The organism is Rhizobium sp. CCGE531 (assembly GCF_003627795.1).
GTDB lineage: Bacteria > Pseudomonadota > Alphaproteobacteria > Rhizobiales > Rhizobiaceae > Rhizobium.
The window spans coordinates 1,454,551-1,569,893 of the sequence record NZ_CP032684.1; the positions used below are offsets into that span (position 1 = coordinate 1,454,551).

Genomic DNA, 115,343 nt, shown 5'->3' on the forward strand with positions numbered 1-115,343 from the left:
AGGGCAGGAGGCTCGGTCCTTGGTAGGCAGGTAGTCCTGATAGGCATAGTAGCCGTTATCGCAGGAGTCGGCGTTTGCGACATACCGATCATAAAGCGTCATGTTGGATGTTCTTCTGGCCGGATAGCGCATGATGACCGCGCGTTCGCGGTTGATGACGGCTCTCGCTTCGGCGCAGGTCATGGACATGGAATTATATCGCGAAATGGCGAGTGCCGGGGTGGCGGCAGAAGCGATTGCCAGGCCCAGCAGAACGATATTTTTCATCGGAGTAATCCTCCCTGAAGTTGATATAATACAGTATATACGTGGATACCGTCGCTGCGGTTTCCATATTTGCGAGAAAACGCAAGTGTGATCGAGGTGGGAGGCTTCGTGATGAACCACGACACTTATGACGATTCCTATATTGCCGATATCCTTCTATCCGTGAGGACCATTGCTCTTGTCGGCGCTTCGCCCAATCCTGCTCGCCCAAGTAATGGCGTGATGGCCTATCTTTTAAACAGAGGCTATCGCGTCATCCCCGTCAATCCCGGGCAGGCCGGCAAGGAAATCCTCGGGCAATGGGTCTACGCGCATCTGGCCGACATTCCCGAGCCTGTCGATATGGTCGATGTTTTCCGGGCGCCGGAATATCTCCGGTCAGTGGTCGAGGAAGCCATCATGATCGATCCCCGGCCTCCGGTTATCTGGGGGCAGCTCGGCGTGCGCGACGACGCGGCTGCGGCGAGAGCCGAGGCGGCGGGCCTCAGGGTCGTGATGGACCGTTGCCCGGCCATCGAATACCCACGTCTGGTCGCCTGATCGAGGGAAGCCCGGGTGCCGGCAACTCGGCCGATTATCGCGCGAACTCACTGAAATATGGCAAGTTTTTTCCGCGAGCCGAAAAGCACGGCAAAGTTCGCGGTTAACTTTCATATCCCGGCCGCTATGATCTTCCCACCACAATGGCTCTGGCGGGAGAAAAGATCATGCCGACGAACAATCCTGGTTTCGACACACTGGCAATCCATGCGGGAGCGCAGCCGGATCCAACGACCGGCGCCCGCGCGACGCCGATCTATCAGACGACATCCTTTGTCTTTCAGGATGCGGATCACGCCGCCGCGCTGTTCGGATTGCAGCAGTTCGGCAATATCTATACCCGCATCATGAACCCGACGCAGGCCGTGCTCGAAGAGCGGGTGGCGGCTCTCGAAGGCGGAACGGCAGCCCTTGCTGTTGCCTCGGGCCACGCAGCCCAATTGCTGGTCTTCCACGCCATCATGCAGCCGGGCGACAATTTCGTCGCCGCCAAGCGGCTTTACGGCGGTTCCGTCAATCAGTTCGGCCACTCCTTCAAGAACTTCGACTGGCGTGTTCGCTGGGCCGACCCTGCGGATCCTGCCACCTTCGAGGCGCAGATCGACGGGCGCACCCGCGCCGTCTTCATCGAAAGCCTTGCCAATCCCGGCGGCACCTTCGTCGACATTGCCGCGATTGCGGCCATTGCCCACAAGCACGGCCTGCCGCTTATCGTCGACAACACCATGGCGAGCCCCTATCTCATCCGGCCGCTGGAGCATGGCGCCGATATCGTCGTGCATTCGCTGACGAAATTCCTCGGCGGCCACGGCAATTCCATGGGCGGCATCATTGTCGATGGCGGCACGTTCGACTGGTCTGCCTCGGGCAATTATCCCATGCTCTCCACACCAAGGCCGGAATATAACGGCATCGTGCTGCATGCGACGTTCGGCAATTTTGCCTTCGCCATTGCCTGCCGCGTCCTAGGCCTGCGCGATCTGGGGCCGGCCATCTCACCGTTCAACGCCTTTCTAATCCTCACCGGAATTGAGACGCTGCCGCTGCGCATCCAGCGCCACTCCGACAATGCGCTTGCCGTCGCCCGCTGGCTGAAGGGGCAGGAGAAGGTGGCCTGGGTCAATTATGCCGGCCTGGAGGACGATCCGAACCATGCGCTGCAGCAGCGCTACTCTCAAAAGGGAGCTGGATCGGTCTTCACCTTCGGCCTGAAGGGTGGATACGAAGCGGGCAAGGGACTGGTGGAGGGGCTGGAGCTGTTCTCGCATCTCGCCAATATCGGCGACACGCGTTCGCTCGTCATCCATCCGGCCTCCACGACGCACAAACAGTTGACCGACGAGCAGAAGGTCGCGGCCGGCGCCGGCCCTGATGTCGTGCGCCTCTCCATCGGCATCGAGGACGTCAAGGACATCATCTCCGACCTGAAGCAGGCGCTTGCAAAAGTCTAAGGACTGAACCGGCAGGGGGCCGGAAAAGCTCTGCGGGCTCTTTGACCGCAGCGCATTTCATGCTTGTTTGGGTCCGCGATCGCCGAATGGTGGTCGCGGACTTTTTTGGTCTTGGCGGAGCCTGATCGACGGGAGACTTAAGTGGCAACCTATCTGCAACTGAATGCCGATGGCGTGGAGCCCGAGGCAGGAGCGCCCGCAGCGGATCGTCTCATTTGGGGAGCGCCGACCTTCAGAACGTGGAACCTGGATGAGGCCGATGGCGGCCTTTATGCCGGTGTCTGGGAAGCGACACCAGGCAAATGGAGGATCGTCTATGACGAATGGGAATACTTCCATATCCTCTCCGGATATTCGATTGTGACAGCCGACGACGGCGAGGCCTTTCATCTGCGTGCGGGCGACCGCCTCATCTTGAAGCCTGGCTTCAAGGGAACCTGGGAAGTCGTTGAAACGACTCGCAAGGATTATGTGATCCGTCTGTGACGACGTTGTTGAATCAAAACATGAAGTTCGCGTTCTTTCGCTGCGGGAAGCGGGGCTTTCCAAGCGGTTCCGCAATGGCCGCGATGATTGCCGCAGGTTGTGTCACTGCCGCTTCATTAAACTGTCATCAAACTGAAACAATGCGGCATTAGAGCCATCACTGTCGCCAGGAGATTGGGGTGGGGTTCTTAACCGATGGGATACTCCGTGCTCAGCTCCTGCTCGCCATCCTTTCATCACTCTGGGAAGTGAGTTCAATCATGTTGAATCAGAAATTTCGTTCGCTTTGCCTGACTGCAGGCTTCATCGCGGCTATGTCCGTTTCGGCCTCGGCTGCCGACATCACGGGCGCTGGCTCGAGCTTCATCGCTCCGGTTCTGTCCAAGTGGGCTGAAGGCTACAAGGCTGCGACGAACAATGTCGTCAATTACCAGTCGGTTGGTTCGGGCGCCGGCATCAAGCAGCTCCTCGACAAGACCATCGTATTCGGCGCTTCGGACAAGCCGATGAGCGACGCTGACCTCGAGAAGAATGGCATTGCCCAGTTCCCGATGATCTCCGGCGGCATCGTCGTTTCCTATAACGTTGAAGGCGTGAAGCCGGGCGAACTCGTTCTCGATGGCAAGACGCTGTCCGATATCTTCCTCGGCAAGATCACGAAGTGGGACGATGCTGCCATCAAGGCACTTAACGCCAACGTGAAGCTGCCTTCCACGCCGATCTCCGTCGTTTATCGCGCCGACAGCTCGGGCACGACCTTCAACTTCACCGATTACCTGGCGAAGGTTTCGCCGGAGTGGAAGGAAAAGGTTGGTTCGAACACGGCGGTTGAATGGCCGGTCGGCTTCGGCGCCAAGGGTTCCGAAGGTGTTTCCACCACCGTCAACCAGACGGCTGGTTCGATCTCCTACGTTGAATATTCCTACGTCGTCGCCAACCACATCGGTTTCGCGAAGATGAAGAACGCTGCCGGCAAGGTTATCGAGCCGAGCCTCGAGACGTTCAAGGCTGCTGCTTCCAACGCCGATTGGGCCCATGCCAAGAACTTCAACCTGATCATCACCAATCAGCCGGGCGAAAAGAGCTGGCCGATTGCAGCTTCGACCTGGGTTCTGCTCTACAAGAAGCCGGCCGATCCTGCTCAGAACGAAGCAGCGCTGAAGTTCTTCAAGTGGTCCTATGAAAAGGGTCAGAAGGACGCGACGGAGCTGTCCTACCTTCCGGTTCCGGAAACTGTTGCCAAGGTTGTCGAAGAGTCCTGGAAGAAGGACTTCGGCACGAAGTAAATTCGGCTGAAAAGTTGCGGCGGACAGGGTAAAACCCTGTCCGCCTTTCGTGACAGGACAAGGGGAAATCGATGGCTGACGCGACTCAGACGGCTGGCTTCCAGGCACTGGATACCAGCGCCAGCACCAGAAAATTCCGGATACAGGATCGGATTTTCTATTTTATGACGCTTGGCTCGGCTACTCTTGTCGTGCTTCTGCTGCTGGCAATCATTGTGGTTCTTGTCATCGATGCCTTGCCAACTTTCCAGGCCTTCGGGTTTTCGTTCCTCTGGGGCACGAAGTGGAGTGCTCCCGCCGATATCTACGGTGCCGTGCCTGCCGTGATCGGTACGCTGGTGAGTTCGCTCATCGCCATGCTGATTGCCGTTCCCCTGGGCATCGGCATCGCCATCTTCCTCACGGAACTTTGCCCCGGCAGCCTGCGACGTCCGATCAGTACGGCCATCGAGCTTCTGGCCGGTGTTCCCTCTATTATCTACGGCATCGTCGGTCTGTTCATTCTCGTGCCGCTGATGCAGACCTATATCCTGCCATTCCTTATGATGACGATCGGCCAGGTGCCGTTGATCGGCCTGCTGTTCCAGCCGCCGGCGCCGGGCGTCGGCCTGTTGACGGCAAGCCTTGTGCTCGCCGTCATGATCCTGCCGTTCATCACCGCGATCTCTCGCGACGTGTTCACCACCGTGCCGCCGATGTTGCGCGAATCCGCTTACGGCATGGGCATGACGACATGGGAAGTGGCCCGCCACATCCTGATCCCCTATACACGTCGCGGCCTCGTCGGCGGTATCATGCTCGGCCTCGGCCGCGCGCTTGGCGAAACCATGGCCGTCACCTTCGTTGTAGGTTCGGTGAGCCGTCTGCAATCGTCGATCATCTCGCCGTCAACCACCATTTCCGCCCAGATCGCGAACAACTTCGGCGATGCCGACGGTCTGCAATTGTCGAGCCTGATTGCGCTCGGCCTGCTCCTGTTCGTCCTTTCGTTCTGCGTGCTTGCGCTGGCGAGGTGGATGATCGGCCGCGGCGACTCGCTCTGAGGAAAAAACCATGGAAAATGCAATTCGTCAGAATCTCGTGTCGAGGCGCTATACGAAGAACCGGGTGATGATGGCCTTGTCCTTCCTCGCGGCCATCCTCGGCATATTCTTTCTCAGCGTGATCCTTGCGACCCTGGTTTATCGCGGTGTGTCGGCGCTCAGCCTCGACGTGTTCACCATGTCGATCCCGGCCCAGGGCTCGCGCGGTGGCCTGATCAACGCAATCTACGGCACCGTGCTGGTCACGGGCCTCGCCATTGTGATCGCCGCTCCGATCGGCATTCTCGCCGCGACCTATCTGGTGGAATATGCCAATGGCACCAAGCTTGCGGAGGCTGCCAAGTTCATCAACGACATCTTGCTGTCCGCACCCTCGATCATCGTCGGCGTGTTCGTCTACGGCGCCGTGGTCGTGCCCATGCATGGCAACTCCGCCATTGCCGGCATCCTCGCGCTGGCGCTGATCGCCCTTCCGGTCGTCAACCGTACGACGCAGGACATGCTGTTGCTGGTGCCGAACGCACTTCGTGAGGCGACGGCCGCGCTCGGCGCACCGCGTTGGAAGTCGATGATGATGGTGATCTACCGTTCCGCCTGGACGGGTATCCTCACCGGCATCCTGCTGGCCGTCGCCCGTATCAGCGGCGAAACCGCGCCGCTTCTCTTCACGGCCGGCTACAGCAAATTCATGAATGCGGGCCTGACCGGTCCGATCGCCACGCTGCCGGTTGCCATCAACACGCTCGCAGCGGATGCTGGCGAAGATCTTAAACAACTGGCCTGGGCCGGCGCGTTGATTATCACCGTTGCCATCCTCGCCCTCAACATCCTTGCCCGTGTCTTGAGTGGGCGCCGCCAATGACGCCGCCGAACGATAGGAATGAGACCATGAACATGAGCGACAACAATTTCCAGAGCGTCAACGCACAGTCGGGGAAGGATGCCGCTTCCCCGTCGGATCTCGGCGCGCTCGCGAAGCTCGAGGTGAAGAATCTCGATTTCACCTATCAGAACGGCCATCGCGTTCTGAAGGGTGTGAATATGAACATCCGCAAGAATGCGGTCACCGCCTTCATCGGCCCTTCGGGTTGCGGTAAGTCCACGCTGCTGCGCACCTTCAACCGGATGTATGATCTCTATCCGGGCCAGACGGTAGCGGGCGAGATTCTGCTGGACGGCCGCAATATTCTCACCAAGGACGTCGATCTGAACGATCTGCGCGCCAAGGTCGGCATGGTGTTCCAGAAGCCGACGCCGTTCCCGATGTCGATCTATGAAAACGTCGCTTTCGGCATCCGGCTCTATGAGAAGATTTCCAAGGCGGAAATGGACGTCCGCGTCGAAGCGGCGCTGACCGAAACAGCGCTGTGGAGCGAAGTGAAGGAAAAGCTGCACCAGAGCGGACTTGGCCTTTCCGGCGGCCAGCAGCAGCGTCTCTGCATCGCTCGCGCCATCGCCCTGCGTCCGGAAGTCCTGCTTCTCGACGAGCCAACCTCGGCGCTCGACCCGATCTCGACCGCCAAGGTCGAGGAGCTGGTGTCGCAGCTCAAGGGCGAGTTCACGATCGTCATCGTCACGCACAACATGCAGCAGGCAAGCCGCATCTCCGACAACACCGCCTTCATGTATCTGGGCGACCTGATCGAATACGGCCCGACGGAGCAGATCTTCCAGGCGCCGAAGGTCAAGCGCACCGAGGATTACATCACCGGACGTTACGGCTGATACGATCCCGGCATTGCTTCAAGCAGACGATTTTGCATGGCGCGCCCGCTCGGCGCGCCATTTTGCATTTTTGTCCTGACCGCCGATTTTCGATTGCGTCCGTCGCGCGAAGCACCCGTCTCGAAGGGCTCGAGTGAGCGTAACCTTTGGGTGGATCGAACCTGTCGAGGTCTCTTACCTCTGGTGACCATGACGAACGCTCGCGGGATCAAATCGGTCCCGAAAGCCGTGTCACATTCTCGCAAGCTTGCCCATGCGTCTCAGCGCGTGGATCTGATCCTCGAGGGTCGGCACCAGTTCGCCGTCATCGGCGCCTGGTGCTGCTTCCGCCTCCTTCGCGGTTTCCATTTCATCGAAGACGATGGTGCAGTTGCGGCCGGCGCGCTTGGCGGCATAAAGCGCGCGATCGGCGAACGAGACCAGGCGATCCCAGCTGACGGTCTCGCGCGGCATGATCGAAACGCCGATGCTGACGGTTGCCGGGACCAGCGTGCGGCCGGCAAGCAGCGGCACGCGGCAGAAATCGGCGCGGATGGTTTCCGCCAACGCTTCCGCCTGGGATTGATCATCTCTGGGAACGAAGGCGACGAATTCTTCTCCGCCCATTCGGCCGAACGCGCCGCTGCGTGGCACGAACTGACGGGCGATGCGGGCAAATTCGGCCAGAACGACATCGCCCGCCTGGTGGCCGTGGTGATCGTTGATCTTCTTGAAGTGGTCGAGGTCAAACAGCAGCGCGGCGAGTTTCTGCGGCTGCTGCTGTCCCCGTCCGGCAAGTATCTCATAGCTTTCCTGGAGCCCGCGCCGGTTCAGAACCCCCGTCAGCGTGTCGGTGATGGAAATCGCCCGCCAGCGACGCTCGGCGCGCTCCATCAACAGCTTGCCGTTCAGAACGATGGCGACGATGATGAGCAGCCCGTAGCCGAGTGCCATATAGCCGCGATAGATCATGGCCTTTTCCAGCGAGGGGGCCACAAGCACCATCCAGAGAGCAGAGCCGAAACAGAAACAGGCGATCACCACGAAGATGATGCCGAGCTGCCCGCGCGCCGGCTCACGACGGCCTTCGGCCGGATGGACGGCAAAGGCGAGCAAGGTCGCGCCGACGGCACCGGCAAGATCGTAGAGGATGACGCGATTGGCGAAATTGCCGGCGACCCATGGCAGGCTGACACCGATCAGCCAGATGGCGGGCGGCAGGAATGCGGACCATTCCAGCTTGCGCTTGTCCATCAACCGGAACCCGGCGATCCACGCGCTCTCGCCGAGCAGCGCCACGGCATTGCCGATCTGGATCGACCAGATGTCCGGAACGATGCCGCGAGCCGCCACCAAGGCAAATCCGATCGCGCTGACGGTAAATCCAATGGCCCAGGTCAGATAGGCGGGGGACTTGCGATCGTGCCTCCAGGCAAAAAGCAGCACGGTCGCCAGGGTGATGGCTTCCGAGCACCAGATGGTGAGGCCTGTGGTCATGTTCAGCACGATTGGTGTTTCTCCGCTGCCTTCGGACCGTCGGCGCCAGCAGCGCAACGATTCTCGCGATCGGCCCATCTTCGCCGAATAAGATGGTCAGTTCATTAAATGAGTTGGTAAATTTTGCTTGTGTCTCCGATCTCCGCCTGATCTCCATGGCTTTCATGCTTCCTTCACCTTGCGGGCGGGAAATGCAGTGGGTAGCGAATGGCGCGGCGCCATGGCGTCTTGGCATTCCAGGCGCGGTGTTTAGAAATGCTTTGTCAACGCCTCCTGGGGCATTACTGCTTTTTGACGATATGCTTTTGCGCGTCTTGAAGTGAAGGGCAGGGACACTCTATGTAGGAGTAAAGGATTTTTACTCCGATTCCCGGCGTTTCCGTCGCCGGGGCAAGTTTGATAAAGGACGCACATGAGAAATCCAGTCGATACAGCTATGGCTCTGGTGCCGATGGTTGTTGAGCAGACCAACCGAGGGGAACGGTCTTACGACATCTATTCCCGCCTGCTGAAGGAACGCATCATTTTCCTGACCGGGCCGGTTGAGGACCATATGGCGACGTTGGTGTGCGCCCAGCTTCTCTTCCTCGAGGCCGAAAACCCGAAGAAGGAAATCGCGCTTTACATCAATTCGCCGGGTGGTGTCGTGACCGCCGGCATGGCGATCTACGACACGATGCAATTCATCAAGCCGGCCGTTTCGACGCTCTGCATCGGCCAGGCCGCGTCCATGGGCTCGCTGCTGCTTGCTGCCGGCGACAAGGACATGCGCTTCGCTACGCCGAATTCCCGCATCATGGTTCACCAGCCCTCGGGCGGTTTCCAGGGTCAGGCTTCGGACATCGAGCGTCATGCGCGCGACATCATCAAGATGAAGCGTCGCCTGAACGAGGTTTATGTCAAGCATTGCGGTCGGACCTACGAGGAAGTCGAGCAGACGCTCGATCGTGACCATTTCATGTCCTCCGACGAGGCCAAGGAATGGGGTCTTATCGACAAGGTGCTGACGTCGCGTACCGAAATGGAAGGTGAAAGCGCCTCGTGATTTATCCACGAGGCGGTGACTTCCATGCCACAGTTCTATCCCATTTGTGATCGAATAGGGGTTTAATGTGGAACGGAACGCGGTAATAGTAGGCATGCATGCCATGTAGCGTTTTTGTGACATGGCATTCGGCATTCGAAGGGGGATCGTTGCCACGCAGTTCCGGTCGTTGACCGGTCTGCGTTCAGTACCCTGAAGGGCGCCGCGATCTGCAAAACGAGGGGCAGGTCCGGCGGGCGCATTGAGTGGACCGCGATTTCAATCTGGAAATTGGCGGCGTGCTGGAAGGAAAGTGATATGAGCAAAGTCAGCGGCAGCAACGGCGGCGACTCCAAGAACACGCTTTATTGTTCGTTCTGCGGTAAGAGCCAGCATGAAGTCCGGAAGCTGATTGCCGGACCGACCGTCTTCATCTGCGACGAGTGCGTTGAACTATGCATGGACATCATCCGCGAGGAAAACAAATCCTCGATGGTCAAGTCCCGTGACGGCGTTCCGACTCCGCAGGACATCATCAAGGTTCTCGACGAATACGTCATCGGCCAGCGGCAGGCGAAGAAGATCCTCTCCGTCGCCGTTCACAACCATTACAAGCGTCTCGCACACGCATCGAAGAATGGTGACGTCGAGCTGGCGAAGTCGAACATCATGCTCGTTGGCCCGACCGGCTGCGGCAAGACCTATCTGGCTCAGACGCTGGCGCGCATCATCGACGTGCCCTTCACCATGGCCGACGCGACGACGCTGACCGAAGCGGGCTACGTCGGCGAAGACGTCGAAAACATCATCCTCAAGCTGCTGCAGGCTGCCGACTACAACGTCGAACGCGCGCAACGCGGCATCGTCTACATCGACGAAGTCGACAAGATTTCCCGCAAGTCGGACAATCCGTCGATCACGCGCGACGTCTCGGGCGAGGGCGTGCAGCAGGCGCTTCTGAAGATCATGGAAGGCACCGTGGCTTCGGTTCCCCCGCAGGGCGGCCGCAAGCATCCGCAGCAGGAGTTCCTGCAGGTGGATACGACCAACATCCTCTTCATCTGCGGCGGCGCCTTTGCTGGCCTCGACAAGATCATCTCCGCCCGCGGCGAGAAGACCTCGATCGGCTTCGGCGCCACGGTCAAGGCGCCGGATGATCGCCGCGTCGGCGAAGTGCTGCGCGAGCTCGAGCCGGAAGATCTGGTGAAGTTCGGCCTGATCCCGGAATTCATCGGCCGTCTGCCTGTTCTGGCGACGCTCGAAGACCTGGACGCGGATGCACTGATCCAGATCCTGTCGGAGCCGAAGAACGCGCTGGTCAAGCAGTATCAGCGCCTGTTCGAGATGGAAGACGTCGAGCTGACCTTCCACGAGGATGCGCTGCGTGAAATCGCTCGTCGGGCGATCGTCCGCAAGACGGGTGCTCGCGGCCTGCGTTCGATCATGGAGAAGATCCTGCTCGATACCATGTTCGAGCTGCCGGCGCTGGAAGGCGTGCGCGAAGTGGTCATTTCCGAGGAAGTGGTTCGCGGCTCCGCCCGCCCGCTCTACATCTATGCCGACCGGCAGGAAGAAAAGGCCAACGCGACGGCCTGACGCCTGCATCGGCGATCACGAATCGGGGGCTCGTCATCGACGGGCCCCTTTCTGTTTGAAAAATCGTGCGGTTTGCTGATAAAGTCTTGGATAAGCTCATGGGAACGCGGTCGAAACCGGTTGTGAAGAGCCTCCGCTGCAGCCATCATGGAATGATTCTGGAGCATCTGGTAGGTTGGGCATGAGCCCGGTGTTTTTCTTCGGATTCCGCTTCGCCGGCGTTTGTTTGGGTGGCCGGGCTTCGGTGTTCGTTGTTGCGTTCCTCCTCGTGAATAAGCGGGGCTGCCGTCTGACGGCGGCGCGTCCCGTCTGACTTGAAATAGGTAGTGTGAAGCTCCACTTGTTTACCAAGTGAGAGAGCCGGCTAATACCTCCCAGCCGGCAGAGAGCCCGGGAACGGGACGACGGAAAGGAAATAAGATGAGTAAGAAAACGTCTGCGGCACACGAGAGCATTGCCTATCCGGTATTGCCGTTGCGCGACATCGTGGTTTTCCCCCACATGATCGTGCCTTTGTTCGTCGGACGGGAGAAATCCATTCGCGCGCTGGAAGAGGTCATGGGATCCGACAAGCAGATCATGCTGGTCACCCAGATCAACGCCAGCGATGATGATCCCGCCCCGGACGCCATCCACAGGGTCGGTACCGTTGCCAATGTTCTGCAGCTGCTGAAACTGCCCGACGGCACCGTGAAGGTGCTGGTCGAAGGCCGTGCGCGCGCGGAGATCGACGACTACACCGGCCGCGAGGATTTCTATGAAGCTCTCGGCCACGTTTTGAACGAGCCGGAAGAAGACCAGGTCGAGCTCGAAGCGCTGAGCCGCTCGGTCGTTTCGGAATTCGAGAGCTATGTGAAGCTCAACAAGAAGATCTCGCCGGAAGTGGTTGGCGCAGCCAGCCAGATCGACGACTATTCGAAGCTGGCCGACACTGTCGCCTCGCATCTGTCGATCAAGATCACCGAAAAGCAGGAAATGCTGGAAACCACCAGCGTCAAGGCTCGCCTTGAAAAGGCGCTCGGCTTCATGGAAGGCGAGATTTCGGTTCTGCAGGTCGAGAAGCGCATCCGCTCGCGCGTTAAGCGCCAGATGGAGAAGACGCAGCGCGAATACTACCTGAATGAGCAGATGAAGGCGATCCAGAAGGAGCTCGGCGACGGCGAGGAAGGCCGCGACGAGATGGCCGAACTGGAAGAGCGCATCTCCAAGACGAAGCTGTCCAAGGAAGCCAAGGAAAAGGCCGATGCGGAGCTGAAGAAGCTGCGTCAGATGAGCCCGATGTCGGCGGAAGCCACCGTCGTGCGCAACTATCTCGACTGGCTGCTGGGCATCCCCTGGCACAAGAAGTCGAAGATCAAGGCCGATCTGAACAATGCCGAGAAGATCCTCGAAGCGGATCATTTCGGTCTGGACAAGGTCAAGGAGCGCATCGTCGAATATCTGGCCGTCCAGGCGCGCGCGACTAAGATCAAGGGACCGATCCTGTGCCTCGTCGGCCCTCCGGGCGTCGGCAAGACCTCGCTTGCCCAGTCGATCGCCAAGGCGACCGGCCGTGAGTATGTCCGCATGGCGCTCGGCGGCGTTCGCGACGAAGCCGAAATCCGCGGTCATCGCCGCACCTATATCGGCTCGATGCCCGGCAAGGTCATCCAGTCGATGAAGAAGGCCAAGAAGTCCAACCCGCTCTTCCTGCTCGACGAGATCGATAAGCTCGGTCAGGATTATCGCGGCGATCCGTCTTCGGCCCTGCTGGAAGTGCTGGACCCGGCACAGAATTCGACCTTCATGGATCACTACCTGGAGGTCGAATATGACCTGTCGGACGTGATGTTCATCACGACGGCGAACACGCTGAATATCCCGGCGCCCCTGATGGACCGCATGGAGATCATCCGTATCGCCGGCTACACCGAAGACGAGAAGCGGGAAATCGCCAAGCGGCACCTGCTGCCGAAGGCCATCAAGGAACATGCGCTGCAGCCGAATGAATTTTCGGTCAGCGACGACGCCCTGATGGCGATCAGTCAGCAGTACACCCGAGAAGCCGGTGTGCGTAACTTCGAGCGCGAATTGATGAAGCTCGCCCGCAAGGCGGTCACCGAGATCATCAAGGGCAAGACCAAGTCCGTCGCGGTCACCGCTGCGAATATCGACGAATATCTCGGCGTTCCGCGCTTCCGCCATGGCGAAGCCGAGCGCGAGGATCAGGTCGGTGTCGTGACTGGTCTCGCCTGGACCGAGGTCGGCGGCGAGCTGCTGACGATCGAAGGCGTGATAATGCCGGGCAAGGGCCGCATGACGGTCACCGGCAACCTGAAGGAAGTCATGAAGGAATCGATTTCCGCGGCGGCGTCTTACGTTCGTTCGCGCGCCGTCGATTTCGGCATCGAGCCGCCGCGCTTCGACAAGAGCGACATCCACGTGCACCTGCCGGAAGGCGCGACGCCGAAGGACGGTCCGTCGGCCGGTGTCGCCATGGCAACCGCGATCGTCTCGATCATGACCGGCATCCCGGTTTCCAAGGATGTGGCCATGACGGGTGAAATCACGCTGCGCGGCCGCGTGCTGCCGATCGGCGGCCTGAAGGAAAAGCTGCTGGCGGCACTGCGCGGCGGCATCAAGAAGGTGCTGATCCCGGAAGAAAACGCCAAGGATCTGGCGGAGATTCCGGACAACGTGAAGAACAGCATGGAAATCATCCCCGTGTCCCGCATGGGCGAGGTGATCAAGCATGCGCTTGTTCGCCGGCCCGAGCCGATCGAGTGGGATGGCACCGTGGAAACGCCTGTAATTGCTACGGTTGAAGGCGTTGACGAAGTAGGTTCGAACATCGCTCATTGAGGCTCTTCGCCTCAATTCTGTCGAATTGATCCAAAAGACGAAAAGACCGGCAATTTTGCCGGTCTTTTTTTGTGAAAAGCGCATGGCGACGCTTGCTTTTCCTTGATTTGCAGGGCTTTTGGGGTTGCGGCGGGTAAGAGCATCCTATTTGCGCCCCGCTTACTGATAAGTCGTTTCATACCAAAGAAAGGGGTGGAAACATGAACAAGAATGAGCTCGTGTCCGCAGTGGCCGAGAAGGCCGGTATCACGAAGGCTGACGCTGCTTCCGCTGTTGACGCTGTTTTCGATACTGTCCAGGCTGAACTGAAGAAGGGTGGCGACATTCGCCTCGCTGGTTTCGGCAGCTTCACCGTTTCCCACCGTGCAGCCACGAAGGGCCGTAACCCGTCCACCGGCGCTGAGGTCGATATTCCTGCTCGTAACGTGCCGAAGTTCACGCCCGGCAAGGGCCTGAAGGACTCGGTCAACAGCTGATTCGTTTTCACCCGCCGCGAGGTGTTAGCCTTGCGGGTGGATAACATTGGGGCCCGCTTTTGCGGGCCCTTTTTTATGGTCTCATGCAGTAAATGCGTGCGGAAGGTTCAATCGTGGCCCTCTGGTCCACCCAACGGACACAAATGACGGCAAGGCCGGGCTTCATCGAGAGCCTGCATATAGCCGGGCCGGCGGACAGCCGAGCGTGGTAGGCAGGAACATTCGCGACCTTGTCAATTGGATGGGTCCAGTCTCATGGATGACAGAAGATGCAATGAACCTCATTTCCTCAAAACGATGTGAGTAGCCTTCTCCGTTGCTTCATGGGCGACGACCCGAAAGCCGAGCGAAGGCAGGTCGATGCCGGCAAACATTGCTTCGCCTCTCCCGAGCACAACTGGCGAAATGGCATATTGTATTTCGTCGACCAAGTTCGCCTGAAGATATTGGCGCACCGTGCTGACACCGCCGCCAATCTTGATATCCTTGCCTCCGGCGGCGGCTTTGGCCTGCATAAGCGCCTCCTCGATCCCGCCCGTGATAAAATAGAAGGTCGTACCGCCTTCCATGACGATTGGCGCGCGGGGATAATGCGTCAGGATGAATGTCGGAGCATGATAAGGGGGATTGTCGCCCCACCATCCTTTCCAGTTTTCATCGGGCCATTCGCCGCGAAAGGGGCCGAACATGTTGCGGCCGAGGATGAAGGCACCAAAATCGGTATTTGCAGACGCTGCATATTTCGCGTCGGCACCTTCCGTTTCGCCCTCTTTCCCGAACATCGCCTGGAATGTCCGAGTGGGGAAAAACCACTCAAACAATTCCGGGCCACGCTTGCCCAGGGGATCATTCAGGCTTTGCTCCAGTCCGGCTCCGAAGCCATCGATAGAGAGCGAGAATCCTGCAACGCGAACTTTCGACATTATTTCCTCCATCCAATTGCAATTTGCAACTGGTTGCGCAATAGCATGTCTGATCCTACATTGCAATTGGTTCATTGAAGGAAATGAATATGGATATCGAGCGGCGGTCGGGATGCCCGATCAATTTGACCATGGAGGTGCTGGGGGACCGGTGGAGCCTGGTCGTCATCCGGGACATCATGTTCGGCAATCGCCGGCATTTTCGCGAGTTGCTCAATCGGTCCGAGGAAGGGATTGCCTCCAACATACTCGCCGCGCGCCTAAAGCGTCTCGTCTCGCTCGGCTTGATCACCAGGCTGGACGATCCTACCCACAGCCAGAAAGCGATTTACAGTCTGACAGAACCGGCGATTCAGCTTGTGCCGATGATCGCCATGATCGGCGCCTGGGGCCGGCGGCATCTTCCTGTCAGCGAAGACCTGAGTATCCGCGCCGAACTTCTTGAGAATGGCGGCCCGACCCTTTGGGACGACTTCATGAACGATCTTAGAAACATTCACATTGTGGACCCGATCGGCGGAGCAAATGGTAGTGTCATATCGCCTGTCTTGATAAATCTTACCAACGCCTTTCTCGAGGTCCGCGCAAAAATGGAGCGCAAAGCGTGAGATTGTTTGCGTCGATAACAGCGGGAAAGCTTCGGTCGGTGACTTCGCGCGCTCAAGAAATTGCAATGTCTACCAATGGCGCAAAGTAGCTGCAGGCATCATCGCCTCGGTTGGAGTCGTCTGTTATCGAATCCGTTTTCGCTGTCTGGCGGCGTCAGAGCAGCGTCCGGCCGCCATTGACGGCAAGTTTCTGGCCGGTGATGAAGTCTGCCTTGCTCGAGGCGAGAAAGACGACCGCATTGGCGATATCTTCAGGCCTGCCGAAATGGGCCAGCGGCGTCTGTGCGAGATAGCCGTCCTTTGCTTCTTGCGAAGCGCCGGCATGCCGCTCGACCGGGATCCAGCCGGGCGCAACGAGATTGACCGTAATTCCTTCCGGCGCCAGCTCTCTCGCCCAGGAGCGCGTCATCGATAGCATGGCTCCTTTGGCGGAGGCATAGTTGCCGAAATTCGGATTGCCGAGCTCCGCGACCTCCGAGCCGATGTTGATGACGCGGCCCGATTTGCGCGCACGCCAATCGGGCAGCACCGCCTGAAGCAACTCCAGCGGCGCCTTGACGAAGAATTCGAGCTGATCGAGATAGGTTCGCCAGGATTGCTCCATGAGCGGCATTTCCGGCTGAGGGCCGGTCGCATTGTTGACGATCAGGTCGACGGGTCCGAAGGCAGCTCTGACCTTATCGAGGCCATCAGCGATCTGGCCATTGTCCGTCACGCTGAATTGAGCGGCATAAGCCTTTCCGCCGCACTGCTGGATGGTGTCGACGACCTTCTGGGCTCCTGGCGTGTCGCTCGCATAATTGACGGCGATGGCCCAGCCCGCGGCTGCAAGCTCCTGCGCAATCACGGCGCCGAGACCACGGGAGGCGCCCGTTACCAGAGCTACTTTCATTGCATCCTCCTCCAGGCCCGGTTCGAGCCTCTTTCCCTCACTGCTTTCCGTCAAAAACATCTTGGGATAGCCGGAAGCAGGTTCCGACTATCCATGTCAAAATGGCAGTTACCAGCGGTGGTGAACGTGCGGCGCGATCAGCCGCTCGTAGATCTCGCGCGTGGCCGTCATGACATCGGCCGAAAGCGGCGCAAGGTCGGCTGCGGCCGCGTTGGCCTTTGCCTGCTCGGCATTGCGGGCACCGGGGATGACGACGGTCACGGCTTCATTCATCAGGATCCAGCTGAGGGCGAAGGCCGCCATGCTGGCGCCGGCCGGAACCAGCTTGCGCACCTCTTCCACCGCCTGAAGGCCGATTTCGAAGGGAACGCCGGCAAAGGTTTCACCGACATCGAAGGCCTCGCCATGACGATTGAAGTTGCGGTGGTCGTCGCTGGCAAACCGCGTGTCGCGGGTAATCTTGCCGGAAAGCAGGCCGGAGGCGAGGGGCACGCGGGCGATGACTGCCACGTTCTTGCGCTTGGCTTCCTTGAAGAACAGATGGTCGGGACGCTGGCGGAAGATGTTGTAGATGATCTGGATGCTGACGACGCCCGGATATTCGATCGCCTTCAGCGCCTCCTCGACCAGTGCGACGCTGACGCCGTATCCCCTAATCTTGCCGGCCTTCTGCAGTTCGTCGAGACCGGCGAAAACTTCGGGCCGATAGAGAACTTCGGTCGGCGGGCAGTGAAGCTGCACCAGGTCAAGGCTCTCGACGCCGAGATTCTTCAGGCTGCGATCGATGAAGCTTTCGAGATTGGCCTTGGTGTAGCCGTCGGCCACATGTGGGTTCAGCCGGCGGCCGGCCTTGGTTGCCACCATCGGGCGCTCGCCGCCGCGCGCTTTCAGCACGTCGGCGATGATCTTTTCCGAGCGGCCATCGCCATAGACGTCGGCAGTGTCGATGAAGGTCATGCCGGCATCGAGAGCGGCGTTCAGGGCTGCGCGGCCATCGGCCTCGCTGACATCTCCCCATGCGCCGCCGATCTGCCAGGCGCCGAAGCCGACATCCGTAACGATAAAAGGCGTCCGTCCGAAAGCATGATGTCTCATGAGATGTCTCCTCTCTTTTGTTCGCAAGATGATAGGGCAGTAGCAGCCGTCCGACAGGGCCACAAGCGCGGATCGGCGATCGAGGATCGCAATCGCGTGACTGAGAAATATGGCAAGCTCGGCCTGGCTTGCGAAACCATTGGATGAAGCCGCCGGCGCGGTATTCACAGCGCCTCCGTTTCCTTACAAGGGAAAGACCGGACATCTGACGACACTATCGGAGCCCATGCCCTCTTTCAGCTTCATCCATGCCGCCGATCTGCACCTTGGCAGCCCCTTCCAGGGTCTGGCTCTGAAGGATGCCGCCGTCGCCGCGGTCTTCGTCGAAGCCAGCCGCAAGGCCTTCTCGACGTTGATAGGGCTGGCGATCGAAAGGCGTGTCGATTTCTTCGTGATCGCCGGCGATGTCTATGACGGCGATTGGAAGGACAACAAGATCGGCCTGTTCTTCAATCGCGAGATGGCGCGGCTGGAGCGGGCGGGAATTCCGGTCTACCTGCTGCGCGGCAATCACGATGCGGCAAGCGTCATCACCAAGACCATCACTCTGCCATCAAACGTCCATGAGTTCCCGACCGGCAAGCCGGGCAGCGTCAGGCTGGAGGCGCTGCAGGTGGCGTTGCATGGCCAGGGTTTTGCCGAACGTTCCGCCAACGACAATCTGGCGATTTCCTATCCGGCACCCGTCTCCGGTTGGTTCAACATCGGCATTCTCCACACCTCGCTCACCGGCCGCGAGCCGCATGCGCCCTATGCGCCGTGTTCCGTCGATGACCTGCGCTCGCGCGGCTATGACTATTGGGCGCTCGGCCATGTGCATGATTATGAAGTGGTAGCCCAGGACCCACTCGTCATCTTCCCTGGCAATCTGCAAGGCCGCAATATCCGCGAGCGCGGGGCCAAGGGCGCGGTGCTGGTAACCGTCGAAGACGGGCGGATCGAGCATGAGCGCATCATCGTTGACGAGGCACGTTTCGCGCAGGCCGATATCGTGGTCGGTCCGGAGGACGACCAGGCGGCGATCCTCCGTCATGTCGAGCAGGTGGTACAGCCCTTGGCTGATGGGATGGCCGGGCGCATGACCGCGCTGCGCGTCCGGCTTTCCGGTGTGACGCCCCTGCATGGTGCGATCGCCGCCAATCGCCAGCAATGGCGCGACGAGGTGGAAGCCGCCTGCCACCGCGTGCATGAGGATATCTGGCTCGAAAAGCTGGAACTGCGGCTGGATGCGCCGCCGGAGAGAACGGCGGATGCGGACGGCGCACTCGATCTGCGCCAGCTTCTCGCCGAACATGCCGGCGATGCAGATATAGGCGCGGAAGCCGGCCGGTTGATCGACGAGATCGCCGTGCGTCTGCCGGGCGGCCTTGGCGCGACGGAATTGCCGCTGGACGATAGCATGGAGGTCCTGGTCGAAGAGGCGCGGCAATTGCTGCTGGCGCGCGGGCAGGGGGCGGACTGATGCGCTTTACCCGGCTCGATATTCTCCGCTATGGCGCACTGACCGATCGCGCGCTCGATTTTCGTCCCGGTGCGCGGCTGCACGTGATCTATGGTCCGAACGAGGCAGGCAAATCCTCGGCTCTGAGCGCGATCTCCGATCTTCTTTTCGGCTTCCCGACGGCCGCCGAGCAGAGTTTTCTTCATGAGCCGGGGGCTTTGCGGATCGGAGCTGACATCAGCGCACGCGACGGCACGCGCTTAGGCTTCCGCCGCCGCCGTGGCCGCAAGGGAACGCTTCTCGCTCCTGATGACAAGGAGACGCCGCTCGCCGAGGATGCGCTTTCGCCCTTCCTTGGCAATTTGAGCCGAGATGTCTTCGAGCGCGCCTTCGGCCTCGACTCGCAACGGCTGCGGCAGGGCGCGACCGCGATGCTGCGCAGCGGCGGCGAGATCGGCAGCCTGCTGTTTTCGGCAGCTTCCGGCCTGACCGGCCTGTCGCGGCTGCGCCAGTCGCTGGAAGCTGAGGCCGACGGCATCTATGCGGCCAGACGCTCGAAGGATCGCGGTTTCTATCAGGCGCTCGACCGCTACGAAGATGCCCGCAGGGCGGAGCGGGACAATGAACTGAAATCCGGCGACTGGAAGAAGCTCCTTGCCGAAGCGGGCGAGCTGGAGACGGAACTGGAGCGCCTGCAGACGGAGCGTCACGGCACGCGGGAGGCGCTGGACCGGCTCAAGAGGCTGAAGACCCTGCAGCCCTTGCTATCAGAAATCGACGCGGAAAACCTGGCGCTCGACGGCATGGCCGATCTTGCCGCCATGCCGGACAGCTTTGCCAATACGCTTGAACAGAGATTGCGCGATAAGCAGGCGAGTGACGAGGAGCTGCGCCGGGCTAGGCAAGCCGTTGCGCGCGCCGAGGAAGACCTTTCGCGCATCCAGGTCGATGAAACGCTGCTGCAGATGTCGGGCGATATCACGCAGCTCTTTGCCGACACCGGCAACTACCGCGCCCAGCGTCATGACCTGCCGCGCGTCGATCAGGAGCTCGCCGGTTACGACACGACGCTTGCGCAGCTTGCCCGTCGTCTCGGTCTTGCCGAGGCAGAGCTGGAGCAGCAGCAGCCGAGCGACATCGATCGTGCGCGCCTTTCCGAGCTGGTGGATGAGGGCAGGCAGCTAGCGCGGCAGACGCAGTCTCTGTCAGAGCAAACCGAGAGCGAGCGCAGGCAGCTTGCGGGGCTTGAGAAGGATAGCCTTGCGGGCCGGCTCATCGATCCGCGGCCCTACATCGATCAGCTCGAGGCGCTGGGCAGCGATCTCTCCGCCTTGAGCCGTCTGGATGGACTGGAAACGCAGATACGCCGCATCGAATCCGATCTCAAGGAAGCAGCCGGACGGCTGCAGCCACCGGTCGGTGACATTGACGCGCTTTTCTCGGTGCCCCTTCCGGAAGCGATGGAGATTACCGGACATCGCGACGCGATCGACGCCGCGCGATCCAAGGCGCGCGAAGCCGCCGGCAAACTCCAGAACCATGACGAGCACTTGGCGGAGATAGAACGCACGCTTGCGGACGCCGAGCGCACCGGGCCGATCGTCACGCGCGAGCAGATCATCGCTGCGCGTGAGAACCGCGATGCGCAATGGACCTCTATCCAGAAACGGTGGGCGGATGGCGCAGTGCCAGAAGCCAAGGCGCTTGCGGCACTGACAGTGAGTGTCGTCGAGGCCGATCATCTGGCCGACGCCGCGTTGAGCGATGCGGATCGTGTCGCGCGCCACGCCGACTATCGCCTGCGTCAGGCACGCCTGCTTCAGGAACGGGAACAGGCCTCTGGCCGGCTCAAGAGTTGCGAAAAGGCTTTGAAGGATGCCGAGGCAACCTTCGCGGCCCTTTTCCAACCCTGCGGCATTGATGTACTCGATCCCACGACCATGCTGGAGTGGCGGCGCGGAGTGGAATTACTACGGCGCGAGCGCAAGGCATTGCGGGATATGCTCGACCAGCGGGACGAGAATGCGCTGGCGGAAGGTCGCGTCTTGCCTGCGCTGCAAGATATCGTCGAGGCGACCGGCTACAAGAGCGGCCGTCTCCCGCCTGCAGCGATTGCGGAAGGCTTGCGCAAGCATCTGCGACTTCTTTCGGAGCGTTGGAGCGAAAGTCGCACGCGGGAAGGGGAAATCGGTGCGGCGCGCGACCGGCTGGCGCGGTTCGAGGATCAGCAGCGGATGTCGGAACGGCAGCATGCCGACTGGCGCAGCGCGTTCGCCAAGGCCGTTGAACTCCTTGGCCTGCCGTCGGACACGACGTTGGAAATGGCGAATGCCGCCCTGAAGGCATGGCAGGAATTGCCCGATGTCCTGGCGGAGCGCGAAAACCGTCTGCGCCGCGTCAATGGCATGCGGCGCGACATGGCGGATTTCGAGCGGCAACTGGCGACGCTCAGCGCCAATAGCGGCTACGAATTGGACCATCTTCCGCCGGATGCCGCCGCTGAGGCATTGCACACTCGCGTCAACCTCATGCGCGGCGAACTGAAAAAGCGCGACGGCCTGGAAGAGGAACGGCGCCGTGGGGAGGAGCTCGTAGCACGCCAGGAGGCAGCACTTGCAGCCATTGCGGCTGACCTCGATTATTTGACTACCGATCTTGGCGGTGTGGAAGACCTGCCGGCTTTGCTTTCGCGGCTGCGGGAACGCCTGCGGCTGACTGCCAGGCTTGTCGAAAGCCGCGATCGTTTCCGCCAGCAGGCCGACGGCAAGGCCGAAGACGAGCTTCGTGCCGAGCTTGGCGGCTTCGAACGCGTCGCCGCCGATCTCGAAATCGAGCGGTTGACCGAGGAAGATCAGCGGCAGTTCGCCATGCATGGCGAGCTTTCGGCACGGCTGGCCGAGAACCGCCGCCAGCGGCAAGCCCTGGAAACCGGCGTCAGTGCCGAATATGCGGTTTTTGAGAAGCTTTCGGCCGAGCAGGAGGCAAAGGATCTCGCGCGGCAATGGGTCGTCCTGAAGATCGCCGCCCGCATGCTGGCCGGCTCGATGGAAGCCTATCGCGAAAAGCAGGCCGATCCCGTCATCAGGCGGGCTGGCGAGCTGTTCTCGCAACTGACCGGCGGCCGTTTTGCCCGTCTCGTCGAGGCCCATGATGAAAGCGATGCGCTGCAGTTGCTGGCGGAACGCGCCGCCGGCGAACGCGTGCCGCTCGATGGCCTGAGCGAAGGCACAGGCGACCAGCTCTATCTCGCCCTGCGGCTGGCATTCCTCGAAGATTATTCCGCCCGCAACGAACCGGCGCCACTGATCGTCGACGATATCTTCCAGACCTTCGACGACGAACGCGCCCGCGCCGGATTGCAGGTGCTCGCCGCAACGGCCGACCGTTTCCAGACGATCCTCTTCACCCATGAGATGAGCGTGGTCGACATCGCCAAAAGCGAGATCGGCCGAGATCTGGATCTCATTCAACTCTGACCGAGATAACCCGCAGATCCTGCTGCGACATCGACGGGATATGCAGCTGCGTCGGTATCGTGATCTTCGGGTCCGATTTGTCGCGGCCGTAGGCTGGATTGAGTGCGCGGTCGATGAAACCCTGCGTGGCATGCAACTGGCGCAGGCTCTGCTTTTCCTGCTCGAACCGCTTCTTTCTCTCGCCCGATTTGTCCGATCCGCGCGAAAGCGATTCATGGTGATAGAGGCAGGCAAACGGCGTCCAGACGATGCGATAACCGACCTTGTGCGCCCGCAAGCAGTAATCCACATCATTATAGGCGACCGCGAAATTCTCCTCGTCGAACAGGCCGATTGTCCGCAGGCAATCGCCCGAGATCAGCATCACGGCTCCGGTCACGCAGGTCATGCCATTGCGAACATGCAACCGGTTCATCGGCCCGCCGAACTCCTTCGGCTTGTTCATATACCAATGGCCGGCCAGCCCGCCGAAACCGACGACCACGCCGGCATGCTGCATCTTGTCGTTCGAGAAGAGCAGCTTGGCGCCGACGATGCCGGTTCTGTCATAGGCGAGGCAGGAGACCATCTCCTTCAACCAGCCCGGCTCGATGACCTCGACATCATTGTTGAGAATGAGGAAGTGCTCGCCGGTCGCCGCTTCCAAGCCGCGGTTGACCGACCGCGAGAAGTTGAAGGCCTCCGGCGCAATCATTGCCGAAAAATTTGGCTTCGTCCGGCGATACTGGTCGTAGAGATCGAGGACCTGCGGGTTCGTGGAGCCATTGTCGGTGACCAGAACTTCGAAATTCGGATAGTCGGTCTTCTCAAAGAGATCGTTGAGGATGCGCGAGATCAGGTCGAAATTATCTTTGCTCGGAATGACGATCGAAATTTTCGGCCATTCGCGAGGGGCTTCGAAGACGACCCGATGCAGGGTTTTGGTGAGAGCACCTTCGACCTCCACCGCTTGCCGCTGTCGCTCGAATCTCTCGGCCAGCGCCTTTCTGGCGTTGGTGGTGGCGGCATCCATGAATTTGCGCGAATAGGTCTTGCCGTTGCGGCGCCACCAATAAGCGGGATAGGGCAGGTGGAGAACGCTTTCCTCCGGAAGACGCTCCAGATAGCGCAGCAGCAGATCGTAATCTTGCGAGCCGTCATAGCCGGTGCGCAGATAGCCGATCTCGCGAAGCCTGCCATGCCGGTAGATGGAGAAATGGTTGATGTAGTTGACGCCCGTCAGCAGCACGGAATCATAGGCCGGCTTCAGCATGATGCCGGTCGGCTTCAACGTGTCGTCGACCACGAGTTCGTCGGTATAGAGGAAATTCGCATCGGGATTTTGCTCGAGCGTATGCCGTATGAGCTTGAAGGCATGCGGAGCGATCACATCGTCATGATCGAGAAAGGCGATCCATTGCCCTTGGGCATGGGACAAGCCGGCATTGGTGGCGGCGGCGATCCCGCCGTTGCGCGGATTCAACACGAAGCGAATGCCGTCTTTCGCTTGCCTTGTCTCAAACCATCGGCGCGTCTCGGGGGATGTCGAGCCGTCGTCGCTCAAGATAAGCTCGGTGCCTTGCTCGCCCTGCGCTTCGAAGGATTTGACGAGATCGTTCAGATAGCGGGGAGGCGCGTTGTAGACAGGCACGACCACGCTCAGCCAGGTTCCTGTGGTCGCCGAAACGGGCGACACAACGAAATCGGCGGCAAGCTGATAGATATTCTTGGCATATGGCGCCGTCAGATTAGCCGCCCGCTTTGCGAAGCCTAACCTCGGCAGCTTCTTCCAATGCTGCGGCAGCCTGCCGAGATCGATGCGTCTGGTTTTTTCGTCTGCTGCGAGAACCTCGGAAATGTATTTTTCAGCCGATTTCGTGGATGCAAATGCTATCGCATCGAATTGAAAGGTCGTCGGGAAACTTGCCGGATCGGCTCTGAGCGCGCAGATGGAGCCGACAGAACCGATATCCGCGGTGACAATGAAGCGCTCTCCCTCCGAAAGAGAAACGGCGTCCTTCTCGCGAAAGCCACGACCTCGATTGACATAGAATTTCGGATCGATCGGCTCGTCCGTCGCTGTCATATGAATGACGATCAATCTCTTCCGAACCGGTGAAAACCTGATCTCGAATGCGGGATCGTCCCCCAGGGATTTCCATCGGCTGGGAGGGGCGTCGGCGGATGTTTCTCGTTCAAGCTCGGTGTTCGGTATGATTTTGAGCGTCATTGAAATATTGCTTCGTCAGATGCTTTGAGAGCATTGTTTAAAAAACTTCGGCTTTAGGCCGTTTTGCTGAGCGGCTCGAAATTGATGCCTGGAAATGCCGGGCTGGCATGCTGCCGCATTCTGTCGATCGAATGTCTCGTGGCATCGCGAGCGGCGGCTCGTCGCTCGCGATCACCAATCAGTTGGTCTATGGCGGCCAGCCACTCTTCCGGCGTATTGCCGATATGTATCTCTCCGGCGATGGCGCACCGTTCGAAGGTCGGGCAGCGAGAAAATATGGCGGCAGCCCGCAGGCGACCAATGTCGATCCGCTTGGTGTCGGATCGGCTGGCATTGGTCTTTCCCGACAACAGGGGAGCCAGGGCGATGTCGGCATTGTGATGCATTGTTCGCGCCAGATAGGCCGGCCAGGATAATGGCGGAATGATCGCTATCCTCTTGGGATCGATCCCCTGGCGGCCCCAGCGACGAGCGAGCGCGTCGGCGGCAAAAACTTCGAAATGCAGATTGACATGCTTTTCCATCGCGGCCTTGACGATCGGCATGAGGAATTCATGCTCGCGGCGATGAATGCCGGTGGCATGATAAACCATCCTCAGCGGGGCAATGCTCTCATCCATCCCATGAATGCCGATGGCCGACAGATTCGTTGGAAAAGGTGGCAGGATATCGATCCGCTGGTTTGGCCTTGCAAGGGCGCTAGCCAGGGTTTCCGTCGAGGTCCAGACATGGGTCAGCAATCGATTGACCCTCGGCAGCGGGCGAACGGCCAATTTGATCAGCCTGAATTTATAAGGCCAACTTGCCTCGTTTCCGGTCAGGACGGCGGGAATATCGTCATCGACGAAATAGGCGACACCAGCGAGATCATGCCGTCTTTCTTCCAGCCAGCGCAATTGCGATTGCTTGATGTAGCGGCAGATGATGACGAAAAGTCCGTTGCTGTCGACAGCATCGAGCGGGTCGTCGAGGCCCTTGGTGATAACAGGAATTTTGCTGAGCGTCTTGGCGCGCTCATCAAGGTAGTAGCTGAAGCTCGGATTGGGATGGCGCGACAGGATGAGGAGCTGGCTCGCGACACGCTCACCGTCCTCAGTTCGCGCTCCGGCTGGCCGCGGTCTTGGAAGCAAGTGGTAGACGAAGTCGCGCAGGATTTGCATGGGGTGTCCGTACAAAGCTAAGCCAGACGGCTTCGGATATTCGCAAGAATGCCGAAAACGGCACCCCATGCCACGAGTGCGGCCGCTAGAATGCCGCCGATCCAGAGCGCCCGCTGCGGGTATTCCGCTTCGTCGGGCAGACTGGGCGCGAGGAACGTATCGAGGTATAGTAGCTGCTGCTTGCTGACGAACTTGACCTGCTCGAGCGTTTTCATGGCTGTCGCGAATTGCTGTTCCGCAAGGCTTTGTTCCAGCTCGCGTTGTGACATGTCCACCGAGATATCGGCCAGGTTCTGAGCGGATTTATTTTGTCCGGCGATCTGGCTGTTGAGCTGATCGATCTGTTTTTGCTTGCTGTCGATTTCGCGTTTGAGAACGCGCATCTGCGGCGCATCGGCTGAGACCGTTCCAAGCAGCGCATCGTATTTTTGCTGGAGATCTATCCTTTCCTTCTGCACGGACGATATCAGGTTCGTCAGAACAGTCGACGATCCCTCGACGCTGAGGACGCCGGTTTGATTGCGCGCCATCAAAAGCTGATCCCGCGCCTTCTGCAGCTGGTTCTTTGCATTGTCCAGGTTCGCCTGGGCCGTCGCGATGACGTCACGCCAGATGCGGGTATTGACATCGTTGACCACGACTTCCGAAGCGGCCACGACTTCACTCAAGACTTTCTGGGCATCGACAGCCGTGAATGCACGCGCCCTGACCGTCACGATGCCGCTGTTTGCGTCGATTTTCACTGAAACCATGTCTTCCCAGTAATCGAGCAGCTTCTCCGAACTCGCATCCCTCTTCAGGCGCGCAATTCGATCGATCGTGTCATTGCCGTAGATCTTTTGAAAGTCGACTTTTTCCTCGAGCGCGGCGACCATGTCCTTGCTCTTGATGAAATTGGTGACGATCAGGGTATTCTGGACGATCTGCGCAGGCGGCAGGCCGGTGACTTTGGTGATCTGGTTGCCTCCAAGTGCCGGCGTCGACGTGCGGACGGTAAAGCGCGTTTCCGATTGATACTGATCGGATGCGACGCAGGTAAAATAGTAAATCGAAGCGATGTTGGGAACGACAAGCAGTAGAAAGGTCGAGGCCAGGATGGCCTTGCCGATGATCTGCTGCATGGGGCGCGGCCGCAGGCCCACGGCCTTGAACAATTGGCTTCGCCTCGATGTCGAGAAGCGCAGCTTCCGTGCGGTTACGGACAGCTTCGTGGCCACGTTCCGGCTATGCTCCGTCGCGCTGAGCTGAAGCGTTTTGGGCGCGTTTTCGGTATCGTGAGCCATGTTGGGCCTTACTGTCGATCCCTGATATTCTAGCGATTCAATCTATAATAGGCTTCGATAGCCTGCTCTACCTTATCGAAGATGATAAGTCTGCCGTCTACAAGTACCATGCCCCTATCGCAATGCGTATTGATCATGCTCATGCTGTGCGAGACCATGATGATGTCGGAATTCTTGCGCCGGTTCTCGAACGCGATGCGGCAGCGTTCCTGAAACCTGGCATCGCCGACGGCAAGAACCTCGTCCACCAGATAGCATTCGAATTCGATTGCCATCGAGAGCCCGAATGCCAATCGTGCGCCCATGCCTGAAGAATAGGTACGCACGGGTGCATCGAGATAATCGCCCAGTTCGGCGAACTCTTCGACGAAGCGGGACACCCGCCTCACATCCTCGCCATAGGCGCGCGCAACGAAATGGACATTGGCTCGCCCTGTCATCAAGGGATTGAAGCCGTTGCTTAGACCCAATGGCCAGGACACCCGAACATTCTTGGTGATCCTGCCTGAATTTGGGAGCATCGTGCCGGCGATCATGCGGATCGTCGTCGATTTTCCGGCACCGTTCACACCGAGCAGGCCATAGGAATAGCCCGACTCGAATTCGCAATTCACACGATCGAGGATGATCTTCCTGCCGCTTTGCGTCTTGAAGAATTTCGAGACGTTCTTGAAGCTGATCATGAGGCTTTCCCACTCATATCCGGTGATCCTCCACGGATGCCCAGATGAGGGAAAGCGTCGCCCAAGTCACGACCAATGCAAGCAATATGATCAGCGGCGTGCTGACACGACGAGGGAAAATCGATTCCTCTGGCAGTGTCGGCTTTACGAAAACCGCTAGATAAAGGGTCTTGCGCAGAGCCTCGGCAAGCACCGCATCGTAATTTTTCTGCGAACTCTCGTAGAGCTTTTCCGCGATCATGCGATCGGTTTCAAGTCTTGAATATTCCAGCAAAGCCTTTGCAAGGCTCGCATTCTCAGGTCCCGTCAACTCCGCTTTCATCTTCTCGATCTGCGCCTCGAGACTTTCCTTGGCGAGATTGAGCTGCTGATAGGTCGGCGAATTCTGAGCGTTGGACTGCCGCATCACGAAGAGGCGCGTTTCGAATTCCATCTTCTGCGCCAATAGGCCAGTCAGGATCGTCCCGCTGTTCTTGGCTTGCGTCTGCGGGCTGAGGAGGCCGGATGCATTCTGAAACTGATTGAGGGCGATCAAGGTGCCGCCATAGGCCTTGCCGCTTTTCTCGACGTCGGCCTTCATGCTCTGCACGATGTCGTTGCGGGCTCGCGTGGAAAGCTCGTTGATGAGCTTTTCGCTTTCCTCGATGATGGCATCCGCGAGCTTGACGGAGTCATCGGCTGCGAAAGCTCTGACTTTCAATGTGATGATGCCGGAAGTCACGTCTATGTAGGCGCTGACATGATCGTTCCAATATTTCAGAAATTCCTCATCGGATCGGGAAGAGCGAAATCGTGACAGAAAATCCGCATCCTGCCGGGTAAACATCGACCGGTAATCGATTTTCCTGCCTATTCGATTGAGGATTTCCGTCGAGTGAATGAAACTGGTGACGACATAGGCATCCTGCGAAGCCGAGCGCATGTTGAGAGCGCCGGCGGCTCCCGCGGTATCGCCGCTCTCACCGTTGTCGCCCGATCCCGACACGGCTCTGACGGCAAAGCGCGCCTCGGCCACATATTGGTCCGAGGCAATGAAGGCATAATAGACCGAACTCGCCAGGAAGGGCAGGATGACGAGCAGGACAAAGCCGATAAGTTTCAGCGGCGGCTTGCCGCCGGATCGGGTTTCCGGGTCTTTCCCGTCATGCACCGGTATATATTCGATTTCCTCGATGTCGGTGCGCGCCCGTTGTGCCGGCATCCCGCGTCGAAACAAGGATGGCAGAATATGCCGGCTTGCCTTCACCCGCGGGGAATCCTGAACTATGGCGTCTTCGATGACTGGCTTCGGCATGTCAGCTTGCAATCGTTTCCCGCGGGTTCGGCGCGGTCGGTTTCATCGCCTCACGCACATAGTGGTCTAAAATCAAATCCTCTTCGAGCATGAGCTCGGCAATATGCAGGCAACGCAATCGCGTCGCAACGTCTTCAAGTGTGCTGTGTCTTGGTGGCAGGGGAAAATCGTCGATCGAAATCCCGAGGAGTTCGCCGACTGCCTGTTGGAAGTAAAGGCTGTCCGTGTCGAAGCCGACCACGGCAAAGCGTGACAGCAGGTCGATCGCCGTAGCGACGTCGCTGCGTGTGACGGTCTGCTCCGGTATGGTCGTGGCCAATTGGCGGGTGACGGGTGACACCAGGACGTTTCTGACATTTTGCGGCGCCTTCTTCAGGGCGGTTTTCAGCGATGTCTCGCTTTCGAGGTCTACTTCGGCAAAATGTTCCGCGGCGGGCGCCAGGATGATCCTGTCCCGGTCGCCGAAGAAGGAAATCTGGGTTTTCGCCATTCGTCTCAAAAGGAATATCCGCAGGGCAAGTTCATAATAGGGATCGGTAAGCAGAGCGATGGCTTTGAACCCCTTATCGAGGAATTCCTCATAATTGCGCATCAATAGCCGCCCGCTGATATAGATCGACTGAATGGCATTGAGATGAAAGGCTTGAAGCGTCGTTTCATGGCCGAAACGCTCGACGGATGAAAGCTCGTACTGAAAATGGCGGCCGCAGTGATGGTCGAACTTGACCATCGGCACCAGCTGCGTTTCGAGCCGCAAGATCTTCAAGGGAATGGTGCTCGACAGCTGTGGCCGGCGGTAGATCAATAGCCCGGACTTGGCATCGTGGATCGTCAGCGACGTGCGTCCCACGAGGTCCGGGATGATCGCCGTATCGAGTTTGAACCCGACAAGGCCGTCTTCGTGTCGTCCCGAATCGATGACTGCCTGTTTGATCTGATTGCATGGCAGGGTCATCAGATCGCCGCTGGCATCCGATATCCTGATCTGAGGCTTGTCGGAAAAGCCGTCGGGGATGAGATAGCCCTCAAGCACATTGCCGTGATCATACTCGAGGTTAAACAGCATGAAGGATCTCCGGCGCCGTCACCAAAGGGCGACGAGAACCAGACAGGCGATCGTCCTGCGTCGCGGTATACGCTTCGTGATACTCGCCGATGCTGTGGATATCGAGTCCCGACATGCGAACCCCGTCAGGTGTTGACAGGCACTTTTCGCGCCAACAGCGAAAAGCTTGGGCCGCCAGGATGACTGAGATCTTCATCCCTGATGGTGATTTCGTTGAATCCCACTTCGCGCAAGAGCATCAGTATATCGTCTCGATGCATCCAAAAATGCCTGTCCTTCATGCCGCCGCAGAAGGACGCGTTGGCATTGGCGTGGTGGTAGCTGCGCTCATAGTAGCGCACGGGAATGCCGTCTATCATTCTCGTTTCCACCTTGCCGGTGAAGGGCAGCCAGCGCACGTCACCCTCGGGCATCGCATCCTCCAGAACGAAGTGCGTCCAGATGAAAACCGCATTGGACCGCTTTGCGAGCAAGCGAAGAAACTCGCCGGGATCCGCCATATGATAGAGAACGCCGGAAGCCAGCGCAAAATCATAGGTTTCCTCACGCTCCTTCAGCCATGCTTGAATGTCGCCCAGCATAAAAGAGGCGGTGTCGATGTTCAAAATTTGTTTGGTGACCAGGCACCTTAGAAAACAGAGGCGATTTGCCTCGATTGCATCTATCCGCGCCGGCCGATGGCCATGCAGCATAAAGGTATGCATCCCCTCCAGCGGGCCGATTTCGAGAACGGTCCTGCCTTCTATCGAGCCGAAGGTCCGCAATGCCCAATCGATGCGGTCGTCGGCATAGAGGGGCAGCTTGCCGGCATTGAGATTGAGCTCTGATGGGAATGCACAATTCCACCCCTGAAGGGCATCGATTGCATTCTGATGGTCCGGTTTGCCCTGCTCGTATTGATCAAATACCTCCAGCGAAGCTTTCGCGGCCTTCTTTTGGGAGCGTTTTGAAAAACCAAGCATACTATAACCTTTGTTTCCATCGGCATTCTGCCGTTCTGGAGAAATTATCTGAGCGGTTTTAAAGCGACGGCCAACGGCTGCAACCGTTTGCCGCCCGCAAGCGCGGGAGCTGCGCCGTCAGGCGCCAAATACGTTTCGCTTCCTCTATAGCTTCCATGGAATATTTGTCTCGCGAAAAGCAGAGCTTCGACAAGTTCTGATTGTTGCGATCTGTCCTATTTGCAGAAATTTCGGGTTGGGATTCGGTTGTTTTATAGGCAATAGCGAATTCGTCCAAAGCAGGGTACAGCCGAATCGGCGAAACGTGATGCCGCTGTTGGTGCTGATTTCTACTGGTGTCGTTACTTAATGATTCCTTCTATTATTTAGAAAATTTTAATTTTAAATGTAAAAAGAATATTTCTGCAAGTTGCGTAGCGCGTAATGGCCGCCTATACCGGTTGTGGTCCGGTGTTCGCTGAATTCCGAGTGTGTTCAGATAAGCGCACCTGATATTTTTGATTGTATCCCCAGTGTATGGGCTTGTTGACGTCAGCTCGTTATGCTTTTCAAGACGCCTATAGATTTGATGCATTCCATGTCGATGTATGCCATCAGGTAATCACGGCAGTTAATGTGTTTGAGGTTTTTCAATTGATTCGTATTGGCGCCGTATTTTGTTGCGTGGCCTTGGCGGGCTGTAATTCAGTATCGAGCGAAGGTCCATTAGCGGGTGCGATCGTGAGTGACGCCGGTCAGTCCGGCGCCCAGCTCGGACGCCGGAATGCTGCGGTTTTCGATGTTGTGGATATTGACAGCCGCAGCGCGCGCCTTGTTTCCGATTATGTTTCCTCGACGCTCAATCGCCGTTTCGGCATGGGCGGCAGCATTGGGCCTGTCGTCATCGGCGTTGGCGATGCGCTGAAGATCACGATTTTCGAAGCCGGCGTCGACGGCCTTTTTTCGACGGCGCAATCGAAGCAAGTATCGCTGGATATCGTCGTTCAACCGGATGGCAAGGCGGCAATCCCCTATGCGGGCTCGGTGCCCTTTGCGGGCAAGACGCTCGAACAGGCCCGCAAGGCAATCCTGGCGGCTCTGGCGACCAAGGCGGTCGAGCCTGATGTCATCGTGACAAGCATGGGCACGCCATCGCGCACCGTCACGGTTTCGGGCGCTGTCGGTCGTCCCTCGATGGTTTCGTTGGACCTGACCAAGGAAAAGATCACGGAGGTCGTCGCCAAGGCCGGTGGACCCGCGACGCAGCCTTACGAGACCTACGTTACGCTGGTTCGCGGCAGCCGAACCGGAACGGTCCTATTGAAATCGATTATCGAGCATCCCTCGGAAGACATCTATGTCCAGCCGGGCGATCAGATTTTCCTCGTTCGCGATCCGAGAACCTTCACTTTGCTCGGTTCCGTTCGCGGAGACGGACGCATGGAGTTCGGGGCAAATGATCTCAATCTCCTCGAGGCCGTTGCCCTGGGTCATGGCGCGATCGACGATTCGAGCAATGCCAAGGGCTTCTTCCTGTTCCGATACGAAGAGCCTGAAATCGCCAGAAGCCTGCTTGGTCCGGTTCGGTTCCAGGAATTGCTGCGCAAGGGAATGGTGACGGATGCCAAGGGACGCTACCCGATCGTCTACCGCTTCGATATGTCCAATCCCGACAGCCTGATCGTTGGGCAGACTTTCCCGGTCAAGAGCCGCGACGTCATTTATGTCTCGCGTCATCCGTCGGTTGATATTCGAAAGTTCTTGAGCCTGATCGGCACGCCGTTGGGTATTGCCTCGCAGGGGGCGGCGACCGCGGCGAACCTGGGACAGTAGCCGAACGAATGGAGGCGTTGCAGCTCTGACGACATCTGCTTGTGCCTCTATTCATTGGCGCGTGCCGACATCTGTATGATCGTGACGGATCATGCGTTGTGAACGAGCGGAATTCGTCGCGAACTGAATTGCCGAAATAATTGCAGTGGACGCAAACAAGGGCTGCGATTTTCTACGTGGATTGAGGGGTCTGAAAGATCTCATGTTGCATCGGTTGTTGCACTGCCGCATATTGGTTGTACACGCGCATTTTTTATCAGTAGCAACCATAGATAATTGCCATGTGGGTAGTTGATATGAAATTGGCCAGCCCGGTGCGCTTCGTAGAATATTGTTGAGAGATCATGACGGTTGAAATTATCGGACGCGCAAGCGTTGCCCCTGGGGCGGGTTCGATCGAAGAACTGCAGCTTGTCCTCAAGGAAGGGCGTTGCACGATAAGCCGTATACCTGAAGAGCGTTGGGATCTTGCGCGCTTTTGGCATCCGGCTGTGGGCGTCCCTGGAAAGACCTACACATTTGCGGCCGGCGTTCTCGGGAATGTCTACGCGTTTGACCCCGCGGTTTTCGGCCTTTCCCAGCGCGAGGCGATGCAGATGGATCCGCAGCAGCGCATCCTTCTCAATGTCGTCTGGCGGGCCTTGGAAGATGCAAATCTGCCGATCGACGGTTTCGAGGGGCAGCGGGTCGGCGTCTACGTCGGCGCATCCTCCCTCGAGCATGGCAACCTGACGCTCGAAGATCCGGCGTCAGGCGGCCCGTATTTCATGACGGGCAACACGCTTTCCATCGTTTCCAATCGTATCTCGCACATATTCGGGCTACGTGGGCCGAGCATGACGATCGACACGGCCTGCTCGTCGTCGCTGGTTGCACTCGACCAGGCGGTAAGGGCGCTGGAAGGCGGCGAGATTGATACCGCGATCGTTGGCGGCATCAACGTCCTGCTCCATCCAATGTCCTTTGTGGGCTTCGCGCAGGCGCGCATGCTGTCGCCGGAGGGCCTTTGCCGCGCCTATGACGATGATGGACGCGGTTACGTTCGGGCGGAAGGCGGTGCGGCGATCGTGTTGCGCCGGACGGATGTCGCGCTGCGCGAGAAGGATCGCAGCTATGCCAGGATCCATGCAGTCGGTGTCAATTCTTCGGGGCGGACCAACGGCATCTCGATGCCGTCGCGAGAGGCGCAGGCAGCCTTGCTGCAGTCGATCTATGAAGGGCGCGGGATCGACGTCAATCGCATTGCCTTCATCGAGGGCCATGGAACGGGAACGAAGGTCGGCGACCCCGCCGAAATATGGGCGATCGGCGAGGTCATAGGACGCAACCGGCGGGCGCCGGTGCCGATCGGCTCGATCAAGACCAATATCGGCCATACCGAACCCGCGTCCGGCTTGTTTGGACTGCTGAAGGCGATCATCGCGCTGGAGAATAATTTCCTCCCGGCTTCGCTGCATTTCGACCACCCGAACGAGGCCATCGATTTCGAGGGCTTGAACGTCCGCGTCAATACGTCTGCGATCGAACTTCTCCCTGCAAAGCAACCGCGCTTCGCGGGCGTCAACTCCTTCGGCTTCGGCGGCACGAACGCGCACGTCATCATCAGCGATCCCGATCCTGTCGCGCCGCCCGAACCGCAAATCAGGGGCGAAGGATTGGTTTTCGCGGCGAGCGCTCATTCCGCGTCCGCTCTTTCGAAGTTGCTCGAGGGATACAAGACGAGCCTTGAAAGCGCCGAGCCCAGGGAAGCTCGGCAGATCGTTGCCTCCGCCGCCGCCAATCGCGAACCCATGCGCCATCGCTTTGCGGCCCGGGCCAAGGACAGCGCGGCGGTACTTGCCGCGATCGACGCGCATCTGTCCGGCAAAACGTCGGTCGGCGAGGCGGGCGAGGCACCGGCGCAGGCCGCCAAGATCGCCTTCGTCTTTTCCGGCAATGGCTCTCAATGGGCTGGTATGGGCGTTGGCGCCTACGAGGAAAACCGCCATTTCCGGCAGTGCTTCCAGTCCTTCAGCGCTCTATTCGAATATTATCTCGGCGAGAAGCTGACGGATGTTCTGGTCGCTGCGGATCTTTCCGCGCGGCTTGCCGATACCAAGATTGCGCAACCGTTGCTGTTTGCGCTCCAGGCGTCCCTCTCGGACTGCCTGTGGTCGATGGGCGTCAAGCCGGATGCCGTCTTCGGCCATTCGGTCGGCGAAATCGCTGCAGCCTATGCGGCCAAGGCGCTGACGGCTGCCGAAGCGGTCGCAATCGTCGCCAAGCGCTCGCTGCATCAGGATCTTCTGGCCGGCGAAGGCAAGATGGCCGCCGTGGTGCTGGGCGAAGATGCCGCCTTGGCCTTCGCGAAGTCCCATGGCCTCAACAATATCTGTATCGCGGCGATCAATGCGCCGAATTCGGTAACGATCTCCGGCCCCGTCGACGAAGTGGAAGCGTTCAGGGATGCGGCGCGCAAATCCCAGATCGTCGCACACGTCCTCGATATCAACTATCCGTTCCATCATCCGATCATCGATCGTGCCAGGGATGCCTTTCTGAACGATCTGCCCGATCTGGCGCCGGATAGCGGATCAGGGACCTTCATTTCGACCGTGACCGGCGAACTGCGCGACGGGCGCCTGCTGGATACGCAATACTGGTGGCGCAATGTTCGCGATCCCGTGCTCTTCAAGGCCGGCTGTCAGGCTGCCATGGCGATGGGATGCAACCTCTTCATCGAAATTTCGCCGCGCCCGATCCTGTCCAACTATGTAGCGGAGATCGCCAAGCAGGCTTCGGTTCAGGTCATTGCCATACCGACCTTGCTGCGGGAAGCGCCCGTTGCCGGTCATGATCCTGTTTCGCAGTCATTCGCGAGGGCAGTCGTCAACGGTGCGCCGGCGCTGCGCGCGCGCGGCAGCGCCACGCGCAACGCTTTCGTCAGGCTGCCGTCCCTGCCGTTCGAGCCGCTGGAATTGCGGACGCAACCGACAGCCGACGAGATCGATATCTTCGGCCGTGACCGAAAGAATCCTTTTACGCTGCTCGGCTGGCGGACCGATCTCAACGGTTCGAACTGGAAGAACCATCTTGACGCTCGTCTCTTTCCGGACCTCGCCGAACATGTGGTCGATGGCAAGGCAATCATGCCCGGCAGCGGCTTCGTCGAAATCGCCGTTACGGCGGCACAGCAGTATTACGGGACGGACGAGGTTGAAATCGGCAATCTCGAAATCATCCGACCGCTCGAATTGTTCCAGGATCGCATGGTCGAACTGTCGACGATCCTTTCGCCCGAAACCGGGGACATCGAGATCCGGTCGCGTGAGCGCCTTAGCAATGACGAATGGACAGTGCATGCCGTCGGCCGTTGCCGCAAGCCCTTGAGCGGCGAGGGGTTTAGTGAAGCTGTCGATCGATCGGGCAGGGATCGCAAATCCGTTCTGACCTCTGAAGTGACCTATGAGACGGCGGAGCGTTTCGGACTGCATTACGGCCCGCATTTCCAGCTTCTGGCAAAGGCGGTCGCCTTCGGTCACGACGTCGTCGAAGTGGATCTGAAGCCGCCGGCGGCACCTGCGCATCCTTTCGGAACCTATAATCTCAACCCCATGTCGGTCGACGCCGCGTTTCACGGTCTCGTCGCCTTGTTCGATCAGTTTTCGGGCGATGAGGCCGGCGCGCCCTATATCCCCGTTCACTTCGGCACCGTAAAAGCCTTTGGCAGGGGAAGATCGATTGTCAAAGCGCGGATCGAGATCGATCGGTTCAGCGCAAATTCGATCAAGGCGCGTTTCACCTTGTCCGATGCAGGCGGCAAGCCGATTGCGGTTCTCGACGATTGCCGTTTCCGCCGCACGCAACTGCGCCGTCGGGCAACGCTCGAGTCCGTTGCGTTTCACTATGAGAGCATGCCGTCGGCCATTTTAGCCGGCGCCGATGCATTTCAGATTTCACCGGAGCCGAGCTCCGGCGAGAAGCATGCGCTCAACAATGCGAGCCTTCTTCTCGACGCCGCGGTCTATCGCGCCTGCCACGACGTAGCGCGGACCGTGGCGGACCGTAAAGGCAACGTCGCATTCTCCAGCCTTCCCGGCGATTCCGAATTCAGGTCCTTTCTGGTCAATTGCCTCTATATTCTTGAGGACGCAGGCATAGCGTCGGCGAGGGACGGCAAATGGGAGATCCCGCAAGAGCCGACATTGCCTCCGCTGGCTGAATTGCTGCGGGAAATCTATCGCGAGGATGCCGGGCGCGTGGCCGAGGCCGTTCTCGTGGGCAACGCCCATCGCGAGACGCTCGAGCATTTGGCGATGATACGCCCGCATGTTGTGGAGAAAGAGCCCGCGAACCGAGGCGCGGGCATTCCCGGCGGGGCGACTCTGGAGCATATGCTTCTCCACTCTCCTTTGAGCGAGAGGCGGCTTTCCCTGCTTGCGGAAGCATTAGCATCCGCCATTAAAGCCAATGCCGGGGTAGTTGAACACATTCTTGAGATCGGCTCGGTATCGGCGGCTTTCAGCCGAAAGCTGGCGGTCGCTGCCTCCGCCTCTGGCGCATGCCTCGTCATCGCCGAGCCGCGCGAGCACGCGCGCCGCGCGCTGGAGATCGCTTTCGAGCGCGACGCGCATGTCATCGTGACGGATCCGGCGAGGCTGGCGGATATCACCACTGCTGATATCGTCGTCGCGCCCGGTGATCAGAGCCAGCATCTGATGCGCCACAATGACGACATCAAGCGGATTCTCCGGACAGTCGCCAGCGGCGGCGGGCAATTGTTGCTGGCCGATCGCGCACCGAGCGCCTTCAATGATTTCGTCTTCGGCCTGTCCGAAGGCTGGTTTGCCGATAGCCAATCGCCGGAATTCCCGGTCGGACGGCTCGGGACGCCGCAACAGATCGAGGATCTGCTGGAGACACTTGGCTTTGACAAGCCTAGGATCCGCGAGCTGACCTTCCCCGAAGGTTCCCTGATCGCAGCATCGGCCTTGTCTGAACCGCGGCCGCAAGCGTCGAGCCCTGCTGAAGCTGCCGAGCCGATCTTGATCTTGTCGGAGCAGGGCAGGAACGGCCTGGCCAAGCTTGATAAGAGAATGACGATCATCGATCTCGGCGCATCATCTGCAGATCTTGCCGATGCTCTCGGCGCAATCAATCGCGACACTCGTGGGATCGTATTCATCGCAGACCTGCAGCCTGGCGAGGCGACCGAGCTCTCGCTGTCCCGTCTGTCGGCCTTCACCGAGTTGGCTGCTCTATTGTCGCGGAAAAGCGACGGAGCAAAGTCGCGGCTGGTCATCGTCGCACCGGGCGGTTCCCCACTGGCCGCTGGCTCCATCGATGAGGCCAATGCCGGCCTATGGGCCTTCGGACGTGTCCTTCAAAACGAATATGATGCCTTCGATGTGCATCTGCTGGACGCCGATGCGGATGACAAGCGGATTGTTGCGGTCATCGATGCCCTGATGGCGGCGGAGACCGAGAACAGAGAGTGGTTTCTGGATCGCCTGACCGGAAAAATCCGTGAGATCAGAGCTGCCGCCGGCCCCTTCGGCATCATCGACGCGAGCCGCCACGATTTCGGGGCGGCAACCATCCGGCAGCATGTCGGCGGTCGCCTGGATAGCGTGGCCTGGGAGGAAACCAGTCTTCCCGTGCCCGATGAAGGCGAGGTCGTCGTATCAGTCGAAGCCACCGGCCTCAACTTCCGGGATGTCATGTGGGCGATGGGTCTCCTGCCCGAAGAGGCCTTGGAAGATGGCTTTGCCGGCGCCACGATCGGCATGGAATTCGCGGGTAGAATTTTGGCCGTGGGCGATGCGGTCGATGATCTCCGGCCCGGCGATAAGGTGATGGGTATCGGGCCGGCTGCGTTCTCGACCCATGTTCGGGTCCGGCGCGGCGGCGTGACCAAGGTGCCGGAACAGATGAAAGCCGCTGCTGCCGCGACGGTGCCTGTTGCCTTTCTTACGGCCTATTACGCAATGGTCGAGCTCGGGCGTATCCAGCCGGGCGAAACCATTCTGATCCATGGAGCCGCCGGCGGCGTCGGCCTTGCCGCGCTCCAGATCGCCAAGCATAGGGGTGCCAGGGTGATCGCCACGGCCGGCACGGTCGAGAAGCGCGGCTTCCTTGAAATGCTCGGCGCCGATCATGTGCTCGATTCCCGCTCTCTGGATTTCGTCTCGGGCGTGCGGCGCCTTACCGACGGCGAGGGTGTGGATCTCGTTCTCAATTCGCTTTTCTCCGAAGCGATGGAGCGAAGCATCGAGCTGGTCAAACCCTTCGGTCGCTTCCTGGAGTTGGGCAAGCGCGACTATTATGCCGATCGCAAGATCGGCCTGCGCCCGTTCCGGCGCAATGTCAGCTATTTCGGCATCGATGCCGATCAGCTTCTGGTCAATGCGCCCGATCTTACCCGGCGTATCTTCAGCGAGATCGGAGAGCTCTTCGCGGAGGAAAAGCTGACGCCGCTGCCATATCGCGCCTTCGCCCATGACGAGATCGGCAATGCATTCCGCTTGATGCAGAATGCCGGCCATATCGGCAAGATCGTCGTGCGACCGCCCGTTCCGGGTGTCGATAGCGTCTTGCGGGCTCCGGCGAAATCTCTGCGCTTCGATGCCAAGGGTATTTTCCTTGTCGCAGGCGGCATCGGCGGTTTCGGGCTCTCCGCCGCTGATTGGCTCGTTTCCAGGGGCGCGCGCCGCATAGCATTGTGCTCGCGCCGTGGCATTGCCGATACGGAAACCAGGAAGGCGATGGGAGATTGGGCAAAGCGAGGCGTGGTCGCGACGCTGCATGCCTGCGATATCACCGATGCAGCCGCCGTCGAGACGCTGCTCGCCACGCTTCGCGCCGAAGGAGCGCTGAAGGGCGTTGTTCACGCCGCCATGGTCCTTGATGATGCGCTTCTTGCCAATCTGACGCCGGAGCGCAATCGCCCCGTTCTCGAGGTCAAGATACGCGGCGCCGAAACCCTCGATCGTTTGACGCGGGGCGACAAGCTTGAACTCTTTCTGCTCTTCTCCTCGGCAACGACCATGCTCGGCAATCCGGGGCAGGCCAATTACGTGATGGCAAACGGCTATCTGGAAGGCCTGGCCCGCGCGCGCCGCGCCGCGGGCAAGCCGGCTCTGGCCGTCGGCTTCGGCGCCATCGCTGACAAGGGGTTCCTTGCGCGCAACGGCGAGGTCAATGATCTTCTGTCCAAACGCATAGGCAAGGCCTCCTTGAAGGCGCGCGACGCGTTGGAACAAGTCGAGCGTTATATCCTGGCCGACACCGGCGCGATCGATGCCGCAGCCGTCATGATCGCCGAGATCGACTGGAATGCCGTTCGTCTGTTGCCGATTGCCGGTCGCTCGCTCTTCGAACCGCTGATGCGGCATGCCGGCAGCCATCAGGTCCTGAACGAGGGGGATAGCGTCGATCTCAGGGAGCTGATCAACGGCAAATCCGAAGAGGAAGCCCGGATCGCCCTGCATGCGCTCGTTGCGGCGGAAATTGCCGCGATCCTGCGCGTCACCGAAGATACAGTGACGCCCGACAAGGTTTTGAAGGATATCGGCCTTGATAGCCTGATGGCGATGGAACTCGGCATGAGCTTCCAGCAAAAGACCGGCTTCGATATTCCCCTGAGCGGTGTAGGCGAGGGCACGACCGTGGGCGACGTCGTCAGCCGCTTGCGGGATCGTGTCATGAATCGCAATGGTGACGATGTGAAGGCTGACGTCGCGGGCAACGACCAGATCGTCGAGCGTCTGGCGCGCAGCCATGCCGCCGAACAGGAAAAAAGGGCCGTTCAGTGACGATGCATGATGCTGATGACGGCAGCCCGGCGGAGCAGAAGAAAAGCAAGCTGCTGGAGCAGATGCGGCGTGTTGGCGAATCCTCGGGGCGTAACCGGGCCGAGCGTTTGAACAGACAGCCGCCGGCACAGCAACGTCAGGCGGCGCGTTTCGAAGACTTGCCGGAGTATAAGCGCGTCGCAACGCAGCGCATCGCCGGTGAATTGCTCGGCGTTGCCAACCCCTTCTATCGCTCGCACGATGCAGCCGCCGGTGCGACGACACGCATTGGCGGCCGTGAGTTCATCAATTTTGCCTCCTATGATTATCTGGCGACCAATACCGATCCGCATGTCGCTGAAAGCGCCAAGCAGGCGATCGATCGTTTCGGAATCTCGGCATCGGCGAGCCGCCTGGTCGCAGGCGAGCGGCCTGGGCATGCGGAATTGGAACGAAAGCTTGCTGCGGTCTACGGCGTCGATGCCGCCGTCTGCTTCGTCAGCGGCTACCTGACCAATGTCGCGGCGATCGGCTGCCTCATGGGACCTCAGGATCTGGTGATCCATGATGAATTCATTCACAACAGCGCGCTCGCCGGCATCAAGCTGTCCGGTGCGGCACGCCGGCTCTTTCAGCATAACGACGTCGGCAGCCTCGAGACTATCCTGAAGACGCTGTCATCCGATTTCCGCCGCATCCTGGTCATCGTCGAAGGCATCTATTCGATGGATGGCGATATCGCCGATCTGCCGGCGCTGCTGGAGCTGAAGGCGCGTTACGGTTTCTGGCTGATGGTCGATGAGGCGCATGCGCTCGGTATTCTCGGCAAGACGGGTCGCGGCACCTTCGAGCATTTCGGCCTCGATCCCCGGGACGTCGATATCTGGATGGGTACGCTTTCAAAGACGACATCGAGCTGCGGCGGCTATATCGCCGGCAGCGGCGCGCTTGCCGATATTCTGAAAGCGGAAGCCGGCGGCTTTGTCTATAGCGTCGGGCTGTCGCCTGTTCTTGCCGCCGCCGCCACCGCCGGTCTCGAAATCCTGCAATCCCAGCCCGAGCGAACCGAACGTCTCAGGCGCAATGGCCGGCTGTTCCTCGAAGAGGCGAGGGCGGCAGGCCTCGATACCGGCCTCAGTGCAGGCCACTCGGTCGTACCCGTCATCGTCGGCGATTCGCTTCGGGCGGCGCAGCTTTCGAACGATCTTTTGGCTGAAGGCATCAATGTCCTGCCCATCATCCATCCGGCCGTGCCGGAGGGCATGGCGCGTCTTCGCTTCTTCATCACCTGCAACCACACCGAGGAGCAAATCCGGCGTGCGGTCGCGCTCACGGCAGAGAAGCTGAAAAGTTTGCTGGACCGGAATTTCGGCCTCGCATCGCTCGATATGGACAAGATGATACAATTGCTGCCCATGGGCCTGGCCCCAGGCGGCCCGTAAATTCAGGACGATTGTCTCATGCATGTTATCGTCACGGGAGGTTCGAGCGGAATTGGTCTGGCGATAGCGAAACTTTATGCGGCCAGGGGTGATCGCGTTTCGCTTCTTGCCCGTCATCCCGGGCGCCTCGAGGAGGCGCGAGCCGAGATCGCATCCCTGCAAGGCGTCGACAGCACTCTTGTCCGAATATGTTCCGTGGACGTCGCCTCGGCTGCGGAGACCGCGCAGGCGGTGGAGCTTTGCGAAGCGTCCTTCGGCCCCTGCGATATCCTCATCGCCTCGGCTGGTATCGTCGAGCCCCAAGCCTTCGACGCGATGCCGGCATCGGTTTTCGATGAGCAGATCGCCATCAATTTTCTCGGGACGGCGAATGCCGTTCGCGCGGTCTACAAGGGTATGAGGCGGCGGCGCGGCGGCCGGATCATGATGATCTCCTCGGGCGCCGCCTTGATCGGCATCTTCGGCTACACCGCCTATTGCGCATCGAAATCGGCACTGGCCGGTTTTGCCGAAGCCTTGAGCGCCGAGGCGGCGGCTGCCGGCGTACATGTTTCCATCTGCTTTCCGCCCGATACGCTGACGCCGCAATACCGGCGCGAAATCTCTCTCAGGCCTCGTGAGGCGGAAATGTTGATGGGGTCCGTCAAGCCTTGGAGCGCCGAGGCGGTGGCCGCAAGGATCGTTCGTGGGCTGGATCGCGGACAGGCAAAAATCCATTTCGGATTGTCGCTGACCGCGCTCGCCTATTTCGGGCCGTTGATAAAACCACCGCTGAAATGGTGGCTTTCGCGCAAAACGCGAAAAATATCTGGGCAGGAGGCATATCTTGGTCTTGCCGACACGGCCGAGCAAGGCTTTGATCGTGATAAGTAATACGAAGCAATTGTCGATGCCGTGCTCTGAGCGGCGGTGGGCAATAGAAGGTCGGTCAGGGAATTGACGATCCGTTCCTCACGGATTTGGAAAACGCTGCGGCAGGCAGCGGGCATTTGGATGGCGCGATCTTGAAGCTGCATGATTTTCCAATTCTTTTGACGCTCGCCTGTCTTTTGTTTTCCTGCGTCATCGTCTTCCTGACCGATCCATTTGCTATGCCGATGGCGATCAACGCGCAGAATCGTACCGCAAGAAGCTGGCGGCGCCTCGTTTGCGATTGGGCGGCAAGAATTCCAGTCATCGTATTGATCTATGCCGCTTTCTTCGCGATTTCCTGGCGTCCCATCTACAGCACGCAAGCGGTCATCAGCTTCTTTGTCATTTTCACGGGAATTTCGCGGGCAAAATTCGAATTCATCCGGGAGCCTCTGGTATTTTCGGACATTGCGCTGGTGGTCGATGTCTTCAAATACAGGGAGATCTTCTATGCGACATCGCTGAACATTCTCTTCTGGGTGATTGCCTTCGCTTACGTATTCGGCCTCAGCGGCCTCTATATGTATCTGGAGCCATCGGTACTGCCGGCGTCCGGCGGCTTGCTTTGGATTCTCCTGATGCTCGCCGTCGCCTTCGCGCCTTGGCTTGCCTTGCTCAGCAGGGTTGTCAGCGAACCGGTTTGCCGTTTCACGCAGAGGTTTTTGGGCAGGGTCGATGTCAAGATCGATACCGTGCGGTTCGGTACCTTCGCTTCTGTCGTCTTTCATTTCGTCATCTGGGTCGGCGTCAGGCGCGAGGCGATCGTTTCGGAATTGTCCGGTCGCTTCATCTCGGCGCTTCACGAGCTTTGGGATCATGGCGAGGACGAGCCGCTCATTGTCATCTGGCAATCCGAATCCTTCATCGACCTCCGGCATTTCGGCGTCGAAAACATCAAGCTTCCGAATCTCGATCGCCTGCGTGATCGGGCCTCGCAATGGGGCCGCATGACCAGCGTTTTCGAGGGAGGCTATACGCTGCGGACCGAATTCGCGGTCTTGAGCGGTCTGCTGCCCGAAAATGTGCATATCGATGCCAGCTATCCCTATCTGCGCGCCAGTCATTACAAGGATGTCGTCTGGCCGGCGCGGCTCAAGAAGGCGGGCTGGAAGACGCAGTTTATTCATCCCTATGACAAGACGTTCTTCCTGCGTCACAAGGCGTTGCCGCAGCTCGGTTTCGACCGGATGATGATGCTGGACGAATTCGATCACAATCCCGAACGCGATGGCCCCTATGTCAGCGACCTCTCACTGACGAAGAGCGTGATTCGGACGATCGATGACGATGTCACCAGTAAGAATTTCGTCTTTGTCGCATCCATGGCCAATCACGGCCCCTGGGAGCCGGGCCGCTGCGGGGATCTGGTCAACCCCGTGGATATCTATGGCGAACTCTTGATGCGCGCCGATCATGCGCTCGGCAATCTTGCCCATCATCTCGACAGGCTGGATCGTCCGGTTTGGCTGCTTTTCTACGGCGATCATGCGCCCTTGCTGAAGGCCTTCGCCGATCCGTTCCCGGATCCGCGGACCGATTATGCCATCGTTCCCCTTGGCCGCGCGCGTGCCCATTCGCAAAAGCCGCAGCCACCGCGGGAAGAGGCGCCATGGAACCTGATCGGCGCATTGCTGCACTATGCGGGCCTTGGCGCCGAGGTTCCGGAGTAATGGCCGACGGGCAGGGGAAAAGGGGCGAGGGCGAAAGCCCGCGCACATTCCTGTTCCTGCAGGGGCCATCCTCGCCGCTCTTCATCGAGATCGCCAGGATACTAGGAATGGCGGGCAGCCGCTGCGTCCGCATCAACCTCAATGCCGGCGACTGGATTTCGTGGCGGCGGCGCAACGCCTTTAATTATCGCGGCAATTTTGTCGGCTGGCGCGCCTATGTCAGGCGGCGAATCGAAGCCGAAAATATCACCGATATGATATTGCACGGCGAAGAGCGCCCCTATCATCAGGTCGCCATCGAGGAGGCGCGCCGGCTGGGCGTCGGCATCAACGTCGTCGAGATGGGATACTTGCGGCCGGACTGGGTGACGCTGGAACGCGACGGGCTCTCCTCCAATTCGCATTTTCCCGATGACCCCGCCTACATTCTAAAGGCTGCGTTCAACCTGCCCGATCCGGACTGGACGCGCCGCTACAGCCAGACTTTCCTCGCCGAAGCGCTCTACGACCTCGTCTATTATCTGCCGACCGTCTTTCTATGGTTTCTCTATCCGGGCTATCGGCGGCATGGGCTCTATCATCCCCTTGTAGAATATGCCGGGTGGTTGAGGAGACTTCCCTCAAGCGGCAGACGGTCGCGCCAAGCGGAGGGCGTGATCGAGGATCTGATCGCCAGCGGCAAGCGATTCTTTGTCTATCCACTGCAGCTTCAGACCGATTTTCAGCTGCGGGCGCACTCGCCCTTTCATCAGCAGCAGGATGCCATCAGACTGATTCTCCGATCCCTTGCGGAAAATGCCACGCCGGAAACGCATCTCGTCCTCAAATTGCATCCACTCGACAACGGGCTTGTGGATTGGAGGGCCTGTGCCGACGGCATCGGCGCTTCCTGCGGGTTGTCTTCTCGTGTCCACTTCATGGATGGCGGCGATCTCGACCGGCTGACGGCCGGCAGCCAGGGAATGGTAACGGTCAATTCCACGGCAGCACTTTCGGCACTGCGGGCCGGCAAGCCTGTCAAAGCGCTCGGCGCGGCGGTCTACGACATAGAGGGCCTGAGCGATCGAGGGACTTTGGATCGATTCTGGCATGAGCCGAGGCCGCCATCGCCCGAGCTGCGCGATGCATTTTTCAGGCTGCTCGCGGCCGCCATACAGGTGCGCGGCAATTTCTGTTCGGGGGAGGGCGCGCATGCCGCCGCCGCTGAGATTGCCGGGAGATTATTGTCACGGACGGTCAATCTGCCGGATGGCTATGTCGACCCGCCACCGCGACAGCGGCCATCGAAGATGCATGTGCCGTGAGCAGGGTGAAAAAGGAACCGGTCGCCTGAAGGGTCTCGACCCCGAAATTGACAATACGGCGACTTACATGTGGACTGGAGCTGAACCTGGCGCGGCGATTCGACGCCAGGAAAGCGAATAACGGTTTGCCGGGAGCAAACATCATGGATGACAGCAAGATGGAAAGGTTCATGTTGAAGGAGCTGCTGATGATTATCGCGGCTCTCGTTCTTGTTTCCGTGGCGCTTCTGGCGGTCGTTATTTTCGGCAATTATTGAGCGGCGCGCACTGGACGCGCAAAACTGCCGTCCGAGAACGAAAAACATCGTTCATACCTGAAATTTGCCAATCGAAGTCAGGAAAGAATGGTGGGCGATGAGAGACTCGAACTCCCGACATCCTCGGTGTAAACGAGGCGCTCTACCAACTGAGCTAATCGCCCTTCAGCCAAGCGGGTCATTGGCCCGCCGCATTCGGTGGCCGTGATCTATGCGGAACAGGGAAAAACCGCAAGAGTGTTTGTGAAGATTTTTTGATTTTTTTGATTTTTACGCATCCTCGATCTTACGCATCCACATGTGCGAATTTGAGCCTCGCCGAACTATCCCTGGGCATATCAGGCGCTGATGAAATGCGTGGGGCGGGAACCTGCCATGCCAAATCGATTGAGCGGAAAGTTGCGGACAGGCTTGTCCAAAACAATTCGCGCTCTGTCATCGATTTGTATTCAAACCTGCTTGACACCCAAACACGAACCCCGTAGTTAGCCGCTCATCGAACGGCGAGGGCCGCTTTGATGGGTGCGAAAGCATCCGGAATGCTTGAAATGAAATGCGGGTGTAGCTCAGTCGGTTAGAGTGCCGGCCTGTCACGCCGGAGGTCGCGGGTTCGAGCCCCGTCACTCGCGCCATTTCAAGGTAATTTCCGGATCAGGCACCGTGCCGAAAGGCAAAGCAATGCGCGGGTGTAGCTCAGTCGGTTAGAGTGCCGGCCTGTCACGCCGGAGGTCGCGGGTTCGAGCCCCGTCACTCGCGCCATTCTCTCCAAGCCATTACAATCAAACGTCAATTTATTGCGATTGCGAACGAGCCTTTTCGCGTTTGCGCCGATTTGTCGCGTTGCCGTCGCAACATATTGATATCTACCGCTCGACAGTACCTCGAACGACAGATTCAAAAGGCTTGCGCGCGCGCTCCGCCTGCGCTAACCACGGCTTTGTTGCAACGCTCTTTCGCTTGCTGGGCATTTGCTCAGATGCGCCGCCCCGGCGCTGATCGCAAGCAGGGATGGACATGATGACTGGACTGCTCAGTTCCTATATTCCGATAGCGATTTTCATTGGTATTGCCTTGGTGATTGGCCTGGCGTTGTTGATCACGCCGTTTGCCGTTGCCTTCAAGGCGCCCGATTCGGAAAAGCTGTCGGCCTATGAATGCGGCTTCAATGCATTCGATGACGCCCGCATGAAGTTCGATATCCGCTTCTACCTGGTATCGATTCTCTTCATCATCTTCGATCTGGAAGTCGCCTTCCTCTTCCCATGGGCCGTCTCCTTCGGCGCGATCGGCTGGTTCGGATTCTGGTCGATGATGGTGTTCCTGCTGGTGCTGACCATCGGCTTTATTTATGAATGGAAAAAGGGAGCCCTGGAATGGGAGTAGCCCCAAGCAACACGATGCTCGTGGCGCCGCAGCCGAAGGGGATCGTCGATCCCGCGACCGGCAGGCCTGTCGGCAGCAACGACCCGTTCTTCGGCGAGATCAACAACGAGCTCGCCGACAAGGGCTTTCTGGTCACCTCCACCGACGAGCTGATCAACTGGGCCCGCACCGGCTCCCTGATGTGGATGACCTTCGGTCTCGCGTGCTGCGCCGTTGAAATGATGCAGGTTTCCATGCCGCGCTACGACGTCGAGCGCTTCGGCTTTGCGCCGCGTGCCTCGCCGCGCCAGTCCGACGTCATGATCGTCGCCGGCACGCTCACCAACAAGATGGCGCCCGCTCTGCGCAAGGTCTACGACCAGATGCCCGAGCCGCGCTATGTCATCTCGATGGGCTCCTGCGCCAATGGCGGCGGCTACTATCACTATTCCTATTCCGTCGTGCGCGGTTGCGATCGCGTCGTTCCGATCGATATTTATATTCCGGGCTGTCCTCCCACGGCGGAGGCGCTGCTTTACGGCGTGCTTCTGCTGCAGAAGAAGATCCGGCGCACTGGCACGATCGAACGGTAAGGCAGGGGACAAGGTATCATGAGTGAAGCCCTGAACGAGCTAGCCGCTTATCTAACGGAAGTTCGCGGTGCCCTGATCTCCTCGAGCGAGATCAGCTACGGCGAACTGAATGTGACGACGGCGGCCGAAAACGTTATCGCCCTGCTGACTTTCCTTCGTGACGACGCCAAATGCGGCTTCGTCAACATGACGGATATCTGTGGCGTCGACTGGCCGCAGCGCGCCGAGCGCTTCGATGTGGTCTACCATCTTCTGTCGCCGAAGAAGAACCTGCGCATCCGCGTCAAGGTTCCTGTCGGCGAGGACCAGCCTGTTCCCTCTGCTTGTGGCCTTTATCCCGGCGCTGACTGGTTCGAGCGCGAAACCTGGGACATGTACGGCGTTCTTTTCACCGGGCACCCGGATCTGCGCCGTATCCTGACCGACTATGGTTTCGAAGGCCACCCGCTGCGCAAGGACTTCCCGACGACCGGTTTCGTCGAGGTTCGCTACGACGATGCCGCCAAGCGCGTCGTCTATGAGCCTGTGGAACTGAAACAGGAATTCCGTAACTTCGACTTTTTGTCTCCCTGGGAAGGCACGGACTACGTGCTCCCCGGCGACGAAAAGGCGAAGGCATAATTTGAGGGCGTGTGGTGGGCTCCAGCCCGCCATTCTCTGAATATCTGACAACGCGAGCATCGCCGCCATGACAGAACATAACGTTCGCAACTTCAACATCAATTTCGGCCCGCAGCATCCGGCCGCGCACGGCGTTTTGCGTCTTGTCCTCGAATTGGACGGCGAAATTGTGGAACGCGTCGATCCCCATATCGGGCTGCTGCATCGCGGCACGGAAAAGCTGATCGAAACGAAGACCTATCTGCAGGCCGTTCCTTATTTCGATCGCCTCGACTACGTGGCGCCGATGAACCAGGAGCATGCCTATGCGCTGGCCGTCGAAAAGCTGCTCGGCATCGACATCCCGATCCGTGGCCAGCTGATCCGCGTCCTCTATTCGGAAATCGGCCGCATCCTGTCGCATCTCCTGAATGTCACCACGCAGGCCATGGACGTCGGCGCGCTGACGCCGCCGCTCTGGGGCTTCGAAGAGCGCGAAAAGCTGATGGTGTTCTACGAGCGCGCCTCCGGCTCGCGCATGCACGCCGCCTATGTTCGCCCGGGCGGCATTCACCAGGATCTTCCGGAAAAGCTCGTTCAGGATATCGGCGACTGGTGCGATCCCTTCCTGAAGGCGCTCGACGATATCGACGACCTCCTGACCGGCAACCGCATCTTCAAGCAGCGTAACGTCGATATCGGCGTGGTTTCGCTGGAAGACTGTTGGGCGTGGGGCTTCTCGGGCGTCATGGTCCGCGGCTCGGGTGCCGCCTGGGACCTGCGCAAGGCGCAGCCCTATGAGTGCTATTCCGACCTCGAATTCGATATCCCGATCGGCAAGAACGGCGACTGCTACGACCGTTACCTGATCCGGATGATCGAAATGCGTGAGTCCGTCCGCATTATGAAGCAATGCGTCAATCGCCTGCTGGGGGATGCCAAGGTCGGGCCGGTCTCTTCGCTTGACGGCAAGGTCGTGCCGCCGAAGCGCGGCGAAATGAAGCGCTCGATGGAAGCGCTGATCCACCACTTCAAGCTCTACACCGAAGGCTATCACGTGCCGGCCGGCGAGGTTTACGCGGCCGTCGAAGCGCCGAAGGGCGAGTTCGGCGTCTATCTCGTCTCCGACGGCTCCAACAAGCCTTATCGCTGCAAGATCCGCGCGCCGGGCTATGCGCATCTGCAGGCCATGGACTTCATGTGCCGCGGCCATCAGCTTGCCGACGTCGCTGCTGTGCTTGGTTCGCTCGATATCGTGTTCGGTGAGGTGGATCGCTGATGCGAGCCTGGCAGGTCGTTATTCCTGTGATCCTTGTCGCTTGCGGCGCTTCGGCGCAGCAGACCGGCAAGGCGCAGACCCTGCCGAACATCACCATGCAGGGTTCGAATGCGACAAGCACGAATTCTGCGAAAGGCGGAAATGAGGCCGCATCGGGCGGAAATTCCACGATCGCCGACCTCCTTTCCCACGGTTATCAAATCAAGGCCGCCGTACCGAACGGCGGCAAGTTTGTTGTGTTTATGCAGAAAGACCAGTCGGCCTATGCCTGCGAATTCTCGTCCCTGACGGATACGCGGTGTGGGTCCTTAAACTGAGATAAGGCGTGAAAGATGTCCGTTCGTCGACTTGCCGAAGATCAATTCCAGCCTGCCGCATTTGCCTTCAACAAGGAGAATACGGTCTGGGCTGAAAAGACGATCAAGAAATATCCCGATGGTCGCCAGCAGTCCGCGATCATCCCGCTGATGATGCGCGCACAGGAGCAGGATGGCTGGGTTACCAAGGCCGCTATCGAGATGATAGCGGATATGCTTGACATGGCCTATATCCGCGCGCTTGAGGTCGCGACCTTCTACACGCAGTTCCAGCTGCATCCGGTCGGCACGCGCGCCCACGTCCAGGTTTGCGGAACGACGCCTTGCATGCTGCGCGGCGCTGAAGGGCTGATCAAGATCTGCAAGAGCCGGATCAACGACCATGCCCTCGAGCGCAACGCCGACGGCACGCTCTCATGGGAAGAGGTCGAATGTCAGGGCGCCTGCGTCAACGCACCGATGGTGGTGATCGGCAAGGATACTTATGAGGATCTGACGCCGGCACGTCTCGAGGAGATCATCGATGCATTCGCCGCAGGCAAGGGCGGCGAAGTTTCGACCGGCCCGCAGATCGATCGCGTTTTCTCCGCCCCGGAAGGTGGTCTGACGAGTTTGCTGCCGGATGAGGCAAAGGCGAAGAGCGCTACAGGCAAGGCCAAGGCCGCCGCCGAAGCCGTTTCGATCCCGCCGTCCGAGGCAGGGCGCGCCAAGAGCACGGATGCCGAAACCAATCAGAGCCTGAAGACGCCGGCAACGGCGCCGAAGGAAGCAGCCAAGAATGCCAAGGCTGCTGAAACGCAGCCGCTTTCCGGCACCACTGCTTCCGCGGTCGTATCGGAAAAAGCCGGCAGCACGCAGAAGCCGTCGCTGACGGACAAGGATCGCCCCGCCGCTATCGAGAAGCCCCCGCAGCCCGATGATCTGCAGCTGATTTCCGGCGTCGGCCCGAAGATCGAGTCGACCCTGCATGAAATCGGCATCTTCACTTTCGCGCAGGTCGCTAGCTGGAAGAAGGCCGAACGCGAATGGGTCGATGGCTACCTGAATTTCAGGGGCCGCATCGAACGTGACGACTGGGTCAAGCAGGCTGAGGCACTCGCTAAGGGTGGCGAAGCGGAATATATCAAGGTCTTCGGCAAGAAGCCGCGGTAAGAGGTGAAGCATGTTACAGGATCAGGATCGCATCTTTACCAATATCTACGGCCTCAAGGACAAATCCCTGAAGGGCGCGATGTCGCGCGGCCATTGGGACGGCACGAAGCAAATCCTCGAAAAGGGTCGTGACTGGATCATCAACGAGATGAAGGCTTCCGGCCTTCGCGGTCGTGGCGGCGCAGGCTTCCCGACGGGTCTGAAGTGGTCCTTCATGCCGAAGGAAAGCGACGGCCGTCCGCACTATCTCGTCGTCAACGCCGACGAATCCGAGCCGGGCACTTGTAAGGACCGCGATATCATGCGTCACGATCCGCATACGCTGATCGAAGGCTGCGTGATCGCCGGTTTCGCTATGGGCGCGAACACCGCCTATATCTATGTTCGCGGTGAGTACATGCGCGAGCGCGAAGCCCTGCAGGCGGCGATCGATGAATGCTACGATGCCGGACTTCTCGGTAAAAACAATAAGTTGGGCTGGGACTATGATGTTTTTGTTCATCACGGCGCCGGCGCTTACATCTGCGGCGAGGAAACCGCGCTGCTCGAAAGCCTGGAAGGCAAGAAGGGCCAGCCGCGCCTGAAGCCGCCGTTCCCGGCCAACATGGGTCTCTATGGCTGCCCGACGACTGTCAACAACGTCGAATCCATCGCCGTTGCCCCGACGATCCTGCGCCGCGGCGCCGGCTGGTTCTCGTCCTTCGGCCGTCCGAACAATGTCGGCACGAAACTGTTCATGCTCTCCGGTCACGTCAACCGTCCTTGCACGGTCGAGGAGACGATGGGCATCACCTTCCGCGAGCTGGTCGAAAAGCATGGCGGCGGCATTCGCGGCGGCTGGGACAATTTGCTTGCCGTCATTCCCGGCGGTGCATCGTGCCCGGTCGTTCCGGCAGCCGACATTATCGATTGCCCGATGGATTTCGACGGCCTGCGCGAAGTCAAGTCGTCCTTCGGTACGGCTGCGGCAATCGTCATGGATAAGTCGACCGACATCATCAAGGCGATCGCCCGCATCTCGGCCTTCTTCAAGCACGAGAGCTGCGGCCAGTGTACGCCGTGCCGCGAAGGCACGGGCTGGATGTGGCGCGTTCTCGAGCGTATGGCACGCGGCAACGCGCAGAAGCGCGAGATCGACATGCTGTTCCAGGTGACGAAGCAGATCGAAGGCCATACCATCTGTGCGCTCGGCGACGCAGCCGCGTGGCCGGTACAGGGCCTGATCCGCAATTTCCGTCCGGAGATCGAAAAGCGCATCGACCAGTACACCGCCAACGCGATGAGCCACGGCGCGGTACTGGAAGCAGCCGAGTAAGGACCGATGATGGCGAAGACCAAGGATATTAGGCAGGGCAGCGGAGCGACCGATCATGCATCGGCCGATCTCGGCCGCGTCGCCGCCGATATGCTGCGGAATTCGCCGATCATGCCGATCCATCCGCTGATGGCGCATCCGGCGGCGGCGTTTGCCGCTGCGGCGGCCATAGGCTTCGGCGTCACATCGCAGATCGCCGGCGCGTTCTTCGGTGTGCTTCAGGGCGCGGCCGAGGCGGCAAGCAAGCGTGCCGTCGAGCCCGGCGAAGAGAATGACGCCGTTGCCGCCGCCAAGCCGGCGGCAAAGAAAGAAGGGGCAGGGGAGGTGAAGCCGGTCAAGGCATCGCCCGCTGCCAAGCCGGTCGTTTCGAAGCCCGTGGCTGCCAAGCCAAAGCCTGCGGTCGCAAAGAAGGCCGAACCGAAGCCGGTTGCTGCCGCCGTGATCGTGACTGCGCCCGCCAAGAGCAAGGCCTCTGCCAGGAGCAAGGTCGAGGTAGCGGCGCCGGTTGCCGCAAAGCCGGCGCCTGTCCGTAGCCGCAAGGCCGCGGTGAAGGTAGACGACCTCAAGCGTATTTCCGGCGTCGGTCCGAAGCTGGAGCAGGTGCTGAACGGACGCGGCATCAAGCACTTCGCCGATATCGCCGGCTGGAGCGATGCCGAAATCGAGCGGATCGATGTGGATCTCGGTTTCGACGGCCGCATCCGGCGCGACGACTGGGTCGGCCAGGCGAAGGCGCTGTTGCCGAAGGGCCGGAACTGAGAGTTTGCCTCGGCTGCATCCGGCGGCCAGGGAGGGCGAATGAACGCGGTTGAGATGATTGCGGGGATGTCCGCGATGTCTCGATCGCAAAGCTGGTCTTGCGGGGACAAGATCCGGCAAAGCTTACTGTGAGCGAACCGGTGCCATCAGGCGGTTGAGCCGTTCCGATGGCAGTCCGGTTTGCGATCATGAAATTGTCTGCGGCCAGATCGGGCTGAAGACGTGACATAGGACTGAGTGGACGATGGCTAAACTGAAGATTGACGGTAAAGAGATCGAAGTTCCGGATCACTACACGCTTATCCAGGCGTGCGAGGAAGCCGGCGCCGAAGTCCCGCGCTTCTGCTTCCATGAACGACTGTCGGTGGCCGGCAATTGCCGCATGTGCCTCGTCGAGGTGAAGGGCGGTCCGCCGAAGCCCCAGGCATCCTGCGCCATGGGCGTTCGCGATATCCGCGGCGGCCCGAACGGCGAGCTTCCGGAGGTCTTCACCAATACGCCGATGGTCAAGAAGGCCCGCGAAGGCGTGATGGAATTCCTGCTGATCAACCACCCTCTGGATTGCCCGATCTGCGACCAGGGTGGCGAATGCGACCTGCAGGACCAGGCCATGGCCTTCGGCATCGATAGTTCGCGCTATCAGGAAGACAAGCGTGCCGTCGAAGACAAGTATATCGGCCCGCTCGTCAAGACCGTGATGAACCGCTGCATTCACTGCACGCGCTGCGTTCGTTTCACGACGGAAGTCGCCGGCATCTCCGAGCTTGGCCTCATCGGCCGCGGTGAAGATGCCGAGATCACCACCTATCTCGAGCAGGCCATGACCTCCGAGCTGCAGGGCAACGTCGTCGACCTTTGCCCGGTCGGCGCCCTGACTTCGAAGCCTTTCGCCTTCACGGCCCGCCCGTGGGAACTGAACAAGACCGAATCGATCGACGTCATGGACGCGCTCGGTTCCGCCATCCGCGTCGACACGCGCGGCCGCGAAGTCATGCGCGTTCTGCCGAGGGTCAACGAGCAGATCAACGAAGAGTGGATCTCCGACAAGACGCGCTTCATCTGGGACGGCCTGAAGACGCAGCGGCTCGACAAGCCCTATATCCGCAAGGACGGCCGCCTGCAGCCGGCAAGCTGGAGCGATGCTTTCGCCGCCATCAAGTCGGCCGTTTCCGCCACCAGCGGCGACAAGATCGGCGCCATCGCCGGCGATCTTGCTTCCGTTGAGGAAATGTACGCTCTCGGCGAGCTGCTGAAATCACTGGGATCGGAGAATATCGACTGTCGCCAGGACGGGACGGCGCTTGATCCGTCGCTCGGCCGCACAAGCTACATCTTCAACCCGAGCATTCAGGGTATCGAAGCCGCCGATGCGCTGCTGATCGTCGGCGCCAATCCGCGCTTCGAGGCTGCCGTGCTGAATTCGCGCATCCGCAAGCGCTGGCGCCGCGGCAAGTTCCCGATCGGCGTGATCGGCGAAGCCGCCGACCTTCGTTACTCCTACGACTATCTCGGCGCAGGCCCGGATACGCTGGCCGATATCGTCAGCGGCTCGCATAGCTTTGCCGAAGTTCTGAAGAATGCCCAGAAGCCGATGATCATCATCGGGCAGGGAGCTCTCACCCGCGAAGACGGTGCCGAAGTGCTGGCGAATGCCGCCAAGCTCGCCACGGCCGTCGGCGTCGTCAAGGAAGACTGGAACGGCTTTGCCGTGCTGCACACGGCGGCCTCGCGCGTCGGCGGCCTCGATCTCGGCTTCGTTCCGGGCGCAAAGGGTGTCAATGCGGCTGCCATGCTGTCGTCGATGGACGTCCTCTTCCTGCTCGGCGCCGATGAGCTCGACTTCAGCCGCAAGGCCGCGAAACTGACGGTCTATATCGGCTCGCACGGCGACAGCGGCGCTCAGACCGCCGACGTCATCCTTCCGGCGGCTGCATACACCGAAAAGTCGGGCACCTGGGTCAACACCGAGGGCCGCGTCCAGATGGGCAACCGCGCCGGTTTCGCACCGGGCGACGCTCGCGAGGATTGGGCGATCATCCGCGCCCTTTCCGACGTGCTCGGCAAGAAGCTCCCCTTTGATTCGCTGAGGGAATTGCGCGCGAAGCTGTATGCAGCCTTCCCGCATTTCGCCGGCATCGACGAGATTGCCGAAGCCGATAGCGCTCAAATTGCCGCACTTGCGAAAAAAGCCGGCGCGATGGGCAAATCGGCATTTGCTTCGCCGATCAAAGACTTCTATTTGACGAACCCGATAACGCGCGCATCGGCTGTCATGGCAGAGTGCTCGGCATTGGCCCGCAACAATTTCCGCGTTGCGGCAGAGTAAGGGCAGAGGACTATGGATTCATTCGTTTCGACCTATCTCTGGCCGGCGCTGATCATGATCGGCCAGTCCCTGCTTCTCCTGGTCTGCCTGCTGGTTTTCATCGCCTACATCCTGCTTGCCGACCGCAAGATCTGGGCTGCCGTCCAGCTGCGCCGCGGCCCGAACGTCGTCGGTCCCTTCGGCCTATTCCAGTCCTTCGCCGACTTGCTCAAGTTCATGTTCAAGGAGCCGATCATCCCGGCCGGCGCCAACAAGACGGTGTTCCTGCTGGCGCCGCTTGTTTCCGTGGTGCTGGCGCTTTCCACCTGGGCCGTCGTGCCGGTGGCGCAGAACTGGGTTGTCGCCGACATCAATGTCGGCATCCTCTACATTCTGGCGATCTCGTCGCTGGAAGTTTACGGCATCATCATGGGCGGCTGGGCTTCGAACTCGAAGTATCCGTTCCTCGGCGCGCTTCGCTCGGCGGCACAGATGGTGTCCTACGAAGTCTCGATCGGCTTCGTCATCGTCACCGTACTGCTCTGCGTCGGTTCGCTGAACCTGACGGATATCGTGCTCTCGCAGCAGACCGGCCTCGGCACGAAGCTCGGCCTGCCGGCCTCGTTCCTCGATTGGCACTGGCTGTCGCTGTTCCCGATGTTCATCGTGTTCTTCATTTCGGCGCTGGCTGAAACCAACCGTCCGCCCTTCGACCTTCCGGAAGCGGAATCGGAGCTGGTTGCCGGCTTCATGGTCGAATACGGCTCCTCGCCCTACATGATGTTCATGCTCGGCGAATATGCGGCCGTCGTCCTGATGTGCTCGCTGACGACGATTCTCTTTCTCGGCGGCTGGCTGCCTCCGGTCGATATCTGGATCCTGAACTGGGTTCCGGGCATCATCTGGTTCCTGCTGAAGTCGTGCCTGGTTTTCTTCATGTTCGCGATGGTCAAGGCTTTCGTGCCGCGCTACCGCTACGACCAGCTCATGCGTCTCGGCTGGAAGGTTTTCCTGCCGCTGTCGCTCGCCATGGTCGTTATCGTTGCATTCGTGCTGAAGCTGACGGGATGGGCGTGATGATGTCTTTCCCCGCTTCTGGCAGTTTTGGAGGTTAAGATGGCCGGTTTGTCCAACGCCGTCAGCTCGCTGTTCCTCAAGGAATTTGTCGGCGCGTTCTTTTTGTCGATGCGTTACCTCTTCAAGCAGAAGGCGACGATCAACTATCCGTTCGAGAAGGGGCCGGTCAGCCCGCGCTTCCGCGGCGAACATGCGCTACGCCGCTATCCGAACGGCGAAGAGCGCTGCATCGCCTGCAAGCTCTGCGAAGCCATCTGTCCTGCCCAGGCCATCACCATCGAGGCCGGGCCGCGCCGCAACGACGGCACCCGCCGCACGGTGCGTTACGATATCGACATGGTGAAGTGCATCTATTGCGGCTTCTGCCAGGAGGCATGTCCGGTCGACGCCATCGTCGAAGGGCCGAACTTCGAATTTGCCACCGAGACCCGCGAAGAGCTTTACTTCGACAAGACGCGGCTCCTGGACAATGGCGACCGCTGGGAACGCGAAATCGCGCGCAACATCGCGATCGACTCGCCGTACCGCTGAGCGGAGTTTTGAATATGCCGTGACGGGCGGCCACGATTGTCGCCGTCGCGGTTGAATATGGATCGGGGCTTTGCCAGACTTATCGTCCGGTCGAGCTCCATCGGGCAGGGAACTCCCGGCTGCCCGGGGGAAGACGAAAAAGGCACCAACATGGGTCTGCAGGCTCTTTTTTTCTACATCTTCGCCTTTGTCGCTGTGGCGTCGGCGTTCATGGTCATCTCGGCGCGGAATCCGGTCCATTCGGTCCTGTTCCTCATCCTGGTTTTCTTCAACGCGGCCGGCCTGTTCCTGCTGATGGGGGCTGAATTCCTGGCGATGATCCTGCTGGTCGTTTATGTCGGCGCGGTGGCGGTTCTCTTCCTCTTCGTCGTCATGATGCTCGATATCGACTTCTCTGAGCTCAGGGCAGGCATTCTGGAATATGCTCCGATCGGCGCATTGATCGGCATCATCCTCGCCGCCGAGCTGATCGTCGTCGTCGGCGGCAGCGTGATTTCGCCCACTATCGCCAAGTCCGTCGCCATGCCGATACCGGCGCCGTCGACCCGGACGAATACCGCCGCCCTCGGCGACGTGCTCTATACCAACTACGTTTATTTCTTCGAGATCGCCGGCCTTGTGCTGCTGGTTGCGATGATCGGCGCAATCGTGCTGACATTGAAGCATCGCACGCACATCAAGCGCCAGAACATTTCCCAACAGGTCGCCCGCACGCCCGCGACCGCCGTCGAGGTGGTCAAGGTCAAGCCGGGGCAGGGCGTCTGAGGCGAGGCACGAAGGTCAAAGGAACAAGAATATGGTCATCGGACTTTCCCATTACCTCACGGTCAGCGCCATCCTCTTTGTGCTCGGCGTTTTCGGTATCTTTCTCAACCGCAAGAACGTCATCATCATCCTGATGTCCGTCGAGCTCATATTGCTCGCCGTCAACATCAACATGGTCGCCTTCTCGTCGTTCCTCAACGACATCGTCGGCCAGGTTTTCGCTCTGTTCATTTTGACTGTCGCCGCCGCCGAGGCTGCCATCGGTCTTGCAATTCTCGTCGTCTTCTACCGTAACCGCGGTTCCATCGCCGTCGAAGACGTCAACATGATGAAGGGCTGATACAGCTATGTTTTTATATAAGGCTATCGTCTTTCTTCCCCTGATCGGCGCGATCATAGCCGGCCTTTTCGGCCGCGCGATCGGCGCCAAGGCTTCGGAATATGTTACCACCGGCCTGATGATCGTCGCCGCGGTTCTTTCCTGGGTCGTCTTTTTCACGGTGGCTCTCGGCCATACGGACGGCGTTATCAAGGTTGAAGTGCTGCGCTGGATCCAGTCCGGCGGCATCGACGCGTCCTGGTCGTTGCGCGTCGACACGCTGACCTCGGTGATGCTGATCGTCGTGAACTCGGTCTCGACCCTGGTTCATGTCTATTCGATCGGATACATGCATCATGATCCGCATCGTCCGCGCTTCTTCGCCTATCTCTCGCTCTTCACCTTCGCCATGCTCATGCTGGTGACCTCCGACAATCTCGCCCAGATGTTCTTCGGCTGGGAAGGCGTCGGTCTGGCCTCCTATCTGCTGATCGGCTTCTGGTTCAAGAAGCCGTCCGCCTCCGCGGCGGCGATCAAGGCCTTCATCGTCAACCGCGTCGGCGACTTCGGTTTCGTGCTCGGTATTGCCGGCGTCTTCGTCCTCTTCGGCTCGATCAATTTCGATGTGATCTTCGGCAATGCGCAGAGTTTTGCCGCGGGGCAGGGCGGTCAGCCCGGTGACATCGTGCTGAACTTCTTGGGCATGCATCTTGATCGCGGCCACGCGCTGACGACTGTCTGCCTGCTGCTCTTCATGGGCGCGATGGGCAAGTCGGCGCAGTTCCTGCTGCACACCTGGCTGCCGGACGCCATGGAAGGCCCGACGCCGGTCTCCGCACTGATCCATGCCGCAACCATGGTCACCGCCGGCGTCTTCCTCGTCGCCCGCATGTCGCCGATCTTCGAATTGTCGCAGGATGCGCTGACCGTCGTCACCATCATCGGCGCGATCACGGCCTTCTTCGCCGCGACCGTCGGCCTCGTCCAGAACGACATCAAGCGCGTCATCGCCTACTCGACCTGTTCGCAGCTCGGCTACATGTTCGTCGCCCTTGGCGTCGGCGCTTACGGTGCCGCGATCTTCCATCTGTTCACCCACGCCTTCTTCAAGGCGCTGCTCTTCCTCTGCGCGGGCTCGGTCATCCATGCCGTCGACGGCGAGCAGGACATGCGTCATATGGGTGGCCTGCGCCCGCATATCCAGAAGACCTTCTGGATGATGGTTATCGGCACGCTGGCAATCACCGGCGTCGGCATCCCGCTCACACATATCGGCTTTGCCGGCTTCATCTCGAAGGATGCGATCATCCTGGCGGCCTTCGCCTCGCACAATGCAGCCGCAGGCTTCGCCTTCACGCTGCTCGTCATCGCGGCGATGTTCACCAGCTTCTATTCCTGGCGCCTGATCTTCATGACCTTCTTCGGCAAGCCCCGCGCTTCGCACGAGGTCATGCACCACGTGCATGAATCGCCGAATGTCATGCTGATCCCGCTCTACCTGCTGGCGATCGGCGCCGTCTTCGCCGGCATGTATTTCAACGCCGATTTCGTTGGTCATGCCTATGAGGAATTCTGGAAGCATGCGCTGTTCACGCTCCCGGACAACAAGATCCTCGAAGAGATGGAACATGCGCCTCTGTGGGTTGAGCTCAGCCCCTTCATCGCCATGCTCCTCGGCCTCGTCACCGCCTGGTATTTCTACATCCAGTCGCCGGAAACGCCGCGCCGGCTCGCCCAGCAGCAGCGCGTGCTCTACGAGTTCCTCTTGAACAAGTGGTATTTCGACGAGCTTTATGACTTCCTCTTCGTCCGCTCCGCCAAGGCACTTGGCCGCTTCCTCTGGAAGAAGGGCGACATCGGGGTCATCGACACCATCGGCCCGAACGGCATCGCCGCCCGCGTCGTCGATGTCACCAACCGCGTCGTGCGCCTGCAGACCGGCTACCTCTATCACTATGCCTTCGCGATGCTGCTCGGCATTGCCGCCCTCGTTACCTGGATGATGCTCGGGAGTTCCCTCTGATGACCGATTGGCCTATTCTTTCAACGGTCACGTTTCTGCCGCTGGTCGGTGTCCTTCTCCTGCTGTTCACGCAGGAGAACGGGACCAACGGCCGCCGGAATGTCCTGAACATCTCGCTGGCGACGACCATCGTCACCTTCATCGTGTCGCTGTTCGTCTGGATCTGGTTCGACAATGCCAATCCGGGCTTCCAGCTGATCGAAAAGCGTGAGTGGCTGACCGGTGGCATCAGCTATCACATGGGCGTCGACGGCATCTCCATGCTGTTCGTCATCCTCTCGACCTTCCTGATGCCTTTCTGCGTGCTCGCAAGCTGGCTCTCGGTCGAGAAGCGGCTGAAGGACTACATGATCGCCTTCCTCGTCCTCGAGACGATGATGGTCGGCGTGTTCACGTCGCTCGATATCGTGCTGTTCTACGTCTTCTTCGAAGCCGGCCTCATTCCGATGTTCCTGATCATCGGCGTCTGGGGCGGCAAGGATCGCGTCTACGCCAGCTACAAGTTCTTCCTCTACACGCTGCTCGGCTCGGTGCTGATGCTGCTCGCCATCATGGCGATGTATTGGCAGGCCGGGACGACCGACATCCCGACGCTGCTGCAGTACAAGTTTCCGCCGCAGATGCAGACCTGGCTGTGGCTCGCCTTCTTCGCTTCCTTCGCGGTGAAGATGCCGATGTGGCCGGTTCACACCTGGCTTCCCGACGCACACGTTCAGGCGCCGACGGCCGGCTCGGTCATCCTGGCAGGCATCCTCCTGAAGCTCGGCGGCTACGGTCTCATCCGCTTCTCGCTCGGCATGTTCCCGAACGCTTCTGAATATTTCGCGCCGCTCGTCTTCGCGCTTTCGGTCATCGCCATCATCTACACTTCTCTGGTCGCGATGATGCAGGACGATATCAAGAAACTGATCGCCTATTCGTCCGTCGCTCACATGGGCTATGTAACCATGGGCATCTTTGCGGCCAACCAGCAGGGCGTACAGGGAGCGATCTTCCAGATGCTCTCGCACGGCATCGTCTCGGGCGCGCTCTTCCTCTGCGTCGGCGTGATCTATGACCGCACCCATACCCGCGAGATCACGGCCTATGGCGGCCTGGTCAATAATATGCCGAAATATGCCGTCGCCATGATGGTCTTCACCATGGCCAATGTCGGCCTGCCCGGCACCTCCGGCTTCATCGGCGAATTCCTGACCCTGATTGGCGTCTTCCGCGCCAATACCTGGGTTGCGCTCTTTGCCGCGACGGGCGTGATCCTGTCGGCAGCCTATGCGCTCTGGCTTTATCGCCGCGTTATTTTCGGCGCGCTGGAGAAGGAAAACCTGAAGAAGCTTCTGGATCTGTCGCCGCGTGAACAGCTGATCCTCTATCCGCTGATCGCGCTCACGATCTTCTTCGGCGTCTATCCGGCTCCGATCTTCGATGCCACGGCCGCTTCGGTGGATCTGCTGGTGAACAATTATACCGCTGCCCTGCACGCTGCGCAGAATGTTGCGCTGTCGATGAATTGATGACGGGACCTATTCGACATGACTGCTGACACAATTCTTGCAAGCCTGCATCTTTCCATTCCGGAGCTCATCCTCGCGGTCGGTGCGCTTGCGTTGCTCATGATCGGTGTGTTCTCGGGCGAGCGGTCGGGACCCACGGTCACCGGTCTTGCCATCGCGCTTCTTGCGGTAGCCGGTCTCTGGATCATCTTCGTCCCGGGTGAGGGGCTTGCCTATGGCGGCGCCTATCTCGCCGACGGCTTCTCCCGCTTCATGAAGATCGTCGCCCTGGTCGGCTCGATCGTCGCCATGTTCATGAGCATGGGCCAGGCGCGCGAGCAGCAGCTCGATCGCTTCGAATTCCCGGTGCTCTTGCTGCTGGCGACCCTCGGCATCCTGCTGATGATCTCGGCGCATGACCTGATCTCGCTCTATTTGTCGCTGGAACTGCAGTCGCTGGCCCTCTACGTCGTCGCCGCCATCAACCGCGACAGCGTCAAATCGACCGAAGCCGGCCTGAAGTACTTCGTCCTCGGGGCACTGTCCTCCGGCATGCTGCTCTACGGCATGTCGCTGGTCTATGGCTTCACCGGCCACACGACCTTCGACGCCATCGCGACGGCGCTCAGCGCCGAGACCCGCTCGCTCGGCCTCGTCTTCGGTCTGGTCTTCGTGCTTGCTGGTCTGGCATTCAAGATCTCCGCCGTGCCGTTCCACATGTGGACGCCCGATGTCTACGAAGGTGCTCCGACCCCGGTCACCGCCTTCTTTGCGGGTGCGCCGAAGGTTGCAGCCATGGCGATCCTGACCCGTATCGTCGTCACGGCCTTCCATCCGGTGCTGGCCGACTGGCAGCAGATCATCGTGTTCATCTCGATCGCCTCGATGCTGCTCGGCGCCTTCGCCGCAATCGGTCAGCGCAACTTCAAGCGACTGATGGCCTATTCGTCGATCGGTCACATGGGCTATGCGCTTGTCGGCCTGGCCGCCGGCACCAAGACCGGCGTCTCCGGCGTCATGCTCTACATGGTCATCTACATGGTCATGACGCTCGGCTCCTTCGCCATCATCATGGCGATGCGCCGCAAGGATGGCCGTCAGGTCGAGAACATCGACGATCTCGCCGGCCTGTCCGCGACCAACCCCTTCATGGCTGTCGTGCTGACGGCGCTGATGTTCTCGCTGGCCGGCATTCCGCCGCTCGCGGGCTTCTTCGGAAAGTACTTCGTCTTCGTCGCGGCCATCCAGGCGCATCTCTATGCGCTCGCCATCATCGGCGTATTGGCCTCCGTCGTCGGCGCCTACTACTATCTGCGCGTCATCAAGGTGATGTGGTTCGATGAGGCCACGGACGAGTTCACGCGCACGGCTGGTTCGCTGCGCCTCGTCTTCGGTCTTTCCGGCCTGTTCGTCATCACCTATGTCCTCTTCGGCGGCGTAATCGGCGGTGCTGCCGATCTGGCCGCTGCGACGCTGTTTTGATGGCGTCTGACATGAATAGCCGGAAGTCGCTCGCTGACTTCCGGCATGATGCCCTTCAAGAGACTTCGTCCACGAACAGCGTGTGCCTCGAACGTGCACGCGCGGGCGACCTCGGAAACCTTTGGGTGACCGCCGAGCGCCAGACGGGCGGCCGCGGCCGCCGCGGGCGCCCCTGGGTGTCGGAAGCCGGCAATCTCTACGCATCTCTCCTCTTGATCGATCCCGCTCCCATGGACCGCCTCGGCTCCCTGCCGCTTGCGGTCGCGGTCGCCGTACATCAGGCTGTTCGTGGCGTGCTGCCGCTTGCCGCCGAGCCGGCCGAGATCAAGTGGCCGAACGATATCCTGATCGGCCGCAAGAAGACCTGCGGCATTCTGATCGAAGGCGAAGCCTTGCCCGACGGTCGTTATGCACTCGTCATCGGCATCGGCATCAATATCGCGGTGATGCTCGACAATCCGATGTATCCAGTCACCTGCCTCAGACAGCAAGGCTCGATGGTTTCGCCGGACGAGTTGTTTGCACATCTTTACGCTGCCATGTCCGAAGCGCTCGATGTCTGGAATCGCGGCAAGGGCATTCGGGAGATCACCGCGCGCTGGCGCGAATTCGCATGCGGTATCGGTGAAAAGATCACGGTGAACTTGCCGGATCGCTCGATTTCGGGCCATTTCTCCGGAATCGATGATAATGGCCTGTTGCTGCTCGAGACCGAGGACGGCAGGATCATGCCGATCGCTGCGGGCGATGTTTTCTTTAGATAATGGTTGAGGATCAGATGGCGAAGCAAGACGAACTGGTGTTTCTGCCCCTCGGCGGCGTCGGCGAGATCGGCATGAATCTCGCCCTCTACGGCTACGGCCCGGCGGAGCAGCGCCAGTGGATCATGGTCGATTGCGGCGTGACGTTCCCGGGGCCGGATCTCCCGGGCGTCGATCTCGTTCTGCCGGATATCCGTTTCCTCGCCAAGGAACGCAAGAACCTCAAGGGCATCATCATTACCCATGCACATGAGGATCACTATGGCGCGCTGAACGATCTCTGGCCGGGCCTGAATGTTCCGATCTATGCATCCCCCTTTACCGCCGGCCTTCTCGAGGCCAAGCGCGACTATGAGAAGTCGATGGGCGAGATCCCGGTGACGCTCTTCAAGGCCGGCGATCGCATCAATGTCGGCCCCTTCGAGATCGAGGGCGTGGCCGTCAACCACTCGATTCCCGAGCCGATGTCGCTGATGATCCGCACGCCGCTCGGCAATGTCGTTCATACGGGTGATTGGAAAATCGATCACGAGCCGTCGCTCGGGCCGCTGACCGACGAGACCCGTTTCCGCCAGCTCGGCGACGAGGGCGTGCTGGCCCTGATGTGTGATTCCACTAACGCACTGCGGGATGGCGTTTCGCCCTCGGAAAAGGATGTTTCCGAAAGCCTGCGCAAGATCATCGAAGATGCCGAGGGAAGGGTAGCGATCACCACCTTCTCGTCGAATGTCGGTCGTATCCGCACCGTTGCCGAGGCCGCCGAAGCGGCCGGTCGCGAAGTGCTGCTGCTCGGCAGTTCGCTGAAGCGTGTCGTCGATGTCGCCCGCGATATCGGCATCATGGAAGGCATCAAGCCCTTCATCGCCGAAGACGAATATGGCTATATCCCGCGCGACAAGGTCGTGGTGATCCTGACCGGCAGCCAGGGCGAGCCGCGCGCCGCTCTTGCCAAGCTTTCTCGCGACGAGATGCGCAATGTCGCATTGGCATCAGGCGATATCGTCGTCTTTTCCTCGCGCGCCATTCCCGGCAATGAAAAGGCCATCCAGGACATCAAGAACGGCCTGATCGAGCAGGGCGTGCATGTCGTGACGGATGCGGAAGCGCTTGTGCATGTCTCCGGCCACCCCAGGCGCAACGAATTGCAGAAGATGTATGAGTGGACGCGTCCGAAGGTCGTCATCCCCGTGCATGGCGAAGCGACACATCTGACCGCCCACAAGGAACTGGCCGAACAGAGCGGCATTGCCACCGTGCCGCGCGTGCGCAATGGCGATGTTGTGCGCCTTGCGCCCGGTCCTGTCGAAGTCATCGGCGAGGCACCGCATGGGCGTATCTTCAAGGACGGCATCCTGATCGGCGATTTCGACGAGATGGGCATCGGCGAGCGCAAGAAGCTTTCCTATGTCGGCCATGTCGCGGTCAACGTCGTGCTCGATGCCCGTTATGACATCGTCGGCGATCCGGATGTCGTGCCGATCGGCCTGCCGTCCTATGATGACGAAGGCGAGGAGATGGAAGATACGCTCTTCGACGCCATCGTCAGTGCCATCGAGAGCATTCCCCGTGCCCGCCGCAAGGATATGAATATGCTCCAGGAGGCCACTCGCCGTGCCGTGCGCGCCGCTGCCAACCAGGGCTGGGGCAAGAAGCCCCTCGTAACGGTGTTTGTCACGCGTACCGGCGGCTGAGCATCGCGGTCTGATCGGGGAGGAGGGATCCATGCTTGGACGCATCAATCATGTGGCGCTCGCCGTTCCGGATATAGAAAAGGCCTCCAAGGTCTATCGCGACACGCTGGGCGCCACGGTGTCCGCGCCGCAGGCGCTGCCCGAACACGGAGTGACCGTCGTTTTCGTCGAATTGCCGAATGGCAAGGTCGAATTGCTGGAACCGCTGGGCGAGGCCTCGCCGATCGCCGCATTTCTTGCGAAGAACCCCGATGGCGGCATGCATCACATCTGCTATGAGGTTGCCGACATCATTGCCGCGCGCGATCATCTGGTCGCCGCCGGCGCGCGCGTGCTGGGAAATGGCGAGCCCAAAATCGGCGCGCATGGCAACCCCGTACTCTTCCTGCACCCCAAGGATTTCTTCGGCACCCTGATCGAGCTTGAGCAAATGTGACATTACAGCGCCGCGCGTCGGATATGACGCGCTCAGGATGCTGTAACACATTAAATTTGCTGTATAATCTTATCCCCAAACAGATTCCGGCCTGAGGAACCATGCGATAAAACGCTGATCGGCGCTTTGAAAGACGATTGCTTTGCCCCTATAAGCAGCTCGGAAGAGGAAGAGACGAGCAACGCGTCTCGAAGGGAGCATGATGGCCCAGCAGATCATCGCCAGTTTCGCCATTTATTTCGTCATCTGGTGGATTACGCTTTTCGCCGTCCTGCCGTTCGGCCTGCGCACACAGGCCGAGGACGAACATGTGGTTCTCGGTACTGTCGAAAGCGCCCCGACGAAGTTTCGAGCCTGGCGGGTAGTTCTCGTCACGACGCTGGTGTCGGCTCTCATCTATGGCGCCTGGTATGTCGCCTCGCATTACTTCGGGCTGAGTATAGATTCCATTCCCCAGATCGTTCCAAGCTATAAGTGATCTATAGAAATAGTAGTGTAAAAGCTGCGCCAGGCCGCGTGCCCCGTAATCGCCATCAATCTGTCACACGCCTGTCATGTGGGTGGAGCAAAGAATCTCAAGTCCGCCTGTCGTATTTTGGCTGAAGGGCTGGGAAGGCTTTCTCGCTAGAAGGGCCTGATGGGTAGAAGATCGGGCTGAGAAAGCAAAAAAAAACAAGGCTATAAGCCTTGTTTTAAAGTATCGCGTGATCCTTATCCGTTGCCGGGGCAGCGAGCGAACGCGCCTAAGATCTGATCCTCCCAAGACTTGACCGCGAAACGGCAAGAATTTAGCCTTCTTGCCTCTTTTGTGAGCTAAAATTAGCTCAAACATTGAGCTTTGTCATCCTTTTTTTTGCTTTTTTGCTACAGTCGCGCAGAATTTTTCTGTTGACGGATTTCCGTCGTAAATCCTTATAAACATGCGCTTATTCGAAACATCGGAAATAGGCTGTATCGCCTGTATTTCCGGGCGTTTGCCAAATTCTTCTATTACAGAATGCGGGTTTCCTTCCAGCGTCGAAGCAGTTATGAACTGCCTCCAGTACATAATTTGCTAACGATTCCGCGGAGAGCGGAACGTCAAACCATCTGGAACAAGCGTCATGCGTCTGTCTCGTTACTTCATGCCCATTCTGAAGGAAAATCCTAAGGAGGCTGAAATTGTTTCCCATCGGCTCATGCTGCGCACCGGCATGATCCGTCAGCAGTCGCAGGGCATCTATTCCTGGCTGCCATTGGGCAAGCGCGTGCTCGACAAGGTCAACAAGATCATCCGCGAGGAGCAGAACCGTGCCGGCGCCATCGAGCTCTCGATGCCGACGCTGCAGTCCGCCGAGCTTTGGCAGGAAAGCGGCCGCTACGACGCTTACGGCAAGGAGATGCTGCGCATCAAGGACCGGCAGGACCGACCGATGCTCTACGGCCCGACCAACGAGGAGATGATCACCGACATCTTCCGGTCCTACGTCAAGTCCTACAAGGACCTGCCGCTGAACCTCTATCATATCCAGCTGAAGTTCCGCGATGAAATCCGCCCGCGTTTCGGCACGATGCGCTCGCGCGAATTCATGATGAAGGATGCCTATTCTTTCGATCTGACGCAGGAAGGCGCTGTGATTGCCTACAACAAGATGTTCACGGCATATCTGCGTACCTTCGATCGCCTCGGTCTCAGGGCGATCCCGATGCGCGCCGATACCGGTCCGATCGGCGGCAATCTCAGCCACGAATTCATCATTCTCGCCGATACCGGCGAGTCCGAAGTCTTCTGCCACAAGGATTTCGTCAATTTTGACATTCCCGGCGAAGATACGAATTTCGATGATGTTGCCGGCCTCAAGGGCATCTTCGACAAGTGGACCTCGCTTTATGCGGCCACCTCCGAAATGCACGACGAAGCCGCCTTCAATGCTATTCCGGAAGGCGAGCGCCTCTCCGCGCGCGGTATCGAGGTCGGTCACATCTTCTATTTCGGCACGAAATACTCCGAGCCGATGGGCGCCAAGGTGCAGGGTCCGGACGGCAAGGAACATCCTGTCCACATGGGATCTTACGGTATCGGCCCGACCCGCCTTGTTCCCGCCATCATCGAAGCATCGCATGATGAGAACGGAATCATCTGGCCGGATTCGGTCGCGCCGTTTGATGTCGTGGTGATCAATATGAAGGCCGGCGATCAGGCTTGTGATGACGCTTGTGAAACGGTCTATGCCGCGCTGTCGAAGGCCGGCAGTGACGTGCTCTACGACGATCGTGACGAGCGCGCCGGAACGAAGTTCGCGACCGCCGATCTGATCGGCGTGCCGGTACAGATCATCGTCGGCCCGCGTTCGATCGCGAGCGGCGAAGTAGAAGTGAAGGACCGCAAGACCGGCGCTCGCGAGACGATGACGGTCGAGGCGGCGATCAAGCGGCTGGCCGGCTGATCGGCGATAGATAGGATGGAAGGCGAATGGCGGTGAGTGCGGCAGTGGAACAGCAGGAAAATTCGTTCAAGGCCGGCCCATCGTCTCGTCCGTTTTCCGGATTCGAACGGCTTGTCGCCTGGCGCTATCTTCGCTCCCGGCGCAAGGAGGCTTCGATTTCGGTCATTGCCGGCTTCTCGCTGATCGGCATCATGCTGGGCGTCGCGGCGCTGATCATCGTCATGGCCGTCATGAACGGTTTCCGCGCCGAACTCTTCAAGCAGATCCTCGGCTTCAACGGTCATGTCGTTGTACAGCCTATCGATTCGCCGCTGAATGATTATGCCGAGCTGGCAAAGAAGTTTGCTGCCGTCTCCGGCGTCACCATGGCCTTGCCGTTGGTCGAGGGCGAGACGCTTGCCTCCGGCCGCGGTGGCTCAGGCACCGGCGCCCTGGTGCGCGGTATCCGCGCGGAGGATCTGACGAAGCTCAAAACCGTTTCGGATCACATCGTTTCCGGTGACATGGTCGGCTTCGCGTCGGGGCAGGGCGTGCTGATCGGCAGCCGTCTCGCGCGGCAATTGGGCCTGACGGTCGGCGATCAGATTACGTTGACGGCGCCGGACGGCGATGTCACACCCTTCGGCGTCAATCCGCGCGTCAAGGCATACACGATCGCGGGTCTCTTCGAAGTCGGCATGTCGGAATATGATTCCTCCGTCGTCTTCATGCCGCTGGAGGAAGCACAGGTCTTCTTCAACGCCGAAGGCATCGTCGAGAAAATCGAACTTTTCATCACCAATCCGGACGATGTAGACGAGCTGAGGCCGAAGATCGAGGAAGCAGCTGGGCGTCAGATCTTCCTGACCGACTGGCGGCAGGTCAACGCCACCTTCTTCTCGGCTTTGCAGGTCGAGCGCAACACCATGTTCATGATCCTGACGCTGATCGTCCTCGTCGCCGCCTTGAACATCATCTCCGGCCTGATCATGCTGGTGAAGGATAAGGGCAGCGATATCGCCATCCTGCGCACCATGGGCGCGACGTCAGGCGCTATCATGCGCATCTTTTTCATGACGGGTGCGGCCATCGGCGTCGTCGGCACGCTTGCGGGTGTGATCCTCGGCGTCGTCGTCTGCTTGAACATCGAGTCCATCCGTCAGTTCTTCTCCTGGATTTCGGGCACCGTGATCTTCAATCCGGAAGTCTATTTCCTCAGCAAATTGCCGGCCCAGATGAATCTCGGCGAGACCGTCTCCGTCGTCGTGATGGCGCTGACACTTTCCTTCCTTGCTACGATCTTTCCGGCCTGGCGTGCCTCGCGGCTCGATCCGGTGCAGGCGCTGCGCTACGAATAAGGAATCCGCATTTGATGAAACGCAACGTCGTTCTCCAGCTCTCGGGCGTGGAGCGTCATTACGGGCACGGTGAGACGCGGCTGTCGATCCTGAAGAGGGCCGATTTTGCCTTGCACAGCGGCGAGATCGTCGCGCTGGTGGCGCCTTCAGGCACGGGCAAGTCGACGCTGCTGCATGTGGCCGGCCTGCTGGAGCATCCCGATGGTGGTGAGGTGGTCGTCAACGGCCAGGCCTGCGAAGCCTTGTCCGATGAAAAGCGCACGGCCGTGCGCCGCGGCGAGATCGGTTTCGTCTATCAGTTCCATCATCTGTTGCCCGAGTTCTCAGCGCTCGAAAACATCATGATGCCGCAGCTCATTTCCGGCCTTTCGCGCAAGGATGCAAGCGCGCGCGCCGCCCAGCTTCTCGACTACATGCGTATCGGTCACCGCGCCGATCATCGCCCGGCCGAACTGTCCGGCGGCGAGCAGCAGCGCGTCGCGATCGCCCGCGCCGTCGCCAACGCCCCGCTGGTGCTGTTGGCGGACGAGCCGACCGGCAACCTCGATCCAGCGACCGCGCATTACGTCTTCGATGCGCTGGAAGCGCTGGTGCGTCAATCGGGTCTTGCGGCCCTGATCGCCACCCACAATCACGAACTCGCCGCCCGCATGGATCGCCGCGTCACCCTGAGCGACGGCAAGGTGGTCGAGGTTTGATTGCTCGCTACGAAACGATCAGGCCACCACGATAATCCAGTTCGTAGGCCTTGCGCTCCCCGACCATGATTGCCTCATGGCCGATGAAGTGGTGGCAATCGCCCGTGCTGCGATCGATATAGCGACCATAGGCGTGCTCGAACTCGAAGCCGCCGAGAAAGCGCTTTTCATCCAGATAGAGGCGCAGCAGCGCCGACTTGATGACCATGCCGGCGCGGGTGCCGTCGATCAGATCTGGCTCGATGATATGGCCGAAATAATTCATGGCCCAGACTGGCTCGTCGTCATGCCAGACCAGTTCTTGTCCGGCGAAATCCGTGCCGCCGAAATAGCTGTCGAGATAGCGCCAGCGGCCGTTTGCGTAGCCGATGTCATGCGACCCGCTGCGGCAGGACGGCAGCCTCTCGCCATCGCCGACATAGGTCTCCGCCTTGGCGATGACAATAAAACCGTTCAGCTCGGCAAGATCCGGCATGACCCTCTCCAGTTTTGATGAGTGGGCACGATGCCATTCAATGCGCTGGTTGTAAAGAACAAAAAGAGAACAAACTGGATTAATGGCCGCTTTCGCAGGCTTTCTGGCCCAAATCGTCCTGCCAATCCTGAATGTTGACGGTCCTCGCTTCGGCCTTCAGCGTCTTGCCGTCCTTCGTCACCTTGCCGGTCAATACGTTATAGTCGCAGGTGTGACTGTTGTCCGGTTCGAGTGTATCGCGGGAACCATAGGTGTAACCGGCCACCACGAAGTTGCTGTTGCGATAGGCAAGCGTCAGCGTCTGTTGCCAGCGATCACGACCGATGGCGTCGTTCTGCGAGGCGATCGCGAGAGAACCGTTCGGCAAGGCTGAAATCGAGGGTTCCTGGCCGACCATCCCACCAGGCTCGACGCTGCCCCATATTTTGTTCGGAGCGCTTACGGCGAGCTTCAGCAAGGAGTGTTCGTCATCGCGCAGGTAGATATGGATGCCGATCGGATTATCGGCCTGATCGTCCGAGGCGGGCGCCACCAGAAGGGCGAGATCCGGTTTGCCGTCCTTGTTCCAGTCGCCGATCGCGGCATCGATGATGCGGCCGGGCGCGCCGGCGTCTTCGGCGCGGGCCGTGGTTGCAAGCGAAAGCAGAATGAGAGCGCAGGCAAGTAATTTCATCGTGATCTCCCTGTTCGCACCTCAATAGCGCCGGGCTGTTCCGGCGTCCATTGGAGAGCGAGAAAGTCGCGTGATGAAATTTATTGATGCTGCTATTGACTCTGGAACAAAAATGGAACAAAAAAGAAACATAACGAGTAAGGAGCGCGTAAATGACCGATATCATTCGAGACGTTGCAGCATTCACCTCCATCGTCATGTTCGTTGCCAGCTTTTCCCTCATCATGATGGCGATGTGAGTTTTATCCCCTGTATGCACATGCTGCTCCCGCTTTTGATGGGAGCAACTTCTGGACTTTACGATCCGCAATGTCGAAAATGCAGCCGATTCATTTGGGCATGCGGAAGGGTTTGAGATGGCGGATATGGGTGGCAGCGGCGCGGCGGCGCCGGCCGGCGAAATGCCGGAATTCGTGCACCTCAGGGTTCATTCCGCTTATTCCCTGCTAGAGGGCGCACTGCCGCTCAAGAAGATATTGGCCAAGGCTGCCAGCGACAGCCAGCCGGCCATCGCGATTACCGATACCAACAATCTTTTCGTTGCCCTCGAATTCTCGCAGAAGGCGGTGGACGAGGGTTTGCAGCCGATCATCGGCTGTCAGGTATCGATTGACATGGAAGATGGTGGCGAGAGCGAGAAGCGGGGGCCGCAACAGGCGCTGGCCAAATTGCCGTCCATCGTGCTGCTTGCCGCCACGGAAGAAGGCTATGAACGCCTGGTCGATCTGGTCAGCCGCGCCTATCTCGGCGGCGAAAGCAACGGCGCCATTCACATCACGAGCTCATGGTTGGAGGAGATCGGCACGGAGGGCATGATCGCGTTGACCGGCTCGCTGACCGGCCCGGTCGATATGGCAATGAAGGAGGGACATGCGGCACAGGCGCTCTCCCGCCTGCTGACCCTGAAGCGGCTGTTCGGCGATCGGCTCTATCTCGAATTGCAGCGCCACGGCACCTATGATCGCCGCCACGAGCAGAAGATGATCGCGCTAGCTTACGAGCATGAGATTCCGCTGGTCGCGACCAACGAGGCCTTTTTCCCGACGCGTGACGATTACGACGCCCACGACGCGCTGATGGCGGTGGCTCATAACGCCATCGTCTCGGACGACACGCGTTTTCGCCTGACGCCGGATCATTATCTGAAGAGCCGTGCCGACATGGCGAAACTTTTCGCCAATCTGCCGGAGGCGCTGGAGAATACGGTCGAGATTGCCCGCCGCTGCTCCTTCATCCTGAATACGCGCAAGCCGATCCTGCCGCGTTTCACCGGCGCCACCGATGATGCGGAGGAGGCCGAACGCGCCGAGACGGCAGAGTTGCGCGCCCAGGCTATCGAGGGGCTTGACCAGCGTCTCGCCTCGCTCGGCATGGCGCCGGGCTACGAGGAGAAAGAATATCGCGAGCGGCTGGAATTCGAACTCAGCGTCATCGAGCGCATGAAATTCCCCGGCTACTTCCTGATCGTTGCCGACTTCATCAAATGGGCCAAGCGGCATGATATCCCGGTCGGCCCTGGCCGCGGCTCGGGCGCGGGCTCGCTGGTCGCCTATGCGCTCACCATCACCGACGTCGATCCGCTGCGCTTCTCGCTGCTTTTCGAGCGCTTTCTCAATCCCGAACGCGTTTCGATGCCGGACTTCGATATCGACTTCTGCCAGGACCGGCGTGAAGAAGTGATCCGCTACGTGCAAGCCAAATATGGCCGCGAGCAGGTGGCGCAGATTATTACCTTCGGTTCGCTGCAGGCGCGCGCCGCCCTTCGCGACGTCGGCCGCGTGCTCGAAATGCCCTATGGCCAGGTCGACAAGATCTGCAAGCTGGTGCCGAACAATCCCGCCAACCCGACCCCGCTCAGCAAGGCGATCGAGGAGGAACCGCGTCTGCAGGAGGAGGCGGACAAGGAGCCGGTCGTTGCCCGGCTTCTCGACATCGCCCAGAAGATCGAAGGCCTCTATCGCCACGCCTCCACGCACGCCGCCGGCATCGTCATCGGCGACCGCCCGCTTTCGAAGCTGGTCCCGATGTATCGCGACCCGCGCTCCGACATGCCGGTCACGCAGTTCAACATGAAGTGGGTAGAGCAGGCCGGCCTCGTGAAGTTCGACTTCCTTGGCCTCAAGACCCTGACCGTCCTGAAGACGGCGGTCGATTTCGTCGCCAAGCGCGGCATCTCGATCGATCTCGCCGGCATCCCGCTCGACGACAAGACGACCTATGACATGCTTTCGCGCGGCGAGACGGTCGGCGTGTTCCAGGTGGAAAGCGCGGGCATGCGCAAAGCCCTTATCGGCATGCGCCCGGACTGCATCGAGGACATCATCGCGCTGGTTGCGCTCTATCGCCCCGGCCCGATGGAGAACATCCCGGTCTATAATGCCCGCAAGCATGGCGAGGAGGAGATCGAATCGATCCACCCGAAGATCGATTACCTTCTGAAGGAGACGCAGGGCGTCATCGTCTACCAGGAGCAGGTGATGCAGGTCGCCCAGGTGCTCTCTGGCTATTCGCTCGGCGAAGCCGATCTTCTGCGCCGCGCCATGGGTAAGAAGATTAAGGCGGAGATGGACCAGCAGCGCGAGCGCTTCGTCGACGGCGCCATTGAGAACGGCGTGTCGAAGGGGCAGGCCGACGTGATCTTCGATCTGCTCGCCAAATTCGCCAATTACGGCTTCAACAAGTCGCACGCCGCCGCCTATGCCATTGTCTCCTACCAGACCGCCTATATGAAGGCGCACTATCCGGTGGAGTTCCTGGCGGCGTCAATGACGCTCGATATGTCCAATACCGAAAAGGTCAACGACTTCCGCCAGGATGCCAAGCGCCTGGGCATCGAGGTCATCGCGCCCTCGGTGCAGACTTCGTTCCGCCATTTCGAGACGGGCGACAACCGCATCTATTATGCGCTGGCCGCGATCAAGGGTGTGGGTGAATCCGCCGTTGATCATATCGTCGAAGTGCGTGGCGATCAGCCCTTTGCCGGCATCGAGGATTTTTGCCTTCGTATCGATCCCAAGCAGATCAACCGCCGCGTTCTGGAAAGCCTGATCTGCGCCGGCGCCTTCGACTGCTTCGAGATCGATCGCGCGCAGCTGATCGCCGGCCTGGACCGCGTCATGGGCTATGCCCAGGTGGCGCAGGAAAACAAGCGCAGCGGCCAGCATGACATGTTCGGAAGTGCTGCGTCAGGCCCGGAAAAGATCGTGTTCCCGGCCTACACGCCCTGGCTCGCTTCGGAGCGGCTGCTTCGCGAATTCCAGGTACTCGGCTTCTACCTGACGGCGCATCCGCTCGATACCTACAAGAGCGTGCTCGACAAGATGCGGGTGCAGCCCTTCGCCGATTTCTCAGCCGCGGTGAAGCAGGGCGCCAGCAACGGGCGTTTGGCCGGCACGGTGATCTCGAAGCAGGAGCGCAAGACGCGCACCGGCAACAAGATGGGTATCTTCGTCTTCTCGGATGCGTCGGGCCAGTTCGAAGCCGTGCTCTTCTCCGAGACGCTCAACCAGTATCGCGATGTGCTGGAAGTCGGTAAATCCTTCGTCATCACCGCGCAGGCGGATGAGCGTCCGGAAGGCATCAGCCTGCGGCTGCAAACGGCGCAGTCGCTGGAGGAGAAGTCGCTGCAGATGCAGAAGGCGCTGCGCGTCTATGTCCGAGATTCCGGGCCGCTGAAGGCCGTTGCCGCGCATCTGAACGCCAGGGGCGACGGCCTCGTCTCCTTCATCGTCATCAAGGAGGAAGGGTTGCGCGAGGTCGAGGTGGCGCTGCCGGATAAATATCGCATCACGCCGGAGATTGCCGCTGCGCTGCGCACGGCGCCGGGCGTGATCGACGTGGAGCTGGTCTAAAGCGACTCCCGGAGAAGCGTTCTAGCCCTTCTTTCCGAGCGCGCCATTGTTGGTGATGGTGATGAAATCGGTCTCGTTGCCGGTTTCAGGGCCAACGCCGGTGTCGGAAATCGTCAGCGAAGAACCGGCCGTCAGCAGATCCTCGATGCGGTGGCGGACATCGTCGGGAATGGTGATGCGGCCAAGCGCCTGTCCGGCGGCATCGAGCGATTGCGATTGCTCTTCGCTAGTGATGCCGTACCGCTTCCTTGCCTGCTTGCTGAGATCTTCTTCGAGCGTCATGCCGAACCAGTCGGCCTTGCCGCTGATCCGGTCGATCGCGTTGGCGGTGAAGAAATGCACGCCGAGCGCCTCTTGCGGCTCGGCGATGATGGCGGGGCCTTCGAAGAGCGGCTTGAACTTCTGGCGGACCATGATCGCGCCGTTCGGCGGCTCGCCCTTGCCGGCGGCGGCATAAACAGCCTTCATCAGCGAGGGGCTGACGAGGCTGCCCGTCGCCGTGATATCATGCGCCTTCTTGAAATCTTCGATCGCTTGCACCGTTGCCGGCCCGAGCATGCCGTCGGGCGTTCCGGTGGTGAAGCCCATTCCGTTCAGGATGCCCTGGAGGTCGCGCACATTTTCGCGCAATCCGCGCCGGGTGATAAGGATGCTGAGCGGCGCCGGATCGGCAGGCGGCGTAACGGTTTCCTGTGCCTTCGGGATCCGGATCGAGGTCACATCGTTCGTCGCGACCTGCAGGGATTGCCCGTGCGGCAGAAAGCTCGCGGTCATCGGGCGCAGTTCGATACCGGAAAACAGCGCCGGTGGAGGTGCTGCCTGCGGCTGGAACAGCATTGCGCTCTCGAAAGGCTGCGGCACCAGTGGCTGATTGGCGATGACGACATGCACGCCGCGCTCGGTCATCTGGTAGAGCATCTTGGCGAAAGCCTTCGGCATGCGCACGCAGCCGTGGGAAGCCGGATAGTTCGGAACCGAATTGGATTCGTGCAGCGCGATGCCTGACCAGGTCAGCCTTTGCATGAAGGGCATGGGCGCGGCCGAATAGAGGTTTGATTCGTGATAGACCTTCTTTTCCAGAATGGAGAAGATGCCGCTCGGTGTCGTATGTCCACGCTTGCCGGTCGAAACCTTCGAGGTCGCGATCACCTGGTCGCCATCAAAGACGGCAAGCGATTGCCTGTCCTTCGACACCACGATCTGCAGCGTGCGGCCATCCGGCGCGGCAAGAGAAGGATGTGATAGGGCGGTGGCCGACAACAGCCCGAGCCCAAGCAACAAAAACGGTTTCATATAGACACAAACCAAAACGCAATACTCGTGCCGCCAAGGTAGACTTCGAAGTTTAAGGAAGGCTTGCCGAAAGCGGTGGGCCGTCGCTCCAGTGAAGCCTGGGGCTGCCTTGTTGCGGCGAAATACAGAATCACCGGAACTGAGTGGTCAAACTCAGCTTCGGTGATGGGCTGAATGGTCGGACTTTGAAAGGTCAGCGAACGCTGGAGGCCACCCAGTTGTGCCAGTCCTGCTCGTTGCCATGAAAGGCGTTGAGGTCGATCTTGCCGTCGACGCCGTGGGAGACGCCGGAGCCGGAATATTGCCAGAACAGCCATTTCCGGCCCGGATAGACCTTGGACGGATGTTGGGCCACGGCGCGCAGCCAGAAGGGATAGTCAAGTAGTTCGCCGCTGAGATTGTCGCGATAGAAGTCCGGCGCGGTATAGACGATCGGACGCTGGCCGTAATGCCTCTCCAGCTTGTCCATGAAGACCTGCATCTTGGCAAGCACCTGCTCGCGTGAAGGCCGGCGCTTGCAGCTCGACTCGCCGTTCCATTCCACGTCGATGACGGGTGGCAACGCCCCGGCTTCCTTCGGCACGTTGCGGATGAACCAATCGGCCTGCTCCCCGGCAGTCCGGCACCAATAGAAGAAGTGATAGGCGCCATGCTTCAGGCCGGCCTGTTGGGCGGCCCGCCAGTTCTTCCTGAACATCGGATCGAGATGATCGCCCCCGTCCGTCGCCTTGATGTAGACGAAGTTCGCACCCTGGGTGCGCAGCGTATCCCAGTCGATCTCGCCCTGCCAGCGCGAGACGTCGACGCCATGCACGGCGAGTTTCCGGGGCGAGGTGGTCGAGCCGAAGTTGATCGGCTTGGCATCGCGGAAGCGGTGGCTATAGATCTGCATCGGCTGCTGCCGCATGGCGCGAGGCATGGGATTCGACGGCGCCAGCATGGCGAGCGGCCGCTGCAGCGGTACGGGAGTGTCGTCGCCGCCTTGTTCGGAGGGCAGAAATGCTTCCGGCCGGACATCCGCCGGCATTGCGGCTGCCAGGGCCTGCTGGCGCTCGACCCGCGAGACCGTTTCCCCGATTTCGACCGATGGCACCGGCCGGCTGCTCTTTGCGATGGAGCTGGTCATTTCCTTCGAAGGCGGGCTGGCTTGCGCGGCTTCGCGCTCACCTCGGGCGGCGCAGCCTGAGATCGTCAGGCAGGCGAAAAGAATGGTGGATACAGCCGATAGACGCATAGGAACCCGTACGCAAAACACAATCGACGGCGGATCCGCGCCGTTCGGAAGTTACAGAATCCAAGTCCTAATGGAAATTTACCAAAAAAGTTTGAATCCGAGCTTTCCGTCACAAAGAATCACGCGCGTGACGTGATTATCAGCTGCGTATTTTTATGTCACCGATCGGTGATTTAATTTTAAGTCATTGTTATTTATGACGCTTGTCGCCGAATGTGTAACCGGTCTCGACCGTCTTGTTGCCGAATTTTTCTTTGAGCTTGTCCATGGCAGCTTCCACGGCGGCGCGCCGCGTCGCCTGTATGTCGATAAGATCGGGCGGGTCCGCGCGCTCCGCGTCGCCAAGATCGGTGACGCCAATGCCGATGAGGCGGAACTTCGTGCCGTCAGTCTCGTGTTCGAGCAGGCGCAGGCCGGTGCGGAAGATCCGGTCTGCAAGCTGGGTCGGATCTTCCAGGCGGCGGTTGCGCGTGCGGATCTTGAAGTCGGCGGTCTTCAGCTTGAGCACCACCGTCTGCCCGGCAGTGCCGCTGCGTTTCAGGCGCCGCGAAACCTTCTCCGAGAGATCGCGCAGGATCGCCACGAGATCGTCATGGCGTGAAATGTCTTCGAAGAAAGTCGTTTCGGAAGACACGCTCTTTGCCGCTTCGTTCGGATGCACGGTGCGATCGTCGATGCCGCGGGCGAGACGGAAAAGCCGCTGCCCGATGACGCCGTAGCGACGCATGAGGTCGCCTTCCTCCATGGCCTGCAATTGGCCGATGGTGCGGATGCCGTCGCTCTCGAGCGTCGCCGCGAAAGCTTTGCCGACGCCCCAGATGATGGTGACGGGGCGCGGCTCCAGGAAAGAGAACGCCTCCTCGCGCCCGATGACGGAGAAGCCGCGTGGCTTCTGCAGGTCGGAGGCGACCTTGGCGAGGAACTTGCAATAGGAAAGGCCGACCGAGATGGTGATGCCGATTTCCTGTTCTACTTTCCGGGCGAATTTGGCGAGAATGCGTGCCGGCGGATCGTGATGAAGCCGCTGCGTGCCGTCGAGCTCCAGAAAGGCCTCATCGATCGAAAGCGGTTGCACCAACGGCGTCAGCTCTTGCATCATCCCTCGAACCTCCCGGCCGACGCGGACGTATTTCTCCATGTTCGGACGGATGACGACGGCGTTCGGGCAGGCTTCCAGCGCTTTGAACATCGGCATGGCGGAGCGCACCCCATGGATGCGGGCGATGTAGCAGGCGGTGGAGACGACGCCGCGTTTGCCGCCGCCGATGATGACAGGTTTGTCGGCCAGCTCCGGATTGTCGCGTTTTTCGATCGAGGCGTAAAAGGCGTCGCAGTCGATATGCGCCAGCGTCAATCCGTAGAGTTCGCGGTGATAGACGAGGCGAGGGCTGCCGCAGCTCCGACAGCGCGTTCGTGCGGCCGATTGCTCGCTCAAGCAATCGCGACAGAAACCTGAGATCTTGTCCGGCGCATTGGTCATTGAACGAGAACAAAAATTGAACATCGCTACTTTATGTTTTAAGCTTGTGAGTCTCAAGCTGGAAAACTGTCGGGGAGCAGGGCGTGCAGAATTTAAGCGTGCAACCATTAATGCCCGGTCGCTGGGACGATTTCGAGGTGCTTTTCGGGCCGAGTGGCGCCTGCTACGGATGCTGGTGTACCCATTTTCGCGTCCCGACGTCGCAACGCAAGACGATGGATGCGGCCGCCAAGAAGCGGTTCATGCAGGAGCGTGTCGCGGCAGGGCCGCCTCCCGGTCTTCTTGGCTATGTCGACGGGCAGCCGATCGCCTGGGTGCAGGTCGGCCCGCGCGCCGAGTTGCCGCAATGGAATTCGGCTAAAACCGTATCGCGCCCACTCGATCCGGCGGATGCGGAGGACAGCTCGATCTGGGCCGTCAGCTGCTTCTTCATGAATGCGCGCGATCGCGGCAAGGGACACAGCCATCGCATGCTCTCGGAGGCCGTCAACTTTGCCAAGGCATCCGGTGCGCGGCTGCTGGAGGGCTGTCCGATCGAGCGTACCAAGCAATCGAAATCCGTCGGCCTTTATGTGGGCTCGCAGCGCATATTCGAAGCAGCCGGATTTTCGGAGGTTGCCAAGCGCAAGGATGGCCGGCCGCTGATGCGCCTCATCCTTTGAGATCGGGCTTTGAGATCGGGTTGGATTGCCTCAGCGCACGATATGGGCCTGGATCAATAGTGCCGCCTGGCTCCATTCGTTTGCTTCGGGGATTCCCGTTGCGGCGGCTGGCGCCATGCGGTGGACGACGGAGTCCGGTTTGAGGTTGATCAGGAGGCATTCCGGAACATGTTCGCTGACCGAATGCAGATTATGGGCCATGTCGTCGACGAAGGCGATGGGCATGGTGCGCTGTCGATGCAAGGATCGCACGATCGGCCCCTTCGGCTGCAACGATGCGAGCAGTGGATAGGCAAGATCGAGCCTGTCGAGCAGGCGGCGCCTCTGGGCCCAGAACTGTGGCGGCATGGCCGTGAGGAAGACGATATCGGCGTCTTTCGAGAATTCCCCAAGCGTATCGACAACGCGCTCGAAGGGGGTCTGCCATCGTTCCTGGGCCTCGAAGAAGACTTCGATCAGCCGGTGAACATCCCTTTCTTCCAGTGCGGAGCCATTGTTCTTGGAGACGATGTTGCCCGTCAGCCGGAAAGAGCGTGGCAGGAATTCGTAGCCTTCGCCGTCGATGAAGGTCAGGAAAGGAGCAAAGAAATGCAAGACGACGTCGTCGACATCGCAGACGATCAGCGGCCGATCCCGCAGCCGGATATGCGATACGTCGAATTCGACCGGGGCATCCATGGTCAATATTCTCCAGACGCAAGGCCGGGTGGCGAAAAATGCGCCGACGCGGCGGCGACGGCCTCCGGTGGAATGCCGCTCGCCTCGCAAAAGGCCAGCAATGTCGGTTCATGGTTCATGAGGAAGTCGAGCATGCCGGCGAGAAAGGCGGGCTCATTGATGGCGTTGCGCACCTGTGCCGGCTCCACGCCGGTCAGCGCCAGGAAGCGGCCGAACATATCCGATTCGTTGGCCAGCCAGCCGAGTACGGCAATCGCGGTCTCCTGCGGGTCGGCCGCATTCTTCTTCGGGTTCTTGAAGTTACTTTGCATTTTGAAGGGTGAGTTACCTATTTTTCAACCAAATGCCGGTAGTTTGCGATTCAAGTATTTCTGGAATCGATTCCTCGCGACCCTATATTTCGAGAGAATGAATGCAATACCGGATGCAGGGACAGCTTTCCATGCCTAAGCAGGTAATGATTGTAGAAGACAATGAGCTCAATATGAAGCTCTTTCGCGATCTGATCGAGGCTTCCGGCTATACGACGATCCAGACCCGTAACGGCATGGAAGCGCTCGATCTCGCCCGCAAGCATCGTCCGGACCTGATCCTCATGGATATCCAGCTTCCGGAGGTTTCCGGCCTGGAAGTCACCAAATGGCTGAAGGAAGACGATGATCTCCATGTCATCCCCGTAATCGCGGTTACGGCATTCGCCATGAAGGGCGATGAGGAGCGTATTCGCCAGGGCGGATGCGAGGCCTATGTCTCGAAGCCGATTTCGGTGCCGAAATTCATTGAAACCATCAAGACCTATCTGGGCGACGCCTGATGATGGGGAAGAACTGATGACCGCGCGTATCCTGGTAGTCGACGATGTCCCGGCCAACGTAAAGCTTCTGGAAGCACGGCTGCTTGCCGAATACTTCGAAGTGCTGACGGCGGAAGACGGTTTGAAGGCGCTCGCCGTTTGTGCGAACGCCCAGGTCGATCTCATCCTTCTCGATATCATGATGCCCGGCATGGACGGATTTGAAGTGTGCGAACGCCTGAAATCGGATCCGCGCACGGCGCATATACCCGTCGTCATGGTTACCGCGCTCGACCAGCCGGCCGACCGTGTGCGCGGCTTGAAGGCCGGTGCCGACGACTTCCTGACGAAGCCGGTCAACGACCTGCAGCTTATTTCCCGCGTCAAGAGCCTTCTTCGCCTCAAGACGCTGAGCGACGAACTGCATATGCGCAACGAGACCGCGCGCAATTTCGGTATCGACGATCTGTTTCGGGCCGGTGATGGCCGCGCCGACGAAGCAGGACAGGTGCTTCTGGTCGATGGTCGTGCCAATTCGCAGGAGCGTATCATCCGTACGCTCAAGCCGATCGCCCAGGTTATCGCGATGTCCGATCCGCAGGCCGCCTTGTTCGAGGCGGCCGAGCGGCCTTTCGAACTTGTCATCGTGAATTCGAATTTCGAAGACTACGATCCGCTGCGGCTTTGCTCGCAGCTTCGCTCGCTGGAGCGCACGCGCTTCCTGCCGGTGCTGCTGGTAACGGAACAAGGCGCGGACGAGATGACCGTCCGTGCGCTGGACCTCGGCGTCAACGACTATATCGTCCGCCCCATCGATCCGAACGAACTCGTCGCCCGCTGCCTCACTCAGATACGGCGCAAGCGCTATAACGACCGGTTGCGTGCCAGCGTGCAGCAGACCATCGAACTTGCCGTCACCGACGCGCTCACCGGCCTGCACAACAGGCGATACCTGGACAATCACCTCAAGGTGCTTTTCGATCGGTCCCTGGCGCGGGGCCGGCCGCTTTCCGTCCTGATCACCGACATAGATCGTTTCAAGACCGTCAACGACACCTATGGTCACGACGCCGGCGACGAGGTGTTGAAGGAGTTCGCGGCGCGCATCCGCTCAACGGTGCGTGGTGCTGATCTAGCTTGCCGTTACGGTGGCGAGGAATTCGTTGTCGTCATGCCGGATACAACAGCCGATATCGCGGCTGCGGTTGCCGAACGTCTGCGCGCTGCGGTAGAAAATATGCCGGTGAAATTGCGAGATAATGGTGTCGCTCTTAACATCACCGCATCCTTCGGTATTTCGTCTCGTTTGGACACAATCGAGGCGCCGGAGCAATTGATGAAGCAGGCTGATCTTGCGCTTTACGAAGCGAAAAGAGCGGGCCGCAACAGGGTGGTCGCCTCGGCTGCTTGACGGTAGCGGATCGTTAAAGCGGAGATCACCTACTGATATTGAGGGTATTTTTCAAGTTTTGAACAGTGGTCAAAAAAAATTGTTCTCTGTTCCGCCGAGACGTATCGCCGCTGCATTGCTGCAACAAAAGGCCCGTACTTTTATTTAAAGTCGGCGCGAATACATACGCATTCGGAATAATCTTGAAATCTGGCCTTAATTTTATTCTATAGCTGTGAATTGTTTGAAACTCCCCTACTGTATGCAAGTCGATAGGCGTGAGTTTAACTGAAAGTAATTTATATATTCTGATTTTCTTGAATATATGTATTCGGATTTTTCCATCACCATAGGAATTAGATCTTTATTCCTTAAGCCTTCTTGATTTCGGATCGTTAAAACTATCGGACATTCTTTTGTCTCAAAGTCATGAATTTTAACCATCCGAGCAGGCAGGTATTTTTTATCATTAAGAATTTGTTGATTTCCTTTCGATTTCGCGCGAATTTAGTCCAGTACACAGACAGCCCGCAAGGGTTTCCAAGATACCCCATGATGCTCAGGTCCGCCGCATCTCCTGGGTCGTGGGGTCGGTCGGCTGGCAGGCAGAAAGAGAACGGTTCCTCGTGCCGTTTTGCAGGCTAGCCGGCCCCCAATTTAAAAACGCCGCTCTTCGTTCATCGAAGGCGGCGTTTTTTCTTCTTCATCAGGGCCGTCAGCTTTTCAGCGCGGATGATGTGGCAAATTTAGATTATGCTTTGGAAATCGCCGGTAAAAGCAAAAAGGCGCGAACCCGTAGGTCGCGCCTTTTTGTAACCTGAGGTTTAGGAAGATTACTTGATCTTCGTTTCCTTGAACTCGACGTGCTTCTTCGCGACCGGGTCGTATTTCGTCTTGGTCATCTTGTCCGTCATCGTACGGCTGTTCTTCGTCGTGACGTAGAAGAAACCAGTGTCGGCCGTCGACAGCAGCTTGATCTTGATAGTGGTAGCCTTGGCCATAGTCGTCCTGCCTTTAATAAAAATGAACGCCGTGGACGGCCGGTGCGGGGGTCCACGGCGAATTCTGGCGCGAAAATACAAATCGCGCCCGAAAAGTCAACCTCTGTTGCCCATGAAAAGCAATCGTATCCCCGAAAGCAGGACATAAAGGCCGAAGAAAAAGGCCACAGCCCAGGCAAAGCCGCTGGGGTTGACCAAATCCATCGCCGTGCCGATCGTCGGCGGTCCGAGAACCATGCCGATGGCATAGCAGAATACGAAGGCCGCGTTGGCCGCAACAAGATCCGCGCCGGTCAGCCGCGTGCCAAGATGGCTGAGGCCGACGGTATACATGCCGGAAACACAGCCGCCCCAGAAGAGCAGAATGACCGCAAGAATGATCCAGTTCGACGACAATGACGGCAGCAGCAGCGCGCCGACCAGGCCGATGGTGGCCATGATCGAGAGCAACGGCCGCTTGTCGCGCATGCGGTCGGCCAGCAGTCCGAGGGGGATCTGAAAGACGAAATTGCCCACGCCCATGACGGTCAGCAGCAATGCGGCCTGCGATTCGTTGAAGCCGAGGCGCGTCGCATAGCTGGTGAACAGCGAGCCTCCGCCGACGGTTACCGCGCCGAACACGAAGACCGCCGCCGTCGCCGTCGGCACCAGGAAGATGTAACGGACGAAATGCAGTTCGGGCTTTTCGTTGACGACCGGGCTCTCATTGCGCGCAATGAAGATCGGAATGGCGGCGGCCAGGATGATGCAGGCGCCGATGATGAAGGGCATCAGGCCCTCGCTGCCGACCACGGAGAAGAGCAGGGGGCCTGCCGCAAATCCGAGGGAGAAAACCGTGGAATAAAGGCCAAGCACAAAGCCGCGCTTGGAGGGCGGTGAGGCCGCGTTGATCCAGAATTCCGATAGGATGAAGAGGGTCGTGGTCCCACCATGGAAAAGGATGCGCAGCGGAAACCATAGCAGCAGGTTTTCCGCGTAATAGAAGCCGAGTGAACTCAGCGATGAGAGGATGACCGCCCAGATCATCGTCCGGACGACGCCGAAGCGATGCGCGAGCTTGGTCGTGATGACCGCGGCCAGCATCGAGGCTATTCCCATCATCGCCGTATTGAGCCCGATCAGGCTCGAGGGAATGCCGCGCTTTTCGAGAATGATGCTGAGAAGCGGCAGGCCCAGCCCGATGGCGATGCCGACGGCGGACACGGAGGCAATGGCTGCGACGAGCGAAGGCCAGTGAATTTCTTCGACATGGCCGGCCTTGTCGTTCGTCGGTTCAAGCATAAACTAATTCCTGGAGCATGAGGCAGGCGAATCGATCCGGATGCGCAACATAGAAAGCCACGGCTCGGCCAAATTCAGGTGACGGGTCGGCTTTCATGAGATCGGTCAAACCCTCCGAAATAGTCCCCTTGACGCGCGGCATGTTCAGACAAGAAATATTGCTGATGTCAAGCTGTTGCTGATGAACCAGCTCGCGCAAATCGCGAATATGAGGCGAATCGATCGTGATTCCCGATAGAAGAGTGCAATGGTATGAGACAACCTCGGCCCTTCGTCCGGGCCGGCTGCGCAGGCGGACATGCATTGTCACGACCGGCCGTTCCCTTCATCCCATTCTTCCGGACTGTCGTCATGTCCGCCGAATCCATGCATCCGGAGCGCCCATTGCAGCCCGATGACGCCGCCCTTGATCGGTTGAATGACGGCAAGCGCTGTGATGACGGTGATAGGCACCCATATGGCGAAATGTGCCCAGAGCGGCAATTTGAACGTCATGTCCATCAGCATGTAGCCGCCGACGACGACGTGGCCGAGAACCAGGATCACTAGATAGGGCGGCAGATCGTCGGCGCGCTGGTGAAAGATTTCCTCGCCGCACACGGCGCAATGATCGACCGGTTTCAGGAAGGCGCGGAAAAGCCTGCCGGTGCCGCAGCGCGGGCAGCGGTTCAGCATGCCGCGGGAAATCGATCGTCCAAGCGGACGCTCGCTTTCATCGGAGCCACCGAAGCGGGTGGGAGGGTCGGATGGGCTGCCCGTCATGAATGCGTTTCCTTCCTGCCGGCAGCCGTCTTTTACCTGCGTCCGCGCGGCGGTCTTGTGCCCGGCGCCTTGCGGGCCTGGTTCTTGTTGCGGCGGGTCGCCTTGTGGAAGGAACGCACCGCGGTCGGCATCGGCCTGCCTTCGCTCAGCATTTCGAAGCGCAGAGCCCCGGCAAGCGGCACGGCCTCGACGAGCTTTACGCTGACGTCATCGCCGAGACGATAGCCGAGCCCCGTTCTTTCGCCCGTCAGCGCCTGGTGCGCCTCATCATAGATGAAATAATCGGAGCCGAGCGTGGATATGGGGATGAAACCGTCGGCGCCATAGTCCGGCAGGGTGACAAAAAGTCCCGACTTGGTGACACCGCCGACGCGCGCCTCGAATTCCGCACCGACCTTGCCAGCCAGATGATGGGCAATGAGCCGGTCGACCGTCTCACGCTCGGCAGCCATGGCGCGGCGCTCGAAGGTCGAGATTTCGGCGGCGATATCGTCCAGCGTTGCCTCTTCGTCCGGTGTGATCCCGCCTTCGCCGAGGCCGAGCGAGCCGACGAGTCCGCGATGCACGATCAGATCGGCGTAGCGGCGGATCGGCGAGGTAAAGTGGGCGTATTTCATCAGGTTCAGGCCGAAGTGCCCGATGTTGTCGGGGCTGTAGATCGCCTGGCTCTGCGAGCGCAGCACCATCTCGTTGACCATGGTCTGATGCGGCGTGCCCTCGGCTTTCGCCAGGATGCCGTTGAAGCTGTTGGCCCGAACGTTGCCGCCCTTGGGCAGCGATATGTCGAGTGTCGCCAGGAATTCGCGGAGCACTTCCTGCTTGGCGAGCGTCGGGCCGTCATGGATGCGGTAGACGAGCGCCTGCTTCCTCTTCTCCAGCGTTTCGGCGGCGGCGACGTTTGCCTGGATCATCATCTCTTCGATGAGCTTGTGCGCATCGAGGCGCGGCGGCACGACGACGCGATCGACCGTACCATCAGGCTTCAGCAGGATCTTGCGCTCGGGCATGTCGAGCTCGAGCGGCTGGCGACGGTCACGGCCCCTCTTCAGAATGTCGTAGGCGTGCCAGAGCGGCTTGAGCATGGGCTCCAGCATCGGTCCGGTCTTGTCGTCGGGCTGGCCGTCGATCGCCGCCTGCGCCTGCTGGTAGGAAAGCTTGGCCGCACTCTTCATCATGATGCGATGGAAGGTGTGGCCCGCCTTGCGGCCTTCCCTGGAGAAAATCATCCGCACTGCGAGGGCAGGGCGATCGACGCCTTCCTTCAGCGAGCAGAGATCGTTGGAGATGCGCTCGGGCAACATCGGCACGACGCGATCGGGGAAATAGACCGAATTGCCGCGCTTCAGCGCTTCGCGGTCGAGCGGAGAGTTTGGCCGCACGTACCAGGAGACGTCGGCGATGGCGACGGTAACGATCACGCCGTCCGGATTGTCGGGCGAAGGGTCCATTTCGGCATAGACGGCGTCGTCATGGTCCTTGGCATCGGCCGGATCGATGGTGATCAGCGGCAGGCTGCGCCAATCCTCGCGATGCGACATAGTCGCTGCCTTGGCGGCATCGGCTTCGGCGGTCACGGCGACGGGGAAGACGTGCGGGATTCCATGCGCATGGATGGCGATCATCGAGATCGCCTTTTCCGAGGCGACCGAGCCGACGACCGATAGCACCTTGGCGCGCGGCAGGCCGAAGCGGCCGAGGCGGGCAATTTCCACCTCGACAAGATCGCCGTCCTTGGCGTCGCCGGTATAGTCCGGATCGATGACCATCTCCTCGCCGCGACGCTCGATCGGCATCAGCCGGCCGCCGCCGCCGGGCGTTTCGCGGAACACGCCCATGGAGGCACCCTTCCGCTTGTCGAGCACTTTGATGATGCGAGCCGTATAGGCCGGGCCGCCGCGATCCACTGCCGAGAAAATCTTTGCGAGGATGCGATCGCCCATGCCGGCGACCGGCGCCTTGCCCTTGCCGTTGCGGCCGGCCGGCGAGGAGGATTGCTTGATCATCACGGCGGGCGCAACGCCGTTTTCTTCGTTCCATTCGGCGGGGCGGCCGATCAGTTCCCCGTCCTTGTCGCGCGTGGTGATGTCGAGAACGGCGATCGGCGGCAGCGCGCCGGGGCGGATGAGCGACTTGCGGCTCTTCTGCACCATGCCTTCTTCTTCGAGTTCGCGCAGGAGGTCTTTCAGCGCGACGCGGCTCTCGCCCTTCAGGCCGAAAGCTTTGGCCAGTTCGCGCTTGGAAGCCTGCTCGGGATGATCGGCGATGAAGCGCAGGATGACCTCACGCGGCGGCAAGGTGCCGTGAATGATTGCCATCATCGGCTCCGCGTCACCGCCTGCCTTACCGGCGCGGCCGGGTTTGCCGGAACGCCGTTCCGACGATGGATTCCTGCCGCGCGGTTCTCTGCTCACTCTGCACTCTTCTTTTTCGCTGCCGTCTTGGCCGCGGGCTTCTTTGCAGCAGCCTTCGGCTTGGCGGTCGTTTTCGTCGCTTTTGCGCCGGCCGCCGCGGTCTTTGCCCTGGCGGGCGCCTTCTTGCCGGTGCTGCCGCTCTTGCCGGCCTTCGCCGCGATCAGAACCAGGGCTTCCTCGACCGTGATCGCCTGCGGATCCGTGCCCTTCGGCAGCGTCGCATTGACCTTGCCCCAATTGACATAAGGGCCGTACTTTCCATCACGAACGGTGATCGAGCCGCCGCCATCCGGATGGGCGCCGAGATCCTTCAGCGCCGCCGGCGTGCCACCGCGTGCCCCACCACCCGCCTTGCTCTGCTTTTCGGCAATCAGCGTCACGGCGCGGTTCAGGCCGACGGTGAAGACATCTTCGACAGTTTCCAGGTTGGCGTAGCCGCCGTCATGCAGAAGGAAGGGGCCGTAGCGGCCGATGCCGGAAGAAATCATCTTGCCGGTTTCGGGGTGCTTGCCGATATCGCGTGGCAGCGAGATCAGCGCCATCGCCTTTTCATAGTCGATATCCTCGGGCTTCCAGCCCTTCGGCAGCGATGCGCGCTTGGCGTCCTTGCCGTCGCCCCGCTGGATATAGGGTCCGAAGCGGCCCGAACGCAGCGTCAGTTCTTCGCCGGTCACCGGATCGGTGCCGAGCGCCTTCGGCTCGTTCAATCCGTTGGATTCGGCTTCCGCGCCGCCTTCCGACGAAAGCTGGCGGGTATAATTGCATTCCGGATAGTTCGAGCAGCCGACGAAGGCGCCGTACTTGCCGAGCTTCAGCGAGAGGTTGCCCGTGCCGCACACCTGGCAGATGCGCGGGTCGCTGCCGTCTTCGCGCTTCGGGAAGACAAGCGGGGCGAGCGTCTCGTTCAAGGCGTCGAGGACGTTGGTGACGCGCAGTTCCTTGGTGTCTTCGATCTGGGCAAAGAAGTCGCGCCAGAAGTCGCGCAGCACGTCCTTCCAGTTCAGCTCGCCGGCCGAAATGCGGTCGAGCTTCTCTTCCAAATCGGCCGTGAAATCATATTCCACATATTTGGTGAAGAAGCTTTCGAGGAAGGCCGTCACCAGCCGACCCTTGGCCTGCGGCAGCAGCTTGCGCTTGTCGATGGTCACGTAATCGCGGTCGCGCAGCGTCGCGAGCGTCGCCGCATAGGTCGACGGCCGGCCGATGCCTAGCTCTTCCATCTTCTTGATCAGCGACGCTTCCGAATAGCGCGGTGGCGGTTCGGTGAAGTGCTGGGTCGAATTGATTTTCTGTTTGGCGAGATTCTCGCGCGCATTGATCTCCGGCAGGCGGCCATCCTCGTCGTCGGCATCGTCGCTCTGCTCGCCATCTTCCTTCTGGTCGGTATAGGCGGCAATGAAGCCGTCGAAACGGATGACGGAGCCGACGGCGCGCAGGCCGGCCTTCTGGCCGGCATTGTCGGCCAGGATCTCGACCGTGGTGCGCTCGATCTCGGCGGAGGCCATCTGGCTGGCGATACCGCGCTTCCAGATCAGGTCGTAGAGCCTCAGCTGGTCGGCATCGAGGAATTTGCGGACGCGATCCGGTACGCGATCGAAATCGGTCGGGCGGATCGCTTCGTGCGCTTCCTGGGCATTCTTCGCCTTGGTCGAATAAAAGCGTGCCTTCTCCGGCAGATAACGGTTGCCGAACTGGTCGGCGATGGCGGTCCGTGCCGCTTCGATCGCTTCCGGCGCCATCTGCACGCCGTCCGTACGCATATAGGTAATGAGACCGACCGTCTCGCCGCCGATGTCGACGCCCTCATAGAGCTTCTGCGCCACCTGCATGGTACGCGAAGCGGAGAAGCCGAGCTTGGAGGAGGCGGCCTGCTGCAGCGTGGAGGTGGTGAAAGGCGGGCTTGGATTGCGCTTGACCGGCTTTGCCTCGACGCTGTCGACGACATAGGCAGCGCCTTCCAGCAATGCCTTCAGCTTGCCGGCCTCTTCGCCGTTGCCGATCGAACGCGGCTGCAGGCGCTTGCCGTCCGCGTTGACCAGGCGGGCTTCGAATTCGTCGCCGCGCGGCGTCTTCAGGATGGCCGACAGGTTCCAGTATTCTTCCGAGATGAAGCGTTCGATCTCGGACTCGCGATCGCAGACGAGGCGAAGTGCGACGGATTGCACGCGGCCGGCCGAACGGGCGCCCGGCAGCTTGCGCCACAGGACCGGCGACAGGTTGAAGCCGACGAGATAGTCGAGCGCGCGGCGGGCGAGATAGGCGTCGACCAGCGGCACGTCGATGTCGCGCGGATCGGCCATGGCGTCGAGCACGGCCTTCTTGGTGATGGCGTTGAAGACCACGCGCTTCACCGGCTTGCCGTTGATGACGCGCTTCTTGTTCAACAGGTCGAGCACATGCCAGGAAATGGCTTCGCCCTCGCGATCCGGGTCGGTCGCGAGAAACAGGCTGTCGGAGGATTTCACCGCATCGGCGATGTCCTTCATGCGCTTTTGCGAAGCGCCATCGACTTCCCACAGCATTTCGAAATCTTGATCCGGCAGCACCGAACCGTCTTTCGCGGGCAGGTCACGCACATGGCCGAAGGAAGCAAGAACCTTATATCCGGGTCCCAGATATTTATTGATTGTCTTGGCCTTGGCAGGCGATTCCACCACTACAACGTTCATCATCAAGTCTCTGAATAAGAGGTCGCGCCGATATAAGGCGCGGGAGATACCGGGTTTTTCCGGCTTCCCGGCCTTCCGACATGGACAGGGAATTCGTCGCGGTCAAGAGGCGAAGGCGATTTTTGCGCTTGGCGCGGCGATGCGATGCTTAGAATTGGTACGCGTGTCACAATTTTCAATCCAGCATGGAGATCGAGACCAGTCCGCCGGGATGGCGATGAAGCCGCCCGGCCATGTCCAATTCGAGAAGGACGGAATGAACAGCCGATATCGGCAGGCTGGTATGGCGGACGATATCGTCGATTTCGACCGGCGTCGGCCCGAGCGCCTCGACGATATGGTCACGCTCGGCATCATCGGGCGGCGAGGAAAGCGGCTTGCTCCTTTCGACGGGCGCTTCGGCCGGGCGCGGGCGAAAGAGGTCCGGCTCGGCGAGTGGCCGCAGCGCCTCGATGATATCGTTCGGCGTCGTCGCGATCATCGCGCCGTCTTTCAACAGGCCGTTGGTGCCTTCGCAGCGCGGATCGAGCGGCGAGCCGGGAACGGCAAAGACAAGCCGGCCGAATTCCCCGGCAAGACGCGCCGTGATCAGCGAGCCGGAGCGGGTTGCGGCTTCTACGACCACGACACCGAGCGAGATACCCGCGATCAGGCGATTGCGGCGCGGGAAGTCGCGGGCCCGAGGCTCCCAGCCGAACGGCATTTCGCTGACGGCGAGCCCGTTGCCGTCCCATATCTCGTTCAGCAGGCCGATATTCTCGGGTGGATAGGGTTGGTCGAGCCCACCCGCCAAAGCAGCGATCGTACCCGTTTCGAGGCTGGCGCGATGGGCGGCCGTATCGATGCCACGCGCAAGGCCCGAGACGACGGCATAGCCTGCGTCGCCGCACATGCGCGCGATCATGGCGGTGAATTTGGCGCCGCTGATCGAAGAATTTCGGGAGCCGACCATGCCGATTGCCGGGCGTGTCGCTGTGGGCATGCTGCCTTTGACGGCCAGAAGCGGCGGCGCGCCGTCGATCTCCCGAAGGGCGGGAGGATAGTCCGGCTCGCCGATGCCGACGAAGCGCGCGCCGAAACGATGTGCCGCCTCCAGTTCCCGCAATGCGTCCCGTTCGTCGGCGATGCGGATGGCGCGCGTCGAGCCGCCGCGCTGCGAAAGCTCCGGCAGCATGGCAAGTGCTGCTTCGGCGGAGCCGTAATGATTGATGAGATCGCGAAAGGTTGATGGCCCGACATTGTCGGAGCGGATGAGCCTGAGCCAGGCGATCCTTTGTCTTTCGGTCAGCGCAACTCCGGTCCGTCTTGCGCTGCCTGTGTCCATTACCCCTTCGCTCCGATCTTGCTTTCCGCCCCGGTGGTCAACCTGATGATGTTGGCCCTGTGCTTGTACCAGGAGATGACGGTCATCAGCGCCATGACGGCGGCGATCTTGTCGACGCCCAATATCCACAATACAACCGGTATGACAAGGGTTGCAACCAATGCGGAAAGCGAGGAGTAGCGTGTGGTGAAGGCAATGACCAGCCAGACGATGGCGAAAATCAGCGCCATCAGCGGCGCGAGGCCCAGCAAGATGCCGAGATAGGTCGCGACGCCCTTGCCGCCCTTGAAGCCGATCCAGACCGGGAAGATATGGCCGATGAAGGCGGCAAAACCGGCAAGTACACCGGCATCACCGCCGAAGAAATGCGCTGTTATCTGGACGGCGGCCGTGCCCTTGAAGGCATCGAGCAGCAGCGTGGCCGCCGCAAGCCCCTTGTTGCCGGTGCGCAGCACGTTGGTCGCGCCGATATTGCCGGAGCCGATGTTGCGGACGTCGCCGAGGCCGGCCATGCGCGTCAGCAGCAGGCCGAAGGGGATCGAGCCGAGCAGGTAGCCGATGACGAGGCCGGCCAGCGCGGTCTGCGGGGTAAGCTGCCAAGTCCAGAAATCCGCCATCACGTCTTATTCTCCGTAAACCCCAGGCTTACCCTAGAGACTGTGAACCAGCTTGCCGGCGACATAGGTCGCAACCGCCCGGCCGCTCATCCTCGCATCTTCGAAGGGTGTATTCTTCGAGCGCGACAGAAGCATGTCTTTGGCGACAAGCCAAGGCTCGTCAAGATCGACAAGCGCGATATCGGCCTTGGCGCCAGGTTTCAGCGTGCCGGCGGGGAGCCCGAAGATCTGTGCCGGCCTAGTCGAGAGCGCGTCAACGAGGCGCATGAGGCTGACCTGGCCGCTGTGATAGAGCCGGAGTGCCGCCGGAAGCAGCGTTTCGAGCCCCACGGCGCCGTCTTCGGCCTCGCCGAACGGCAGGCGCTTCGTATCCACATCCTGCGGATCATGCGAGGAGACGATAATGTCGATCGTACCGTCTGCCAGCGCCTCGATCATGCCCGTGCGGTCGTCCTCGGAGCGCAGCGGCGGGTAGAGCTTGAAGAAGGTGCGGTACTCGCCGATGTCGTTCTCGTTGAGCGCGAGATTGTTGATCGAGATGCCGCAGGTGACCTTGGCGCCGCGCGAACGGGCGAGGCGGATGGCCTCTGCCGATTCCGGCACTGAAATCATGGCGGCATGATAATGGCTGCGTGTCAGCGTCGCGATGCGAAGGTCGCGCTCCAGCGGGATCAGCTCAGCCTCTTTCGGAATGCCCGAGAGGCCAAGCCAGCTTGCAAGCAGGCCTTCATGCATGACGCCGTTTGCGCCGAGATATTTGTCGCGCGTCTCGCAGGAAATCACCGCGCCGAATTCCCGCGCGTAGGTCATGATGCGACGCAGGACCTGGCTGTCATGGATGCCGGAATGGGCATCGGTGAACACAACGGCTCCGGCTTCCCGCAGAAGGCCGATTTCCGTCATCTCCTCGCCGGCAAGTCCCTTGGTGAGGGCCGCTGCCGGATAGACATTGACGACGGCTGTGTCGCGCGCCGTTTTCCTGACGAATTCGACAAGCGCGATGTCGTCGATGACCGGATCCGTATCCGGCATCATGATAAAGGAGGTGACGCCGCCGGCCGCTGCCGCACGGCTGGCGGAGGCGATGGTTTCGCGATGTTCGCCGCCGGGCTCGCCGACATGCACGCGCGCATCGACCAGGCCGGGAATGGCAACGAGGCCGCTGCAGTCGCGAACGGTCGCACCCTTCGGAGCGGCATGGCTCTTCGCATCCTTGCCCGACGAAACGATCACGCCGTCTTCGACGATGATCGCACCGACCTCATCGAGATCGCGGGAGGGATCGATGATGCGGACGTTCTGGAGGACGATCGAGTTGCTCATGCGTCCACTCCCTCGGTGCGAGGTCCCTGGTTCTGTGAAACGAGCAGGGTCTCCATGACAGCCATGCGCACGGCGACGCCCATTTCCACCTGTTCGGCGATGACGCTTTGCGGGCCGTCGGCCACTTCGGAGGCGATTTCCACCCCGCGGTTCATCGGACCCGGATGCATGACGAGCGCATCCTCCTTGGCGACCTTGAGCGTTTCGGCGTCGAGCCCGTAGAAATGGTAATATTCGCGCACCGAGGGCACGAAGGCCCCGGACATGCGTTCGCGCTGCAGGCGCAGCATCATAACGACATCGGCGTCCTTCAGTCCTTCCTTCATCGAATGGAAGACTTCGACGCCCATGTCGGCAATGCCGGCCGGCAGCAGCGTGGCGGGTGCCACGACGCGGACGCGTGCGCCCATGGCGTTCAGAAGCAGGATGTTGGAGCGGGCAACGCGCGAGTGCAGCACGTCGCCGCAGATCGCGACGATGATGCGCGAGAGCTTGCTCTTGGCGCGGCGGATGGTCAGCGCGTCGAGGAGTGCCTGGGTCGGATGCTCGTGCTGGCCGTCGCCGGCATTGACGACGGAGCAGGACACCTTCTGCGCCAGAAGTGCCGCGGCACCCGCGCTCGAGTGGCGGATGACAAGCACGTCGGGTCGCATGGCGTTCAGCGTCATCGCCGTGTCGATCAGCGTCTCGCCCTTTTTGACGGAAGAGTTGCCGACGGACATGTTCATCACATCGGCGCCGAGCCGTTTGCCGGCCAGTTCGAAGGAGGATTGCGTGCGTGTCGATGCTTCGAAGAAGAGATTGATCTGCGTCAGCCCGCGAAGCGTGGACGTCTTTTTCTCGCGCTGGCGACTGATCTTGACCGCCTCGTCGGCCTTGTCGAGAAGATAGGTGATATCTTGTTCGGTAAGGCCCTTGATGCCGATGAGGTGGCGGTGGGGAAAGAAGACCATGAACCTGCCCTCTGGATTTCGTCAGGCGGTCTATAAAGAGGGAGCGCCCATGGGGCAAGCGGGGGTGTGCGCCGAGCACGCTTGTTCCCCATGCAATTTCGCCCGAATCCCGCTGCACGAGCCACGCCGTGGGAGACATAACTTCCGGTTTCCCTTTGCAACCTTCTTGCTCTAAAAGCGATTCATGACCCAACAGACCCGGACTGACGACCCCTTTGCCGACCTGAACCAGCCGAGCCTCTGGACCGGCATCAATGCCTATCGTTCCGATCCGCTGATCGTCGATCTCACCTCCGGTCTGCCGCGTTCGACGCGTGAAGAGCTGGAGCAGCACGGCCGGTTCGTCACGTCGCACGAGGCGCAGGAACTGGCACGCATGGCGAACCAGGGCGCGCCGCAGCTGCGCACCCATGGTCCGCGTGGCGAGCGTCTGGATGTCGTCGAATTCCATCCCGCCTGGCATGCGCTGATGCGCCGCTCCATGGCGATGGGGCTGCATTCCTCGATCTGGGATGCGCAGGCCGACCCCGAGGCCAAGGGCCAGTCGCACAAGGTGCGCGCCGCTCGCTTTTACCTGACGGCCCAGCTCGAATGCGGTCACCTGTGCCCCCTGACGATGACCAGCGCTTCGGTCGCCGCCATGATGGCGTCGCCGGCCGTGCAGAAGGACTGGGCACCGAAGATTCTGTCGCGAAAGTACGATTCGTCCAACAAGCCCGCCATGCAGAAGAGCGCCGTTACCATCGGCATGGGCATGACGGAAAAGCAGGGCGGCACGGATGTGCGCGCCAACAGGACGACGGCCGACAAGGTCAGCGAAGGCATCTACCGGCTGTCGGGCCATAAATGGTTCATGTCGGCGCCGATGAGCGATGCCTTCATCATGCTGGCGCAGACCAAGGATGGCATGGGCTGCTTCCTCGTGCCGCGTCTTCTGGAAGATGGCTCGGCCAATGGCCTGCATTTCCAGAGGTTGAAGGATAAGCTCGGCAATCGGTCGAATGCTTCCTCCGAAGTCGAGTTCACCGATACGTTCGGCTTCCTGCTCGGGGCACCCGATGCCGGTATCCGCACGATCCTCGATATGGTGACGCTGACACGGCTCGATTGCGCGGTGGCGTCTGCCGGCATCATGCGCGCGTCGCTTGCCGAAGCCGTGCATCATGCGCGCGGCCGCAGCGTCTTCGGCAAGATGCTGGTCAACCAGCCGATCATGACGCGCGTGCTCGCCGATATGGCGCTAGACGTTGCCGCCGCGACCGCGCTTGCCTTCCGCCTGGCCGAAGCCTTCGACAAGGCAAGCGGCAGCAGCGAGGATGCGGCCTATGCCCGCGTCATGACGCCGGTTGCCAAATACTGGTGCTGCAAGATCGCGCCTGCGCTGATTTACGAGGCGATGGAGTGCATCGGCGGCAGCGGTTACATCGAGGAGCGCCCGATCGCCCGCCATTACCGCGAAGCCCCCGTCAATGCGATCTGGGAAGGCTCCGGCAATGTCATGGCGCTTGACGTGCTGCGCGTATTGAACCGGGGCAGGGACCTGTTCGAAACCGTCTTTGCCGGTCTCGCCCGCGATCTCGGGCCTGCCGGCAAGAAGACCATCGAAGTCCTGCGCGCAGCCATGGCGCTCTGCGAGCAGGATGAGGGCGCTGCCCGCCTGCTGGTCGAACAGATGGCACTCGCGGCCGGCGCGGCTGAGCTCTATCGCCTCGGAGCCGGCAAGATCGCCGATGCCTTCATCGAAACCCGTCTGGCCGGCGGCTGGCGTGCGACCTACGGCATGCTCGATTCACGCTTCGACGCCAGCTACATCGTCGATCTGCTGTATCCACCGGCTACGTAAGCATGGTTTCCATTCGCACCGTTCGACCTGACGACATCGACCAACTCTATGCCATCTCGCTCGCGACGGGCGATGCCGGCAAGGATGCGGCTCCGCTTCATCGTGATGGCCGGCTGATCGGCCACATCTATTCCGCGCCCTACGCCACGCTTCATCCCGAGCTGGTTTTCGTGGCCGAGGATGACGAAGGTGTCTTCGGTTACATTGCCGGCGTCTTTGATACCGTGGCGTTCGAGGAGCTGATGGAGCGCGAGTGGTGGCCGCATCTGCGGCAGCGCTATGCGGACCCTGAAGGCGATCCGGCGCTCTGGGATGCGGATCAGGAGCGCATATCGGCCATCCATCATCCCAAGCAGGCGCCCGCTCTCCTTATCGAACGATTCCCCGCACATATTCATATGAACCTGCTGCCGCGTGCCCAGGGCAAAGGCATCGGTACGGCATTGCTGGATCGCTGGCTGGCGAATGCTCGAGCCAATGGCGTCCAGGGCGTACATCTCGGCGCCAACACGAGCAATCATGGCGGCGTCCGGTTCTGGTCGTCACGCGGTTTCGTTCCCGTGGAACTGCCGCCGGGTCTGGCGTCCGAGACCACGATATGGTTTGCTCAGTTTCTCTAATCTGTGGATTCGCGCGGTTTGACGGACCAGAGCCCGAAGGCTTTGTTGTTCGAGGCGATCCGGCTTGCTATTCACCGCTCGGTGACAGATTGGAGTCGAATCGATGGCAAACGCTGCCGTTAAAAACCCCCTGGAAGTGCCTGTCGTGGAAAAGCGCGTGCGCAATCGTGCCGCCACCCAGCAGGCGATCCTCGATGCCGCCAAGCGGCTGCTGGCGGAGGAGGGGTTCCAGAATTTCGGCATCAATGCGGTTGCCCGCGGCGCCGGCTGCGACAAGCAGTTGATCTACCGCTATTACGGCGGTCTCAACGGCCTCGTGGAAGCCATAGGCACCGATCTCGGCAGCTGGGTGACGGATCGCATTCCCGATGACACCGGCGGCATGTTTCTTCTCACCTATGGCGATCTGATGGAGCGGCTCTCGCTTCTGTTTCTCGATGCCTTGCGCGCCGATCCGCTGATGCGCCGTATCGTCGCCTGGGAGGTCTCCGAAAGCAGCGAGCAGGTGCGCCGCCTGTCGGAGGCGCGTTCCAAGGCGCTCGCCGGCTGGATCGAGCGTATGCGTGGCTCGCTGGTGCCGCCCAAAGGCGTCGATGCCCAGGCGGTCAACGCCATGATCTTCGCCGCCATCCAGCACATCGTGCTGGCGTCAGCCGTCAGCGATCAATGCGCCGGTCTCGCGTTGAAAAACGGCAAGGATTGGGAGAAGGCGGCAACAGCCCTGAAGCGGATCGTGCGCGGCGTCTACGGCTGATGCCGGGGCTTATCCGGGAGATATCCTCGGCGCTCGTGAGGTGACATTGCGCCTCTCAGAACTCATTGGGTACGGCTGATGTTTTGACACCGATTCCTCGGATAACATAGCCCGGCTCGTCGGTGGACGAGAAGATCCTCGTAATGACGTGTGATTTGAGCGCCTCGGCGCTCTGGACATAGTAGATACCCTTCGGAGTCGCTAGTCCCATCATGGCGAAGACGTCATTACTGCTGACGCCCATTTCATCGAGGTAAATAGCAAGCTTCCGATTCAGCTCTGGATCGATTTTCGTCGATATCACATCGAGCCTTCTTTTTCCCGTCTCTTCGTGACTTGGGCCGTTTGTAAGCTGATGAACGCCAACATACGCGTTGGTAGCCGCAGCACGTGCCTTGCCTCCTGCTAAGGCGAACGGGCAAGCTGAGAAACAGTACGCCCCTCCAGCGTGAACTTCACCTTTAGACCACCCATCCCTTATGATCTTTTGCGTGCAGCGCGGATCGAGCATTGGGCAGTCGTTCAACTGTGTTCTGCCCACCGCAGTATCGAGTCCGGCAGCTCGGATCATACGTCCGACAGAGAGTGCGGCATCCACATCTCCACCATGAGACTGAAATACTACGGGAAATTTTTTACCTCCAAGGTTCTTCAGCAGTCTCTTAAATCGTTTTGGCGTGTCGGCCATAATCTTGCCTTCAGCAGATATCCATTGGACACAGCTTTCTTGACAATTGCCGTTCTGGACCAATGCAAAATTCATCGGTCGCTCTTCGGGCGTTTGCTTGCTTGCGGACGCCGATGTGATGGCAACCAAGGGCAGAAAAAATGCTGCGGTGATTAGCCAGAGGGTTGCACAAAAGCTCAAGCGGATCGCCATGAAAAACTCCGGAAGCAGTGGATTAATTGCTATCGCCACGCCCTCTTTCATGCAACCATTTTTAGAGGCACGGCAGCTGGAGATATCCACAAGCCCGCTCCGCCATTAACCTTAACAATTGGTTTACATTGCGCCGCAGCGGTTAACTCGTCACTGTCGGAAGACGAAGAGTTAACCATCAAGCGTGCAGCCATGGGGTCAAAACCCGCAAAATTAGTGTTTCTTGTCGCGGCGATGATGTTCTTCGCCGTGCTTGCACTAGATATAACGCTGCCCGCGATGGTGTTGAGCGCCATGGCGTTGTCGAACTGGTTCGTCCTTTCGGCTGGCACGACGCAATTTCAGCGTCGAAGGGGTACCGCATGAAGTGGTTGTTGATTGGCTGGGCCGGGCCGGTCTCGTTTCTCGGGGCATGGTATTATCTGTCGTACTACGACATGAGCTTCGGCATCTTCATGCTGACGCGGCAGATGCATGACCTGGTGTTCGATATCTACGGCAAGATTCTCGGCATCCCGCCGGAAACCATCCCGCCTCTGGTCGCCCGCGCCATTGCCTTCGACAGCCTGCTTGTCTTTGCGATCTTCGGCTTTCGCCGTCGCGCCGCCATTATCGCGTGGTGGAAGCGCCGTCACGCGTCGAGATCGGGCAAGCTTTCTCTCCCGAGCGCCGACAGCCTGTCCAAAGCACCTTGAAGAATGAAGCTCGCCGCCGCCGAGTCGATGCGCTCGGCGCGCTTGGCTCGCGAGACGTCCATTTCCAAAAGCGCCCGCTCGGCCGCTACGGTCGAAAGCCGCTCGTCCCAGAAGATGAAGGGCAGGGCTGTCTTATCCGACATGCTGCGCACGAAGGCGCGCGTTGCCTGCACGCGCGGCCCCGAGGAGCCATCCATGTTGACAGGCAGTCCTATGACGAAGGCTGCGACCTTTTCCTTCTCGGCGAAGGCGAGCAGCATCACGGCATCCTGGGTGAACTTCACCCGCTTGATGACGGGGCGAGGCGTTGCAAAGCGCCGGCCGAGATCCGACATCGCAAGCCCGATCGTCTTCGTGCCGAGGTCGAGGCCGGCAATCGGCTGGCCGGGCAGGAGCGTCGCGGCTAGGTCTTCGATGGTCAGCGTCGTCATCAGGTCTCGCTCTCGTCAAAACAAATTGAAGCCAAAGCCGCTTTTCTTTGCCGCGGTTTGGGATATCTCCTAGACACCACCCAACCATTTCAAATCAAGTCATAAGGAGAAATCCAATGAAGATCATCTGGCTCGGCCACTCCGCTTTTCGTATCGAAACCCCTAGGGCAAAAATACTGATCGATCCTTTCCTGACTTACAATTCCTCTTTCGCCGCCGCTGGCCTCAACATCAAGGACGTCGCCGATGGCGTGACCCATATCCTGCTGACGCATGGCCATGCCGACCACGTCGGCGACGCGGTTCAGATCGCCAAGGACACGGGCGCGGTCGTTCTTGCCAATGCCGATCTTGCTTCCTGGCTCAACACCAAGGGTGTGGAAAAGCTGGAAATGGGCAATACCGGCGGCACGGTCGGCCTCGGCGGCTTCTCGGCCACCTTTACGAATGCGCTGCATTCCTCCGCGCAGATCACCGAGGACGGCGTTTCCCACGCGCTCGGCAATGCGAACGGCCTGATGCTGCATTTCGACGACGAGCCGACGCTGTTCCACATGGGCGATACGGACATCTTCTCGGATATGGGTCTCATCAACGAGCTGCATCAGCCCGATATCGGCATCGTGCCGATCGGCGACCGCTTCACCATGGGCGGTGCCGTGGCAGCGCTCGCCTGCCAGCGCTTCTTCAACTTCAAGACCGCCATCCCCTGTCACTACGGCACTTTCCCGATCATCGACCAGACGCCGGAAAAGTTCATCGCCGGCGTGGAAGGTTCCAAGACCGCGGTGGCGGCGCCGAAGGTGGGCGAGAGCGTTTCTGCCTGACGATACCCGTTGCGTATGGCGGACATGGCCTTTATAGCGATAGGAAAAATCCTATCCGGAGAATGCCATGTCCGTCGATCTCGCCACCGTCAAACGCGTCGCCCATCTTGCCCGCATCGCCGTCAACGAAGACGAAGCGCAGCGGATGATGGGTGAGCTGAACGGCATTCTGGGCTTCGTCGAGCAGCTCTCCGAAGTGAATGTCGATGGCGTCGAGGCGATGACCTCGGTCACGCCGATGGCAATGAAGAAGCGCATCGACGAAGTCACCGACGGCAGCAAGGCCGCCGACATCGTCGCCAATGCGCCGAATACCGATCAGAATTTCTTCCTGGTGCCCAAAGTCGTCGAATAACGGTTCCCTTCGAGCCCGTTCCGACCCGTTGCCCAATTCCAGATCTGAAGCGAAACAAAATGAGCGAACTGACCAGCCTGACCATTGCCGAAGCCCGCGACAAGCTGCGTGCCAAGGAAATCACCGCCACCGAACTGACCGAAGCCTATATCTCGGCGATCGAGGCGGCCAACGGTCAGCTCAATGCCTATGTGAAGGTGACGCCGCAAAAGGCGCTTGCAATGGCCAAGGTGTCGGACGCCCGCCTTGCGGAAGGCAAAGCCGGTGCGCTGGAAGGCATTCCGCTCGGCATCAAGGACCTGTTCGGCACGGAAGGCATTCATACGCAGGCCTGCAGCCACATCCTGGACGGTTTCGAGCCGCACTATGAATCGACCGTCACGCAGAACCTCTGGAACGACGGCGCCGTCATGCTGGGCAAGCTCAACATGGACGAGTTCGCCATGGGCTCCTCCAACGAGAGCTCTTATTACGGCCCGGTGATCAACCCCTGGCGCGCCGAGGGTTCGAACCAGCAGCTCGTTCCCGGCGGCTCGTCCGGCGGTTCGGCCGCTGCCGTTGCAGCGCACCTCTGCGCCGGCGCGACGGCCACCGATACCGGCGGCTCCATCCGCCAGCCGGCCGCCTTCACCGGCACCGTCGGCATCAAGCCGACCTACGGCCGCTGCTCGCGCTGGGGCATCGTCGCCTTCGCCTCGTCGCTCGACCAGGCCGGCCCGATCGCCCGCGACGTGCGCGATGCCGCCATCCTCCTGAAGTCGATGGCAAGCGTCGATGCGAAGGACACGACCTCGGTCGATCTGCCGGTGCCGGATTACGAAGCCGCGCTCGGCCGGTCGCTGAAGGGCATGAAGATCGGCATTCCCAACGAATATCGCGTCGACGGCATGCCGGAAGAGATCGAAGCGCTCTGGCAGCAGGGCATCGCCTGGCTGAAGGATGCCGGCGCCGAGATCGTCAACATCTCCTTGCCGCATACGAAATATGCGCTGCCGGCCTATTATATCGTTGCGCCCGCGGAGGCATCCTCGAACCTCGCCCGCTACGACGGCGTCCGCTACGGCCTGCGCGTCGACGGCAAGGACATCGTCGACATGTATGAAAAGACGCGCGCTGCCGGCTTCGGCCAGGAAGTGAAGCGCCGCATCATGATCGGCACCTATGTTCTGTCGGCCGGTTACTACGACGCCTATTACCTGCGCGCGCAGAAGGTTCGCACGCTGATCAAGCGTGACTTCGAACTGGCCTTCAATGCCGGTGTCGACGCGATCCTCACGCCCGCCACGCCATCCTCGGCCTTCGGCATCGCCGACGAAAATCTCGCTTCCGATCCGGTGAAGATGTACCTCAACGACATCTTCACGGTGACGGTCAACATGGCCGGCCTGCCGGGCATCGCCGTCCCCGCCGGCCTCGACCCGAAGGGTCTGCCGCTCGGCCTGCAGCTCATCGGCAAGCCGTTTGAAGAGGAAACCCTCTTCAAGACCGCCCACGTCATCGAACAGGCCGCCGGCAAGTTCACGCCGGCGAAGTGGTGGTAAGTACCATCCTTCTAAGACCTATGACCGCCGCCGATCATGACAAGGTCGGCGCGGTCGGATTTGCCACTTGATTGACTGGCGACGCGCTGGGCGCAAGACTTAAAAATCCCAATATTCGGCTCAGTCGCGATCACATTTTAGACCGAAATACGATCATAAATTGCAGCGGGCCGCTTGGTCTCGTCCTCTGCAACCGAATCGGAAGGTCTCTTCATGCTCAAGCAAGTCTCGGCGATCCTGCTCCTCGGCGCATCATTCCCAGCGATGTCGCTGGCGGCCGACAATGGGGCCATTCGATCCATTACCCTGTCCTCGGGCGGCCTGGCCGAGGTTTCCCGATCGGCTGATGTCAACAGCGACGGCGTGATCCGGATCGAGGTTCCCCTCGATCAGGTCGACGATATCCTCAAGAGCCTTGTGGTCAACGGGTCGGCGGGCTCGGTGGCCGGCATGTCGCTGGCGGGGCCGCAGCCGTTGCAGGAGACGTTCAAGGGCCTGCCGTTCAGTCTGGAAGCGCTCTCATCCGTGCCGTCGCTTCTGACATCGATGCAGGGCGCCAAGGTGTCGGTCACCAGCGGCGGCAAGACCGTTGAAGGAAACATTCTGGGCATTGAGACGAGGAAGGCCGACGAGAAAGCGACGGTTCACCTGCTGACCGTTATCGATAGGGATGGCGCGGTGGAGACGCTGGCGCTCGGCGAGGATGCGTCCGTTCGGCTTGATGATCCGGATATGAGAGCAAAACTTGCCAAGGCGGCAGCCGCCATTGCCCGTGGCAAGAACGATCGCACCCGCACCGTCGATGTCAAGGTGAACGGTGCGGGAAACAGCGGCGATATCGGCCTGACCTATGTCGTCCCGTCTCCGATCTGGAAAACAGCTTACAAGGTCGTCATCGAGGGAAATGACAAGGCGCACTTGCAGGCATGGACGGTGCTGGAAAACGCCAGCGGCGAGGATTGGAGGGGCATCAAGCTGACGCTGACCTCGGCCGAGCCGGTGACGCTGAAACAGGGTCTGCACCAGCTTTATTGGAGAGAGCGGCAGGAAGTGCCTGTTAACACGGCGTCCAACAATGTCCCTGATCCCGACAGCGGAGACCTCTCCAACAGGCGGCGTCTCGCTTCGAATGCCGAGGAGCGGGCCGCGCCCGCACCTGCCAAAGCAATAATGGGCGGCGTCAGCAGAAAGGAATACGCGGCTGACGAGCCGGAAAGTCCGGTCGCGCCAATGCAAATTGTCGTCGCCAATCCCACCGCCGCGACCGAAAGCGATATCTCGGCCACTTTCGAGCTTCCTGGGACCTATGATCTGGCTAATGGCGACACCTTGTCGGTGCCGATCATGGATGCGGAGGTGGAGGCCGACACGGTGGATATGTATCGGGCCGGCAGCGGCTATCGCAATCCCATCGCCGCCGTGATGCTCAAGAACACCACCGGGGTCAGCATGCCGCCGGGGATTCTGACGCTATACGATAGCAAGACCGGCTATATCGGCGATTCCCAGCTATCGGCGCTGCCCAAGGAGGACACGCGCCTCGCCAGTTTCGCGACCGATCGAAAGGTATCGATCAGCGAACAGCAGACGCCGACGGAGGAGATTGCCTCCCTGAAGGTTTCCGATGGCATGATGCAGGCCGTCGTTAAATATCGCCAGACGACGACATACACCGTTTCAGGGGCACTCGATGGCGAAAGAACCGTTGTCGTCGAGCACCCGATCAGGGACGGCTGGTCGTTCTCTTCGGCCGAAGGCTTCGGCAAGACGGCAACGCACCAGCGGCTGAAGACGGTGGTGCCGGCCGGCACGGAAAAGACGCTGACGGCCGTCGACGAACAGCTTCAGAGCAATAGTTACGCTTTGGTCGATGCGGAGCCGGACATGCTGCTTGGATGGTCTGCTTCGACACACGACAAGGCACTGACGGACAAGCTCGCAAACCTGGCGGAGGCGCGCAAGAAGCAGGTCGTCGCCCAGAACGGTCTGGCGGGCTTTGATAGCGAAATCGAGAAAATCACCAATGAGCAGGAGCGTATCAGGCGCAATATCGGCGCCGTGCCTGACAATAGCGATCTGAAGAAGCGCTATCTGAAGGGTCTCGCAGATAGCGAAGACCAAATCGCTGCGGTCGGCCAAAAACGCGCTGCGGTGCAAGGGGAAAGCGATCGCCTGGGCGACCAGGTGGCGGAGATCATCAGGACCTTCTGATCGCTGCGCATCCACATATCACCGGCATCAATCGGTGAGAGCCGCCCCATCGGGCGGCTCTCGTGTTTGGCCTATCGATTGTTCAACTGCGCCCTCACCAGCCGCAATCCCTTTTCGTTGATGCGGTAGGGATGACCGTCGGTGGATTTGATGGCCTTGAGGCGTTTCAGCCGGCGGAAGAGGTCGATGTCGAAATCAGGGTAGACCCAGCCGTCTCGCGTAAAGCAGTGAGCGGTCTCGATCTTCTTGTTTTCGCTGCGTTCGATTTCGATGCGCCCGCCCTGGGCGAGCAGGTGCAGGATGCGCTGTTCGGCGCGGGAAATGTCCATTGTTGTCAGAATCCGTATAGCGCCAAAGGGCGCACAAAAACGATCCGAGCCTTCCCTTGGGGAAGTCGGGGCTTCGTTTTTCAGGCCCGGCACGCAAGAAGACTTGCGGGCGGGGCCTTTACCGGGGCTGACAAAAGTTAGACATCAAAACTCCATTGATACATCTTTTCTAAAACAGGTTGCGCCTCGCGGTCAAGTTCAACTCAATAGGTGTCTTTGGCTTGGCGGCCTGCCGGCGAATCTCGCCGCTGGCAAAAGCCTTTGGCCGGTGCTTTACTGGTCACAAATGGCGGGGGCTCGATGATCCATATTCGCAATGCCCATGAAGGCGAAACGGCGGTGTTGGCAAGCATCGGCCTGCGCTCCTGGCAGCAGGCCATGGGCTCGATCGGAAGCCCAGGCGAGCTGCTGGAAAGCGCCAGCGAAGCCTTTACGAATTTCACCCGCAATCTCTGGCTGACGATCACCGTCATAGAGCTGAATGGCGAGGCGGTCGGCTGGGCCGCGCGCGAGGCGCTGGACGAGGCGATCTCCGATTTCTGGATCGATCCGGATTTCGTTCGGCGAGGCCTCGGCTCCGCTCTGCTTGCGCGGATCGAAGAGGACGTGCGCGAGCAGGGGCTGGAAAAGGTTTCCCTGCAAAGCCATGCGGGGAATACGGACGCCATAGCCTTCTTCAGGGCGCGCGGCTATGCGATCCACTGGCTGTCGATTGTCTATTCCCCGAAGCTCGACAGCGACGTGCCGACCGTGGGGCTTTCGAAATCGCTGGTCGATGAGAGCGATGGCGCCTACGGACCGGGCATATAGCACATCGCCGTATGCCGAAAGCCTTGCGCCGTCTCGCCAATTGCTCTACCTCACAAAGTTCAGAAGAACAGCATTTCAAGAGCTTCCAATGACCCTTGTCGACGTCCGCACGCCAGATCCGAAACGCTTCATTCCCGGTGCCACTGGCGATTGGGAAATCGTTATCGGCATGGAAGTCCATGCCCAGGTGTTGAGCAAGTCCAAGCTCTTCTCCGGCGCCTCGACCGAGTTCGGCAAGCCGCAGAATTCCAACGTGTCGCTGGTCGATGCCGCCATGCCCGGCATGCTGCCCGTCATCAACCAGGAATGCGTCAAGCAGGCCGTGCGCACCGGTCTTGGCCTGAAGGCTCAGATCAACAAGCGTTCGATCTTCGACCGCAAGAACTATTTCTATCCCGACCTGCCGCAGGGCTATCAGATCTCGCAGTTCAAGGATCCGATCATCGGCGAAGGCAAGATCGTCATATCCCTTGGTCCCGATCGCCAGGGCCAGTTCGAGGATATCGAGATCGGCATCGAGCGCCTGCACCTGGAACAGGATGCCGGCAAGTCGATGCACGACCAGCACGCCACCATGTCCTATGTCGATCTCAACCGCTCCGGCGTTGCGCTGATGGAAATCGTCTCCAAGCCGGACATCCGCTCGTCCGACGAGGCGAAGGCCTATATGACGAAGCTGCGCTCGATCGTGCGCTACCTCGGCACCTGCGACGGCAACATGGACGAAGGCTCCATGCGCGCCGACGTCAACGTTTCCGTTCGCCGTCCGGGCGGCGAATTCGGCACGCGCTGCGAGATCAAGAACGTCAACTCCATCCGCTTCATCGGTCAGGCGATCGAATATGAAGCGCGCCGGCAGATCGGCATTCTGGAAGATGGCGGCAAGATCGACCAGGAGACCCGCCTGTTCGATCCGAACAAGGGCGAGACCCGCTCCCTGCGCACCAAGGAAGATGCGCATGACTACCGCTATTTCCCTGATCCGGATCTGTTGCCACTGGAATTTGACGACGCCTTCGTTGCGAAGCTTGCCGAGCATCTGCCGGAACTGCCCGACGACAAGAAGGAGCGTTTCGTTCGCGAGCTCGGCCTCTCGATCTACGACGCTTCCGTTCTGGTTTCGGAAAAGGCGATCGCCGATTATTTCGAAGCTGTTGCGGCTGGCCGCGACGGCAAGATGGCTGCCAACTGGGTGATCAACGACTTGCTGGGCGCTCTGAACAAATCAGGCAAAGACATTGAAGAGACTCCGGTTTCGCCCGCTCAGCTCGGCGCGATCATCGATCTCATCAAGGCCGAGACCATCTCCGGCAAGATCGCCAAGGATCTGTTCGAAATCGTGCTCAACGAGGGCGGCGATCCCGCCGAAATCGTCGAAGCGCGTGGTATGAAGCAGGTCACCGATACCGGCGCGATCGAAAAGGCCGTCGACGAGATCATCGCCGCCAACCCGGATCAGGTCGCCAAGGTCAAGGCCAAGCCGACGCTTGCCGGCTGGTTCGTCGGCCAGGTCATGAAGTCGACCGGCGGCAAGGCCAATCCGCAGGCCGTGCAGGCGCTGGTCAAGGCCAAGCTCGGCATCGAAGAGGAATAAGCGGTGTTCTTCGTCCGCACCGCCAGCGAGCAGGACCTGGAAAAGGTCCGCGCTCTGCTCGGCGAGACCTGGCATGCGACCTACGACCGGATCTACGGGCCGGAAAAGGTCGACGAACTGCACGCCTCCTGGCATTCGCCGGCTTCGCTGAAAGCGCGACTGGCGAACAAGAATTCCGAATTCCTGGTGGCCGATGACGGCAGGACGATCGGCGGCATGGGCTATGCTGCCATGTCCAAAGAGATGACCAAGACCGTTATGCTCTACATGCTCTATGTCAGCCCGAGCCATCAGCGTCAGGGTATCGGCCGTGACATCTTCGCGGAACTGGAGACCTGCTTTCCGGATGCGGAGGTCATGCGTCTGGAAGTCGAGCCGCAGAACGAACCTGCAATCGCATTCTACAAGGCGCATGGCTTCGTCGAGGTCGGCCACACGGAAAATTGCGGGAATGGGCAATCGGGCATTCCGGCGCTGGTTTTTGAAAAGCCACTGACGGGTCACTGAAAGAATAGACGAGATCGTTCATGGAAGATGCCCGCCTTGTGATCCGCGAAGCGGAAGAATCCGACCTTTCTTCCTTGATTGAGCTCTTCGCCGCCGACAGCATGGGCAGCCACGGCGATACGGCCGATCCTTCCGCCTATGACAATTATCTGCGCGCCTTTCGCACCATCGCCGCGTCGTCGAACCAGACGCTCTACGCCGCCGAGCTTGCCGGCGAGATCGTCGGTACATTCCAGACGATCGTCGTCACCTCGCTGTATGGGCGGGGATCGTCCGTGATGGTCATCGAAGCTGTTCAGACGCGGGCTGACATGCGCGGGCAGGGGATCGGGGTGGCGATGATCAATTTCTGCATCGACGAGGCAAAGGCTGGCGGCATGCGGATGGTGCAGCTGACCTCGAATGCGGTGCGCAAGGATGCGCATCGCTTCTATGAAAGACTGGGTTTCAAGCCGACGCATCTGGGCTTCAAGATGACATTGAAATGAGGTCGTTTGCCTGCTGGAATCACTGGACAAGCAGGTTCAGTGGCGGCATAAGCAGACTATCGAATTCTGGTATCGCTCGCCCCTCAGCGGGTATCGAGGAAAAGACATGTGGAATCTCATCGTACAGACCTTCACCTGGTGGAACAGTCAGACCATGGGGACGCGGTTCGCGACCTGGCGGTTTGGCAAGCGTGTCGGCGAGGATGAATTCGGCAACGTCTATTACGAAGGCGGCATGTCCTCCTATGGCCTTCCGAAGCGCTGGGTGATCTACAAAGGCTATGCGGAAGCCTCTGCCATTCCTCCGGGCTGGCACGGCTGGATGCATCATCGCACCGACGTTCCGCCGACCAGGGAAAACTATGTTGCCAAGGACTGGCAGAAGGAACATCGCGCCAACCCCACAGGCTCGCCGCAGGCTTACCGTCCGCCGGGTTCTCTCGCCGTTGCCGGTGAGCGTCCGCGCGTGACCGGCGACTACGACGCCTGGACGCCGGGCAACTGAGCGGCCCGGGTAACTGAGCGGAAGTGCCGGCTCGTCCTTTGGCCACAATTGGGCTTTAGGCGCGACATATGCCGGCTTTTGCTCGGCGCCTTGACCGAAATCAAGCGGAGATTGGCGGATATGACGTTTTCCACGCGGAGCGCTTCTTTGCGTGCAATGGCGGGAGCTGGCCTTGCTCTCTTTGCCGGCATTATGGCGGTTTCCACTGCAGAGGCTGCCCGCATTTCCAACCCAGTTGCCGTTTTCTCCGGCCTCGACAAGATCACCGGCCGCATCACGACCTTCGACGTCTATGTCAATGAGACGGTGCAGTTCGGCGCGCTGCAGGTCACGCCGCGCGCCTGCTATTCGCGAGACGAAACCGAACAGCAGAAGGTGGACGGTTTCGTCGAGGTGGACGAAATTACGCTCGACCGTCGCATCCGGCGCATTTTCACCGGCTGGATGTTCGCCGACAGCCCCGGCCTCAATGCCGTCGAGCACCCGATCTATGACGTCTGGCTGAAAGAGTGCAAGCAGAAGTCCGACCTTCCGCCGCCGGACAGCGCCGGCGCGAAATAATCGCTTTCACGACATACGCAGCAGAATTGTACAGCCCGCAGAAGCCTTGCTCCTGCGGGCATAGTTTTAGCCTCGTTCCGGATTGGCGGCCGCGTCGCCTATCGCCTGACGGTCTGCGACCTCTGAAAGGTCGAGGGTGATCCTCATGCCGTCTTTCGGCCCGTGTCGCGGGAAATCGCTGCGGTCCGGGTAGATTTTCAATCTGCCCCCATCTTGGAGAGCTTGGAGCCGCGAACGTGAGATCGCCAGTTCCGACGCCAGCAGCCGATCAAGGCGGAGGTTTACCGGGAACTCGGCTGATATCTCGATGTCCAGCATAGTCCAGTCGCTTGCCGCACCTGTCGTCTCCTTCCGAATGATGACATCCGGCGGCTCTTCGATGCGCTTGGCCTTTCGCTTCAGTCCGTCGAGATCGAATTCCTGCGTCCGAACCCACTTCGGATCGCTACGCTGCAGTGCCTCGAGCGTGGAGGGGCCGAGATCGTGAACGGTCCGGCGCTCGAAAAGCGTCCGGTTCCAGGTCTTGTCGCAATCGATGCATTTATAGACGAGCCAGGCATCGAGCCTCTTGCCATTGGCATTGAGCCTGATCTTGCCGCTCGACCTGAAGGGTCTCGGAGATCCGCAGCCGCTGCAGGCGATCCACGGCTGAGGCGAGGTTCGAGGAGAAATGGTCCAACGGACCTGAAGAATATTGCACATACCGTCTTGGTCTTCCGTCTGGAAGTCCACCAAGCTGGCGGTGAGACAAGCCCGTCAGGGCACGGTGTGGCGATATTGCGGGACGGCTGAAGAGCTGAGACAGCGGTAGCTGCGTAAGGCGCGTTGTGACAATGCCAAACCGGTCTCAGGCCATCACCCGATGGACATGAATATGCACCAGACGGCGCTGGGCCGCCCCGATGCACTGGGTGATTTGGATGAGACCGGTATTTACAAAGGCAAAGTGAAACCTCGACGCGCAAACGCTCTTCGCCAGGAGGGATAGCAGACCACAATCAGGATTTGAAGCGTTTCGAAATCAAAGGAATCCCAACCGCTCAGGGCTGATTGTCCGAAAAGCTGAGATTGGGCGACTCCATCGCCTTCTCCAGCATCGTGGCGTAAGCTTCCCTCGGCATGTCGATGGCGCCGAATGTCTTCAGGTGCCCGGTGGTGAACTGCGTGTCGAGCAGGGTGAAGCCGCGTTCGCGCAGGCGTTCGACCAGATAGACGAGGCAGATCTTCGAGGCATCCGTGCGGCGGGAAAACATGCTTTCGCCGAAGAAGGCGGACCCCAGCGAAACGCCGTAAAGACCCCCGACCAGTTGATCGCCTTCCCAGGCCTCTACCGAATGGGCATGGCCGATATGGTGCAGGGTGGAGTAGAGCGAGCGGATCGTCTTGTTGATCCAGGTGCTCGGGCGGCCGCTCGTCTGTTCGGCGCAGGCTGCGATGACAGCTTCGAAATCCGTGTCGAAGCGGATATCGAAGGGGTTTTGACGGATCTTCTTTGCGAGGCTCTTGGAGACGTGAAACGTATCGAGAGGGATGATGCCCCGCAATTCCGGCTCGACCCAGAAGATTTCGGGGTCATCGGCCGATTCCGCCATCGGGAAAAGCCCGATGGAATAGGCGCGCAGCAAAATCTCCGGGGTAATGCCGGGATGTTTGCCGCGCGCTCCGGGCACTGGCTAGGCCGATGTTTTTGCCAGGTAGTTTTCCAGCCAGTGGATATCGTAATCGCCATTGGCGATATCCTGATTGGAAACCAGATCCTGGAAGAGCGGCAGGGTGGTCTTGATACCGTCGACCACGAATTCGTCAAGCGCGCGGCGCAAGCGCATCATGCACTCGACACGGGTGCGGCCATGCACGATCAACTTGCCGATCAGGCTGTCGTAGTAGGGTGGGATCTTGTAGCCCTGATAGGCGCCCGAATCGATGCGCACACCGAGTCCACCAGGCGCATGGAAATGCGTGATCGTGCCGGGCGAGGGGATGAAGGTGCGGGCGTCTTCGGCGTTGATGCGGCATTCGATGGCATGGCCATGGAAATGCACTTCGTCCTGCGTCACCGAGAGACCGCCGCCGGAGGCGACGCGGATCTGCTCGTGCACGAGGTCGATGCCGGTAATGGCTTCCGTCACCGGATGCTCCACCTGCAGGCGGGTGTTCATTTCGATGAAATAGAACTCGCCGTTCTCGTAGAGAAACTCGATGGTACCTGCGCCGCGATACTTCAGCTTCATCATCGCATCGGCGCAGATCTTGCCGATCTTCATGCGCTGCTCGACGTTGAGCGCCGGAGAATTGGCCTCTTCCCAGACCTTCTGGTGGCGGCGCTGCAGCGAGCAGTCGCGTTCGCCGAGATGGATCGCATTGCCTTCGCCGTCGCCGAAAACCTGGATTTCGATATGGCGCGGCTTGCCGAGGTACTTTTCCATATAGACGGAATCATTGCCGAAGGCGGCGCCCGCTTCCGTGCGCGCCGTCGTCCAGGCTTCGATCAGGTCCTCTTCCGTGCGGGCGACCTTCATGCCACGGCCACCACCGCCGGCGGTTGCCTTGATGAGTACCGGATAGCCGATCTCGCGCGCCGTCTTCAGCGCGTCCGCCTCGGTCTTCACCTCGCCGTCGGAACCGGGAACAACCGGAATGCCGAGTTGCTGCGCGGTGGTCTTGGCGGTGATCTTGTCGCCCATGGTGCGGATATGTTCCGCCGTCGGGCCGATGAAGGTGATGCCATGCGCCTCGAGAATATCGGCGAACTTGGCATTTTCCGAGAGGAACCCATAGCCGGGATGCACGGCATCCGCGCCGGTGATCTCGCAGGCTGCGACGATCTGATGGATGTTGAGATAGCTTTCGCGCGACGGCGGCGGGCCGATGCAGACGCTTTCATCCGCAAGGCGCACATGCATCGCGTCGCCGTCTGCGGTCGAATGCACCGCTACGGTCGCAATGCCCAGCTCCTTGCAGGCGCGCAGCACCCGAAGGGCGATCTCTCCGCGATTGGCTATGAGAATCTTCGAAATGATGGGCATGGGCTTACTCGATGACGACCAGGGCTTCGCCGTACTCGACCGGACGTCCGTCCTGAACGAGGATTTCGGTCACCGTACCGGACTTTGGCGCAGGAATCTGGTTCATCGTCTTCATGGCCTCGATGATCAGCAGGGTCTGGCCCTCCTTGATGGCCGAGCCGACCTGAATGAAGTCGGCCGCTCCCGGTGCCGGTGCCAGATAGGCGGTGCCGACCATCGGTGCGCTGACGACATTATCAGGATTGCGGGTCTTGCCCGCGGGCGCGGCGGCTGCCGGGGCTGCTGCAGCCGGAGCGGCAAAAGCGGCCGGGGCGGCGAGCGGCGCTTGAACATATTGCATCGTGCCGGCGCGCGACACGCGAATGCGCAAATCTTCCTGCTCGACTTCGATCTCGGTCAGATCCGTGTCGTTGAGAATGTTGGCGAGATCGCGAATCAGCGCCTGGTCGATACCCGATTTCTTTTCAGCCATTGGATTTCTTGCCCTGTATTTTTGTTATTGGGTGATGGATTTCAGCGCGTGAAGCGCCAGGATGTAGCTATAAGGTCCGAAACCGCAGATCATGCCCTTTGCAGCGGGCGCGATCATCGATTTGTGCCGGAATTCTTCGCGTGCGTGGATGTTGGAGATATGCACCTCCACGACGGGAATGGAAATGGCGCGGATCGCATCGTGCAGCGCGATCGACGTATGACCGTAGGCGCCAGGATTGATCGCGATGCCGACGGCCTTGTCGTCCGCCTCGTGCATCCAGTCGACCAGCGTGCCTTCGTGATTGCTCTGTCGGAAATCGACAACGAAGCCCAGGCTTTCGCCGACGGACTTGCAGTCGGCTTCGATATCCTTCAGCGTCTTGCCGCCATAGATGCCCGGCTCGCGCTTGCCTAAGGCATTCAAATTGGGTCCGTTGAGGACAAAAATAGTTTGCGCCATCAGATGTTCCGTCAAAGTGCAGCGCAACCTATAGACTCCCGAGGCCCTGTAGGAAAGCCCCGGAGCGAAGGTTGCATGTCTCTAGGTGTGGAAACGCCGCGATTTTGGCATTTTTGCGCCGCGCGAGGACGCGGCGCCGTTTTGAAACTATCAAAATGCGAGCAGGCTATTTGCTCCCCCGTCGCAAGGCCGGCTGTCACGCCCGTCAGCAGCTGGTTTTGCCGCAGCTGCGGACATTGGCGATCTTCTGCTTGATGGCATCGAGGCCGATTGCGCCGGAAATCATCTCGTTGCCGATCACATAGGCGGGCGTGCCCGTGACGTTGAGATCCGAAGCAAGCTGGTAGGTTGCCTTGATCATATCGGTGTTCG

Annotated in this window: 100 protein-coding genes and 3 tRNA genes (2 of these 103 only partly in view); 63 read left to right on the top strand and 40 right to left on the bottom strand. The window is 59.9% G+C overall.

What is annotated here, in order from left to right; translation table 11 throughout:
• A protein-coding gene (locus CCGE531_RS07190) for a hypothetical protein (RefSeq protein WP_120663575.1) crosses the window boundary here: on the bottom strand, positions 1-267 show its 5' portion. It extends 60 nt beyond the left edge of the window; the window shows 267 of its 327 coding nt (coding positions 1-267); its start codon is at positions 265-267; the stop codon falls past the left edge of the window.
• 111 nt (positions 268-378) lie between these two features.
• On the opposite strand from CCGE531_RS07190, the gene CCGE531_RS07195 reads away from it, so the two are divergent.
• The 7 genes from CCGE531_RS07195 to pstB all read left to right on the top strand — a co-directional run bounded on the left by CCGE531_RS07195 (position 379) and on the right by pstB (position 6,798).
• On the top strand, positions 379-807 hold the full coding sequence (locus CCGE531_RS07195) for a CoA-binding protein (RefSeq protein WP_120666579.1): 429 nt from the start codon (positions 379-381) through the stop codon (positions 805-807).
• A 167-nt stretch (positions 808-974) separates the two neighbouring features.
• Complete coding sequence (locus tag CCGE531_RS07200) at positions 975-2,258, top strand: O-acetylhomoserine aminocarboxypropyltransferase (protein ID WP_120663576.1); 1,284 nt, start codon at positions 975-977, stop codon at positions 2,256-2,258.
• A gap of 141 nt (positions 2,259-2,399) precedes the next feature.
• The gene (locus CCGE531_RS07205; RefSeq protein ID WP_120663577.1) at positions 2,400-2,744 is read left to right on the top strand and encodes a cupin domain-containing protein; all 345 of its coding nucleotides are present in this window, start codon (positions 2,400-2,402) and stop codon (positions 2,742-2,744) included.
• Positions 2,745-3,058: 314 nt separating this feature from the next.
• Positions 3,059-4,030, top strand: coding sequence for a phosphate ABC transporter substrate-binding protein PstS (pstS, locus tag CCGE531_RS07210; protein ID WP_245459086.1), 972 nt, complete (start codon positions 3,059-3,061; stop codon positions 4,028-4,030).
• 71 nt (positions 4,031-4,101) lie between these two features.
• Entirely contained in the window at positions 4,102-5,073 is a 972-nt protein-coding gene (gene pstC, locus CCGE531_RS07215) for a phosphate ABC transporter permease subunit PstC (protein WP_120663579.1), read from the top strand.
• 10 nt (positions 5,074-5,083) lie between these two features.
• Positions 5,084-5,935, top strand: a complete 852-nt coding sequence (gene pstA, locus CCGE531_RS07220; RefSeq protein ID WP_120663580.1) for a phosphate ABC transporter permease PstA — start codon at positions 5,084-5,086, stop codon at positions 5,933-5,935.
• Positions 5,936-5,961: 26 nt separating this feature from the next.
• The gene (pstB, locus tag CCGE531_RS07225; RefSeq protein ID WP_120666581.1) at positions 5,962-6,798 is read left to right on the top strand and encodes a phosphate ABC transporter ATP-binding protein PstB; all 837 of its coding nucleotides are present in this window, start codon (positions 5,962-5,964) and stop codon (positions 6,796-6,798) included.
• 231 nt (positions 6,799-7,029) lie between these two features.
• On the opposite strand, the gene CCGE531_RS07230 is transcribed toward pstB, so the two are convergent.
• Positions 7,030-8,283, bottom strand: coding sequence for a GGDEF domain-containing protein (locus tag CCGE531_RS07230; protein ID WP_205586992.1), 1,254 nt, complete (start codon positions 8,281-8,283; stop codon positions 7,030-7,032).
• Between the two features lie 403 nt (positions 8,284-8,686).
• On the opposite strand from CCGE531_RS07230, the gene clpP reads away from it, so the two are divergent.
• The 4 genes from clpP to hupB all read left to right on the top strand — a co-directional run bounded on the left by clpP (position 8,687) and on the right by hupB (position 14,211).
• On the top strand, positions 8,687-9,319 hold the full coding sequence (gene clpP / locus CCGE531_RS07235; protein WP_120663582.1) for an ATP-dependent Clp endopeptidase proteolytic subunit ClpP: 633 nt from the start codon (positions 8,687-8,689) through the stop codon (positions 9,317-9,319).
• Positions 9,320-9,616: 297 nt separating this feature from the next.
• A complete protein-coding gene (clpX, locus tag CCGE531_RS07240) occupies positions 9,617-10,894 on the top strand; it encodes an ATP-dependent Clp protease ATP-binding subunit ClpX (protein WP_015339478.1) in 1,278 nt (425 codons plus the stop codon).
• A gap of 420 nt (positions 10,895-11,314) precedes the next feature.
• Positions 11,315-13,735, top strand: a complete 2,421-nt coding sequence (gene lon, locus CCGE531_RS07245; protein WP_120663583.1) for an endopeptidase La — start codon at positions 11,315-11,317, stop codon at positions 13,733-13,735.
• Between the two features lie 200 nt (positions 13,736-13,935).
• Positions 13,936-14,211, top strand: a complete 276-nt coding sequence (hupB, locus tag CCGE531_RS07250; RefSeq protein WP_015339480.1) for a DNA-binding protein HupB — start codon at positions 13,936-13,938, stop codon at positions 14,209-14,211.
• Between the two features lie 281 nt (positions 14,212-14,492).
• Here hupB and CCGE531_RS07255 read toward each other — a convergent pair whose 3' ends face one another.
• Positions 14,493-15,134: a dihydrofolate reductase family protein gene (locus CCGE531_RS07255; protein ID WP_120663584.1), complete on the bottom strand. Its 642-nt coding sequence runs from the start codon at positions 15,132-15,134 to the stop codon at positions 14,493-14,495.
• A gap of 89 nt (positions 15,135-15,223) precedes the next feature.
• On the opposite strand from CCGE531_RS07255, the gene CCGE531_RS07260 reads away from it, so the two are divergent.
• The gene (locus CCGE531_RS07260; RefSeq protein WP_120663585.1) at positions 15,224-15,742 is read left to right on the top strand and encodes a helix-turn-helix domain-containing protein; all 519 of its coding nucleotides are present in this window, start codon (positions 15,224-15,226) and stop codon (positions 15,740-15,742) included.
• Between the two features lie 154 nt (positions 15,743-15,896).
• On the opposite strand, the gene CCGE531_RS07265 is transcribed toward CCGE531_RS07260, so the two are convergent.
• Both CCGE531_RS07265 and CCGE531_RS07270 read right to left on the bottom strand, forming a co-directional pair.
• On the bottom strand, positions 15,897-16,634 hold the full coding sequence (locus CCGE531_RS07265; protein ID WP_120666583.1) for an SDR family oxidoreductase: 738 nt from the start codon (positions 16,632-16,634) through the stop codon (positions 15,897-15,899).
• A gap of 108 nt (positions 16,635-16,742) precedes the next feature.
• Positions 16,743-17,729: an aldo/keto reductase gene (locus tag CCGE531_RS07270; RefSeq protein WP_120663586.1), complete on the bottom strand. Its 987-nt coding sequence runs from the start codon at positions 17,727-17,729 to the stop codon at positions 16,743-16,745.
• 226 nt (positions 17,730-17,955) lie between these two features.
• Here CCGE531_RS07270 and CCGE531_RS07275 point away from each other — a divergent pair, with 226 nt between their 5' ends.
• Positions 17,956-19,191 carry a DNA repair exonuclease gene (locus tag CCGE531_RS07275; protein WP_120666585.1) on the top strand — a complete coding sequence of 412 codons (1,236 nt, stop codon included), beginning with the start codon at positions 17,956-17,958 and terminating at the stop codon, positions 19,189-19,191.
• The gene (locus CCGE531_RS07280) at positions 19,191-22,646 is read left to right on the top strand and encodes a YhaN family protein (protein ID WP_120663587.1); all 3,456 of its coding nucleotides are present in this window, start codon (positions 19,191-19,193) and stop codon (positions 22,644-22,646) included. The genes CCGE531_RS07275 and CCGE531_RS07280 overlap by 1 nt, the downstream gene beginning before the upstream one ends.
• Here the strand turns inward: CCGE531_RS07280 and CCGE531_RS07285 are convergent.
• From CCGE531_RS07285 to CCGE531_RS07315, 7 genes are all read right to left on the bottom strand, one after another.
• Positions 22,633-24,711, bottom strand: coding sequence for a glycosyltransferase family 2 protein (locus CCGE531_RS07285; RefSeq protein WP_245459010.1), 2,079 nt, complete (start codon positions 24,709-24,711; stop codon positions 22,633-22,635). The genes CCGE531_RS07280 and CCGE531_RS07285 overlap by 14 nt on opposite strands.
• A 197-nt stretch (positions 24,712-24,908) precedes the next feature.
• Positions 24,909-26,015: a hypothetical protein gene (locus CCGE531_RS07290; RefSeq protein ID WP_120663589.1), complete on the bottom strand. Its 1,107-nt coding sequence runs from the start codon at positions 26,013-26,015 to the stop codon at positions 24,909-24,911.
• A gap of 17 nt (positions 26,016-26,032) precedes the next feature.
• On the bottom strand, positions 26,033-27,298 hold the full coding sequence (locus tag CCGE531_RS07295; RefSeq protein WP_120663590.1) for a capsule biosynthesis protein: 1,266 nt from the start codon (positions 27,296-27,298) through the stop codon (positions 26,033-26,035).
• Positions 27,299-27,327: 29 nt separating this feature from the next.
• Positions 27,328-27,981, bottom strand: a complete 654-nt coding sequence (locus CCGE531_RS07300) for an ABC transporter ATP-binding protein (RefSeq protein WP_120663591.1) — start codon at positions 27,979-27,981, stop codon at positions 27,328-27,330.
• 13 nt (positions 27,982-27,994) lie between these two features.
• The gene (locus CCGE531_RS07305; protein WP_120663592.1) at positions 27,995-29,275 is read right to left on the bottom strand and encodes a capsule biosynthesis protein; all 1,281 of its coding nucleotides are present in this window, start codon (positions 29,273-29,275) and stop codon (positions 27,995-27,997) included.
• A gap of 1 nt (position 29,276) precedes the next feature.
• Entirely contained in the window at positions 29,277-30,341 is a 1,065-nt protein-coding gene (locus tag CCGE531_RS07310; protein ID WP_120663593.1) for a hypothetical protein, read from the bottom strand.
• 125 nt (positions 30,342-30,466) lie between these two features.
• Entirely contained in the window at positions 30,467-31,303 is an 837-nt protein-coding gene (locus tag CCGE531_RS07315; RefSeq protein ID WP_120663594.1) for a class I SAM-dependent methyltransferase, read from the bottom strand.
• Positions 31,304-31,936: 633 nt separating this feature from the next.
• Here CCGE531_RS07315 and CCGE531_RS07320 point away from each other — a divergent pair.
• From CCGE531_RS07320 to CCGE531_RS07345, 6 genes are all read left to right on the top strand, one after another.
• Complete coding sequence (locus CCGE531_RS07320; RefSeq protein WP_120663595.1) at positions 31,937-33,115, top strand: polysaccharide biosynthesis/export family protein; 1,179 nt, start codon at positions 31,937-31,939, stop codon at positions 33,113-33,115.
• Positions 33,116-33,459: 344 nt separating this feature from the next.
• Complete coding sequence (locus CCGE531_RS07325; RefSeq protein WP_120663596.1) at positions 33,460-40,908, top strand: type I polyketide synthase; 7,449 nt, start codon at positions 33,460-33,462, stop codon at positions 40,906-40,908.
• Positions 40,909-40,910: 2 nt separating this feature from the next.
• A complete protein-coding gene (locus CCGE531_RS07330; protein ID WP_120663597.1) occupies positions 40,911-42,329 on the top strand; it encodes an aminotransferase class I/II-fold pyridoxal phosphate-dependent enzyme in 1,419 nt (472 codons plus the stop codon).
• An 18-nt stretch (positions 42,330-42,347) separates the two neighbouring features.
• Positions 42,348-43,202: an SDR family NAD(P)-dependent oxidoreductase gene (locus tag CCGE531_RS07335; protein ID WP_120663598.1), complete on the top strand. Its 855-nt coding sequence runs from the start codon at positions 42,348-42,350 to the stop codon at positions 43,200-43,202.
• Between the two features lie 131 nt (positions 43,203-43,333).
• Positions 43,334-44,911: a sulfatase-like hydrolase/transferase gene (locus CCGE531_RS07340; protein WP_120666587.1), complete on the top strand. Its 1,578-nt coding sequence runs from the start codon at positions 43,334-43,336 to the stop codon at positions 44,909-44,911.
• Complete coding sequence (locus CCGE531_RS07345) at positions 44,911-46,215, top strand: capsular biosynthesis protein (RefSeq protein ID WP_120663599.1); 1,305 nt, start codon at positions 44,911-44,913, stop codon at positions 46,213-46,215. The genes CCGE531_RS07340 and CCGE531_RS07345 overlap by 1 nt, the downstream gene beginning before the upstream one ends.
• Positions 46,216-46,560: 345 nt before the next feature.
• Here CCGE531_RS07345 and CCGE531_RS07350 read toward each other — a convergent pair.
• Positions 46,561-46,636 (bottom strand) — tRNA-Val (locus CCGE531_RS07350).
• A gap of 391 nt (positions 46,637-47,027) precedes the next feature.
• On the opposite strand from CCGE531_RS07350, the gene CCGE531_RS07355 reads away from it, so the two are divergent.
• The 25 genes from CCGE531_RS07355 to CCGE531_RS07475 all read left to right on the top strand — a co-directional run bounded on the left by CCGE531_RS07355 (position 47,028) and on the right by CCGE531_RS07475 (position 71,190).
• Positions 47,028-47,104, top strand: a tRNA-Asp gene (locus CCGE531_RS07355).
• A 50-nt stretch (positions 47,105-47,154) separates the two neighbouring features.
• A tRNA-Asp gene (locus CCGE531_RS07360) sits at positions 47,155-47,231 on the top strand.
• A gap of 258 nt (positions 47,232-47,489) precedes the next feature.
• Positions 47,490-47,855: an NADH-quinone oxidoreductase subunit A gene (locus CCGE531_RS07365; protein ID WP_112344271.1), complete on the top strand. Its 366-nt coding sequence runs from the start codon at positions 47,490-47,492 to the stop codon at positions 47,853-47,855.
• Positions 47,846-48,427 carry an NADH-quinone oxidoreductase subunit B gene (locus CCGE531_RS07370; RefSeq protein ID WP_120663600.1) on the top strand — a complete coding sequence of 194 codons (582 nt, stop codon included), beginning with the start codon at positions 47,846-47,848 and terminating at the stop codon, positions 48,425-48,427. Before CCGE531_RS07365 ends, CCGE531_RS07370 begins: the two co-directional genes overlap by 10 nt.
• A gap of 18 nt (positions 48,428-48,445) precedes the next feature.
• Positions 48,446-49,048: an NADH-quinone oxidoreductase subunit C gene (locus CCGE531_RS07375; RefSeq protein WP_120663601.1), complete on the top strand. Its 603-nt coding sequence runs from the start codon at positions 48,446-48,448 to the stop codon at positions 49,046-49,048.
• 67 nt (positions 49,049-49,115) lie between these two features.
• Positions 49,116-50,306, top strand: a complete 1,191-nt coding sequence (locus CCGE531_RS07380; protein WP_120663602.1) for an NADH-quinone oxidoreductase subunit D — start codon at positions 49,116-49,118, stop codon at positions 50,304-50,306.
• On the top strand, positions 50,306-50,623 hold the full coding sequence (locus CCGE531_RS07385; RefSeq protein ID WP_120663603.1) for a hypothetical protein: 318 nt from the start codon (positions 50,306-50,308) through the stop codon (positions 50,621-50,623). The genes CCGE531_RS07380 and CCGE531_RS07385 overlap by 1 nt, the downstream gene beginning before the upstream one ends.
• Before the next feature lie 15 nt (positions 50,624-50,638).
• The gene (locus CCGE531_RS07390) at positions 50,639-51,775 is read left to right on the top strand and encodes an NADH-quinone oxidoreductase subunit E (RefSeq protein WP_120663604.1); all 1,137 of its coding nucleotides are present in this window, start codon (positions 50,639-50,641) and stop codon (positions 51,773-51,775) included.
• Positions 51,776-51,785: 10 nt separating this feature from the next.
• Positions 51,786-53,090 carry an NADH-quinone oxidoreductase subunit NuoF gene (gene nuoF / locus CCGE531_RS07395; protein WP_120663605.1) on the top strand — a complete coding sequence of 435 codons (1,305 nt, stop codon included), beginning with the start codon at positions 51,786-51,788 and terminating at the stop codon, positions 53,088-53,090.
• A gap of 9 nt (positions 53,091-53,099) precedes the next feature.
• A complete protein-coding gene (locus CCGE531_RS07400) occupies positions 53,100-53,849 on the top strand; it encodes a 5' DNA nuclease (protein ID WP_120666589.1) in 750 nt (249 codons plus the stop codon).
• A 244-nt stretch (positions 53,850-54,093) separates the two neighbouring features.
• Positions 54,094-56,175, top strand: a complete 2,082-nt coding sequence (gene nuoG, locus CCGE531_RS07405; RefSeq protein WP_120663606.1) for an NADH-quinone oxidoreductase subunit NuoG — start codon at positions 54,094-54,096, stop codon at positions 56,173-56,175.
• A 12-nt stretch (positions 56,176-56,187) separates the two neighbouring features.
• Positions 56,188-57,231, top strand: a complete 1,044-nt coding sequence (nuoH, locus tag CCGE531_RS07410) for an NADH-quinone oxidoreductase subunit NuoH (RefSeq protein ID WP_120663607.1) — start codon at positions 56,188-56,190, stop codon at positions 57,229-57,231.
• 39 nt (positions 57,232-57,270) lie between these two features.
• On the top strand, positions 57,271-57,762 hold the full coding sequence (gene nuoI / locus CCGE531_RS07415) for an NADH-quinone oxidoreductase subunit NuoI (RefSeq protein ID WP_120663608.1): 492 nt from the start codon (positions 57,271-57,273) through the stop codon (positions 57,760-57,762).
• A 150-nt stretch (positions 57,763-57,912) separates the two neighbouring features.
• Positions 57,913-58,527, top strand: coding sequence for an NADH-quinone oxidoreductase subunit J (locus CCGE531_RS07420; RefSeq protein ID WP_120663609.1), 615 nt, complete (start codon positions 57,913-57,915; stop codon positions 58,525-58,527).
• 31 nt (positions 58,528-58,558) lie between these two features.
• Entirely contained in the window at positions 58,559-58,867 is a 309-nt protein-coding gene (nuoK, locus tag CCGE531_RS07425; RefSeq protein ID WP_034507513.1) for an NADH-quinone oxidoreductase subunit NuoK, read from the top strand.
• A 7-nt stretch (positions 58,868-58,874) separates the two neighbouring features.
• Positions 58,875-60,869 (top strand): NADH-quinone oxidoreductase subunit L, encoded by a 1,995-nt coding sequence (nuoL, locus tag CCGE531_RS07430; protein ID WP_120663610.1) that lies wholly within the window; start codon positions 58,875-58,877, stop codon positions 60,867-60,869.
• Positions 60,869-62,380: an NADH-quinone oxidoreductase subunit M gene (locus CCGE531_RS07435; RefSeq protein WP_120663611.1), complete on the top strand. Its 1,512-nt coding sequence runs from the start codon at positions 60,869-60,871 to the stop codon at positions 62,378-62,380. Before nuoL ends, CCGE531_RS07435 begins: the two co-directional genes overlap by 1 nt.
• Positions 62,381-62,398: 18 nt before the next feature.
• Positions 62,399-63,841 carry an NADH-quinone oxidoreductase subunit NuoN gene (gene nuoN, locus CCGE531_RS07440; protein ID WP_120663612.1) on the top strand — a complete coding sequence of 481 codons (1,443 nt, stop codon included), beginning with the start codon at positions 62,399-62,401 and terminating at the stop codon, positions 63,839-63,841.
• On the top strand, positions 63,841-64,605 hold the full coding sequence (locus tag CCGE531_RS07445) for a biotin--[acetyl-CoA-carboxylase] ligase (RefSeq protein WP_120663613.1): 765 nt from the start codon (positions 63,841-63,843) through the stop codon (positions 64,603-64,605). The genes nuoN and CCGE531_RS07445 overlap by 1 nt, the downstream gene beginning before the upstream one ends.
• 14 nt (positions 64,606-64,619) lie before the next feature.
• A complete protein-coding gene (locus CCGE531_RS07450; protein WP_120666590.1) occupies positions 64,620-66,293 on the top strand; it encodes a ribonuclease J in 1,674 nt (557 codons plus the stop codon).
• A 31-nt stretch (positions 66,294-66,324) separates the two neighbouring features.
• Positions 66,325-66,729 (top strand): methylmalonyl-CoA epimerase, encoded by a 405-nt coding sequence (mce, locus tag CCGE531_RS07455; protein ID WP_120663614.1) that lies wholly within the window; start codon positions 66,325-66,327, stop codon positions 66,727-66,729.
• Between the two features lie 202 nt (positions 66,730-66,931).
• Positions 66,932-67,207 (top strand): DUF1467 family protein, encoded by a 276-nt coding sequence (locus CCGE531_RS07460; protein ID WP_120666592.1) that lies wholly within the window; start codon positions 66,932-66,934, stop codon positions 67,205-67,207.
• Positions 67,208-67,832: 625 nt separating this feature from the next.
• Positions 67,833-69,155 (top strand): proline--tRNA ligase, encoded by a 1,323-nt coding sequence (proS, locus tag CCGE531_RS07465; protein WP_120663615.1) that lies wholly within the window; start codon positions 67,833-67,835, stop codon positions 69,153-69,155.
• Positions 69,156-69,181: 26 nt separating this feature from the next.
• The gene (locus CCGE531_RS07470; protein ID WP_120663616.1) at positions 69,182-70,492 is read left to right on the top strand and encodes a lipoprotein-releasing ABC transporter permease subunit; all 1,311 of its coding nucleotides are present in this window, start codon (positions 69,182-69,184) and stop codon (positions 70,490-70,492) included.
• 14 nt (positions 70,493-70,506) lie between these two features.
• The gene (locus CCGE531_RS07475; protein WP_120663617.1) at positions 70,507-71,190 is read left to right on the top strand and encodes an ABC transporter ATP-binding protein; all 684 of its coding nucleotides are present in this window, start codon (positions 70,507-70,509) and stop codon (positions 71,188-71,190) included.
• A gap of 7 nt (positions 71,191-71,197) precedes the next feature.
• On the opposite strand, the gene CCGE531_RS07480 is transcribed toward CCGE531_RS07475, so the two are convergent.
• Positions 71,198-71,665, bottom strand: a complete 468-nt coding sequence (locus CCGE531_RS07480; protein ID WP_120663618.1) for a DUF5680 domain-containing protein — start codon at positions 71,663-71,665, stop codon at positions 71,198-71,200.
• 79 nt (positions 71,666-71,744) lie between these two features.
• Positions 71,745-72,338: a hypothetical protein gene (locus CCGE531_RS07485; protein WP_120663619.1), complete on the bottom strand. Its 594-nt coding sequence runs from the start codon at positions 72,336-72,338 to the stop codon at positions 71,745-71,747.
• 356 nt (positions 72,339-72,694) lie between these two features.
• Here CCGE531_RS07485 and dnaE point away from each other — a divergent pair, with 356 nt between their 5' ends.
• Entirely contained in the window at positions 72,695-76,189 is a 3,495-nt protein-coding gene (gene dnaE, locus CCGE531_RS07490; RefSeq protein WP_120663620.1) for a DNA polymerase III subunit alpha, read from the top strand.
• Positions 76,190-76,210: 21 nt separating this feature from the next.
• Here dnaE and CCGE531_RS07495 read toward each other — a convergent pair whose 3' ends face one another.
• The 3 genes from CCGE531_RS07495 to CCGE531_RS07505 all read right to left on the bottom strand — a co-directional run bounded on the left by CCGE531_RS07495 (position 76,211) and on the right by CCGE531_RS07505 (position 80,196).
• Entirely contained in the window at positions 76,211-77,482 is a 1,272-nt protein-coding gene (locus CCGE531_RS07495) for a L,D-transpeptidase family protein (RefSeq protein WP_120663621.1), read from the bottom strand.
• Between the two features lie 193 nt (positions 77,483-77,675).
• A complete protein-coding gene (locus CCGE531_RS07500) occupies positions 77,676-78,716 on the bottom strand; it encodes a GH25 family lysozyme (RefSeq protein WP_120663622.1) in 1,041 nt (346 codons plus the stop codon).
• A 190-nt stretch (positions 78,717-78,906) separates the two neighbouring features.
• A complete protein-coding gene (locus tag CCGE531_RS07505) occupies positions 78,907-80,196 on the bottom strand; it encodes a DNA polymerase IV (RefSeq protein ID WP_120663623.1) in 1,290 nt (429 codons plus the stop codon).
• A 110-nt stretch (positions 80,197-80,306) separates the two neighbouring features.
• Here CCGE531_RS07505 and CCGE531_RS07510 point away from each other — a divergent pair, with 110 nt between their 5' ends.
• On the top strand, positions 80,307-80,858 hold the full coding sequence (locus CCGE531_RS07510; RefSeq protein ID WP_120663624.1) for a GNAT family N-acetyltransferase: 552 nt from the start codon (positions 80,307-80,309) through the stop codon (positions 80,856-80,858).
• A 30-nt stretch (positions 80,859-80,888) separates the two neighbouring features.
• Here the strand turns inward: CCGE531_RS07510 and CCGE531_RS07515 are convergent, their stop codons facing one another.
• Both CCGE531_RS07515 and CCGE531_RS07520 read right to left on the bottom strand, forming a co-directional pair.
• On the bottom strand, positions 80,889-81,536 hold the full coding sequence (locus tag CCGE531_RS07515) for a hypothetical protein (RefSeq protein ID WP_120663625.1): 648 nt from the start codon (positions 81,534-81,536) through the stop codon (positions 80,889-80,891).
• 2 nt (positions 81,537-81,538) lie between these two features.
• On the bottom strand, positions 81,539-81,847 hold the full coding sequence (locus tag CCGE531_RS07520) for a DUF3572 domain-containing protein (RefSeq protein ID WP_120663626.1): 309 nt from the start codon (positions 81,845-81,847) through the stop codon (positions 81,539-81,541).
• A 131-nt stretch (positions 81,848-81,978) separates the two neighbouring features.
• Here CCGE531_RS07520 and CCGE531_RS07525 point away from each other — a divergent pair, with 131 nt between their 5' ends.
• Positions 81,979-82,350: a response regulator gene (locus CCGE531_RS07525; RefSeq protein WP_028754034.1), complete on the top strand. Its 372-nt coding sequence runs from the start codon at positions 81,979-81,981 to the stop codon at positions 82,348-82,350.
• 16 nt (positions 82,351-82,366) lie between these two features.
• Positions 82,367-83,740, top strand: a complete 1,374-nt coding sequence (locus CCGE531_RS07530; protein WP_120663627.1) for a PleD family two-component system response regulator — start codon at positions 82,367-82,369, stop codon at positions 83,738-83,740.
• An 812-nt stretch (positions 83,741-84,552) separates the two neighbouring features.
• Here CCGE531_RS07530 and rpmG read toward each other — a convergent pair.
• The 10 genes from rpmG to CCGE531_RS07580 form a co-directional block, all read right to left on the bottom strand.
• Positions 84,553-84,720, bottom strand: coding sequence for a 50S ribosomal protein L33 (gene rpmG / locus CCGE531_RS07535; RefSeq protein WP_003547442.1), 168 nt, complete (start codon positions 84,718-84,720; stop codon positions 84,553-84,555).
• 96 nt (positions 84,721-84,816) lie between these two features.
• Positions 84,817-86,001 (bottom strand): MFS transporter, encoded by a 1,185-nt coding sequence (locus tag CCGE531_RS07540; protein WP_120663628.1) that lies wholly within the window; start codon positions 85,999-86,001, stop codon positions 84,817-84,819.
• Positions 85,994-86,311, bottom strand: a complete 318-nt coding sequence (locus CCGE531_RS07545) for a hypothetical protein (RefSeq protein WP_162943860.1) — start codon at positions 86,309-86,311, stop codon at positions 85,994-85,996. Before CCGE531_RS07545 ends, CCGE531_RS07540 begins: the two co-directional genes overlap by 8 nt.
• Positions 86,308-86,763 carry a DUF983 domain-containing protein gene (locus CCGE531_RS07550; protein ID WP_120663630.1) on the bottom strand — a complete coding sequence of 152 codons (456 nt, stop codon included), beginning with the start codon at positions 86,761-86,763 and terminating at the stop codon, positions 86,308-86,310. Before CCGE531_RS07550 ends, CCGE531_RS07545 begins: the two co-directional genes overlap by 4 nt.
• 32 nt (positions 86,764-86,795) lie before the next feature.
• The gene (gene rnr, locus CCGE531_RS07555; protein ID WP_120663631.1) at positions 86,796-89,174 is read right to left on the bottom strand and encodes a ribonuclease R; all 2,379 of its coding nucleotides are present in this window, start codon (positions 89,172-89,174) and stop codon (positions 86,796-86,798) included.
• A complete protein-coding gene (gene topA, locus CCGE531_RS07560) occupies positions 89,171-91,843 on the bottom strand; it encodes a type I DNA topoisomerase (RefSeq protein ID WP_120666594.1) in 2,673 nt (890 codons plus the stop codon). The genes rnr and topA overlap by 4 nt, the downstream gene beginning before the upstream one ends.
• A 175-nt stretch (positions 91,844-92,018) precedes the next feature.
• A complete protein-coding gene (gene dprA, locus CCGE531_RS07565) occupies positions 92,019-93,167 on the bottom strand; it encodes a DNA-processing protein DprA (RefSeq protein ID WP_120663632.1) in 1,149 nt (382 codons plus the stop codon).
• Positions 93,167-93,787 carry a glycerol-3-phosphate 1-O-acyltransferase PlsY gene (gene plsY / locus CCGE531_RS07570; RefSeq protein ID WP_162943861.1) on the bottom strand — a complete coding sequence of 207 codons (621 nt, stop codon included), beginning with the start codon at positions 93,785-93,787 and terminating at the stop codon, positions 93,167-93,169. The genes dprA and plsY overlap by 1 nt, the downstream gene beginning before the upstream one ends.
• Before the next feature lie 30 nt (positions 93,788-93,817).
• Complete coding sequence (locus tag CCGE531_RS07575; protein WP_120663634.1) at positions 93,818-95,107, bottom strand: dihydroorotase; 1,290 nt, start codon at positions 95,105-95,107, stop codon at positions 93,818-93,820.
• A complete protein-coding gene (locus CCGE531_RS07580; RefSeq protein WP_120663635.1) occupies positions 95,104-96,060 on the bottom strand; it encodes an aspartate carbamoyltransferase catalytic subunit in 957 nt (318 codons plus the stop codon). The genes CCGE531_RS07575 and CCGE531_RS07580 overlap by 4 nt, the downstream gene beginning before the upstream one ends.
• A gap of 184 nt (positions 96,061-96,244) precedes the next feature.
• On the opposite strand from CCGE531_RS07580, the gene CCGE531_RS07585 reads away from it, so the two are divergent.
• The 3 genes from CCGE531_RS07585 to CCGE531_RS07595 all read left to right on the top strand — a co-directional run bounded on the left by CCGE531_RS07585 (position 96,245) and on the right by CCGE531_RS07595 (position 99,277).
• Positions 96,245-97,903, top strand: coding sequence for an acyl-CoA dehydrogenase family protein (locus CCGE531_RS07585; protein WP_120663636.1), 1,659 nt, complete (start codon positions 96,245-96,247; stop codon positions 97,901-97,903).
• 2 nt (positions 97,904-97,905) lie between these two features.
• Positions 97,906-98,523: a GNAT family N-acetyltransferase gene (locus CCGE531_RS07590; RefSeq protein WP_120663637.1), complete on the top strand. Its 618-nt coding sequence runs from the start codon at positions 97,906-97,908 to the stop codon at positions 98,521-98,523.
• A gap of 103 nt (positions 98,524-98,626) precedes the next feature.
• The gene (locus CCGE531_RS07595; RefSeq protein WP_120663638.1) at positions 98,627-99,277 is read left to right on the top strand and encodes a TetR/AcrR family transcriptional regulator; all 651 of its coding nucleotides are present in this window, start codon (positions 98,627-98,629) and stop codon (positions 99,275-99,277) included.
• Positions 99,278-99,332: 55 nt separating this feature from the next.
• Here the strand turns inward: CCGE531_RS07595 and CCGE531_RS07600 are convergent, their stop codons facing one another.
• A complete protein-coding gene (locus tag CCGE531_RS07600; RefSeq protein ID WP_162943862.1) occupies positions 99,333-100,247 on the bottom strand; it encodes a hypothetical protein in 915 nt (304 codons plus the stop codon).
• Complete coding sequence (locus tag CCGE531_RS34175; protein ID WP_162943827.1) at positions 100,205-100,453, bottom strand: hypothetical protein; 249 nt, start codon at positions 100,451-100,453, stop codon at positions 100,205-100,207. Before CCGE531_RS34175 ends, CCGE531_RS07600 begins: the two co-directional genes overlap by 43 nt.
• Positions 100,454-100,519: 66 nt before the next feature.
• Between CCGE531_RS34175 and CCGE531_RS07605 the strand changes: the two genes are divergently transcribed.
• Positions 100,520-100,852: a DUF6105 family protein gene (locus CCGE531_RS07605; protein WP_120663640.1), complete on the top strand. Its 333-nt coding sequence runs from the start codon at positions 100,520-100,522 to the stop codon at positions 100,850-100,852.
• Here CCGE531_RS07605 and ruvX read toward each other — a convergent pair.
• The gene (ruvX, locus tag CCGE531_RS07610; RefSeq protein WP_120663641.1) at positions 100,789-101,283 is read right to left on the bottom strand and encodes a Holliday junction resolvase RuvX; all 495 of its coding nucleotides are present in this window, start codon (positions 101,281-101,283) and stop codon (positions 100,789-100,791) included. The genes CCGE531_RS07605 and ruvX overlap by 64 nt on opposite strands.
• 116 nt (positions 101,284-101,399) lie before the next feature.
• Between ruvX and CCGE531_RS07615 the strand changes: the two genes are divergently transcribed.
• The 4 genes from CCGE531_RS07615 (at position 101,400) to CCGE531_RS07630 (ending at position 106,217) form a co-directional block, all read left to right on the top strand.
• The gene (locus CCGE531_RS07615) at positions 101,400-102,110 is read left to right on the top strand and encodes a metal-dependent hydrolase (protein ID WP_120663642.1); all 711 of its coding nucleotides are present in this window, start codon (positions 101,400-101,402) and stop codon (positions 102,108-102,110) included.
• A gap of 67 nt (positions 102,111-102,177) precedes the next feature.
• Positions 102,178-102,465 (top strand): Asp-tRNA(Asn)/Glu-tRNA(Gln) amidotransferase subunit GatC, encoded by a 288-nt coding sequence (gene gatC / locus CCGE531_RS07620; RefSeq protein ID WP_120663643.1) that lies wholly within the window; start codon positions 102,178-102,180, stop codon positions 102,463-102,465.
• Positions 102,466-102,524: 59 nt separating this feature from the next.
• Positions 102,525-104,006 (top strand): Asp-tRNA(Asn)/Glu-tRNA(Gln) amidotransferase subunit GatA, encoded by a 1,482-nt coding sequence (gatA, locus tag CCGE531_RS07625; RefSeq protein ID WP_120663644.1) that lies wholly within the window; start codon positions 102,525-102,527, stop codon positions 104,004-104,006.
• 213 nt (positions 104,007-104,219) lie between these two features.
• Positions 104,220-106,217 (top strand): DUF4139 domain-containing protein, encoded by a 1,998-nt coding sequence (locus CCGE531_RS07630; protein WP_120666596.1) that lies wholly within the window; start codon positions 104,220-104,222, stop codon positions 106,215-106,217.
• 71 nt (positions 106,218-106,288) lie between these two features.
• Here the strand turns inward: CCGE531_RS07630 and CCGE531_RS07635 are convergent, their stop codons facing one another.
• Positions 106,289-106,546 (bottom strand): YjhX family toxin, encoded by a 258-nt coding sequence (locus CCGE531_RS07635; RefSeq protein ID WP_120663645.1) that lies wholly within the window; start codon positions 106,544-106,546, stop codon positions 106,289-106,291.
• Positions 106,547-106,846: 300 nt separating this feature from the next.
• Between CCGE531_RS07635 and CCGE531_RS07640 the strand changes: the two genes are divergently transcribed.
• From CCGE531_RS07640 to CCGE531_RS07665, 6 genes are all read left to right on the top strand, one after another.
• Positions 106,847-107,356, top strand: coding sequence for a GNAT family N-acetyltransferase (locus CCGE531_RS07640; protein WP_120666598.1), 510 nt, complete (start codon positions 106,847-106,849; stop codon positions 107,354-107,356).
• A gap of 88 nt (positions 107,357-107,444) precedes the next feature.
• Complete coding sequence (gatB, locus tag CCGE531_RS07645; protein ID WP_120663646.1) at positions 107,445-108,950, top strand: Asp-tRNA(Asn)/Glu-tRNA(Gln) amidotransferase subunit GatB; 1,506 nt, start codon at positions 107,445-107,447, stop codon at positions 108,948-108,950.
• Positions 108,951-108,953: 3 nt separating this feature from the next.
• Positions 108,954-109,457 (top strand): GNAT family N-acetyltransferase, encoded by a 504-nt coding sequence (locus tag CCGE531_RS07650; protein WP_120663647.1) that lies wholly within the window; start codon positions 108,954-108,956, stop codon positions 109,455-109,457.
• Between the two features lie 20 nt (positions 109,458-109,477).
• The gene (locus CCGE531_RS07655; protein ID WP_120663648.1) at positions 109,478-109,945 is read left to right on the top strand and encodes a GNAT family N-acetyltransferase; all 468 of its coding nucleotides are present in this window, start codon (positions 109,478-109,480) and stop codon (positions 109,943-109,945) included.
• 106 nt (positions 109,946-110,051) lie between these two features.
• A complete protein-coding gene (locus CCGE531_RS07660; protein ID WP_120663649.1) occupies positions 110,052-110,450 on the top strand; it encodes an NADH:ubiquinone oxidoreductase subunit NDUFA12 in 399 nt (132 codons plus the stop codon).
• 120 nt (positions 110,451-110,570) lie between these two features.
• Positions 110,571-111,011, top strand: coding sequence for a DUF2155 domain-containing protein (locus CCGE531_RS07665; protein ID WP_120666600.1), 441 nt, complete (start codon positions 110,571-110,573; stop codon positions 111,009-111,011).
• Positions 111,012-111,077: 66 nt separating this feature from the next.
• On the opposite strand, the gene CCGE531_RS07670 is transcribed toward CCGE531_RS07665, so the two are convergent.
• From CCGE531_RS07670 to CCGE531_RS07695, 6 genes are all read right to left on the bottom strand, one after another.
• Positions 111,078-111,713 (bottom strand): DUF1062 domain-containing protein, encoded by a 636-nt coding sequence (locus CCGE531_RS07670; RefSeq protein ID WP_120663650.1) that lies wholly within the window; start codon positions 111,711-111,713, stop codon positions 111,078-111,080.
• Positions 111,714-112,051: 338 nt separating this feature from the next.
• Positions 112,052-112,681: a leucyl/phenylalanyl-tRNA--protein transferase gene (gene aat, locus CCGE531_RS07675; protein WP_120663651.1), complete on the bottom strand. Its 630-nt coding sequence runs from the start codon at positions 112,679-112,681 to the stop codon at positions 112,052-112,054.
• 3 nt (positions 112,682-112,684) lie between these two features.
• Positions 112,685-114,037: an acetyl-CoA carboxylase biotin carboxylase subunit gene (gene accC / locus CCGE531_RS07680; RefSeq protein ID WP_120663652.1), complete on the bottom strand. Its 1,353-nt coding sequence runs from the start codon at positions 114,035-114,037 to the stop codon at positions 112,685-112,687.
• 4 nt (positions 114,038-114,041) lie between these two features.
• Complete coding sequence (gene accB, locus CCGE531_RS07685) at positions 114,042-114,509, bottom strand: acetyl-CoA carboxylase biotin carboxyl carrier protein (protein ID WP_120663653.1); 468 nt, start codon at positions 114,507-114,509, stop codon at positions 114,042-114,044.
• Positions 114,510-114,533: 24 nt separating this feature from the next.
• The gene (gene aroQ / locus CCGE531_RS07690) at positions 114,534-114,971 is read right to left on the bottom strand and encodes a type II 3-dehydroquinate dehydratase (protein WP_120663654.1); all 438 of its coding nucleotides are present in this window, start codon (positions 114,969-114,971) and stop codon (positions 114,534-114,536) included.
• Between the two features lie 205 nt (positions 114,972-115,176).
• Positions 115,177-115,343 carry the 3' end of a DsbA family protein gene (locus tag CCGE531_RS07695; RefSeq protein WP_120663655.1) on the bottom strand. Its footprint extends 601 nt past the window's final position, so 167 of the gene's 768 nt are visible here — the last part of the coding sequence; the start codon falls outside the window, past its right edge; it ends in the stop codon at positions 115,177-115,179.

Coding starts and splice junctions, on each gene's coding strand:
- CCGE531_RS07195 (WP_120666579.1), top strand. CDS start 379: ATGAACCACGACACTTATGACGATTCCTATATTGCCGATATCCTTCTA.
- CCGE531_RS07200 (WP_120663576.1), top strand. CDS start 975: ATGCCGACGAACAATCCTGGTTTCGACACACTGGCAATCCATGCGGGA.
- pstS (WP_245459086.1), top strand. CDS start 3,059: ATGTCCGTTTCGGCCTCGGCTGCCGACATCACGGGCGCTGGCTCGAGC.
- pstC (WP_120663579.1), top strand. CDS start 4,102: ATGGCTGACGCGACTCAGACGGCTGGCTTCCAGGCACTGGATACCAGC.
- pstA (WP_120663580.1), top strand. CDS start 5,084: ATGGAAAATGCAATTCGTCAGAATCTCGTGTCGAGGCGCTATACGAAG.
- pstB (WP_120666581.1), top strand. CDS start 5,962: ATGAACATGAGCGACAACAATTTCCAGAGCGTCAACGCACAGTCGGGG.
- clpP (WP_120663582.1), top strand. CDS start 8,687: ATGAGAAATCCAGTCGATACAGCTATGGCTCTGGTGCCGATGGTTGTT.
- clpX (WP_015339478.1), top strand. CDS start 9,617: ATGAGCAAAGTCAGCGGCAGCAACGGCGGCGACTCCAAGAACACGCTT.
- lon (WP_120663583.1), top strand. CDS start 11,315: ATGAGTAAGAAAACGTCTGCGGCACACGAGAGCATTGCCTATCCGGTA.
- hupB (WP_015339480.1), top strand. CDS start 13,936: ATGAACAAGAATGAGCTCGTGTCCGCAGTGGCCGAGAAGGCCGGTATC.
- CCGE531_RS07255 (WP_120663584.1), bottom strand. CDS start 15,134: ATGTCGAAAGTTCGCGTTGCAGGATTCTCGCTCTCTATCGATGGCTTC.
- CCGE531_RS07260 (WP_120663585.1), top strand. CDS start 15,224: ATGGATATCGAGCGGCGGTCGGGATGCCCGATCAATTTGACCATGGAG.
- CCGE531_RS07265 (WP_120666583.1), bottom strand. CDS start 16,634: ATGAAAGTAGCTCTGGTAACGGGCGCCTCCCGTGGTCTCGGCGCCGTG.
- CCGE531_RS07270 (WP_120663586.1), bottom strand. CDS start 17,729: ATGAGACATCATGCTTTCGGACGGACGCCTTTTATCGTTACGGATGTC.
- CCGE531_RS07275 (WP_120666585.1), top strand. CDS start 17,956: ATGCCCTCTTTCAGCTTCATCCATGCCGCCGATCTGCACCTTGGCAGC.
- CCGE531_RS07280 (WP_120663587.1), top strand. CDS start 19,191: ATGCGCTTTACCCGGCTCGATATTCTCCGCTATGGCGCACTGACCGAT.
- CCGE531_RS07285 (WP_245459010.1), bottom strand. CDS start 24,711: ATGACAGCGACGGACGAGCCGATCGATCCGAAATTCTATGTCAATCGA.
- CCGE531_RS07290 (WP_120663589.1), bottom strand. CDS start 26,015: ATGCAAATCCTGCGCGACTTCGTCTACCACTTGCTTCCAAGACCGCGG.
- CCGE531_RS07295 (WP_120663590.1), bottom strand. CDS start 27,298: ATGGCTCACGATACCGAAAACGCGCCCAAAACGCTTCAGCTCAGCGCG.
- CCGE531_RS07300 (WP_120663591.1), bottom strand. CDS start 27,981: ATGATCAGCTTCAAGAACGTCTCGAAATTCTTCAAGACGCAAAGCGGC.
- CCGE531_RS07305 (WP_120663592.1), bottom strand. CDS start 29,275: ATGCCGAAGCCAGTCATCGAAGACGCCATAGTTCAGGATTCCCCGCGG.
- CCGE531_RS07310 (WP_120663593.1), bottom strand. CDS start 30,341: ATGCTGTTTAACCTCGAGTATGATCACGGCAATGTGCTTGAGGGCTAT.
- CCGE531_RS07315 (WP_120663594.1), bottom strand. CDS start 31,303: ATGCTTGGTTTTTCAAAACGCTCCCAAAAGAAGGCCGCGAAAGCTTCG.
- CCGE531_RS07325 (WP_120663596.1), top strand. CDS start 33,460: ATGACGGTTGAAATTATCGGACGCGCAAGCGTTGCCCCTGGGGCGGGT.
- CCGE531_RS07330 (WP_120663597.1), top strand. CDS start 40,911: ATGCATGATGCTGATGACGGCAGCCCGGCGGAGCAGAAGAAAAGCAAG.
- CCGE531_RS07335 (WP_120663598.1), top strand. CDS start 42,348: ATGCATGTTATCGTCACGGGAGGTTCGAGCGGAATTGGTCTGGCGATA.
- CCGE531_RS07345 (WP_120663599.1), top strand. CDS start 44,911: ATGGCCGACGGGCAGGGGAAAAGGGGCGAGGGCGAAAGCCCGCGCACA.
- CCGE531_RS07365 (WP_112344271.1), top strand. CDS start 47,490: ATGACTGGACTGCTCAGTTCCTATATTCCGATAGCGATTTTCATTGGT.
- CCGE531_RS07370 (WP_120663600.1), top strand. CDS start 47,846: ATGGGAGTAGCCCCAAGCAACACGATGCTCGTGGCGCCGCAGCCGAAG.
- CCGE531_RS07375 (WP_120663601.1), top strand. CDS start 48,446: ATGAGTGAAGCCCTGAACGAGCTAGCCGCTTATCTAACGGAAGTTCGC.
- CCGE531_RS07380 (WP_120663602.1), top strand. CDS start 49,116: ATGACAGAACATAACGTTCGCAACTTCAACATCAATTTCGGCCCGCAG.
- CCGE531_RS07385 (WP_120663603.1), top strand. CDS start 50,306: ATGCGAGCCTGGCAGGTCGTTATTCCTGTGATCCTTGTCGCTTGCGGC.
- CCGE531_RS07390 (WP_120663604.1), top strand. CDS start 50,639: ATGTCCGTTCGTCGACTTGCCGAAGATCAATTCCAGCCTGCCGCATTT.
- nuoF (WP_120663605.1), top strand. CDS start 51,786: ATGTTACAGGATCAGGATCGCATCTTTACCAATATCTACGGCCTCAAG.
- CCGE531_RS07400 (WP_120666589.1), top strand. CDS start 53,100: ATGGCGAAGACCAAGGATATTAGGCAGGGCAGCGGAGCGACCGATCAT.
- nuoG (WP_120663606.1), top strand. CDS start 54,094: ATGGCTAAACTGAAGATTGACGGTAAAGAGATCGAAGTTCCGGATCAC.
- nuoH (WP_120663607.1), top strand. CDS start 56,188: ATGGATTCATTCGTTTCGACCTATCTCTGGCCGGCGCTGATCATGATC.
- nuoI (WP_120663608.1), top strand. CDS start 57,271: ATGGCCGGTTTGTCCAACGCCGTCAGCTCGCTGTTCCTCAAGGAATTT.
- CCGE531_RS07420 (WP_120663609.1), top strand. CDS start 57,913: ATGGGTCTGCAGGCTCTTTTTTTCTACATCTTCGCCTTTGTCGCTGTG.
- nuoK (WP_034507513.1), top strand. CDS start 58,559: ATGGTCATCGGACTTTCCCATTACCTCACGGTCAGCGCCATCCTCTTT.
- nuoL (WP_120663610.1), top strand. CDS start 58,875: ATGTTTTTATATAAGGCTATCGTCTTTCTTCCCCTGATCGGCGCGATC.
- CCGE531_RS07435 (WP_120663611.1), top strand. CDS start 60,869: ATGACCGATTGGCCTATTCTTTCAACGGTCACGTTTCTGCCGCTGGTC.
- nuoN (WP_120663612.1), top strand. CDS start 62,399: ATGACTGCTGACACAATTCTTGCAAGCCTGCATCTTTCCATTCCGGAG.
- CCGE531_RS07445 (WP_120663613.1), top strand. CDS start 63,841: ATGGCGTCTGACATGAATAGCCGGAAGTCGCTCGCTGACTTCCGGCAT.
- CCGE531_RS07450 (WP_120666590.1), top strand. CDS start 64,620: ATGGCGAAGCAAGACGAACTGGTGTTTCTGCCCCTCGGCGGCGTCGGC.
- mce (WP_120663614.1), top strand. CDS start 66,325: ATGCTTGGACGCATCAATCATGTGGCGCTCGCCGTTCCGGATATAGAA.
- CCGE531_RS07460 (WP_120666592.1), top strand. CDS start 66,932: ATGGCCCAGCAGATCATCGCCAGTTTCGCCATTTATTTCGTCATCTGG.
- proS (WP_120663615.1), top strand. CDS start 67,833: ATGCGTCTGTCTCGTTACTTCATGCCCATTCTGAAGGAAAATCCTAAG.
- CCGE531_RS07470 (WP_120663616.1), top strand. CDS start 69,182: ATGGCGGTGAGTGCGGCAGTGGAACAGCAGGAAAATTCGTTCAAGGCC.
- CCGE531_RS07475 (WP_120663617.1), top strand. CDS start 70,507: ATGAAACGCAACGTCGTTCTCCAGCTCTCGGGCGTGGAGCGTCATTAC.
- CCGE531_RS07480 (WP_120663618.1), bottom strand. CDS start 71,665: ATGCCGGATCTTGCCGAGCTGAACGGTTTTATTGTCATCGCCAAGGCG.
- CCGE531_RS07485 (WP_120663619.1), bottom strand. CDS start 72,338: ATGAAATTACTTGCCTGCGCTCTCATTCTGCTTTCGCTTGCAACCACG.
- dnaE (WP_120663620.1), top strand. CDS start 72,695: ATGGCGGATATGGGTGGCAGCGGCGCGGCGGCGCCGGCCGGCGAAATG.
- CCGE531_RS07495 (WP_120663621.1), bottom strand. CDS start 77,482: ATGAAACCGTTTTTGTTGCTTGGGCTCGGGCTGTTGTCGGCCACCGCC.
- CCGE531_RS07500 (WP_120663622.1), bottom strand. CDS start 78,716: ATGCGTCTATCGGCTGTATCCACCATTCTTTTCGCCTGCCTGACGATC.
- CCGE531_RS07505 (WP_120663623.1), bottom strand. CDS start 80,196: ATGACCAATGCGCCGGACAAGATCTCAGGTTTCTGTCGCGATTGCTTG.
- CCGE531_RS07510 (WP_120663624.1), top strand. CDS start 80,307: ATGCCCGGTCGCTGGGACGATTTCGAGGTGCTTTTCGGGCCGAGTGGC.
- CCGE531_RS07515 (WP_120663625.1), bottom strand. CDS start 81,536: ATGGATGCCCCGGTCGAATTCGACGTATCGCATATCCGGCTGCGGGAT.
- CCGE531_RS07520 (WP_120663626.1), bottom strand. CDS start 81,847: ATGCAAAGTAACTTCAAGAACCCGAAGAAGAATGCGGCCGACCCGCAG.
- CCGE531_RS07525 (WP_028754034.1), top strand. CDS start 81,979: ATGCCTAAGCAGGTAATGATTGTAGAAGACAATGAGCTCAATATGAAG.
- CCGE531_RS07530 (WP_120663627.1), top strand. CDS start 82,367: ATGACCGCGCGTATCCTGGTAGTCGACGATGTCCCGGCCAACGTAAAG.
- rpmG (WP_003547442.1), bottom strand. CDS start 84,720: ATGGCCAAGGCTACCACTATCAAGATCAAGCTGCTGTCGACGGCCGAC.
- CCGE531_RS07540 (WP_120663628.1), bottom strand. CDS start 86,001: ATGCTTGAACCGACGAACGACAAGGCCGGCCATGTCGAAGAAATTCAC.
- CCGE531_RS07550 (WP_120663630.1), bottom strand. CDS start 86,763: ATGACGGGCAGCCCATCCGACCCTCCCACCCGCTTCGGTGGCTCCGAT.
- topA (WP_120666594.1), bottom strand. CDS start 91,843: ATGAACGTTGTAGTGGTGGAATCGCCTGCCAAGGCCAAGACAATCAAT.
- dprA (WP_120663632.1), bottom strand. CDS start 93,167: ATGGACACAGGCAGCGCAAGACGGACCGGAGTTGCGCTGACCGAAAGA.
- CCGE531_RS07575 (WP_120663634.1), bottom strand. CDS start 95,107: ATGAGCAACTCGATCGTCCTCCAGAACGTCCGCATCATCGATCCCTCC.
- CCGE531_RS07580 (WP_120663635.1), bottom strand. CDS start 96,060: ATGGTCTTCTTTCCCCACCGCCACCTCATCGGCATCAAGGGCCTTACC.
- CCGE531_RS07585 (WP_120663636.1), top strand. CDS start 96,245: ATGACCCAACAGACCCGGACTGACGACCCCTTTGCCGACCTGAACCAG.
- CCGE531_RS07590 (WP_120663637.1), top strand. CDS start 97,906: ATGGTTTCCATTCGCACCGTTCGACCTGACGACATCGACCAACTCTAT.
- CCGE531_RS07595 (WP_120663638.1), top strand. CDS start 98,627: ATGGCAAACGCTGCCGTTAAAAACCCCCTGGAAGTGCCTGTCGTGGAA.
- CCGE531_RS34175 (WP_162943827.1), bottom strand. CDS start 100,453: ATGGCGCTCAACACCATCGCGGGCAGCGTTATATCTAGTGCAAGCACG.
- CCGE531_RS07605 (WP_120663640.1), top strand. CDS start 100,520: ATGAAGTGGTTGTTGATTGGCTGGGCCGGGCCGGTCTCGTTTCTCGGG.
- ruvX (WP_120663641.1), bottom strand. CDS start 101,283: ATGACGACGCTGACCATCGAAGACCTAGCCGCGACGCTCCTGCCCGGC.
- CCGE531_RS07615 (WP_120663642.1), top strand. CDS start 101,400: ATGAAGATCATCTGGCTCGGCCACTCCGCTTTTCGTATCGAAACCCCT.
- gatC (WP_120663643.1), top strand. CDS start 102,178: ATGTCCGTCGATCTCGCCACCGTCAAACGCGTCGCCCATCTTGCCCGC.
- gatA (WP_120663644.1), top strand. CDS start 102,525: ATGAGCGAACTGACCAGCCTGACCATTGCCGAAGCCCGCGACAAGCTG.
- CCGE531_RS07630 (WP_120666596.1), top strand. CDS start 104,220: ATGCTCAAGCAAGTCTCGGCGATCCTGCTCCTCGGCGCATCATTCCCA.
- CCGE531_RS07635 (WP_120663645.1), bottom strand. CDS start 106,546: ATGGACATTTCCCGCGCCGAACAGCGCATCCTGCACCTGCTCGCCCAG.
- CCGE531_RS07640 (WP_120666598.1), top strand. CDS start 106,847: ATGATCCATATTCGCAATGCCCATGAAGGCGAAACGGCGGTGTTGGCA.
- gatB (WP_120663646.1), top strand. CDS start 107,445: ATGACCCTTGTCGACGTCCGCACGCCAGATCCGAAACGCTTCATTCCC.
- CCGE531_RS07655 (WP_120663648.1), top strand. CDS start 109,478: ATGGAAGATGCCCGCCTTGTGATCCGCGAAGCGGAAGAATCCGACCTT.
- CCGE531_RS07660 (WP_120663649.1), top strand. CDS start 110,052: ATGTGGAATCTCATCGTACAGACCTTCACCTGGTGGAACAGTCAGACC.
- CCGE531_RS07665 (WP_120666600.1), top strand. CDS start 110,571: ATGACGTTTTCCACGCGGAGCGCTTCTTTGCGTGCAATGGCGGGAGCT.
- CCGE531_RS07670 (WP_120663650.1), bottom strand. CDS start 111,713: ATGTGCAATATTCTTCAGGTCCGTTGGACCATTTCTCCTCGAACCTCG.
- accC (WP_120663652.1), bottom strand. CDS start 114,037: ATGCCCATCATTTCGAAGATTCTCATAGCCAATCGCGGAGAGATCGCC.
- accB (WP_120663653.1), bottom strand. CDS start 114,509: ATGGCTGAAAAGAAATCGGGTATCGACCAGGCGCTGATTCGCGATCTC.
- aroQ (WP_120663654.1), bottom strand. CDS start 114,971: ATGGCGCAAACTATTTTTGTCCTCAACGGACCCAATTTGAATGCCTTA.